This is a genomic window from Aeromonas sp. S11(2024) (genome assembly GCF_041402345.1).
Classification (GTDB): Bacteria; Pseudomonadota; Gammaproteobacteria; order Enterobacterales; family Aeromonadaceae; genus Aeromonas; species Aeromonas veronii.
In genome coordinates, this window is sequence record NZ_JBGLRC010000001.1 from 115,344 (window position 1) to 230,686 (window position 115,343).

The following is a 115,343-nucleotide window of genomic DNA, read 5'->3' on the forward strand; positions in this document are numbered from 1 at the left end:
AAAAATTAACTTGAGATCTCTGTTGATAATTCTAATTTGTTTTTCTGTTAATTCTTTATACAACATCACCTCCAAGAACGAATATGCTTTAAAGAAGTAAAGTATCGAGTGCACATCCACATATTTAATAGATAATTATCTAATTAAAAATGACATCAGTATCAAAAATCTGGAACGGAATGGTGGGGTAAGTAGAAACATAACTTAGTAAATTACAGTGTTTATGATGATCGGTCATGCGCATTTAGCCGCAGTTTTTTGGAGTTTTTCATATGTATAGAAATGCTGCATATAAAATGGTCATGGATAGAATTGATTGAATCTCTAGCAAGATAAATAGTGATGAAAAATAGCTACCGCACGGGGTTACAGCTCCCCGAGTGCGACCTTTAACCAGAATGAAAATTGGTAAATCATGGGCTTACCTCGGCTGCTTTTGGGGCTGTGAGGGCCAGATGAGCAAGGTATCAAACACCTACCAACAAAAGTGAGTAAAAAGTTAGTTATCGCTCGGATTTTGAAAGGTTTTTTGACGAGGATCAGACTAGTGCCAAATTGGCTGCGGGTTGAACGGGGGAGGGTTGTTCGATAAACAAACAGAAAAGGCATCCTTGACGACTGATGCCAAGTGACAGGGGGGGCTGGGCAAAATCAGTGTGATGCCCTGTTATCAGGGCGATTTGTTTTTAGGTCATCGATCAGACCGGCCACGTTTGTCGAGGGTGTTCAGTAGCCGGTCATCTCCAGATAGCCGACCCCCTTGGCATCCCCCGAGATAGAGACCGCTCCCTCCCAGTAGTCAAAGCGACCTGTCATGGCCTGATTGGGCTGACGGGCCTTGATGGTGAGGTTCATTCCGGCGGCGCTTAATTGCCACTCGACGGGGTAATCCTGCCCCTTGGGGCCGCGCCAGGTGTTGCCCGGGTTGAGGCGAATCGCGTCGGGGGCGAGCACCCGGCTGCTGCCATCCCGCTCAATCAAGATACCGTAGCGGTTTTCGGGCTGGTTTTCGGGATTAGCGCGGCCCGCCTTGGTGCGCAGGCGAAACAGCATCAGCTCGCGGCCATCGGCCAGTTGCAGCGAAAACCAGTCCCAGCCCGATTGCCATTCGGCCAATACCGAGCTGCTCCACTCGTGATCAAACCAGCCTTGTCCGGTGACGGTGCGGGTTTCGCCATCGCGAGTCAGGGTGCCGCTCAGCTGCAGGCGCGGGTAGGAGTAGTAAAAGGAGGCGTTGCCCGGGCTCTTCTCGCTGTAACCGGCCTTGCCTTGCAGCACCAGCGGCTTGGCGGCAGTGACGGTGAGGTTCAGCTCGCCAATCTTGCTCTGCACCTTGAGGGTGGCGGGGAAGAGCGCAGCCCCTTGGGAGGCAAGCCGCCACTCCCTGAGCCAATATTGGCCGCCGCTGGCCCCCGCCAGCCCCGGCCCCTGCCGACTGGCCCGTTCATCTTGCTGGTGGCTGCCACGGTCGAGATCCGTGATGGCAAACTGGGCCAGCCAGAGCTGGGGGGTGAGCCAGGGGTTGCTGGTGCGAAGTGCTTGCTCGATACCCTGGCGAAACAGGGTCCACTGCATGCCATATTCGCGCCCCTGCTCATCCTTGAGGTTGCCGGTGAGATACCACCACTCGGAGCGGTAATCGGGGTGGGCGGCGTGATCCTCCGGCAGCTGGATGGTTTGCCCCGGCTGCACCTTTTTAAAGTTGTCGCTGCCGCCGCCGAGCAGGGCGCCCAGATCGCTGGCAGCGATAGCCCCGCTATAGAGCGTCCAGAGCATACCCAGCGCCAGCGGCCACCCTTTGATCTGTTTCATACAATTTTCCTTGCCGCATACCAGGATGCCAGTGCGCCACATACCGGCGCCAGCAACAGGGCGGTGACCGCATGAAGGGGGGCGGCCTCGAAGGCGAGGCGCCAGCCAAAGGCGCGGGGGTTAACCACCTCGATCAGCACCCAGGCGAGGCCATACCCCACCGGCAGGGCCAGCAGGGCGGTGAGCAGCCCCAATCCCGCTCCTTGCCACACCAGCAGCTGGCGGCAGTGGTGGGGGCTCAAGCCCAGACTCTGCAAGATCTGCAACTCGCCACGGCGCGCCAGTCCCAGCACCATAAAGGCCGAGCCGACCCCGACAAAGGCGATGCCCAAGATCAGCAGTTTCAATAGTTCGGTCACCACAAAGGTCTGGTCAAACACCTTGAGCGCCGCGCTGTGGATGGCGGGGGCGGAGAGCAGATTGAGCTGCTCGCCAAAGCGCTCGCGCAGGCGGTCGGCCAGCTGCTCGGGGTCGTTGCTAAAGAGGGCGAGGGATTGCACCGCTCCTGCCTCGAAGGCGTGCAGGATCTGCCCCTTGTCGCTGCCGTAGTCCTGATAGACGCCGGTGACGGTGAACTGCCTTGGCCCCTGCTCGCCGCTGATCGCCAATGTCTGGCCCACCTTGACCCCGAGGCGTACCGTCAGCGGTTCGCTCGCCAGCACCTCGTCGGGATGGGTGGGCCAGCGTCCGGCCAGCAGCGGATAGGCCGCTTTAAGCTGGGGGATAAAATCCATCTGCGCCCACTCGATGGGCTGCCCCTGCCAGCGGGCAGGGTGAACCGAGCGGCGCGAGGCGGCGCTCACCAGCGGATTGGCGAGCAGGGTCTTAAGGGTGGCGTCGCTCAATGTGCCCTTGTTGCCCGCCACCCCCTTGGGGGCGGTGACATAGAGATCGGCGGCCAGACGCTGGCCGAGCCAGATCTCCACGCTTGAGCGAAAGCTCGACACCATGACCCCGATGCCGATGGCCGCCGCGATGGCGAGCTGCAACGCCATCACCGCGATGGCGGTGCGGTCGAGGTGATAGAGGGTCTCGGCCACCCCGAGCCGGGCGGTGAGGGGGCCGCCCGCGCGCCGTCGCAACCAGCCAAGCAGGCCGCGCAGGGCATCGGGTAGCCAGAGCGCCATGGCAAGCAGCCAGCCGCCGGCGATAAAGAGGGCGCCGGTCAAACCGGTTTGCGGCAACCACAGGCACAGAGCGCACAGCAGCAAGATGGCGATGGCCAGCACGCGCCGTCGCCACGGGTGAGCGGGGGGACGGCTGCTTCCCGCTCGCAGTTCGAGGGGGGATTGGCGCAGCAGTTGCCACCAGCCGGGCAGGTTGGCGGCCAGCGTGCCGAGCAGCCCGATCAACAGCGCCTTGAGCAGGCTCACAGGGGAGAGGCGCAGCAGATCGATGGGGTTGGGCCCATAGAGATCGGCCAGCACCTGGGTCAGTTGCCCCATCAGGGCCAGCGCCAACAGGCTGCCGAGCAGCACCCCGAGCAAGGTGCCGAGGGTGGCGAGAATAAGCAGCTCCAGAATTAGCCAGCGAAGCACCCGACTCGGCCCCATTCCCAGAATGATCAACTGGGCCAGCTGGGGGCGGCGCACGCTCTGCACAAATCGCTGGGCGTTGAACACCAGAAACAATCCCACCGCCATGGCGAGCAATGAGAGCGCCGTCAGATTAAGGGCCAGCGCATCGCCAAGCTGGCTGGCATCGAGCGCCGGGCTGATGGGCTCAAGCCACAAGGGCTGGTTCGGGTAATCGGTTTGCAGGGTGGCCTGCAGGGTGCGAGCCTCGGCGTCGCTTAGCTTGAAGACGATGCGATCGAGCCGACCCGCTTTATCCAGCAGCGGCTGGGCGAGGCCGATGTCGGTTATCAGCAGCCGCTCCATGGGCACGGCGCCCGGTTCAAACGTGCCTGCCAGCGTCAGGGTTAGGGGTTTGGCGCTGGCGCCATCGCTGCCGCCCAAGACAAAGCGGCGGCTTTGGCCCGCTTGCCAGCCAAGGCGCGCCGCTTCGGGGGCTGCCAGCCAGATGCTGTCGGCACGGTTGAGGGAAAAGGCGGGTTCGCTCGCGGGTTGGGCGCCAAACAGCTGGCGCAGGGGGCCGGGGTTGAAGAGATCCATTCCCAGCAGTTGAAAGCTGCGCCCCTCTTCATCCTTGAGCCAGCCATGGAGCTGGGGCATGGCATCGAGGGCGGGCTGGCTGGTCACCAGTTGCACGTAAAGCTGTTCATCCAGCCCGCCAGCGGGGGCCAGCCGATAGTTGGCTTCCCCTGCCAGCTGACTGCGTGCGGCGACAAAATTGGTGCGGGCACTGTGATTGAGCAGCTCGATGGCCACCACCAGCGATACTCCCAATACCAGCCCGGCCAGACTCATCAGCAGCAACCAGGGGTGGCTGCGATAGAGGCGCAGCAGCGCTTTGAGTGGCAGCATCAGCGTGCTCCCGGCAGGCGCAGTCGCCGTTTAGTCATGACGGGGTCCCTTGAGTTCTATAAGTTGGCCCCCTTCGAGGCGCAGCACCCTGTCGGCCAGCGCAGCATAGGCGGGGTTGTGGCTCACCAGCAGCAAGCCTGCACCTGTGTCTCGCACTGCCGCTACCATCAACGCCATCACCTGTTCGGCATTGTGCTCATCGAGGCTGCCGGTGGGCTCGTCGGCGAGCAGCCAACTGGGCTGATGGATAAGGGCGCGGGCCAGCGCCACCCGCTGTCGCTGGCCGCCGGAGAGCTGCTCCGGCCAGGCATGGCGCTTGTGGCTCATATCGAGCCGCTGCAGCAACTGGTCAATCCTGGCTTCATCCGGTGGCAGCGCATTGATGGCGAGCGGTAGGGCCAGATTCTCGGACACCGTCAGGGTCGGCAGCAGGTTGAAATCTTGATAGACGATGCCGAAATGGCGGCCCCGCAGGCGCGCCCGCTCGTCGGGAGAGCGGGTGTCGATACGGGTCTCCCCCAGCCAGATCTCCCCTTCGTCCGGTGCAATCAACCCGGCGATCAGATTGAGCAGGGTCGACTTGCCACAGCCGCTTTGGCCCAGCAGCAGGGTGATCTCGCCAGCGGGGAGGGCGAGATCGAGATGGTGGAACAGCGGCAGTCGTTCACTGCCGTTATCGAAGCTCTTGCAGAGGTTGCGCAGGGTCAGCATGGGGTAACCGTTTGATGGTCAATGGCTTTCATCATGCTTGGTACGCTAGCACGGCCAGCATTGATCAACACCCCTTACGGTTGATCAAGAGTGCCAGTTAGTGATCAAGGCGGCAAAAGAGCAGTGGATCCTCGCTGGATCCCGCTTGCCCGAGGTGGTTAGAATAGGGGCTTCCATGGGTCACAGGATGAGCAAGGATGTTACACAAGCAAGTCAGTTTTATCATCGATAGCAAGGGCAACAAGCAGGCTGCCGTCGTCCCCATCGAGATCTACAACGAGCTGATGACCCTGCAAAAGGCACTCTCCGACAACCGGCCGGGGGAGCGCGAGCTCTACCACTTCAACGGCAAAGGGGCAGAGGCCCACGGTTATCCGGTGGGCAAGCGGCAAAATCCGGGCTTTATGGTGCTGGCCGGTTCCACCGCCAATGGCGAGGATGCCGCCTCCCTGCGTGAAGCGGTGATCGAGCTGCGTCACGAACTGCTGGAGAAGGGGGTCATAGTGCCCCGCAGTCAGGGCGGCTTTGTCTTTACCGCCGATCAGCTGTTCAACAGCCCGAGTCTGGCCGCCAGTCTGGTGGCGGGCAATAACCGCAGCGGTCTGGATGCCTGGCAAAACAGCGCAGGCTATACCCTCAAGCAGTCGGGTTTCGGCAAGAAATAATCCCGCGTTTCGACAGCCAACCAATTAAGCGTTAATTGACCTGGATGAATTTTTCTTTTCATCCAGGTGCTAGCATCATTGCCAGATGGTTCTAAAAGGAAGAGACCATGTCTGCGCTCACCCCTGTTATTTTGTTGTTGTCCCTGTTTATCCCTCCCGCCCATGCCAGTAGTGGCCCTGTTCTGTTGACATCCTCCTCAATCGGACTTTTTTGTGTCGGATTGTTTGTGTTGGCCTACGCCCTGGTGATGGCTGAAGAGTATCTGCAACTGCGCAAGTCCAAACCCGTGCTGGTGGCCGCCGGGGTGATCTGGATCCTGATCGGTATCGCCTATGCACAGCAGGGGATGAGCCCTGTCGCCGAGCAGGCCTTCCGCCATACCCTGCTGGAATATGCCGAGCTGATGCTGTTCCTGCTGGTGGCGATGACCTATATCAACGCCATGGAGGATCGGCGGCTGTTCGATGCCCTGCGCGCCTGGCTGGTGCGATCCGGCTTTCACTTGCGCACCCTGTTCTGGTTGACCGGTGGGCTTGCTTTTTGTATTTCGCCGGTGGCAGACAACCTGACCACAGCGCTCTTGATGTGCGCCGTGGTGTTGAAAGTGGCCAACGGAGATCGGCGTTTTGTCAATCTTGCCTGCATCAACATAGTGATCGCCGCCAACGCCGGAGGGGCGTTCAGTCCCTTTGGCGATATCACCACCCTGATGGTGTGGCAGGCGGGCAAGGTGCAATTTGGCCAGTTCTTCACCCTGCTTATTCCCTCTCTGCTCAATTTTCTGGTGCCGGCCATCCTGATGAGCCTGATGGTGCCGCGTCATGTGCCGGAGGCTGATAACGAGGTGGTCGATCTCAAGCGGGGTGCCCGCCGCATCGTCGCGCTCTTCTTGCTGACCATCATCACGGCGGTGCTATGCCACAGTTTCCTCCATCTGCCACCCGTACTGGGCATGATGCTGGGGCTCGGTTATCTGCAGTTTTTCGGGTTTTATCTGCGCAAGTCGTTACCGCGCTCGCTGGCACGCAAACGGGCGCTCTACGAACGCAATGGGGATGAGGTACGGTTGCGCAGTCTGGGTTCTGTGGTGCCATTTGATGTGTTCAACAAGGTGGCCAAGGCGGAGTGGGATACCCTGCTCTTTTTCTACGGGGTGGTGATGTGTGTCGGTGGGCTGGGCTTTATGGGGTATCTGGAGCTGGTATCACACTGGTTGTATGACGCTGGGGATCCCACCATGGCCAACATCTTCATCGGGGTCTTGTCCTCCGTCATCGACAACATTCCCGTGATGTTTGCCGTGCTGTCGATGAACCCGGATATGGCGTTGGGGCAGTGGCTGCTGGTGACCCTGACCGCCGGAGTGGGCGGCAGCCTGCTCTCCATCGGCTCTGCGGCCGGGGTGGCCCTGATGGGACAGGCCCACGGCATGTATACCTTTTTTGGCCACCTGAAGTGGCTGCCTGCCATCTTGCTCGGTTATCTGGTGAGCATAGGGGCGCACCTCTGGCTCAACAGCGCCCAGTTCTGAACGTCTGGGCGCCAGTACGAAAAGAGGCTTCCGTTGACGGAAGCCTCTTTCGTTTTCCTGACAGGGGGGAGGGGGATCAATCGCCTCGCTTGCCGGTCAGCAGCCAGTAACTCAGAGTGGAACCCACGCCGCAGCAGGCGATGGCGATGGCCATGGGCAGCGGCGAGTGGGGCGGATTGAGGTTGACCAGAATGCCGACCAGGGCGCCGATGCCAAAGCGCAGGGTGCCCGCCAGTGCCGATGCGGTGCCCGCAGATTGCGGGAAGTGGCCCATCAGGCCGGTCATGGCATTGGCGCCCACCAGACTGATATGGCCGACAAACAGTACCACCGGAATGACGATGCCCCACAGGCCGCCGGTCTGGCTCCAGGCGTTGTAGACCAGCAGGGCGCCCGCGCAGGGCAGCACCAGCAGGCCGTATTGCAGCATCCGCTCGGCGCCCACCCCTTTGACCAGTCGGCTGTTGACGAAGGTGACCACCATCATCAGCAGGATATTGAGGCCAAACAGCCAGCCGTAGTGCTCGGTCGGCACCTTGAAGTACTCGATATAGACGTAAGGGGAGCCGCTTAAGAAGGCGAACATGCCGGAGCTGGAGAGGGAGCCGCACAGCACATAACCCATGGCGCCGCGATGGGAGAGCACCCCCCAGTAGTTCTTGAGGATCTGGCCGATCTTGAGCGGCTGACGGTGCTCCGGTTTCAGGGTTTCCTGAATTTTCCACTGCATCACCAGACAGATCAGCAGACTGATCCCCACCAGCAGCCAGAAGATCACCCGCCAGTCGGCGTGGGCGCTGATATAGCCGCCCACCACAGGGGCCACCAGCGGCGCCAAGGTCATCACCAGAATGACGAACGACATGGCGCGGGAAAACGCATCTTTCTCGAACAGGTCGCGCAGCAGGGCATTGACCACCACAGAGCCGGCCGCGCCGCCCGCCGCCTGCAACATCCGATAGGCCAGCAATTCAGGCAGGGAGTCCGCCATGGCACAGCCCACCGAGGCGATGGCAAACATCACCAGCCCCGCCAGGATCACCGGCTTGCGGCCATAGCTGTCGGCCAGCGGGCCGTAGAAGAGTTGGCCGATGGCAAAGCCGCCCAGAAAGGCGCTGATGGTGAGCTGGGCGCCGTCGATGCTGGTGGCCAGATCCCGGGCGATGGCCGGAATAGCGGGCAGATACATATCCACCGCCAGCGGGGTCAGACCCGCCAGGGCGCCCAGCAGGATAAACAGGAAACGGGGAGAGAGGGCGGCAGCCTGAGCTGTTGGCGATTGGGGCATAGGGTATCCGCTGGTGAACCTTGGTTGAAAAAGGGAGAAGGGCGAGTCTATCAGGTTTGCCCCCGCTCGGCATGACGTTCCTGCCCCCTCAAAAGGGGGAGGTGCCCGGCCGCTCAGGCACCTTGGGAATCACGCTTGCGGTCATGTGGGCGTACTGCGCGGATCACTCCCCCCAGCCAGAGCAGCCAGGCCAGCAACGAGATGGCGTAACCGAGCCGCTCCGGCCAGCGGGCGGTGAGGGTAAAGGTGAGATTATGTTGTCCGGCGGGCACCCAGACTTGCACCAGGCCGTTGCGGGTGCTGCTGACGCTCAGCGGCAGGCGCTGGTCGAGCCTTGCCTGCCAGCCCGGGTAATCAAACTGGTGCAGGATCAGTTTGGCGGGCGCCGGGGCATCCACCGTCAATTCGATATGACGAGGCTGCCAGCGCTGGATCTGCCAGTTCACCCCCTGATGGTCGCAGGTGATGGCGGGCTGGAATTCCTCTTTCCAGGCCAGCAGGGTGGGGGAAAACATGCCGCGTGGCACCTGCTTTGGTCGGTATTCGCGGGCGCTGCGCTTGCTGTCGAACTCCCCGTCGAGCTGACTCTTTACGGGAGCCTGGGTGAGCGGCGCCTCGCGTACATAGAGTCCCTGCGAGAGCAGGGTGAGGGCAAGTAGTAACCACCAGACCCACTGCCACGGGCGATAGGTGGGGGTACCCAGCGCCACCACGGCAACGGTAGCGATGACCAGCAGCAGATTGAGGCGCCAGGGAAATTGCACCAGTTGCAACGGAGTGAGCAGGCGCCACAGGGGCTCGCTTGGTGGCAGCATCATCAGAAAGCTCAGGGTGCCAATGACCCCCCAGAGCAGCAACTCGGGATGGCGCGGCTCGCGGGCAGCCGCCCAAGCTACCAGCAGCAGAGCCAGGGTGAGCAGCGTCAGCCAGGCGAGATGGCCGCGAAAGCGCCAGTCATCACGGCTTTGGGGCAAACGATCGAGAAAGTTGCGCTGAAATTCGAACATGCCGGTGCGCATCTGCTCCATGGAGATCCCCCCCTGATCCAGCAGAGCGGGCAGCAGCAACAGGCTGGCCATCGCCAACCCCCAGAGCTGGCCCAGCAGGGTGCCGATAAGCGGGGAGGCGGTGACAGGGACACTGACAAGCGCTGTGCTCCCCTTGTAGCGCCAGACCAGCAGCAGGCTGCGCAGGGTGAGCAAGCCCAGAATGAGCAGGGTGCTTGGTAGATGGGAAAGCGTCAGCATGGAGACGGCCAGTGCGAGCAGCAGTAGCGCAAAGGGGGCGCCGCGGCAGAGGCGATCCTGCGCCAGCAGTGCCAGCGGTGCCCAGACGAAGGCCCAGCTCTCTGCCAGGGCAAAGCGGGCGTAGATATCGATGGCCAGATGATAGGGCAGCGCCATATAGAGCAAACTGGCCGCCAGCGCCCGTCCGTGGCCGGCAAAGGGGCGCAACCAGAGATAGGCAAACAGGCCGGAGAGCCAGAGTGCCACGCTGCTGCTCCAGAGCAGCGGCGTCATCGCCTCGTGGGCCAGTGGGGTGGGGCCGGCGAACAGGGCGCTCACATAGTAGGGCAAGGGGGGATAGAAGAAAAAGACCGGGCTGCCGAAGGCGCCGTTCATCTCCATCAACCAGCGCGGATAGAGCTCACCTTGCCACAGTTGCACGGCAAAGAAGTGACCGGAGAGCAGGTGGTGAAACAGATCATGGCCCTGACTGCCGCCGCGCAGCCAGAATGGCAGCAACAGGAGGGAACAGGCCCCGGTCAGCACCGACAAAACCCACAGCCACTCTCTGGTTACACGCATAAGGAGACTCGTCTGTTATGGATGCGCAGTGAGTGTACCCGAGTTGTTCCCCTCTTTTTTAGTTGCCTTGGCGGATTTCTGTGCTCTTTCTATGTTTCTTGTCACTTTCCCCATGGGGTGTCTGCAGCGAGGGAATGGCGATCCAGAGGCCGGACTCGGCGGCAAAGCGCGGGGCAAACCAGTGCTGGTGCACCGCAGTGGGCATTTCGCTCGCGGCGATGGGGCGGCGACTGAGGCGACAGGCTCCCTGAGAGAGCGCCAGCGCCGCATCCCCCTTGTACCAGCCATCGGTGACGGCCAAGGCCGTGGTCTCCCGCAGCAGCCGCACGCCCCACTGGGTCACCAGTGCCGGGCACGCTTTTTCTGCCAGTTTTGCCGCCTGCACCATGGCGGGCGGACGGGGCAGGGTGAAGATCGCGCCGAGCAGCAGCAATCCGGCCACCGCGACCACCCACTCGCCACTGCGCGGCAGCCAACCCACCAGCAGCACGATACCGAGCAGGGTGACGGGGGCCAGATGGCGGGGATTGTCAGGGTTCTGGCCAAATAGGGTCCAGAGCAGCAGGGCAAACCAGTAGAGCGTCCAGAGCGGGGGGAGGGCGGTAGGGTTGTTTTTTGATCTTTGCCAAAGCGGCAGTACCAGCAGCGCCCCGACAGCCAAGGGCCAAAGCGGGGTGAGCTGATCGTTGAAGGTGCTCGCCCAGCTAAGCAGCCGATCGCCGTGGGCCGCTGCCGTGTTGCCCCACAGGGTAAAGTGGCCGTCGGTAAAGCGACGCCCCTCGCTGAAGTAGGCCCAGCCATCGGCTTGCCAGACAAACAGCAGGCAGGCTAGCCCCACCAGCACGATGGGGAGCACAAACCTGACGCGCGTGCCCTGCTGCGCCAGCCCGAGCCACAGGGGCAGCAGGGCCAGCACAAAATAGGAGGGACGCAGCGCCAGCATAAGGCCCAGCATGAGGCCCGCCAGTGCAATTCTGCGCTGCTGCAAGGTCAAGAGCGCCCCGAGCCAGGCGGCGAGCGCGGATCCGTCCGAAAGGCCGGAGAGCGCCAGCGTCGGGGTGAGCGGCAGGGTCAATACCAGCAGCCAGACGGGTGCCAGCAGGCTTGGCCGTTGCCACAATCTCATCGCCAGCAAGGCGGCGAGCGGTGCCAGCAGGGCTGTGCCCAACAGGCTTGCCCACTGCACCGCGCGGGCCGGATCGTCCACCAGCAGATTGAGCAGCCGCGCCAGCCAGATAAAGGCGGGGTAGCCCGGAAAGTGGGGGGAGAACTCCAGCACGCTAAAGCGCGTCACCCCGTGGGCGAAATTGAGGGCGTCGTCGGAATCGAGTGCCACAGGGAAGGCCAGCAGCCAGCCGAGCCAAGCCAGTTGCAGCAGGAGCAGTAACAGGAGCAGTAAGTAGGGTCGATTAGCGAAGCGTAATCGGCCGTGGTGACGCCCCCCTTCTCCCCTTGCGGGAGAAGGGTTGGGGATGAGGGGGGCTGTCATCATCGATGAGAGGCCATCAAAGCGGTGCCAGCACGGCCATCAGCGCTTTTTCTGCATCGCTAAAGGCGGCGGCATCGGCGGGCTTGGCGCCCACCCCGAATACCCCCGGGTTGCCGATGGCATCCAGCACCTTGGCCAGCGCCTGTTCGGCCGCCTTGCGATCCCCTTCGTTGAGAGAGGGGAGGATCAAATCGAGGAAGCGCTTGCTCTTGACCACCAGCACCTTGGCGGTCTGGTAGTCGCCAAGATTCTGGCTGGCTCCTTCGAGGCGGCGCTCGATCTCCGCCTTGTAGGCGCGGTTGAGCAGGGCAGCGGTGGCTGCTGCGTCTTTGGCTTTGATGGCGGCGGCCAGCGGCCCTTGCAGCTCCACCTTGTGGTGCTGTTCCAGATAGGTCAGTTCGTCGGCAATCTCGCTCAAGGTGGCGCTGGCATCCTTGCCGCCAGTGGCGGCGCCAAGCAGCGCTTCGCGGGCGTCGATCAGCGGCTCCTTGCCGGCGGCGGCGTAGGAGTAAGCCTGCGCCTGCCCGCTCAGGGTCAGCAGCAGGGTGAGGCCGAGTAAACCCGGGCGTATGGTCATCCTGTTCTCCTTACTTATGCCAATTGCGCGGCCATCAGGCCACGCTCTGGGTTTCAATCACGGTATTTTCGTTGCGATGGTTAAAGGTGTTGCGGCGTCTGTCTACCTGTTGGACACCGACAAGCCTCACGCCACGCTCTGGGTTTCGATCACGGTGTTTTCGTTGCGATGGTTAAAGATGGCGTGGCGTCTGTCCACCCCGTCGATCACCATGTCAGCGGCCATCATCCCCATCTCCATGGCGGTATCGGTGAAGATATAACGGAATGTTCCCTGACGGCCGGTCATGATGAGGTTACTGATCGGCATCAGCGCCTTGATCGCTTCGTTGCGGCGTGCCTGATAGCCGAGATCCATCAGCGGATAGGCGTACTCGCTGCGGGCTTCGAAGGTCTCATCGCCAAGCTTGGCGGTATCGACACCGAGGCTCGCGAGATCGGCGGTAACCCGACCGCGCAGATCAGAGAGCGGCGCCTGCCAGGTGGCATCCCCCGGATTGCAGGGGATCTCCAGCATCACCGAGGTTTGGCCCTGTGGCGCCATAAAGGGGCTGCGGCGGCGCGGCTCCTGCAGACGGGTCGCCAGAATATGGGGGTCTGAGAGGTACTGCCAGGTGTTGTCCGACAGGTTCTCCTGTTTGAGCGGCATATTGACGAAGCGAAGCGAGCGGTAATGCAGATCGCACGGCAAGCCAAGATGCTGGCAGGTGAGCGGCAGCGGCAGGGTGGAGATCACCTGATCAAAGCGCTCGCTCAGCTCCACGTCATCTTGTTGCCAATACACCCGTTCAATGCGGCCATCAGCCTGCTCAAGGCGGGTGATGGTGGCGCCGGTTTTCAGCTCAACGCCCTCTGCTACCAGCCGCTCCCCCAGGGTGGTGAAGATCTGGCCGAAGCCATATTTGGGGTAGCGGTATTTGCGGGCATAGGTGCGCACCGAGATACTGCCGTTGCGTCTTGGCAGCAGGCGGCGCGCCACATCTTTGAGGTCGATGAGGCTGATGCGCTGACCGGCCCAGTCGGCGGAGAGCTTGTCCGGGTTGATGCCCCACAGTTTGCCGGTGTAGCCCTCGAAGAACTGGCGGTAGAGGGTGCGACCAAAGTGGCTCTGGATCCACTCGGCAAAGCTTGCCTTGGCAAAATCGGTGGGCTTCTTGGCAAAAGGCAACAGCAGCAAGTCTTTCACCGCACCGGCCATCAGGGCGAGCGGCGCCGTCTTGAGCAGGTTGGGCAGGTTCAAGGGGTAGTCATAGGTGCGCCCGCCAAAGCGGATCACGCTCTTGCGTTCGGCGTGGAGCAGGTCATCCCCCATCAGCTCGTCGATAAAGGCGAGCAGCTCGGGGTTTTTGGTGATAAAGCGGTGACCGCCGTAGTCGAAGCGATACTCCCCATCGCGCCCCTTGAAGGTCTGGGTGGCGCACATGCCGCCGACCACCGGCTCCTGCTCGAACAGGGTGACGGCAAAACCGGCGCGGCGCAGGCGCCAGGCCGCCATCAAACCGGCGGGGCCAGCGCCCAGCACTGCAATGCTTTTCTTGTTGTTATCGCTCATGACCTATTCCGAAACTGCTTGATAGATAAGGGAACCGCGCCAAGGCGCGGCTCTCGAATAGTGTTGTTACCCCGTGGCCTTGTTGCCACAGGGCGTGCGGGCTCAGCCCTTGCTGGATGCGGCGCTCACCTGCGGACGATAGCTGCGCTGCCAGAGGGTAACGAAGATCGCCAGATAGAGGGCCCAGGTCAGCAGCTGCAAGCCAGCGGGTGAGGCATTGTAGCCAAACAGGGCACGCAGGAAGGTACCAAATACCCCCTGATCGTCGAGAATGTGGCTGATGTCGAACACCGGCGTGGTCCAGAAGGTGATGATCTCTGCCGCCTGCAACATGTTGACGGCAGACGAGAGCAAGCCTGCGGCGATGATGATGATAAGCAGGCCGGTCCAGCGGAAGAAGGGGGCCAGCGCCACCTTGCGGGTGGAGCGCAGCAGCCCCCACACCAGCGCGATGGAGACCAGCAGCCCCGCCAGCGCGCCCATCAGGCCGGATTGCAGATCCACCCCTTGGCCCGAGTAGAGCAGAGCGGAGAAGAAGAGCACGGTTTCAAACCCTTCGCGCATCACAGCAAGGAAGGCGAGCAGCACCAGACCAAACAGGTTGCCGCCATCGATGGCTGCATCGATGCGCGCCGTCATGGCCCCCACCTGGGATTTGGCCTGTTTTTGCATCCAGATCGCCATATATGTGAGCACCAACGTGGCGAAGATGAGGATCCCCGCCATCAAGAGGTGGTTGTAGCGCTCGCTCTCGAACTGGCTCACCACCACCTGGAACAGGAAGGCGACGACAAGGGAGGCGATAAGGCCGAGCCCCACCCCCAGATAGATGAACTTGTTGTAGCGGCTCGCCCCCAGCTTAGCGAGGTAGGAGAGGCAGATGCCGACCAGCAGGAAGGCTTCCAGCCCCTCGCGCAGGGTAATGAGAAAACTTGCAAACATCAGGATTGAGGCTCCGTTGCAGGCGTGACGGGGAGAGGCCGCAGGGTCAGTTGCAGCCGATTGAGTTGCACTATGGGTGGCTCCGGCAAGCTTGGCTCGGCGGCGCGCACCGCATCATTGACCCACTTGGGGTAGGTGCGGAAATTGAGTTTGATATCGGCCTTGAAGGGCCCTTGGGCATCTGCGGGCAGCGACCAGACTTCATCGCGCCAGCCATCGGCCGGAATGCGGGTATCTTCCAGCAGTTTGGCGTAGCGCCAGAACTTGAGCCCCACCGGCTTGCCCTCGGCATCGCCGAACACTTTTCTGAACAGCCGCGCATCTTCTGGGACGGCGCCATCCACCGGCTGGCCGCTGGCAAGCACCACCTTGCCACTGGCGTCAGTGATGGTCAGCTCCAGCCAGAGTTCACGAAAATCGGCCACCCCGGTGGGCAGGGCATGGCCCGCGCCGGTATTGGCGACCCGCACCACCAACCGCTGACTATCGGCAGCCTGTTCGATACGGGCGGAGAGGGTCGCGCTGGAGCGCAGCAGGGCCAGACTCTCCTGTTCAAGGTCGGGGTTGCGCAGCCCCACCAGCTGGTGCTGGGCGCCGGTGAAGTTGTGGCGATAGAGCCGCGCTTTCATGGTGCCGTTTTCGGTGGACTGGCCCGCCACCGGTGCGCCGCCATTGCCCGGCTCCGGGTTCATATGGCAGTCGATGCAGGTGCGTCGTTTGGCGGGATCCTCTGCCTTGGCGAAGCTGGATTTTTCCCACTCGTCCCAAGTGTTGACGATGTTGGCACCGGTGCCGGGGGCAAACTCGTTGTGGCACGACTTGCACAGAGCCGCGTCGCGGTAAAAATCCTTCTGATAGGAGGCTTTGTGGGCCGCCGGCCGGGCATTGATCTGCCGCTCGGCCAGCCAGTGCTGGAGGCTGCCGCCCGGGGCATCCTCGAACACATAGCTCTCGCGGTCTTTCAAATTCACGGTAAAGGCGCTGTTGCCGCCCGCGTCTTCTACCTTGGTGATGCGATGGCAGAGCACACAGCCGGTCCCTTCCTCCACCACAGGTTCGCCCGCTTTGTGGGCGGCAATCAGCGAGGCGCCACCCTGCTCGAACATGTGGGAGCCCTTGGGTAGATCCTGCTGGCCTGTCATCACCTGCTGGGGCATATGGCAGCCCTGACACCACTGACCGAATGCTTCCCCTTCGGTTTCGCGGGCCAATGCCTGCACCACCTTGTAGTAGGGGTGGGAGTTGCCCATCAGCCGGTGGTTGCTCTCGCTCCAATCCTTGAACGCTTGGCTGTGACAGTTCTGGCAGGAGGCAGAGTTGAGCCACTCTTTCGGGTGGGTAGTCGGCGCCTTGGCGGGATCCGTGCGCGGGGCACCGAGCCGCAGCCAGTTGGCGAGATAGGGGAGGTTGCCATCGGCGGTGACGAAGGCGTGTAAGTCCTCCATCATCGCTTTCACTTCCGGTTGGGGCCTCGCGGGGTCAACTGCCTCGGCCCCATCGCGGGTGTCGTGCCCCATGCCGCCCTGGGTCTGCTGGGTCATGCGCAGGTATTCGCCGACAAAATCCCCCGCCACCATGTTGGTGAGGTTGGCGTGGCCGTTGATGGCGTTGTCGCCGCTCTTCTGGCGATGAGCCGCCATCAGATAGCGGTTGGTGAAGTTGAACCCGTCCAGATGGCAGGAGTTGCAGCTCATCCAGTTGTCCCCCGCCATGGGGAAGCGTGAGTTGGACGCTGTGTTACCAAGGTTGAATAGCCGCTCGCCGCGCTGAAGCGGCGCGGGGCGCGGATCTGTCTCTACCAGCTTGGCGAAGTGGGGCACATCGACGGTGACCCGGGCAAACGGGCCGCTGCCGCCGCTATTGAGGCGGGTAAGATCCTGCCCCATGGCGTTGTGCACCAGAATATGGTCACCGTCGATCAGCAGATCCCGCGGATTCTGGCCCGGCAGGTGACGCAAGAGCTGGGTCGCCTTGGCGCCCCCCTGAAACTTCTTGCGGCGGTGACGGTTGTTGTTGGACTTGCCGCTGCGGGAGAGATCAAACACCAGCAGATCTTCCGAGCCCGCCAGGGTCAGATAGACCCGCTTGCCGTCGGCGGCGAAGCGTGCAGCGAACGGGTTGGAGACGATCTGGCTGCGGTTGCCGACGCTTGGCAGGTTGATCTGCAAAAAGAGCTGTTTTCTTTCATCGACCCGCTCTTTCTCCTCATCGAGATCGATGATGGAGACGGCCGGAAATACGGTGCTCTGAAACTGGAAGGGGTGATCGAAGCTCCACAGCACATGAGGCAACCAGGCCTCGCTGCCATCGGGAGAGAGGGCGATGCCGTCGAGCAGGCGCGGCAAGCCCTGCGAGTCGCTCGGCGTGTCGCTATGGGTCTCGGCCAGGGTAATAAGCTTGGGTTTGGGAAGCGAAGCTCCCTTGGCGCTATTGCCGAGTTTGGCGAGATCATAGATGGCGAGCTGGCCGGTCATGGCGTGGGTGAGCAGCAGGCGATCGTCGTTGGTCAATGCCAGCCCGCGGGGAGTCTCGGCGGTTTCTGCATCCAGCTGGAGGTTGCCCGCGGTGTCGTAGGCTTGCAGGCGAGCGGATTCGAACAGCGTGACCCAGAACCACTGCCGTTTGGCATCGAAGATGACCCCATAGGGTCTATGGCCGGTGGGGATCGCCTTTTCCAGATCGAGATCATCATCCAGCAGCAGCAGGCGATCGCCGCTGTAGTCGGTGACCAGCAGAGTGCCATCATCGGCGCGGGCCAGCTGGCGCAGATCGCCGCCCAGCGGCACCTCTTTGAGCCGCTTGCCGCTATCGCGCTCAAGCAGGGTGACAGATCCTGCGCTCAGGTTGGCGGTGACGAGGCGCGGGGCGCTTCCCTCCTCATAGGCAAGCATCCCGGCGCCCATCTGCTGGGCCAACGCGAAGGGGCTGGCCAGCAGCAGGACGAGGGCCAGCAGGGGTGACAAATATGCAGAGAACGATGACTTCAACATGGGATCAGGAGCGCCATTTCAAGATGGTCCAGCGCCAGGCGTGGCGCAGCACCAGAGGAGTTAACGCCAACGCGCTCAGCCAGTGGGCCCAGCTAGCGAGGTTGCCCATTGCATCGCCCGGAGTGCCGTGCAGCACCAGCAGCAGGCCGCTGGCCAAACAGATCAGCAGCAGGGCTTCAATAATCCGCCCCGTGGTGCGTAAAAAGGGTTTGTTGCTGCGGTTCAACAAGCTGCGATGGGAGAGCCAGAAGGCGCCAAACAGCAGGGGAAACAGGGTGAGCGAGAGCATCACATGGAAAAACAGATTCCAGCGTGCCAGCGACCAGAGCGGGGTCAGCGGCTCCCACAGCAGCAGGCCGGAGAAGAACATCAGATAGAGGGTGCCCTCGGCGGCCTGATGGTGGTAGGCCAGCCACTGCCAGAATTGTCGGGGTGAGAGAGAAAGGCTTGTCATAAAGGCTCCAGCACCCGGGCGGGGCAGCCCGGGGGGAGCAAGTTTATAACGCAGTAAGAGTAATGAAAAGTGTTATCAATTGTATTGCTGGTGAATCAAGGCTGAACAAGCACAGTGATCAAGCTCGACTATTTATGCTCCGCCATCCGCTCGGTCACTGCATAGGGGGGGGACGAGTCCCTTATGTGAGATCATGAGCCCCACTTGGCATAAGGGAGAAGGTTCAGCATGAATCATCAGCTCACCTTCGCGGATAGCGAGTTCAATGGCAAACGCCGCAAAACCCGTAAGGAGTTATTCCTGGCTCGTATGGAGGCGTTGCTCCCATGAGCAATGATGCTGGAGGTCATCGAGCCCGTCTATCCCAAGGCAGGTAATGGCCGTCGTCCCTACCCACTCGATACCATGCTGCGTATTCACTGTATGCAACAGTGGTATAGCCTTAGCGACGGCGCCATGGAGGATGCGCTCTACGAGATTGCTTCGATGCGTCTGTTTGCCAAGCTCTCACTGGACCAGGTCATCCCCGACCGTACCACCATCATGAACTTCCGCCATCTGCTGGAGCAGCACCGGCTGGCCCGGCAGCTCTTCGACGCCGTCAACCAGTGGCTTTCTGACGCTGGCATCATGATGAAGCAAGGCTCGTTGGTCGATGCCACTCTCATTGAGGCCCCTTGCTCGACCAAGAACAAGCGTGGCGAGCGTGACGGCGAGATGCACCAGACCAAGAAAGGTAATCAATGGTACTTCGGCATGAAGGCTCATATCGGTGTCGATGCCAAGAGTGGCCTGACGCACAGTCTGGAGACCACGGCAGCCAATGAGCACGACCTCAATCAAGTGGGAAATCTGCTCCATGGCAAGGAGGCATTTGTGTTCGCTGACGCCGGATATCAGGGTGCAGAAAACCGTGAAGAGCTGGCAGATGTAAAGGCACAATGGGCGATTGCGATGTGACCTGGCAGGCTCAAGGAACTCAAAAAGCATCCGCGCAAAAACAAGGCTGTGATTGCCTTTGAGAGGCTCAAATCCAGCATCCGCGCCAAAGTGGAGCACCCGTTTCGGATCATCAAACGTCAGTTTGGCTTTGTGAAGGTGCGGTTCAAGGGGCTGCGCAAGAACGACAACCAACTGGCGATGTTGTTTACGCTGGCGAATCTGTTTCGCGTGGACCAGATGATACGGGCATGGGATAGCTGTGCCCAAAAATCGACATAAGCCTCGAAAATGAGGCTAAATGGCGCTTAATAGCCGAATGCTTGCGGTAAATAGTCAGGTTTTTGGAGTGATGGGCATTTCAAATGCGGACAAAGAGTTCGTGGTGAAGGTGCGAGCAGCTTGTTCGCACCTTCCTTAGGACATAGCCTTTTATTTATTGGGGGGGAGGTGGATCAGAGGATATCGCCAACGAAGTAGGCCAGCAGGGCGAGCAACACGGTAAAGACCACGTTCAGAGCCATACCGGCTTTCATCATCTCCCTCTGGCGGATGTGGCCACTGGCAAAGACGATGGCATTGGGCGGCGTGGCGACTGGCAGCATAAAGGCACAGGAGGCACCGATAGCGATCAACACCGACATCACCACAGGTGATACACCCAGCGCCTCGGCGACACCGGCAAACAGGGGAACCAACAGCGCGGCGGTAGCTGTGTTGGAAACCAGTTCGGTCAGGAATACCACGAAGGCGGCCAGCATAAGCAACACGACAAAAATGTTGGCGTTGGAGAGCACGGCCGACAGATGGCTGGCCAGGAAGGCGCTGGTACCAGTGGCCTTGAGAATGGCGCTCAGGGTCAGACCGCCGCCAAACAGCATCAGCACGCCCCAGTCGGTGTTCTGGTTGACGTCATCCCAGCTGGCGACACGGCTGACCACGATGGCTACGATGGCACCCATGGCAATCAGGGTGTCGAGTTGCGGAATACCGCCAAAGGCGTTGGAGATGGGTTGTGAGCCGATCCAGAGCACAACGGTGGTCAGGAAGATTGCCAGCGTCACTTTACGCTCGCGGGTCCAGTTGATGGTGACATCCTGGATCTCGACGCGGTGGCTGAGACGCGGGCGGGTCACCAGATAGAGCAGGGCAATGCCGCAGGGCATCAGGATCAGCACGACTGGAACACCGAATTTCATCCAGTCAGTGAAGCCAATCCCCATCTGGGCGGCTGCGATGGCGTTGGGTGGGCTACCCACCAGGGTACCGATGCCGCCGATACTGGCGCTGTAGGCGATCCCCAGCAATACGAAGACGAAGGTGGCGCGCTCTTTTTTGCTATCGAGGCGTGCCAGCATACCGATCGCCAGTGGCAGCATCATGGCGGTGGTAGCGGTGTTGCTGATCCACATCGACATGGCGGCTGTGATGGTAAAGAGCAGGATGACGCCCCAACCTAGATGACCATTGGCCAGGTGCATCACCTTGCCTGCCATCAGGGTATCCAGTCCCTGTTTTGAGAGGGCTGCCGCGAGGGCGAAACCGCCAAAAAAAAGGAACAGGATCGGGTTGGCAAAATCGGTGAGGGATTTGCTCATGTCAAACACCCCGAGCACGGTAGCCAGCAGGGGCACCAGCAGGGCGGTGATGGTGACGTGCAGTGCTTCGGTCAGCCAGAGGATGGCGATAAAGACCAGAATGCCCAGCCCCTTGTTGACCATGGGATCAAACGGGAGCCAGGCGAGCATGGCACAAAGTAGCAAAACATCCAGGATGACGATCCCTGATTTGATGTCCAGCCAGCGAGATGGAGCAGAGGGTACAGCTGATGTGTGCATAATGTTCTCTCGGTTAATTTATGGTTGTTTTTGTGTTGCCGAGATTACATCCATTCACTTGTTTGAAACAGACTCACATGTTGAAAATCAGCCTCTACTCACATACTCATTGATAAAAATGAGGAAATGAACACATAAATAAAACATGTGCGAAATATAAATCAAACATCCATGAACTGTTCCAGCCATTGCTTGAACATGCTCTTGGGCAAGGAGCCATTTATCTGGTTCACCAGTTTGCCCTGTTGGAAGACCATCAGGGTGGGGATGCTGCGAATGGCGTAACGGGCGGCAATGGTGCTCTGCTGCTCGGTATCGACTTTGACAAAGCGCATCCGTGGTTCGAGTTCATGGGCAACCTCATGAAATACCGGAGCAAACTGCTGGCAGGGGCCGCACCAGCTGGCCCAGAAATCGACCACGACCGGGATGTCTGAGTTGATCAGGGTATCGAAGTTATCCGCATTCCCGAGGCAAGGGGTCTGGCTGAACAGGAGGGCTTTGCAGCGCCCGCATTTGGCAGATGTATCGGTATGGGTAACGGGCAGGCGGTTCCTGGTAAAGCAGTGGCTACAATAAGTAGTGATAAATGACATAATTGGTTCCTTCTAAATCAGCTCTGGCCGGGGATATGATGAAAAGCCAGAATGAAGCAATCGCGAAACAATAGCGAAATATCAGAGCAATAACGGTAACACAGTGCCCAGCGGGAGTGGATAATTCCCCCAGGGTTCATTGCCTGACCGGATAATTCAGCGACCACCAGATGAGAGTCGAGACGGGATGAATAAAGGATCACGGAAAAACCGTGCTGTGCCAGGGCTGATCGTTGCCTTGCTGCTCGCCTTTTCGGGCTACTGCTGGCAGTCGCTCAGTCAGCAGCAACAGGCCCACGACCTGAACGACGCGGCCGAGGTGGTGCTGAACCGGATCAACGCCGATACCGTCTATCTGCTTGGGCGGGAGCAGGCCAATGACAGCAATGTCCAGCAGCGCCTGAACCAGTTATCCATCACCCTTGACGGTTTTGTACGGGAAGTCAGAAGCGATCCCGAGCTGGTGCAAGACGATCTCTCCCAGGCACTGCTTGAGGACATGGACACCTATCTGATGGCGCTGGCCAGGCTTCATGCCATTGAGATGGCTATCGAGTATCTCAATGCGCCCCTGCAGGCCCAGATTAAAAAGGTGCGGGGGATAATCCCGTCAGACAGTGCTCTCCATCGCGACCTGGAGGAGCTGGCGCAACTGAGCAACTATCTGCAGCGCAGTTGGGACAAACGTGAACAGACTACGCTGGACCAGCTGCAACAGCAGTTGCAATCCCGTTATGGCAACTTGCCGGAGATCGCTACCCTGACCCGCCTGAGCAAGGAGATGAGCCAGCAGGTGATGGCCTATCACACCTTGCGTTACCAGCTCATCGACATGCATGTGATCGAGAGTCTGGTGCGCTGGAAACTCGACAAGCTGGAGCGCGCCTCCTCTTTGATGAACCGCTTCTATCTGATGGTGCTGTGCGGGGCTTTGATTTGCTTTGCGCTGGTGGCCTTCACCCTGTGGCGCCGCAACCAGAAGCTGAGCGAACTGTCGCGCCAGACCGGCTTGCTGGCCCAGGCCAAAAGCGATTTTCTGGCCAACATGAGCCACGAGATCCGCACCCCCATGAATGCCATCATAGGTTTTAGCTCGCTGGCACTGCAGACCGAACTGGATCAACAACAGCGGGACTATCTGGGCAAGATCAAATCCTCATCCGATACCCTGCTGCTGCTGATCAACGACATCCTTGATTTGACCAAGGTGGAGTCCGGCAAGCTGACGTTGGAGGAGATCGACTTCGATCTCAGCGAGCAGCTCGATTCGCTGGCGGGCATGTTTGCCGATCTGGCGGAGCGCAAGCACGTGGAGGTGGTTATTCGCAAGTCACCGGAGGTACCGGTCTTCTTGCGTGGGGATCCCTTGCGATTGGGACAAGTGCTGGTCAATCTGGTGAACAACGCTATCAAGTTTACCGAACGCGGTGAAGTCGAAGTCTGCATCGAGCTGGCCAATCCTCACCCAATGCGGATCCGCTTCAGTGTGCGCGATACCGGCATCGGCATTGCCGAAGAGAAGCAGACCCAACTGTTTCAGGCGTTTACCCAGCTGGAGGCGGGCAATACCCGAAAATATGGCGGCTCGGGTCTTGGGCTCAATATCTCCCAGCGGCTGGTGGAGCTGATGGGGGGGCGGATCACCGTAGAGAGCAAACCTGGCGTCGGCTCTCTGTTCAAGTTCGATATCCCGATGGCGCAGGCGGTCTACGGTGTGGCTGGACGGAAAGTCTTCTTCGAAAACCAGCCGCTGGTGATGGTGATGGATGACAACGAACTGGTGCTGGATCTGGCCCGGGACATTCTGACTCGCGCGGGAGTGCGAGTGCTGCCGGTCAACTCCCTTTCCCGTGCCCGTCAGCTGCTCCGTGAAGAGGGACCGAATCTGCGGTTGGCGATCCTCGACTGGCGCATGGGTCAGGAGGATGGGCTCGATCTGGCGCTGGAGATGTATCAGCACAGCCAGTGGCGGCGGATCCCCATCCTGATGATCAGTGCCTGGGCCAGAGAGGGGCTGCACGCCCGGATGGACAGCATGGGGCTGACCCATTTTCTGCCCAAACCGATGACCGAAAATGCCCTGCTGGCCAAGGTGGACGAGCTGCTCAACGGCAGCTCTTACGAGCTCAACCTGCGCAAGGCCGAGGCACAGGGGGATCAGCAACACTTCAAATCCCTGTTGCAGGGTACCCGAGTGCTGTTGGCGGAAGACAACCGGGTCAATCAGCAGCTCATCATCGAATATCTGCGGCGCGTCGATGCGGTGGTGTGTGTGGTCAGCAATGGTCGGGAGGCGGTGGAGCGGGTCGCCGAGCAGCCTTTTGACGTGATCCTGATGGATTTGCAGATGCCGGTGCTGGACGGACTCGATGCCACCCGCCAGATCCGCAAGATGGTCGACAAACACGATGTGCCCATCATTGCCCTCACCGCCAGTGCCATGCCCGGTGACAAGGAGCGTTGCCTGGGGGTGGGGATGAATGGCTATGTCACCAAGCCGGTGAGCAAGCTGGATCTCTACAACAACCTGCTGCAGTGGGTAAAGCCGCAAGGGGTGGAGCAGGCGGGGATCATGGAGGTGAAACCGCCGGATATGATCGGGATCCTCGATCTGCAGGATGCCCTCAAGCGGCTGGAGCAGGACAAGGAGGCATTGCAGATCCTGTTCAAGCTGTTCATGTCGGAGCACAAGGACGATCTGTGGGAGATCCGCTCCGCCCTGCGCCGTCAGCAGCCCGAGGTGGCCAGCAAGCTACTGCACACCCTCAAGGGGGTGTCGGCCAATATCTCGGCGTCCCGTCTGCAATTGGTGGCTGGCGAGCTGGAGTGGCGCCTGCGGCAAAACGAGGTGCTAAGCGAGACGGATCTGGAGCAGTTGCAACAGGTCTTTAGCCAAACCCGAGAAGAGGTGTCACACTTCCTGTTGACCGGTGAGCAGCATGAAAATTCGTATAATCCCTATTCATCAGGGGATGATCGCATGTCACAGTGAATTAAATAGTAATTATTCTCAACCATCCCGGTTCGGGATATGATGAGCTTTCGTTCGAATCGCCTCCAGCCGGAGGCGATTGTTTTCATTCTTCTATTTCTGCGTGGCTTCTCTGATGGCCGCTCCTTGGAGCGGTCACGGGCAGAGAGCGCTAAAGGTTGGTGGTGTGAGCGTATTTCTACGATTGAGCTGGTTTTTCAAGGAGCAGTGGCCCCGTTATCTGGCCGCCATCTCCCTGCTGCTGATGGTGGCCCTGTTGACCGTGATTCCGCCCAAAGTGGTGGGCTGGGTGGTGGATGGCATCACCAAGGGCGGTCTCGACAATGGTACCCTGATGCGCTATCTGGCGGGGCTGTTTGGTCTGGGTGTGCTGATTTATCTGCTGCGCTACGTTTGGCGGGTGATGCTATTTGGTGCCTCTTACCGTCTGGCCTATGTGTTGCGCAATCGCCTTTTCAGCCATTTCACCCGGATGAGCCCCGATTTTTATCAGCGCCACCGTACTGGCGATTTGATGGCCCATGCCACCAATGACATTCAGGCTGTAGAGATGACCGCTGGCGAAGGGGTGCTGACTCTGGTGGACTCCATCATGGTCGGGGTATTGGTGCTCTCCATCATGTGTAGCCAGTACTCCTGGCAGTTGACGCTGGTCTCCTTGCTGCCGCTGCCGGTGATGGCCTATTTCATGAACCGCTTCGGCACCCAGATCTACACCCAGTTCAAGGCGGCGCAAGGGGCCTTCTCCAGGCTCAACAACAAGACCCAGGAGGCCCTTTCCGGTGTGCGGGTGTTGAAATCCTATGCGGTTGAATCGCTGGAAGATGAAGGCTTTGCCGAGCTGACCAAACAGGCGGGGGAGCGCAATATGGCGGTGGCCCGCATCGATGCCAAATTCGATCCGGTCATCTATCTCTGTATCGGTTGCTCCTACTTCCTCGCGGTGGTGGGGGGCAGTGTGCTGGTGCTGCAGGGTGAGCTGACTCTGGGTGAGCTCACCAGCTTCACCATGTACCTCGGCCAGCTGATCTGGCCGATGTTTGCCATCGCCTGGCTGTTCAACATCATCGAGCGGGGTAGCGCCGCCTACTCCCGTATCGAAAGCCTGCTGGGGGAGCGCAGCGATATCGAAGAGCCCGCCCAGCCGGCGGTGTTTACCTCTGCCTTTCCTTTGCAGATCAAAGGGGTGAGCTATCAACTTGAGCAGCGCATCCTGCTTGCGGATATCGACGTTACCCTCAAGCAAGGGGGGATGCTCGGGGTGGTGGGGCGCACCGGGGCAGGCAAGAGCTCCCTGCTCAAGCTGTTGATGCGCCTTGCCAATCCGACTCACGGTTCGATTGTCATGGGGGGCGTACCGATTGACCAGTTGCCGCTCGCCACACTGCGCAGCCAGTTTGCCTATGTGCCGCAGGAGCCATTCCTGTTTTCCACCACTATCGCCGCCAATATCGCCCTCGGCAAACCCGATGCGAGCCGCGAGGAGGTCGAACGGGTGGCGCGCATTGCCTGTGTCCACGATGATATTGTGCGTTTCCCCAAAGGCTATGAGACCGAGGTGGGGGAGAAAGGGGTGACCCTCTCCGGCGGTCAGAAACAGCGGCTGGCCATTGCCCGCGCCCTGCTGCTGGATGCGCCCATTCTGGTGCTCGATGATGCGCTCTCGGCGGTGGATGCCCACACCGAGCAGCAAATTCTGCACGCTCTCAAAGCCCATCGTCGCACCCTGATCTTGGTCAGCCATCGCATGACGGCGGTGGAGCAGGCCGACGAGATCCTGGTGCTGGAGCAGGGGGCCGTTAGCAAACGGGGTCATCACGGTGCCCTGATGGCACACAATGGCTGGTATGCAGATATGGTGCGTTATCAGCGTCTCGAAGAAGCGGTGGAGGAGAGCCTGTGAATCCGACCATTAAACGACTGCTCGCTTACTGCGCCCAGTATCCTCGCTGGCTTATTCAGGCGGGGATCTGTTTGCTGCTTGCCACCGGCGCCGAAGTGGCCGGGCCGCTGCTGATCAAGCTCTTTATCGATGACTATCTGGCGCCTCGCAATATCGTGCTGCCCACCATAGCCCTGATTGCTGCGGGCTATCTGGGCTTGCAGGTGCTGTCGGCGGCGGGTTTCTATTTGCAATCCCTGCGCTTCAATCGCATTGCTCAGGCGGTGGTGCAAACCCTGCGCGAGCAGGTATTTGCTACCGCCATCCGTTTGCCGGCCCGCTACTTTGACAAGCATCGCTCCGGCTCGCTGATTTCCCGCATCACCAACGACACCGAGGCGATCATGAACCTCTATGTGCAGGTGATCGGCTTGCTGGTGCAAAAGGTGGTGCTGTTGTGCGGCATCCTCATCTCCATGGCGCTGCTGGATCTGCGGCTGATGCTGGTCTGCTCCCTGCTGCTGCCCGCCGTGGGCGGGGTGATGTGGCTCTACCAGAAACTGAGTGTGCCGGTGGTGCGAGCGACTCGCAGCCTGCTCTCCGACATCAACAGCCGCCTCAACGAGTCGCTGCAGGGGATGCCGGTGATCCAGGCGATGGTGCAGGAGCGCCACTTTGCCAACGCCTTTGCCGAGGTGAACCAGCAACACTGGTCGGCACGGATCAAGAGCCTCAAGATCAACGGCATTTTGCTGCGTCCGCTCATCGATCTCTTCTACATGATGGTGCTGATCGGCCTGTTGGCGCTGTTTGCCCATGAGGGGGGGGAGCCACGCGGGTGCTATTCAGGTAGGGGTGCTCTACGCCTTTATCAGCTATCTGGGGCGGATGATCGAGCCGCTCATCGAGATGACCAACCAGCTCAACCAGCTGCAGCAGGCGATGGTGGCGGGGGAGCGGGTCTTTGCCCTGCTCGATGAAACCCGCGAGAGCACCGAGGGCGAGCTGCGCCCGCTGGAAGGGCGGGTCAGTTTCGAGCAGGTGAGCTTCTCCTACGATGGTGAGCAGCAGGTGCTGCGGGAGGTCAGTTTTGCCGCAAAACCGGGCCAGATGCTGGCGCTGGTGGGCCATACCGGCAGCGGCAAGTCCACCATTATCAGCCTGCTGATGGGCTTCTATCCGCTGGATCAGGGGCAGATCCGCTTCGATGATCACGCACTGGATACCCTGTCGCTGGCGGCGGTGCGCCGCAGCATCGGGCTGGTGCAGCAGGATCCTTTTATCTTCGTCGGCACCCTGGCGGAGAACCTGCGTCTCGGCCGCGCCGGCATAGATGACGCGCGGCTCTGGCAGGCGCTGAGCGAGGTGCAGCTGGCCGACTTTGTGCGCAGCTTGCCACAGGGGATCAACACCCTGATGGAGGAGGGTGGCAAGAACCTCTCCGCCGGTCAGCGGCAACTGCTCTCCTTTGCCCGTGCACTGGTGGGAGATCCGCGTATCCTCATTCTGGATGAAGCGACGGCCAGCGTGGACTCCCAGACCGAGTTGGCGCTGTCGCAGGCGATCTCTGCTGCCCGTCGTGGCCGCACCACCATCGCCATCGCCCACCGCCTCTCGACCATCGTCGATGCGGACGAGATCCTGCTGCTCTCCCGCGGTCAGGTGAGCGAGCGGGGTACCCATGGTGAGTTGATGGCCCTCGGCGGTCACTATGCCCAGCTGTTCGAGATGCAGAGTCAGGGGGCCTGGCTCGAAGAGAAGCGCGCCTGATCGGCACATTTGCTGTAACAGCGACATGAGCGAAAAGAGGGAACCGGTGCGGTTCCCTCTGTTTTTTTGGGTTGGGCAAAAGGTCGTAACCGTGATCCCTGTGCTTGTCGAATGGCGCAGATGCAGGCAACATGTTGTTTACATTAACTCATCGGATCAGTTCGCATATGGATTTGCAACGCTTCAAAGCCAATCTGGCACTTCGGCTGTTTGCCTGGCGCTATATTCCCGTCATCGGGTTTTGTGCCCCGATCATCGAAGAGATGAACGCCAAGGAGCTGCGCATTCGCATTCCCCTTGGCTGGCGTACCCGCAACCACCTGGGCAGCATGTATTTTGGCGCGCTGGCGACCGGCGCCGATCTGGTGGGTGGTCTACTGGTGATGGAGAAGGGGCGGCAGCGGCGCAAGAAGGTGCACTTCGCCTTCAAGGATGTGCAGGGGGAGTTTTTGAAACGACCGGAGGGGGATGTGCAGTTCGACTGCGCAGCGGGGGAGGAGATTGACGCCATGATCAACGAATCGCTGGCAAGCGGTCAGCGCATCAATCGCCCCATCCAAGTGGTGGCAACCTGTCCGTCATTGAACGGGGATGAGGCGATGGCGCGTTTTGTGCTGACCCTGTCGATCAAGGCCAGCTAGCGGGTTGCCGGAGAGTGGCTCCCCGAAACGGGTTTAGCCAATCTCCGGGCTGACGCCCTCTTTCACCACGACCTTCATGCCGTTGAAGTTGACCACCTGTTCGGCCACGATCTTGCAGCGCTTGCGGGTCTCCACCTGACCGTCCACCTCGACCAGCCCTTCGGCAACGAGGGCTTTGGCGGCGCCGCCACAATCGGCCCACCCCTGATGTTTGATAAGGTCACACAAGGCAACGAAGGGGTGACCTTCGAGCAGAAACGTCTCCATGGGAAATCCTCTAGATGGATGAATGCCGGATACAGCAGGGCGACTATTTTAGGCAGTTCGCTCAGGCAAAGAAAGGAAGAGGGGCCACTCGCTGCGAAAAAGTGGCCGATTGTCCTTGAGGTGGCGCTTTCGCAAGACCTGATGGAGAGGTGAGAGGGCCACCCGTGACGTATCGTGACGCACCTCGTCCCTGCTGGTGTGCCCACACTCGCCCCTGACTGTTAGGATCGGGCCACTCTCAATGGCCCAAGGAACTTTCCATGACACTCTCCCGCCTGCTGCTGGCATGCAGCGCCCTTACTCTGTGCGGTGTTGCGCAGGCCAGTACTCCGGTGCAGGTCTCGCTGCCCGGGGTCAATTTGCCCGCGTCCCATCAGGTGGAAGGGGCGCGCGCCTCGCTGCTCTACGGTCGGACCGGTCAGGTGAAGGGCATTGATCTGCCGATCTTCGCCCTCTCCGATGTGGATCAGTTCAGCGGTCTGCAGCTCGGGATTTTCCTCGGTGCTGGTCGGGTGCGTCACCAGTTTGGCGGGGTCGCTATCAACGCCATCAACTGGCACGAAGGGCAGGATACCGGCGTCAATCTGGGGCTGGTCAACCTGACCAACAATGTACAGGGGCTTAACTGGGGGGCGGTCAATATCGCCAAGGGCAATGCGCTGGCCAACGTCGGCTTCGTCAACTATGCCGAGCGTACCACCTTCCAGATTGGCTTTATCAATGCGACCAAGCACCTCGACGGCTTGCAGATCGGGCTGGCCAACTATGCCGCCAACGGCGTGTTCCCCATTCTGCCGCTGGTGAACTTCCAGAAATCGTTCTGACCAAGGCAGTTCGCTTTGCGTTAAGGGCCTCTGCTGATTACCCTGTGCCTCTTGCAACTTGTGATAGGCGAACAGAGGTAATTGATGACGGCAGGGCAAATGAGTGCAATCGGGATCGGCTGGGATGTGCGTGGCTGGCAGGGCAGTGCCCAGGCGGTGGCTGTGGTGGGCTGGCAGGCCGAATCCAACCGCCTGCACTGGCTCGGGGTGTCGCCGCTGTTTCGCCTGAGCTCGCGGGTGGCGCCGGATCTGGCCGCCCTGTTGCGTCCCGCCTTGCAAAATGAGCTGACCCAGGTGCAGGTAGAAGCCTGCCCGCAACTGGCGCTCGGTATCGATGCGCCGCTCGCCTTTCCCCGCGCCTTGCGGGATCTGCTCAACGGCCAGCCACATAGCTGCGCCGCTCCCGAGCGGGAGATAGACAACCCCTACGCCTATCGTGACTGCGAGCGCTGGTTGTATCAGCAGTACGGCAAGAAGCCGCTCTCGGCCACCTTCGACCGGCTCGGTAACAATGCGACCCTGGCGCTCTCCATGCTGCCGCGACTCTCGGATCTGCAACTGGTGCCGACCGTTGCCCCGAAGGCCAGTCGCGCCGTGCTGGAGGTCTATCCGGCATTGGCCAAAGTGGGCGGCAAGGCCTCCCCGGCACGGCCCGAGCTGGCGGCGCAGCTGCCTGCGGATGTGCTGGTCGGCACTGATCGCTACGATGCGGCGCTCTGTGCCCTGATGGCGCTGCAATATGCCGCTGGTGGCAAGGTGACGGTATTGCCTGAGCTGATTTCGCCACCCAGTGACATGCCGTGTGATGAGGGATGGGTCTATCACTTTGCTCGTCATGGCGTTGAGCACAACGGCATGTGATGGACGGTGACGCGGCGCATCATGGCGCCGCTCATCCTGTCGACGCGGGCCAAATGGCGCAAAAAACCTGTCTTTAGTCAGGAAATTGCCTGTTCATCCCGCGCCAAGGTGGCGCATCGTTATCTTCATCCGATATATTGCCCACCTTGCTGATCCTTTGCTGTGGTATTCCCGATGAAATCCGTTCTCTCTATTCAGTCCCACGTGGTCTTTGGTTGTGCCGGCAACAGCGCGGCCGTCTTCCCCATGCGCCGCCTCGGCATGGATGTATGGCCCATCAACACGGTGCAGTTTTCCAACCACACCCAATATGCCCAGGGGTGGCAGGGAATGGCGATGCCGGCGGGTCATATCAGTGCGCTGGTGAAAGGATTGGGCAATATCGAGGTGTTGAGCCAGTGTGACGCCGTGCTGAGCGGCTACCTTGGCTCCGCCGAGCAGGGGGACGAGATCCTGACCGTGGTCAACGCCGTCAAGGCGGCCAACCCCGATGCCATCTACTTCTGCGACCCTGTGATGGGTCACCCGGAGAAGGGGTGCATCGTTGCCCCCGGCGTCACCCGTTTCCTGACCGAGCAGGCGCTGCCGGTGGCCGACATGATGGCCCCCAACCTGCTGGAGCTGGAGACCCTCTGTGATACCCATCTGGCTGATCTGGATCAGACCCGCGCGGCTGCCCATCAGCTGCTGGCCCGCGGCGTCAAGCTGGTGCTGGTCAAGCATCTCGGTCGTGCGGCGCAGGACTCCAGCCGCTTCGAGATGCTGCTGGCCACCCCGCAAGGGGATTATCTGATTGCCCGTCCGCTCTATGACTTTGCCCGCCAGCCGGTGGGGGTGGGCGATCTTATCAGCGCCCTGATGCTGGCCAATTTGCTGGCCGGTCACGATGCGGTCAGCGCGTTCGAGCGCACCAACGCCTCGGTGGATGCGGTGCTGCAGGAGACCTGGCGCCAGCAGGCTTACGAGCTGCAACTCATCACCGCGCAAGATGCCTTCGCCCTGCCAGAGGTTGAAGTGCGAGCGATGAAACTGCCCTGAGTCAACGCGAACTCTCGTCTATCCCGACAAGGGGGTGGGATGCAGATGAAAAAGGCTTGCCAATGGGCAAGCCTTTTCACTGTTTGCCTATTTAGTGCGGCAAGCAATCAGATGCGGGGATGGCGGAGGCGATAACGCTCAGCCATGGCATTGGCCGCTACCATGGCGGCGTAGACATCCTGTTCACTCACTGTCATCGGCATGTTGCCCATGGTATCGAGGGGATCGCAGGCCAGCTGCGCCACCTTGCGCCACTCGCTTTCATCAAAGTGGGTGAGCCCCAGCTCTTGCAGCGTCATGGGCAGACCTGCACAGTCGATGATGCGAAACACCTCATCAAGTTCATGTTGCGGGGCGCGCTCAAGCACGAGTTGGGTCAGCAAGCCGAAGACAACCTTCTCGCCATGCTGGGCACGATGGAGCTCCGCGATCAGTGACATGCCGTTGTTGACGGCATGAGCGGCGGCCAGTCCACCGGCTTCTGCGCCGACCCCGCTGAGGTAGATGGTGGCCTCGATAACCTGCTCCAGCGCCGGAGTCGAGACATGGTGGCGTATTGCATCCATGGCCAGCTCGATGTTCTCACCAAGCAGCTCGTAACAGAGCTGTGCCAGACCAAGGCCAGTGCGTGAAGGACGCTTGCCGACCAGATTGAGCCCGTCCGACCGATAGCAGGCGCGCGCCTCGAAATAGGTGGCCAGGGCATCGCCAACGCCTGCGGAAAAGAAGCGGGGAGGGGCGGCGGCAATGATGGCCGTGTCAGCCAGCACCACGTCCGGATTTTGCGGCAGGAACAGATAGCGTTCAAATTCACCCGCCTGGTTGTAGATCACCGCCAGCGCCGTACAGGGGGCATCCGTGGAGGCAATCGTCGGGAACAGTACAACCGGACGGCGCAGATAGAAGGCCACGGCCTTGGCGACATCCAGCGTCTTGCCGCCGCCGATCCCGACAATCACGTTCGCACCATATTGCTCTGCAAGGTGGGTCAGGCGGTGGATCTCCTGTTCGGTGCATTCATAGCGAAACTTGTCGACCACTCCCCTGAGGCCTGCCTGCAGGAGCCCCGCCAAAGCTTCTTCCCGTACCCGCTCCAGAATGAACTCATCGCTGATGAGCAACGCATAGTCACCAAAATCTTTAACGTGCTCATGGAGTTGCGGGAGAAGGTGTTGACCGATGATGAACTTTTTGGGGGAGGTAACTGTACGGGGCAAAGTGGGCATCCATTATTCCTCAAGGCAGTGAACAACATAGATTTGATTATCAAATGGGTCTCTCACGATACGCCTGATGAGGCAATAGATGAAGCAGAAAAGGGGGGCGTTTTAATCATTAATTAATCTTTCTATTTATTTGGCTGTATTTTGGGGCGGCGATTGGCGGTGTTGAGGCATACAGGAGCAATGGCTCTATCGTGGCAATTTGTTGCAAGCCATATTGCTGCAACAAACAGTCACGCAGCAACAAGCAGGACCGCTTGGTGCGGCCCTGCTGTATTTGGATAAGGGATAGGGGATGGTCAGAGCAGTTTGTAGAATATTGCGGTCGCAGCAAGGGAGCCATCGGCGTTGCGTGCAAAGCTCGGGATCTGGCCCGCCTCCAGATAGCCGAGTTGACGATAAAGGTGGGAGGCCACATCACCGGCGCGAGTATCCAGCACCAGCAGCGAACGGCCCGCGGCATGGGCGCCTTGTTCCAAGGCCTGCATCAGCGCACGACCGACACCTTTACCTCTCGCCGTTTGCAGTACCATCAGTTTTTCCACTTCGGCCCGGTGGCGACCGTTGGCCTTGCCACAGAGCGCGAGCTGAATCGCTCCCACGAGCTGTTGTTGCTCAAGCGCAAGCCACAGCTTTCGGTGACCTGCCGCCAGATCCGCTTCAACTCCTTGCCAGTAGCGGGTAGATTCCGCCGTGGTCAGCGGCGGTAAAAAACCGACCTAGGCGCCGCTATCGACACAATCTTGCAGCAGGTTGATGAGCGCACTTTGGTAGGTTGCTGCGCTCTTAACTTCCACAATGTTCATCTGACATCCTTGTCGTTGCGCTGTTATGTGGCTGATAGCCACCGTTGGTGAATTTGAGGTGGATACGTATGCTCGCCGCGAGTACGGCTTGTCAGCGGATCAGCTCCTGCTCAACCAGCCAGGTAAACAGCAGGCGGGAGACGGGGGAGAGCTCATCGAGGTGAGAGCTGTCGAGCCAGCGCAGCTCGGCAATTTCTGCCGAGGCGATTGGGGTGCCGCTCGCTTCGCCGGTGTAACAGCGCAGTCGAACCTCGACTCCTGCCGGTTTGCCATCGGCCTGTGCGCTGAGCTCGCAGGCAAAGCGCAGGGTATCGGGCTGCAGGGTGACAGCCAGCTCCTCTTCAATCTCGCGGATCAGTGCCGCCTCGTCGCTCTCGCCCGGTTCCCGCTTGCCGCCCGGGATGTAATAGATGCCCTTGCCGTGGGAGCGGGCGCAGAGCAGTTGCTGATCTTTAAAGGTGAGCCAGGCGAGTTTGTCGATCATCCGTTTTCTCTCCAATGGGGTTGCCGTGATGAGCAGTGGCGCATTCAAGCGCACAGTTGTTTTGCATGCCGGCAGCCTAACAAAGATGAAGTTGAGTCCCAAGGAGAAAGAGGGGATAGGCCGGAAACGCACTGTTTCCAGCGCGGTGACCACGTAGCTGAAAGAGTGCACAAGGGCTGGTTCGCCACAGCTTTCTCGTCCCCAAAAAAGCGGACTGGCGCACATCACGACAGGGCCGGACTGGGCGAAGGCGGGGTCCTTGTGGTTTAATCTTGCCACTTTAGCGGTAGTAGGCGACGAGCCTGCTACCTTGCGTTGGCAAGATGCAGGTGAGCAAGATGCAGATAGCAGCAGAGAACAAGTTTATCGGACTCGGGGTCGCGGGCAATTTCGCCGGTCATCTGGAGCAGGCGGGTGAAGCGTCGGACTTCGTAGCGGTAGTCGTGCGCGACACCACGGCGCCCAAAGCGCTGTTCCCCTTCTTCGTGCCGGGCCATCCGGGTCAGCTCGGGGTATTCCCGTTGAGCGACAAGGCGATCTTTCTGCCGGAAGCGGCGGTCAGCGGTGACGAGAAGGTGCAGATTGAGCCGGAAGTAGCCCTCTGGTGTGAGCTGGAGTATGCCGACAAGCAGGTGGTGGCGATCCATCCCCGCGCCTTTGGTGCCTATAACGACTGTTCCATCCGCCGGCCCAACGCCAAGAAGATTAGCGAGAAGAAGAACTGGGGCGAAGAGAGCAAGGGGTTGGCGGCCAACCTGCTGCCGCTTTCCGGTTTTGCCGCCGGTTGCGAGCTCGATGACTATCGTATCGCCTGCTATCTGGAGCGCGATGGCGAGCTGCACGCTTACGGGGTAGACAGCGCCGCCATCGACTACAGCTACTTCCATGGCAAGCTGCTCGACTGGGCTATCGACAAGTTCAATCATCAGCAGGATGAGGGGCCGGCGGAGCACATTCAGGGACTGCTGGCGCAGGCGGGACATCCTCCCCATGCGCTCATCAGTATCGGTGCCACTCGCTATACCCCGTTTGGCGAGACCCACTTCCTCAAACCGGGCGACACTTCCTGCGTGGTGGTCTATCCGGGCAGCCGTTATAGCGAAGCGGATATTCGCGAAGCGATCCGCAGCCGCAACTTTGGCGCTGATATGTCGGTGCTGCTGCAGGCGGTGCAGGCGCGCTAATCACCGTTGCCAGCGGGAAGGTGTCTCTTCCCGCTGGTTATCATATCGAGTTATTTCATGACGATTGTTCCGGTATCCCGAGCCGATTATCCGGCCCTGATCGATCTGTGGGAGGCCTCTGTTCGGGCGACCCACCACTTCCTGCCCGAGGCCGAGATCCTGGCGCTCAAACCGCTTATTCTGGAGCACTACTTCGATGCGGTGACACTGCACAGTGCCCGCACAGAAGAGGGGCAGATTACGGGTTTTAGCGGAGAGTCAGAGGGCAAGCTGGAGATGCTGTTTGTGGCTCCCGGGGCGCGCGGTAGTGGCGTGGGGCGTTTGCTGGTGGCCCATGCCATCACGCAGGGCGGCGCGACGCAGGTTGACGTCAACGAGCAGAACGAACAGGCGGTGGGCTTCTATCTGAAGATGGGATTCACCGTGACGGGTCGTTCGCCGCTGGATGGTCAGGGCAAGCCCTATCCTCTGCTGCATATGGCGTTGGCGCCGACCTGATCGTGCCTGATGAGGCGCAGTACCCATAAACCAACGGGGATGGCATCAGCCATCCCCCGTTTTTTTGATCGTGTTTGTTACTTGCTGGCGACCTTGTTCACCACCTTGATCAGCTGATAGCGCACGGAGGGGGCATCGGCCGGTACATCGGTGAGCTGCTCTTTGCTGACTGTGAGCTGATACCGGTAGCCCGGCTCGAACTGGAAACCTTCGATATTCTGGTAGAACAGCGTCCAGGGCTGCTGCTCATCACTGCGAACCTGCATGCACTGCATCGGGCCAACTCCAACGCAATCGACCAACTGGCTGTTGATATAGAGGGTCTCTTCCTGTGACGGGGCGGGGGCGCTCTGGCAGGCGGTCAGCAGCAAGGCTGCGCTGATAAACAGTGGTTTCATAATGGACTCCTTAACGCGAAAGGGGGCATTAGAGCGGCAAACAAAAAGGCGGTCAATGACCGCCTTTGTAACAAACCATATCAGCGCAGTGGTTAGCGCTGCTCGAGCGGAGTGAACTCGCGCAGCGGGTGGCCCACGTAGAGCTGGCGTGGACGACCAATCTTGCTGTCCGGGTCTGAGTGGAACTCGTTCCAGTGGGCAATCCAGCCGATGGTGCGGGAGATGGCGAAGATCACGGTGAACATGCTCATCGGGATGCCGATCGCCTTCATGATGATGCCGGAGTAGAAGTCCACGTTCGGGTAGAGTTTCTTCTCGACGAAGTAGGGGTCGGAGAGCGCAATACGCTCCAGCTCCATGGCTACGTCCAGCAGCGGATCCTTGATCTGCAGCTCGGTCAGTACTTCGTGGCAGGTTTCGCGCATCACAGTGGCACGAGGGTCGTGGTTCTTGTAGACGCGGTGACCAAAGCCCATCAGACGGAACGGATCATTCTTGTCCTTGGCCTTGGCGATGTACTCGGGGATGCGATCCACCGAGCCGATCTCTTCCAGCATGCGCAGGCAGGCTTCGTTGGCACCACCGTGGGCCGGTCCCCACAGGGAGGCGATCCCCGCGGCGATACAGGCGAACGGGTTGGCACCGGAGGATCCAGCCAGACGAACGGTGGAGGTGGAGGCGTTCTGCTCGTGATCCGCATGGAGGGTAAAGATACGATCCATGGCGCGTTCAACGATGGGATTGACCTTGTACTCTTCGGTCGGCACGCCAAACATCATGTGCAGGAAGTTACCGGCATAGGAGAGGGCGTTACGCGGCTGCATGAACGGCTGGCCGATGGAGTACTTGTAACACATGGCTGCCAGAGTCGGCATCTTGGAGAGCAGACGGAAGGCACAGATCTCGCGATGCTGCTCGTTGTTGATGTCGAGGGCATCGTGATAGAAGGCGGAGAGGGCGCTGACCACACCGCACATGATGGCCATGGGGTGGGAGTCACGACGGAAGCCGCGGAAGAAGAAGGCTATCTGCTCGTGCACCATGGTGTGGCGAGTGACCAGGCGTTCGAATTCGGCATATTGGGCCTTGGTCGGCGCTTCGCCGTACAGCAGGATATAGCAGACTTCCAGATAGGTGGCCTGGGTGGCCAACTGGGCGATGGGGTAACCACGGTGCAGCAAGACACCCTGATCCCCGTCAATGTAGGTAATGGCAGATTTGCAAGAACCGGTCGCCATAAAACCGGGGTCAAAGGTGAAATACCCCTGTGATCCCAATTTTCTGACATCGATGACATCCGGGCCGATGGTGCCGGAGAGGATCGGCAGTTCGACCGGATCTTTTCCGGGCAGGTGTAGGGTGGCTATCTTATCAGCCATAGCACGTCTCCTTTGCTCTTTATAATTTGGTTCCAGTCCTACTCTATTACGACTTTTATGACGCTGGCAAAGGTTGTTACCCATACCGAAGTGGCTGGAGCGCCTTATTTGAAACAGAGTTCCTTATCAATGTCAATTTTGCTGGAACCCCATTAATGGCATTAATGAAATGTTAAATTAAATATGCGATCGAGTTTGCGGTTTTGTGTTTTCTTTGTAGCTAATTGATTGTCTTCGGTTAAGGCCGCCGATATACTGCGCCACGTGGGTCATGGCTGCGGGTGTTTGAAACGCTTTGGCAAAGCCTGATGTGAAACCGAAAACTCGCGTTTTGGCTTTTTCAGAGTGTTTTGGTAACAAAAAACCAACAATCACCATTCCGTGCCCTCAAGTGTGAGTTAAAACAATAACTAACGTGCTCAATGGAGCTGAGTGGGCAAGCGTGAAAAACAAACAGAGACCGGTCAACCTCGACCTACAGACGATCAGCTTTCCTGTCACTGCCATTGCATCCATCCTGCACCGTGTTTCAGGGGTCATTACCTTTGTTGCACTGGGCATCTTGCTGTGGATGCTTGGTACTTCACTCGCCTCTCCCGAAGGGTTTGCAACCGTGGTTGCCATCATGGACAACTTCCTGGTCAAACTCGTGCTGTGGGGGATCCTGACTGCGCTGGCATACCACATTGTGGGCGGCTTGCGTCATCTGGTCATGGATATGGGCTATTGGGAAGAGCTGGAATCCGGCAATCAGAGCGCCCGCGTGGCCTTCATGATCACCGCGATCCTGGCTGTATTGGCGGGAGTGCTTGTATGGTAACCAATTCTGCAACCTTCGGGCGCAGCGGCGTTCATGATTACATCCTGATCCGCGCCACCGCCCTCATCATGACCTGTTATGTCCTCTATCTGGTGGGCTTTGTCGCGTTCAACGACATCACCTACGAGGTGTGGGCAGGCTTCTTCGCCAAAACATTCACCAAAGTATTCACCCTGTTGACCCTGCTCTGCGTACTGATCCACGCCTGGATTGGTCTGTGGCAGGTGCTGACTGACTATATCAAGCCGGTAGGGCTGCGCGGGGCGCTGCAATTTGCCCTGGTCGTGGTGCTGTTTGTCTATCTGATGACGGGTTTCGTCGTGCTGTGGGGTGTGTAAGGTGACTATTCCAACTCGTGAATTTGATGCGGTGGTGATTGGTGCCGGTGGTGCCGGTATGCGCGCCGCGCTGCAGATTGCCCAGTCCGGCAAGAGCTGCGCTCTGTTGTCCAAGGTTTTTCCAACCCGTTCTCACACTGTCTCCGCTCAGGGCGGGATCACGGTTGCGCTGGGCAATGCCCACGACGACAACTGGCAGTGGCATATGTATGACACGGTAAAAGGTTCCGATTACATCGGTGATCAGGAAGCCATCGAGTACATGTGCAAAACCGGCCCCGAGGCTATCTATGAGCTGGAGAACATGGGCTTGCCCTTCTCCCGTTTCGACAACGGATCTGTCTACCAGCGTCCATTTGGTGGTCAGTCCAAGAATTTCGGTGGCGAGCAGGCTGCTCGTACCGCAGCGGCCGCCGACCGTACCGGTCACGCCCTGCTGCACACCCTCTATCAGCAGAACGTCAAGAACAAGACCACCGTCTTCTCCGAGTGGTATGCGCTGGATCTGGTGAAAAACCAGGATGGCCATGTGGTGGGTTGTACCGCCATCGATATGGAGAGCGGTGAAGTGGTCTACTTCAAGGCCAAGGCCACCGTGCTGGCGACTGGCGGTGCCGGTCGTATCTACCAGTCAACCACCAATGCCCACATCAATACAGGTGACGGTGTCGGTATGGCGCTGCGTGCCGGCGTCGGCGTGCAGGACATGGAAATGTGGCAGTTCCACCCGACCGGCATCGCCGGGGCAGGGGTGCTGGTAACTGAGGGCTGTCGTGGTGAAGGTGGCTATCTGCTCAATAAAGATGGCGAGCGCTTCATGGAGCGTTACGCGCCAAACGCCAAGGACTTGGCCGGTCGCGACGTGGTGGCCCGCTCCATCATGATCGAGATCCGTGAAGGCCGTGGCTGCGATGGTCCCTGGGGCCCGCACATCAAGCTGAAGCTGGATCACCTCGGCAAAGAGGTGCTGGAATCCCGTCTGCCGGGGATCTGCGAACTCTCCCGCACCTTCGCCCACGTGGATCCGGTCAAAGAGCCGATCCCGATCATCCCGACCTGCCACTACATGATGGGCGGCGTGCCGACCAACGTGAATGGCCAGTGCCTGACCCAGGACAAGAACGGCAACGATGTGCCGGTAGTCGGTCTGTTTGCGGTGGGCGAGATTGCCTGCGTCTCCGTACACGGCGCCAACCGTCTGGGTGGCAACTCCCTGCTGGATCTGGTGGTGTTCGGCCGCGCGGCCGGCATGCATCTGGTCAACACTCTGGGCGAGATGGAGCACGGTCGTGATGCTTCCGAGTCGGATCTGGATGCCGCACTGGCCCGCTTCAACCGCTGGGAAAATTGCCGTGACGGGGAAGACCCGGTGCAGATCCGCAAAGACCTGCAACGCTGCATGCAGAACAACTTCTCCGTATTCCGCGAAGGTGCGGCGATGGCAGAAGGGTTGGCCGAGCTCAAGGTTATCCGCGAACGCCTCAAGTCAGCCCGTCTGGATGACACCTCCAAAGAGTTCAACACCCAGCGCATCGAGTGCCTGGAGCTGGACAACCTGATGGAGACTGCCTTTGCCACGGCGGTTGCCGCCAACTTCCGTACCGAGAGTCGCGGTGCTCACTGCCGCTTCGACTTCCCGGATCGCGACGATGAGAACTGGCTGTGCCACAGCCTCTATCATCCGGACACTGAGTCCATGACCCGTCGCGCTGTCAACATGTCACCCAAGACCCGTGAGGCGTTCCCGCCCAAGGTCCGGACTTACTGATTGCGGAGCCAGCCCTATGAACGTCACATTCTCTGTCTACAGATACAATCCGGATGTTGATAACGTCCCCCATATGAAGGAATATCGTCTTGATATTCCTGAAGGTTCCGACATGATGGTGCTCGACGCACTGATCCAGTTGAAAGAGCTGGATCCCACGCTCGCCTTCCGCCGCTCTTGCCGCGAAGGGGTCTGTGGATCAGACGGTCTCAACATGAATGGCAAGAACGGTCTTGCCTGTATCACCCCGCTCTCCGACCTGCTGAAGAAGGGCAATAACGTCGTTATCCGCCCCTTGCCCGGCCTGCCGGTGATCCGTGATCTGGTGATCGACATGACCCAGTTCTACACCCAGTGGGAGAAGGTCAAACCCTTCCTCATCAATGATGACAAGTTGCCGCCGGTGCGTGAGCACCTGCAATCCCCCGAAGAGCGCGCCAAGCTTGACGGCCTGTACGAGTGCATTCTCTGTGCCTGCTGCTCCACTTCGTGCCCCTCCTTCTGGTGGAATCCCGACAAGTTCATCGGTCCGGCCGGGCTGCTCGCCGCCTACCGCTGGCTGGCTGACAGCCGCGACACCGCGACCACCGAACGACTGGGGAATCTGGACGACGCATTCAGCGTGTTCCGCTGTCATGGCATCATGAACTGCGTGAACGTCTGTCCGAAAGGCTTGAACCCGACCAAGGCGATTGGTCAGATCAAGTCGATGTTGCTCAATCGGGCTGTTTAGTATCAGGGCCGGCCACGTGCTGGCCCGACCTCTGGATAGCCATCCCACCCGTGGCAGGATGGCTATTTGACCCCTACAAGCTGCGCAGCAGTAACAAGAAGTACAAGGGATAGAAATGCATAACGGCGTGATGAAGGCCTGGTTGGAGTCATCTCACCTGGCTGGTGCGAATGCAAGCTATATCGAGGATTTGTACGAATCCTTCCTGGAAAATCCTGACTCCGTGTCCGACGAGTGGCGCAGCCTGTTTAGCGAGCTGCCCCAGGTCAATGGCCATGCGGTTGAACAACCCCACTCCCAGGTCCGCGATTATTTCCGTCGTCTGGCCAAGGATCCCTCTCGCTACAGTGCCCCCGTCTCCGATCCGCAAGTGGATGCCAAGCAGGTGCGGGTATTGCAGCTGATCAACGCCTTCCGTTTCCGTGGTCACCAGAATGCCAATCTGGACCCGCTGGGCCTGTGGCAGCGTGAAACCGTTGCCGAACTGGATCCTGCGTTCCACAACCTGCAGGGCGCAGATATGGAGGCCACCTTCAATGTGGGCTCCTACGCCATCGGTCGCGAGACCATGGTGCTCTCCGACCTCTACGCCTCGCTGAAGAAGACCTATTGCGGCTCCATCGGCGCCGACTACATGCACCTCACCTCCACGGAAGAGAAGCGCTGGCTGCAACAGCGTCTCGAATCCATTGAAGGGAAGGGGACCTACACCCTCGAAGAGAAGACCCGTTTCCTCGAGAGCCTGACCGCCGCCGAAGGGCTGGAGAAATATCTGGGCGCCAAGTTCCCGGGAGCCAAGCGCTTCTCGCTGGAAGGTGGCGACGCCATGATCCCCATGCTCAAGGAGCTGATCCGTCGCGCCGGTGAGCAGGGCTGCAAAGAGGCCGTTATCGGTATGGCCCACCGCGGTCGTCTCAACGTGCTGATCAACGTGCTGGGCAAGCGCGCTCAGGATCTGTTCGACGAGTTTGCCGGCAAGCATGGTGAATCCTGGGGGACCGGTGATGTGAAGTACCATATGGGCTTCTCCTCCGACTTCGCCACCCCGGGTGGCAACGTCCACCTGGCGCTAGCGTTCAACCCCTCTCACCTCGAGATTGTCAACCCTGTGGTCATCGGCTCGGTCCGTGCCCGTATGGATCGTCGCGGTGACAAGGATGGCTCCAGCGTGTTGCCCATCACCATTCACGGTGACTCGGCCATGGCCGGTCAGGGCGTGGTGGCCGAGACCTTCAACATGTCCCAGACCCGTGCCTATGGTGTCGGCGGGACGGTGCGCATCGTCATCAACAACCAGGTGGGTTTCACCACCTCCTATATCCGTGACCTGCGTTCCACCGAATATTGCACCGACATCGCCAAGGCGGTGCAGGCGCCGGTGCTGCACGTCAACGGGGATGATCCGGAAGCCGTGGTGCTGGTGACCCAGATTGCCTTGGATTACCGCAACACCTTCAAACGCGACGTGGTGATCGAGCTGGTCTGCTACCGTCGTCACGGTCACAACGAAGCGGACGAGCCGAGCGCCACTCAGCCGCTGATGTACCAGAAGATCAAGCAGCACCCGACCCCGCGCAAGATCTACGCCGATCAGCTGGTGGCCGAGGGGAGCCTCGCTCAGGAGCGGGCGACCGAACTGGTCAACGAGTATCGTGAAGCGCTGGATCGCGGCGAGCGGGTGAGCAAGGAGTGGCGGCCGATGGAGCTGCACTCCGTCGACTGGACCCCTTATCTGGGCCACGACTGGAACATGGCCTATGAGAGTGCCGTGCCGATGGATCATCTCAAGAGCCTCGGCGAGCGGGTGAGCCAGTATCCGGCGACCCACGTGCTGCAGCGTCAGGTCGAGAAAATTTACGAAGACCGCCGTCTGATGGCCGCTGGCGAGAAGCTAGTGGATTGGGGCTTTGCCGAGACCCTGGCCTACGCCACTCTGGTGGACAAGGGGTCCCGCATTCGCTTTACCGGTGAAGATTCCGGCCGTGGCACCTTCTTCCACCGCCACGCCGTGCTGCACAGCCAGACCGATGCCAGCACCTACACCCCGCTGTGCAACCTGCACGACGAGCAGGGCCCGTTCGAGGTATATGACTCTGTGCTGACCGAGAACGCGGTACTGGCCTTTGAATATGGTTACGCCAGCGCCGAGCCGGCTGGCCTCACCATCTGGGAAGCCCAGTTCGGCGACTTCGCCAACTGCGCTCAGGTAGTGGTGGATCAGTTCCTCTCCTCTGGCGAGCAGAAGTGGGGCCGGATGTGCGGCCTGACCATGCTGCTGCCGCACGGTTACGAGGGGCAGGGGCCGGAGCACTCCTCCGCCCGTCTGGAGCGTTATCTGCAGATGTGCGCCCAGCACAACATGCAGGTGTGCGTGCCCTCAACCCCGGCTCAGGTATTCCACATGCTGCGCCGTCAGGTCGTGCGCCCGATGCGCCGTCCGCTCATCGTGATGACGCCCAAATCCCTGCTGCGCCATCCGCTGGCGGTGAGCAAGCTCGAAGATCTGGCGGAAGGCACCTTCCAGAACGCCATTGGCGAGATCGACGCGCTGGATCCGAAAGCGGTCAAGCGGGTGGTCTTCTGCTCCGGCAAGGTCTATTACGACCTGCTCGAAGCCCGTCGCAAGGCGGAGCAGAAGGATGTGGCGATCGTGCGGATCGAACAGCTTTACCCCTTCCCGGAAGAGGAAGTGCGCGCCATTCTGGCCGATTACAGCCACGTCACCGATTTTGTCTGGTGTCAGGAAGAGCCGCAAAACCAGGGCGCCTGGTACTGCACCCGTCACAACTACGATGACGTGCTGCCGACCGGAGCCACCCTGCGTTATGCCGGTCGTCCGGCGTCCGCCTCGCCGGCGGTTGGTTACATGTCCGTCCACGCCAAGCAGCAGAAAGCCTTGGTGGAAGATGCCCTTACTCTGGCCTAAGCCCTGAACAAGAAGTAACAAGGAACTGATTAGATGACTATCGAGATCAAGGTACCGGACCTGCCGGAATCAGTGGCGGATGCCACCATTGCCACCTGGCACAAGAAGCCGGGTGATCTGGTTGCCCGTGATGAAGTGCTGGTCGACATCGAAACCGACAAGGTGGTGCTGGAAGTGCCGGCACCGCAAGCTGGCGTGCTGGGCGACATCCTGCAGGCAGAGGGGGCAACAGTCCTCTCCCGCCAGCTGATCGCCACCATCAAGGCGGCTGCCGTGGCCGGTGAAGAGACCAAGGAGAAACCGGCCGAAGCGGTTGCCGATGATGGCGCCGATGGCCTGAGCCCCTCCGTGCGTCGTCTCATTGGCGAGCACGACATCGACGTGGCCAAGCTGACCGGCACCGGCAAGGGCGGTCGCATCACCAAGGATGATGTGGAAGCCTACATCAAGGCGCTGAGCAAGCCTGCCGCAGCCGCTCCGGTTGCTGCTGCCCCGGTCGCGCCGGTTGCCGCGCTGGCCGGTCGCAGCGAGAAGCGGGTGCCGATGACCCGTCTGCGCAAGCGCATCGCCGAGCGTCTGCTGGAAGCGAAAAACACCACCGCCATGCTGACCACCTTCAACGAGGTCAACATGAAGCCCATCATGGATCTGCGCAAGCAGTACGGCGAGATCTTCGAGAAGAAGCACGGCATCAAGCTCGGCTTCATGTCCTTCTACGTGAAGGCGGTGGTGGAGTCCCTCAAGCGCTATCCGGAAGTGAACGCCGGGCTGGATGGTGACGACATCGTCTACCACAACTACTTCGATGTCAGCATCGCCGTCTCCACCCCCCGTGGTCTGGTGACGCCGGTGCTGCGCGACTGCGACAACATGAGCCTGGCGGACATCGAGAAGGCCATCAAGGATCTGGCGGGCAAGGGCCGTGACGGCAAGCTGACCGTGGATGAACTGACTGGCGGCAACTTCACCATCACCAACGGTGGCGTGTTCGGCTCCCTGATGTCCACCCCGATCATCAACCCGCCCCAGAGCGCCATTCTGGGCATGCACAAGATCCAGGAGCGCCCGATGGCCGTTGACGGCAAGGTCGAGATCCTGCCGATGATGTATCTGGCGCTCTCCTACGATCACCGTCTCATCGACGGACGCGAATCGGTAGGCTTCCTGGTCTCCGTCAAGGAGCTGCTGGAAGACCCGACCCGTCTGTTGCTGGACGTCTAAGTCTGTGGCACCCGGGCAAGGGGTTTGCGCCCCGAGCCGGATGTGCTGCTGGACGTTTGAGTAATACCCGAGCGATTGAAAGATAACGAGGGGCCGCCTAGGCCCCCATTCACAGGGGATTGAGAAACACCAGCCCCGGACGGAAATACCTACAACACGGATAGAGCATCTATGAATCTGCATGAATATCAGGCAAAACAGCTGTTTGCCGAGTATGGCCTGCCGGTCTCCGAAGGTTATGCCTGTGCTACCCCACAAGAAGCAGCCGAAGCGGCCGACAAGATTGGCGGCAATACCTGGGTCGTCAAATGCCAGGTACATGCCGGTGGCCGCGGTAAAGCGGGCGGCGTGAAAGTGGCCAAGAGCAAGGATGAGATCCGTGCTTTTGCCCAGAACTGGCTTGGCAAAAATCTGGTGACCTACCAGACCGACGCCAACGGCCAGCCGGTCACCAAGATCCTGGTTGAATCCTGCACCGACATCGCCAAAGAGCTCTACCTGGGCGCCGTGGTTGACCGTGGCTCCCGTCGCGTGGTCTTCATGGCCTCGACCGAAGGTGGCGTGGATATCGAGAAGATCGCCCACGAAACCCCCCATCTGATCCACAAGGCGGCTATCGATCCGCTGGTGGGTCCGCAGGCTTATCAGGCCCGCGAACTGGCCTTCAAACTGGGTCTGGTCGGCGATCAGATCAAACAGTTCACCAAGATCTTCATGGGTCTGGGCCAGATGTTCCTGGATTGCGATTTCGCGCTGCTGGAGATCAACCCGCTGGTGATCACCGCGCAGGGCAACCTGCACTGCCTGGATGGCAAGATCAACATCGACGCCAACGCACTGTATCGTCAGCCCAAGCTGCGCGAGATGCACGACCCGTCACAAGATGACCCCCGCGAAGCGCACGCCGCCCAGTGGGAGCTCAACTATGTGGCCCTCGATGGCAACATCGGCTGCATGGTCAACGGCGCGGGTCTGGCCATGGGCACCATGGACATCGTCAACCTGCACGGCGGCAAGCCGGCCAACTTCCTTGACGTCGGCGGCGGCGCTACCAAGGAGCGGGTGACCGAGGCGTTCAAGATCATCCTCTCCGACAGCAACGTCAAAGCGGTGCTGGTCAACATCTTCGGCGGCATCGTGCGCTGCGACATGATCGCGGAAGGCATTATCGGTGCGGTCAAGGAAGTGGGGGTCAAGGTGCCCGTCGTGGTCCGTCTGGAAGGCAACAACGCCGAGCTGGGTGGTATCAAGCTGGCCGAGAGCGGCCTCAACATCATTGCGGCCAAGAGTCTGACCGATGCCGCGCAGCAAGTCGTCAAAGCAGCGGAGGCTAACTGATGAGCGTACTGATCAACAAGGACACCCGAGTCATCTGCCAGGGCTTTACCGGCGGTCAGGGTACTTTCCACTCCGAGCAGGCGCTCTCCTATGGTACCCAGCTGGTGGGCGGCGTCTCTCCGGGCAAGGGCGGCACCACCCATCTGGGCCTGCCGGTGTTCAACACCGTCCGTGACGCGGTCGAAGCGACCGGCGCTACTGCCTCCGTCATCTATGTGCCGGCACCGTTCTGCAAGGATGCCATCCTGGAAGCGATCGACGCGGGCATCAAGCTGATTGTCACCATCACCGAAGGCATCCCGACGCTGGATATGCTGGACGTCAAAGTGAAGCTGCAAGAGACCGGCGTGCGGATGATCGGCCCCAACTGCCCGGGTGTGATCACTCCGGGTGAGTGCAAGATCGGCATCATGCCGGGCCACATTCACAAGCCGGGCAAGGTGGGCATCGTCTCCCGCTCCGGCACCCTGACCTACGAAGCGGTCAAGCAGACCACTGACGAGGGCTTTGGCCAGTCCACCTGCGTCGGTATCGGTGGCGACCCCATCCCGGGTTCCAACTTTATCGACATTCTGGAGATGTTCCAGAACGACCCGCAGACCGAAGCGATCGTGATGATCGGCGAGATCGGCGGCAACGCCGAGGAAGACGCGGCTGCCTATATCAAGGCCCACGTCACCAAGCCGGTGGTCTCCTATATTGCCGGTGTTACCGCACCTCCCGGCAAGCGGATGGGCCACGCTGGCGCTATTATCTCCGGTGGCAAGGGTACCGCCGCCGAGAAGTTTGCCGCGCTGGAAGATGCTGGCGTGAAAACCGTCCGCTCCCTGGCCGATATCGGCAAGGCCTTACGCGAAGTAACCGGCTGGTAATTCCTGTTAGCCCGTTATCTCTAATAAAAATGCCGCCCAATGGGCGGCTTTTTTATGATGCTTGATATTTGGCTTCGCAAGTTTAGTAGATGAGGATATAACAATCATATCGTCGTTCTTGGTGCTTGGGTGAAACAATGAGGTGGTTTTTTCTGCTGTTTATCATGTTGCTTGTTGTTACCGGAAATGCAGTCATTTTTGATAGTTCATCATCTACCAGAGTGATTGATTGGATTGCATTTAATCTGTTTCCGTTATCTTTGGTTTTATTCTGGTTTGGCTTTTGTTTTTCTGATGGCGATAAGCGTGCCCAGCTCTTTGTCATTGGTCATGCGTTGCTGGTCTTTTCTGCCGGCGCTGGTTTTGTGCTTATCGGTACCAATATTGTTTTGGCTGACTCATGTGAAATAATGACATTTAGTGGGAAAACGAGTGGTCTCCTGTGGAGATTTTCAAACTATATGCAGTCGATTGGTTATTGTCGGGAGCTGGGGATTGGTATTGTAGTGTTCGGTATTGTTATTGCATATCCTAGCGCTCGGCTATTTTGGGGATTGATAAATCGTTTTAAATAAATCTTGCCGGGTTATAGGGAAAAGGAGCATTCTCATATCAGGTTATTTTGTTTCAGGACTGTATTGTGTGATATCTAAGAAAGGAAAATCAATCTGATAAGCTAATTTTATCCTATTGTAAATGTCATGGTCACTTTCTTTATGGCTAGCTATAGATAAATAGTATTTTTTGTTGTTGAAAATTTGAAATATAATCCACTCGCCAGAAAGACGATTCTCTTTTGCTCGCTTTTCCAACGCCATCAATGTTAGGTTATGAGCTAAAAACATAGCCATGTCATCATCCACATATCCTGAAGTATTTCTTTCAAAAGCCTCACGTATTAATTTGTCAAGATTTTTATTTCCACCCCGTTCAAGACCAAACTCTGCATTTATATTTCCTAAGATAAATGAGGAGTTAAAGAAATGGGCTTTATGAAGTCCTTTTAATGGATTATGTTTGAAAGCGCCAATTTTGTGCGATAGGTCTTTCTCTATACGCATCAGCTCGTCTCCGACACTATGAACATTCATTATGCGGGCTGATTCCAACTGAATGACTTGTGTCAGTAATACAGAACTTACTCTTGATAAATCTAAAGTATGAAAAATAGATGTTGAATTTGCGTAGTTAATTAATTCTTGTCTATCCATAACTGTTCTCCATCTCGAATGTTTGGATAAAAATGGTAGGTTGGTGTTGAACGACGTGAAGTCCAACATTACCGTGAAATATGCCAGTCAAACTGCTTGCGGCTTAGCCATTTCATTATTTATCCCGCTCTGGTTGGGGTAATCATGCTCGCCTGTTGGGCTTCGCTACGCTCTGCGCCAACCTACAAATCACGCTATCAACCTGAGGGGTAGCCCCGTGGGGCTGAATAGCGAGGCCTGTTCAGACGATCGGGAGTTAGTATGCCACAGCCTTCGTTTGTGGCCAGAATCAAACGGGCCTGGATTGTTACGTTGTTGCAACCAAGTTGGCTAATGCTGTTACGCTGGTGAATCAATCTTGCCGCCGCTTGGGTAACCCGCTGGCCACGCTGGTTGCCAATGCCCCTCCGATTTGGGTTAAAGAGCCAAGCCGAATGCGGGTTGGCTCCCGCTATTGACCCTTGCACCGCGCTCCTTGCCATCAGGGCTCGCTATCACTTCCCGAAGTAAAAATGCCGACCAAAAGGTCGGCATGTTGCTTTTACAAGGCGCTGTGCTTGCGGCATTCGCTCAGAGCGCCGCTGACGCGATCCTCACACTCGCCATTGCGCCTTGAGCCTATTGGCTAAAGACCGTCTGCCCGCGAAAGACGGTGCGGGTGACGTTGGTATCGGCGATCTGCTCCGGTTTGCCGCTGGCGACCATCTCGTATGTTGGGGTAATAAGGTAGGTTGGTGCTGAACGAAGTGAAGCCCAACGTTTACCGTGAAATATGCTTGTCAATCAGTCTTATGGCTTAGCCACATCCTTGTTTATTCCGCCCTGGTTGGCGTAATCATGCTCGCCTGTTGGGCTTCGCTATGCTCTGCGCCAACCTACAAATCACGTTATCTCAATCCTGCCGCCGCTGGGACCATCAGCGGATCACGCTTGGCGATAATGCTCCCTCAGATTTCACCTGTAAAAATGCCGACCCTCGGGTCGGCATTTTCAAGAAATAGGGTGTGGGGCGAAACAGTATGAGAAATGGTTGCCCTCTATGACCGGGCTATTTATCCGCCTTGCCCGCTGCATCGGCAAGTTTGGCAAGCTGTTTGTCATACCAGGCCACCGGGCGGTTCTCATCTTCCGCCCGCTCTTTGCGCCTGATGGCGTTGCGCACCGCCATGGCCCCCAGCCAGCGAAATGGCTCGGGCGGAAAATAGCCACGCGGGCCGCTGACCAGGGCGCATTCGCGCCACGGCTTGTCCTCCTCTCGCATCTCGTCTCTCACCAGGGCCGCCAGGATCTGTCCGCCGATCCAGCTCTGCGCCACCCCGTTGCCGGAGTAGCCGAGGCCATAGACGATATTGGGCTGCCCTCGCCAGTGCCCGAAGAAGGGGAGGCCATCTACCGAGCGGTCGGAGGCGCCGCACCAGCTGGCGGCGATGGGCACCTCTTTGAGCGCCGGAAAGAAGCGGCGCAGGGTGCGGGTAAGGGGGGCAAGATAACGGCTGGGGGCATCGAACTCGGCCAGATGGCGGTTGGCAAAGGCGAAGGTGTTGCCCCCCTTGCCTAGCATCAGCCGCCCTTGCGGGGTGGAGCGGTAGTAATGCACAAAGGTGCGGCCATCCACCACGGAGCGGCCGTGCTCAAGCTGCTGGGCGGCCAGTGCATCCGGCGCGGGGTCGGTGATCACCATATCGGAGGAGACCAGCACTATGCTGCGGCGAAACTCGCGAAAGTGCTGCACCATGGCGCTGTTGAGGGCCAGTACCACCTTGCGGGCTCGTACCTCACCTTGCGGTGTTTGCACCCGCGCTGGCTGGCCCGCCTCAAGGCGCTGCATGGGGGAGTGCTCATAGACCTCGATCCCCAGTTCCCGCGCCACCCGCAGCAGGCCGCGCACCAGCAGTGCCGGTTGCACCGAGCCCGCGTGGGGGCTGTAGAGCCCCTCCAGATGAACGTGGGAGCCGCTCTGGCTCGCCAGTTTATCCTCTTCAATCACTTGCCACTGGTTAAGGTCTGCGCGTTTGAGTTCCTGCAATACCGGCTCCATCAGGCCGCGCTGGGCCTCGCTGGTGGCGGTGTAGCAGGTGCCCTCGACCCTCAGCTCCGCTTCTATGCTGTGCTGTTCGCAGAAGTGGGCGATCTCGTGTACCGCCTGCTCGGATCTTTGTACCAGCCAGGCGGCCTGCTCTTCGCCAAAGAGGCGCTTTAACGTCAGGTATTTGGCCGACCAGGTGAGCAGGCAGCCGCCGTTGCGCCCGGAGGCGCCGCTGCCGCAGCGATCTTTTTCCAGCACCAGGATACGTAAGGCAGGTTCGGCCTGTTTAAGGGCGATGGCGCTCCACAGCCCGGTAAAGCCGCCACCGACGATGCAGACATCGGCCTCGTGGTGGCCGACTAGGGGCGTGGGCGGCGCGGGCTGTTCGGCCGCGAGCGCTTCGGCTAGCCAGAAGGGGAGAGTGGACATGATGACTCCTCGATAAGGTTATTGGTGGCGCCAGCGCTGGGTGCGATCCAGCAGGGCGCGACTTAAAAAGAGCTGGAGCAGCTTGACGGTGGCGGCGGCCAGCAAGATCAGGGTGGCCATGGCGGCGGCCGCGGCGGTATCGCCGGAATCCTCCATATTGAGCACGGCGATGGAGGCGAGCACGCTGTCGCTCGAATAGAGGAAGATCACCGCCGAGGTGGTGGTCATGGCGTTGACGAACAGATAGATAAAGATTTCCAAGAGCGCTGGCAGGGAGGCGGGCAGGGTGACTCGCCAGAACGCCTTCCAGAGCGGAATGCGCAATGAGATGGCTACCAGCTCCAGCTCCTTGGGCAGTTGTTTCAGGCTGGTCAGCGCCGTCATATGGCCCACCGTGTAGTAGTGGATGACGCAGGAGAGCACCATCAGCGGCAGGGTGCCATAGAGGCTGCCAAAGAGCGGATTGCCGTTGAAAAAGAAGATGTAACCGAGCCCCAGCACCATGCCGGGTACCGCCAGCGACAGCATGGCGAGCAGATGCAGCAGCTGGCGCAGCGGCGCAAAGTAGCGCCCCTTCTCCTGCGCCCAGGCCAGCACCATCACCAGCACGGTGCCGATAAGCGCGGTATAGAGGCCCAGCTGCAAGGTGTTGGTAAAGGGCTGCCAGCCGTAGACGCTGTTGCTGTCAAAGGCGTAGTGATCCAGCGTCAGCCCGAGGTTGTAGGGCCAGAACTGCACCAGGGAGCCGTAAACGGCCATCCCCACCAGTGCCAGAAACAGCAGGGCCCAGAGCGTGCACCAGCCGAGCGCCAGCAGATCCCGCAGCCGATGGGGTTTAGGTTGATAGGGCACCGCCTTGGTGCTGCTCTGCTCCTGCATCTTGCTGCGTACTCTGTGCTCCAGGGCAAAGCTCAACAGCGCCGGCAGCAGCAGGGTGACGCTGGCAACGGCGCCCAGCGAGAAGTTCTGCATCCCGATCACCTGCCGGTAGATGTCGGTAGCCAGCACGCTGTATTGGCCGCCAATCACCTTGGCTACCCCGAAGTCGCAGATGGTAAGGGTGAAGACCGCGATGGCGGCGCTGAGCAGGCCATAACGGGCGGTAGGCAGGGTGACGGTGACAAAGGTGCGCCAGCCGCTGCTGCCGAGCACCCGGGAGGCTTCATAGAGGCGGGCATCGCTCTGACCGAGCGCCGTGATAAGGATCATCAGGGCGTGAGGGAAGCACCAGAAGCCAAGACCGATGACGATGCCGATGGGGCCGTAGATGCTCTCGCCGCCGAGGAGCCCCTTGGCGATCCCCTGATTGCCAAACCAGTAGACCAGACTGATGGCGGGCAACAGGGAGGGCATCAACAGCGGGATCAAACCGATGAGGCGAAACAGGGGCTTGCCCGGCATGCAGGTGCGGGTGAGGGCATAGGCGTAACCAAAGGCGATGGTCACCACCAGCGCGGTGATCAGCACCCCGATCCAGAGGGTGTTGCCGATGGTGCGCCCCAGATGAGGGGAGTCGAAATAGGCGCTGAAGTTGGCAAGGCCCACCCAGAGGCCGTTCTCATCCTGCAGACTCTTTTGCAGCATGGTGAGCAGCGGCAGCAAGAGGCCCCCCACCAGCAGGGCAATGCCGAGCACCAGCAGGATCAGTTGCAGCAGCTGATCCCGGCTCCAGCCGCGACAGAGCCGCTGCCAGCGAGAGACTTGGTGGGCTGTCACTGGTGGCCGCAGGGAGGAGGTCGCAAGGGGGGCTGTCATGGGCGATCTCCTTCAAACAGCTGCATCGCTCCGGCGGGCCAGTGCAGCGAGCAGCGCATGCCGCTGCGCCAGCCACCTTGTTCGTGGCGGGGCAGCTCGTGGGTCGGGCGCTCCACCAGGATCTGCTGCGGGCCCAGATAGGTGTCGGCGGTGCAGATAAGACGCTGGGCGGCGCCGAGAAACTCCACCTGATCGATGGTTGCTTCAACACCATGTTGGCCAAGATACGGCTCGCTCGGCGCACTCAGGGTGATTGCCTCGGGGCGGATCGCCACCTGCAATTTGCTGCCAGCTGCGGCCTGATTGGCGAGTTGCAGCGGTTGTTCGTTGAGGCGCACCTGATTGGGGCTCAGCACCAGGGTCTCGAGGAAGTTCATGGTGCCGACGAAGCTTGCCACGAAGCGGCTGGCAGGCTGGTGGTAGATCTCCTGCGGGGTGCCCACCTGCACGATGCGGCCGCCCTCCATCACCACGATGCGGTCGGCCATGGTCAGCGCCTCTTCCTGATCGTGGGTCACCATGATGGTGGTGATGCCAAGGCGCTGCTGCAGGGCGCGGATCTCGCTGCGAAGATGGGTGCGCACCAGTGCATCCAGCGCGCTGAGCGGTTCGTCCAGCAACAGCAGGCCGGGGGAGAGGGCCAAGGCCCGGGCCAGCGCCACCCGCTGCTGCTGGCCGCCTGAGATCTGGCTCGGGTATTTGTGGGACTGGGCAGTGAGATCCACCAGCCCCAGCCAGTGGTCCACCCGCTCCTTGATGAGATCCCGCGCCAGCCCCTGATTCTCAAGGCCGAAGGCGATGTTCTGGGCCACCGTCAAGTTGGGGAAGAGGGCATAGGACTGAAACACGATGCCAAAGTCGCGCTCCTGGGGCGGCAGGCGGGAGATATTGCGCCCTCCTTGCCAGATCTCGCCGCTGTCTGGCAGATCCAGCCCGGCGATCGCTCTGAGCAGGGTGGTTTTGCCGCAGCCGGAGGGGCCGAGAAAGCAGATAAACTCCCCCGGCTCAATGGTCAGAGAGATCCCCTTGAGGGCCTGAAAAGCACCGAACTGCTTGTTGAGATGTTGAATGTCCAGATAGGGCTGGGTCATGGTTCGACTCGCTACTGATTTGGTATATACCAGTTTGCAGGTGAAGTGTGACGGTCAGGTGATCGGGGGATGACAGCTTGATGACAGTCAAATGAGATCGGGTCGCCAGCAAGTGGCTGGGCACTGTGCGAATGGACTAAGCATCGCTAATTGAAGGCAATGCAAACTCGGGAAGTTAAAACCAAAAAGCGAAGGCCAACAGCTGTTGGCCTTCGACTGGCAGTTTATTGGCAGCGGTGTGTCTGGCGTGAACAAACCGCCGACCTTCACGCTTACTGCTTGGCTTCGGTCTTGCCGTCGAAGCTGGCGCTCCACTGGGCCAGGATGGCGTTACGCTCGCGGGCTGCCCAGGTAAAGTCGTTGTCGATCATCTGGCCTTTGATATCCGCCGGATAGCCCGCTCTCGGTTGGGCTACATCGGGGATGGCGACCACGGCAAACGACTTGTTGTAGAGGGCGTTGGCCTGTTCGGTGGCGGCAAAGTCGAGCAGCTGTTTGGCGGCTTCCAGCTTGGGGGTGCCCTTGATGATGGCGGCTGCTTCCATATCCCAGCCCGACCCCTCTTTCGGGAACACCACCTCGATGGGGGCACCCTTGGCTTTGAGGCTGGTAGCCGGGAAGTCGAAGGAGATACCGATCACCGTTTCACCGCTGGCGGCCAGCTTGCAGGGGGCGGAGCCCGAGTGGGTGTAACGGTCGATGTTCTGGTGCAGGCCGTTCATGAATTGCCAGCCCTGCTGCTCGCCCATGGTCTGCAGCCAGCCAGCAACGCTCAGGTAACCGGTGCCGGAGGAGCTGGGGTTGGGCATGATCACCTTGCCCTTGTAGATGGGCTTGGTGAGGTCGGCCCAGCTGGTGGGGGCCGGGATCCCCTGTTTCTCCGCCTCTACCTTATTGAAGCAGATGGCGCTGAAGAAGGCGTCCAGACCGATCCAGTGCGGCTCGGCCTTGCTGTCGCGAAAGCGGCTGTCGAGCTTCTCCAGTCCTTTCGGTGCATAGGCATTGAGCATCTGCTGCTGATCGAGCTGCATCAGGCTGGTGGCGGCCAGTCCCCACACCACATCCGCCTTGGGCTGCGCTTTTTCTGCCAGCAAGCGGGCGGTGACCACGCCGGTGGAGTCACGCACCCACTTGATGTTGATATCCGGATGCTGGCGTTCGAACGCGGTTTTCAGCTCGTTGAGCTGCTCCGGTTCGAAGGCGGTGTAGACGGTGAGATCGGTCGCGGCCAGTGCCGGGGCGGTCATGGCAGCCAGCACGGCGGCGGCCAGCAGATGGGTTCCCTGTTTCATCCTCTTCTCCAGTTAAATTGGTTTGGTATAAACCAGATTGGTCGAGAGAGAGGCTAGGGGATCTTTATGACGTGACCGTGACAGCCCCGTGACGTTTTGCCGTTCCTGATTTATCCGTGACTAATCCTGGGTATCCACTTCGATCTCCAGGCTGTCGTGGCGCCAGTACTCCAGATCGAAGTCGAGCACCCGTCCGTGCTGATCGAAGTTGAGCCGCTCGAGGCGCAGGGCGGGCAGACCGGCGGTGGCCCCCAGCGCCTTGGCCACTTCGTCCGGCAGGGCGGTGGGGAAGAAGCGCACCTGCATGCGGGCGTAGTGGAGATCGTAATGGGCCTGGTAGATCTCGGTCAGACTGCCGTTGAGATCCAGTGCCAGCAGGCCGGGCACCCGCTCTGGCAGGCAGTGGTTCTCGCAGTAGCAGATGGCGCGCCCGTTGGCGTAGCGCAGACGTTTTAGCAGAAACAGGCTGTCAAACGGCTTGAGCTGCAGCTGCGCCATCAACGCGGGCGGTACCGCCTGACGGCTTTTATCCAGCAGCTCGGTGCGCGGCTCACCCCCTTGCTCCCGCACTATCTGGTGAAAGTTGGAGGTGCGTCTGGGGTTCAAGCGAAAACGTGGCGGGGTGACGAACCAGCCGCGGCGATCCTCCCGATAGATAAGGCCGTTGGCCTCTAGCTGAACCAGTGCCTCGCGAATGGTAACCCGGGTGGTGCCATAGAGTTCCCCCAGCAGCCGCTCGGAGGGGAGCTTGTCGTTGGGGGCCAGACCCCCTGCCAGGATCTGGTTGGCGAGGGCATCCTTGATCTGCAGATATTGCGGTTTGCTCATGAAAATCCCTGGTTTTGCAATAAGTTGTGCAATAAGTTGTGCAATGAGTTGGGCAATGGGCTGGGCACAGGGCAGGTCATCTGCCCGGTCGTTACACGGCAACATCAACATGCGTTGGTAGATACCAGCAGCGCCCCTGCTGTTCAGGCTTCCTAGATTATCGCGATCCCGGCGCTGAAAATGAATTTTTTGTTGCACGTAGCCCCACCCCTTTGACCTTGGCGGGGCAGTTACCCACAATGCGCTCATTCTGGTATATACCAAAAGGAGCGAAGTCATGACCCATATTCCTGCGGCCCCCGCCGCCGTCGATTACCTGCTGCTGACCCCGGGCCCCCTCTCGACCACCGCGACTGTGCGTGCCGCCATGCTGCAAGACAGCTGCACCTGGGATGCGGACTACAACCTGGGCGTGGTGGAGCCCATCCGCCGCGAGCTGGTGCGCCTCGCCACCGGCCCGGAATATCAAAGTGACTACAGCGCCGTGCTGCTGCAGGGGAGTGGCAGCTATGTGGTGGAGAGCGTGCTGGGCTCGGCGATCGGCGTCGATGAGTGTCTGCTGATCATCAACAACGGCGCCTACGGTGCCCGCATGGGGGAGATGGCCCGCTGCCTTGGCCTGCGCCACCACGAGCTGGACTGCGGCGAGACCACCCGCCCGGAGCCCGCCGCCATCGAGGCGATGCTGGCGCGCCACCCCGAGATCACCCATCTGGCCATGGTGCACTGCGAGACCACTACCGGCATGCTCAATCCGCTCGATGAGGTAGCTGAGCTCTGCCAGCGTCGTGGCATCCGCCTGATCGTCGATGCTATGAGCAGCTTTGGCGGTATTCCCATCGACATGGGGCGCCTTGGCATCGAGTTTCTCATTAGCTCGGCCAACAAGTGCATTCAGGGGGTGCCGGGCTTTGGCTTTGTCATCGCTCGCCGCGCCGCGCTGGCGGCCTGCGCCGGTCGTGCTCGCTCGGTCTCCCTTGACCTGCATGCCCAGTGGCAGACCATGGAGCAGCAGGGGGGCAAGTGGCGTTTTACCTCGCCCACCCATACCGTGCTCGCCTTTGCCCAGGCCCTGCGCGAGCTGGACGAAGAGGGGGGCATTGAAGCCCGCCATCAGCGCTACAGCGAGAACCAGCGCACCCTGGTGGCGGGGATGGCTGCCCTCGGCTTTGCGCCGCTGCTGCCCGAGCAGTGGCAATCTCCCATCATCACCGCCTTCTACTCTCCGACCCACCCGGACTACCGCTTCGCCGACTTCTACCAGCGGCTCAAGGCGCAGGGCTTTGTCATCTATCCGGGCAAGGTCTCCCAAGCAGACTGCTTCCGGATTGGCAATATCGGCGACGTGACCCCTGAGCGGGTGCGCGATCTGCTCGCCGCCATGGCCAGCGCCTGCTACTGGCAAGGGGACGCGCGATGACCAGCATGGCGCCTCAGGGTTGCGATCTGCGTGGCCGCGATTTGCATGACTATAAGCTACACGGCAGCGGCCGCGCCGACAGCGAAGGGGATATCAACCTCGGCGAGGGGCGGGCGCGCTGGTGGGCGGGCCAGAGCGAAGATGTACGGGCCGGATTGGCGGAGGATAGCCGCTACTTCCTCCATCAGGCACTCTCCACCCCCTGTCTGGATTTGATCGAGGGGGCGCAGGGGAGCTGGTTGACCAGCATATCGGGCAAGCGTTACCTCGATTTTCACGGCAACAGCGTCCATCAGCTGGGCCACGGTCACCCCAGGGTGGTGGCTGCGGTGCAGCAGCAACTCGCCGATCTGCCGTTCGCGCCCCGCCGCTACACCCATCAGGTTGCCATCGACTGCGCCCGCACCCTGGCCGAGCTGGCCCCCGGCGATCTTAACCGGGTACTGTTCGCCCCCGGCGGCAGCGAGGTGGTGGGGATTGCCCTGAAGCTCGCCCGTTTCATCACCGGCAACAGCAAGGTGGTGTCCCTGTGGGATGCCTTTCACGGCGCCTCCCTCGATGCCATCTCGGTCGGCGGCGAGGCCTGTTTTCGCGCCGGTATGGGCCCACTGATGGTCGGAGTGGAGCGCATCCCGCCGCCCACCCGTTATCGCGGTGTCTGGTACCGCGGGGAGGGGGATGACCTGCACTACGCCGATTATCTGGAGTACGTCATCGAGAAGGAGGGAGGGATCGGCGCCTTTATCGCCGAACCTATCCGCAACACCGATGTGCAGGTGCCCTCGAAGGCCTACTGGCAGCGGGTGCGGGAGATCTGCGATCGCCACAAGGTGTTGTTGATCGTCGACGAGATCCCCAATGCCCTGGGGCGCGCCGGCCACTGGTTCAGCTTTGAAGAGTTCGGCATCGAGCCCGACATCATCTGTCTGGGCAAGGGGCTGGGGGGCGGGGTGGTGCCGTTTGCCGCGCTCATTACCCGCGACCGTTTCAATCAGGCAGCAGCTATTTCGCTCGGTCACTACACCCACGAGAAGAGCCCTATCGGCTGCGCGGCGGCCCTCGCCACTATAGAGACAATCCGCGAAGCTGGATTGCTGGCAAAAGCGCAGGAGGATGGCCGTTTTATGGCGGCCGAGCTCGGCAAGTTGGCCGAACGTCATACGCTGATCGGGCAGGTGCGCGGTATCGGTATGCTTTGGGCGCTCGATCTGGTGGTCGATCACCAGAGTCGCACCCGCAACAGCCAGGCCGCCGAGCGCCTGCTCTACCGCTGTCTGGAACTGGGGCTCAGCTTCAAGGTCTCCCAGGGCAACGTCATCCAGCTCTCGCCACCGCTCAACATCGCCCGCGCCGATCTGGTGCGCGCCATCACCATTCTCGATCGCGCCCTCGGCGAGATCGCACTTTCACCGAAACAGGAACACCACCATGACTGACTTGCAGATTGCTGTAGACCCGATCACCGACGTAGAGGCGCTGATCCTCGACTGGGCCGGTACTGTCGTCGATTTTGGCTCCTTCGCCCCCACCTCCATCTTCGTCGAGGCCTTCGCCCGCGCCTATGACTTTCCCGTGACCCTGGACGAAGCACGCCAGCCCATGGGCCTTGGCAAGTGGGATCATATCGCCGCGCTGGGCCGTCTGCCTTCGGTGGATGCGCGCTGGCAGGCCCGCTTCGGCCACCCCATGAGCCACGCCGAGGTGGACCACATTTATCACACCTTTATGCCGCTGCAGATTGCCGCCGTGACCCGCTTTGCCGCCCCCATCCCCGGTGTGCTGCCGGTGCTGGACGCTCTGCGGGTGCAGGGGATGAAAATCGGCTCCTGCTCCGGTTATCCCCGTCCTGTGATGGAGGCGTTGGTGCCAGCGGCGGCCGATCACGGCTATCGCCCGGATCACTGGGTCGCCACCGATGACCTCAAAGCCGGTGGTCGCCCCGGCCCCTGGATGGCGCTGGCCAACGTGATTGAGCTCGGAGTGAGCGCGGTGCATCGCTGCATCAAGGTGGATGACGCCGTGCCGGGTATTAGCGAAGGGTTTAACGCGGGCATGTGGACGGTGGGATTGTCGGTTTCCGGCAACGAATTTGGTGCCACTTGGGAAGAGTTTGCCGCCATGAGCGAGGCGGAGATCGCCGCCCGGCGCGCACCGGCCGAGGCCAAACTGCGGGCGGCGGGGACACACTACGTGATTGATACCCTGGCCGACATCGCCCCGGTTATCGCCGATATCAACCGCCGTCTGGCCGCTGGCGAGCGGCCGTAGGCCATCTGCTTGGGCTAACAAAAGCGCTTGGCTGGCTTTAGATGCAACACGCCCCCATCCGGGGGCGTGTTGCATTTACAGGGGGAAGTTGTGCGCAGTCAGCGGATATCGACCCGCATCAGGGGAGAGGGGGCGTTGTCGACAAAGTGGTGCCAGATATGGTCGTAGAGCGCCTTCTGGCCGGGGAAACTCACCAGCGCCTTGGCCTCGGTCAGGGAACACCAGCGATAGTCTGTGTGCTCATCGTTGAGGGTCACCGCCTGATTGGGCGGGCAATAGACCACAAAGACCGGCACCACCTCTATCGTATTCAGGCTCGCCTCGTAGAACTGCTCCAGATACTGGCCGTTGTAGAGCTCGGAGACCCTGATCCCCGTCTCTTCGCCAAACTCCCGAATAATGGTCTGCCAGCCGGTTTCACCCGCCTCCACCGTGCCCGCCACATGACACCAGAAGCCCCCCTTGACCCGTTTCATCACCAGCAATTTTGTTTCGCCATCGACAGTGGTAAGGGCAACGCCAGAGACGGCCTTGCAGCGAATGGGGATCATGATCTTCTCTCCGGATTTGGGCTCTGTAATCGCCACGAACAGTGTGAAGGCGTGTTAATTGAAATACGCCTCGGCGGGCAGGCCCATGACCTCTATTTCATTCAGTCCATTTTTGGCCAGATAGTTGGCCACCAGATTGAACCCCACCCAGTAACCGGCATATTTGGGAAATGGCCGGTTATCACGGCAGTAGAAAAAGTCTAAATAGTTGAACTGCTTGCTGGATAGATGGGGCGTCATCTCTGCCAGGAGCGATTGCCAGTCATGGTGATGAGACTCCTTGAACAGCGAGGGGAGTGTGCCACCATTGAACCTCTGCTCAAAGTAGCAGGCCAGCCCTTCAAAAATCAGGTTTTCGGCCAGTGTTTCTGCTTCCACCTTGTTCTTCTTTTGCACGATATGGTGGACTTCGTGGGCCAGCACGGCAGGCAATTCGGTGATGATCACCTCTTTGATGTCGGGCCGTTCCAGATCAAGCTGGAGTTCTATTCGATACATGTTGATGGCCCAGCCACCGATACCCGAATCGGGAGCATCCCCCTCGGCAAAAGGGCTGAAGGTGACATCCAGTTGGGAGAGATCGAACAAGGCATTCAATTTGGGCGCCGTCTCGGCAAAAACGTGCCTAATGGTGTCATCGAGCCCATCGAATTTACCCGAGTCGTTTAACAGGGTGAGTTGCATCCAGACATCCTTGTCTATTGAAAGAGAGTGCTGAGCCACTTACGTGGTCGCGGCGCCATATCACCACGATTACCCTCTTTCAATCAAGGGGTTACCCGCCCATTATGCTTGCCGTCTGGATCGCCTCAATCAGCGCAGCCCGGTTGATGCGAGGGCGCTCGCCATCGAGCAGTTGCTGCCACAGCGCAATGGCCTGACTGTAGCGACCATGCAGGAAGTGATCGGAGGCCAGCAGCATCAGGGCGCTCACTTCCCCCGCGTCCTGCTTGAGGGCGCTCTCCAGCAGGCGTGTTGCCTCGGAAGTCAGCTGCTGGCCCGCCTGATAGTAGAGCACGGTGGCCTGCGCGGCCTGGGTCGCCGCGCTGGCGCCTCCCTCCAGCAGAGCGAGACGTTGGTAGGCGAGCAGGGCGTTGTCATATTCACCCCGATAGAGATAGAGCTGGCCGAGCGCCGCCCAGCTGTCGAGATCGGCGGGGCTGCGCTGAAGCTTCTGATGCAGACTCCCCAGCTCCTTGTCCTGCAGATCCCGCGGGCTCAACCCCGCCAGCGGATCGGGACGGGATGCATAATCCTGCCATGCCTGATAGCGGCCGCTGCTGAAATACACAGCGGCAACGGCCGCGATGGCCATGATGCCAAGCAGCAACAAGGCCCGCCCGTGCTGGTTATTGCGGCCGCGATTGTCACGCTGGCTGGCCAGTTGCGCGCGCAGGGCCAGCTCAGCCGCCGGGATGGCGTTGGCCAGGCGGGCGGCGCTCAGCTCCCTGTAGAGTGGTTGGTCTGAAGAGAGGCCCACCTGTTCTCCACGCATGATCAACAGATTCAGTTCGCTGCGCGGATCGGCGGCGGGTTGAGGGGGGGCCTCAACGATGGCCTTAACGACAGGGATGGGTTGCGCCTTTGTGCGCGTCAGGCGGCGAAACAGGGTCAACAGCGCCAGCCCCAACAGCAGCAGGGGACCGCCCCACAGCAGCGCCGTGCTGCTCTTGAAGGGGGGATCGTAGCGCACGAAATCGCCGAAGCGCTCCGTCATGCGGGCGATCACCTGCTCATCGCTCTGCCCCTCGTCCACCCAGCGGTAGACCTCTAGCCGCAGATCCCGGGCGATGGGGGAGTTGGACTCCACCAGATTCTGGTTCTGGCACTGGGGGCAGCGCAGGGCGCGGGCCAGCTCTTGCGCCCGATTTTGCAGCTTGGGATGGCGAAATTGATAGGTATCGACCCCGCTGGAATATGCAGTGGCACTCAGCAGCATGCCGAGGGCCAGCAGGGTGCAGGCAAGAGAACGGCACATCATGGCTGTGTCTCCCGAGCTGATGTTGCAATAGACGGCGCAATTGCGGGTGTCGTTGTGGCGGCATTGAGCTGCGCATCCGCTCGCGCCTGGTCGAGCAGGGGGGCAAACTGACGTTGCCAGATCTCGTTGGTAAGCTCGCCGGTATGGCGGGCGAGCAGGGCACCATCGGCATCAAACAGATAGGTTTCCGGCGTGCCGTAGACGCCGAGCTCAAGGGCCAGTTTGCCGTCAGGGTCGGCCAGCACAGCGCGATAGGGGTTGCCCGCCTGGATAAGCCAGGCGCGGGCCGCATCCCCCTTGTCCCGGTAGTTGAGGCCGTAGAGGGGCACTGTGCCCGCGAGCTCGCTGAGCAACGGATGTTCAGCGCGGCAGTTGGCGCACCAGCTGGCCCAGACGTTAAGGACAAAGGGCTCCCCCTTGAGGCTGGCGGTCTGGATCGGACGTCCGTCCAGCAGATTGTCGCTCTGCCACGCAGGCAGGGTACGTCCGAGCGTTGCCTCATCCTGGCTGTAGGGATTGTTGCCAAGGCCGAGCCAGAGCAGGATGCCGAGGCTCAGGGTCAGCAGCAGTGGAAGAAAGAGGCGCAGGCGGGATCTCATAACGCCTCCTGTTCGAGCCGGGGATGGGAGGCGCTAACCACAACGGGGCGGGAGGCAAGCAAGGGGCGATGGGCGAGCAGGCGCAGGGTGCCGCCCGCCATCATCAACAGGCCGCCGAGCCAGATCCAGCGCACTAGCGGCTTGTAGTGCAGCCGCATGGCATAGGCATCTGGTCCCATCTTCTCACCCAGCACCACGTAGAGATCGCCAAACAGTCCCCATGCGATGCCGGGTTCATTCATGTTCATGGTGCGCACGCTGTAGTGGCGCCGCTCAGGCGTCAGCCGCGCCACCTCTTTACCGCTCTTGTGCACGCTAAGCGTGATCCGCTCGGCGGTATAGTTGGGGCCGATCACCGGCTCGCGCCCCTCATAGCGAAACTCGAAGGCGCCGAGCTGGTAGGGTTGGTTGGCACTTAGCACAGTGCCCCCCTCCTGACTGTGGTGACTCACCTGCGCGATGCCAAGGGCGCACACCGCCACCCCGAGGTGGGCCAGCAAGCTGCCGAGCCGATTGAGGGTGAGCTCGCGCAGCGACGTCGGTTGCAAGAGCGGGAGCAACAGACTGGCCATCAGCCAGAGGCTCACCATATTGGCGAGGATGCCAATCCAGCTACCGGAAAACGATCCCTGTTCCAGATAGGCAAGGCTAAGCAGCCCGCCGCCAAGCAGGCCAAACAGCGGCGGTAACAGAGCGTTTAGTCGGGAATGTGCCGCAAGCTGCTGCCAGCGCAGGCGCGGCAGCTGGGTCATCAGCGCCATCAGCAGCAGGGCCAGCGGCACGAAGATGGTATTGAAATAGGGGGCGCCTACCGAGAGCGAACCCAGATGAAGCGACTGGAACACCATGGGGTAGAAGGTGCCGAGCAGCACGCTGGCGCAGGCCACGCAGAGCAGCAGGATGGCGGCGCCGAGCAGCCCCTCCTTTGACAGCAAGCCAAAGCGGGCATGGGGGGCGCGAATGTCTGCGCGCAGGGCAAACAGGGTGAGGGCGCAGGTCAATAGCAAACCGAGCAACAACAAGAGGGTGAGGCCGCGGCTGGGGTCCACCGCAAAGGCGTGTACCGAGGTGAGCACTCCGGAGCGCACCACGAAGGTGCCGAGCAGGCTCAAGGCGAAGGTGAAGATGGAGAGCAACAGCACAGCGTGACCATAGGCGCCGCGCTTCTCGCAGACAATCAGGGCGTGCAGCAGAGCGGTGCCGAGCAGCCAGGGCAAGAGGGAGGCGTTTTCTACCGGATCCCAGAACCACCAGCCACCCCAGCCGAGCTCGTAATAGGCCCACCAGGAACCCAGCACGATGCCGGCGGTGAGAAACACCCAGGAGCCGAGCGCCCAGGGGCGGCTCCAGTGGGCCACGGCGCCATCCAGTCTGCCCGAGTGCAGCGCCGCCATGGCGAAGGCGAAGTTGACCGCAAAGCCGACGTAACCGAGATAGAGCAGGGGCGGGTGGATGATAAGGCCGATATCCTGCAGCATGGGGTTGAGATCGCGCCCCTCCAGCGGTCCCGGGAACTGGCGGTCAAACGGGCTGGAGAAGATCAGGGTATAGAGACCGAACAGCCCGACGATCAGCCCCATGATGGCCAGTACTCGAGCTGTGATCAGCGGATCGACCCGCTTGGAGCAAAGGGCCACCAGAGCGCCCCACAGCCCCAGCGCAAACACGAAGAACAGCATGGAGCCCTCGTGGCCGCCCCATACCGCAGCCAGCTTGAAGCCCAGCGGCAGGGCGCTGTTGGCGTGCTGGGCCACATAGCTGACGGTGAAATCATCCCGGGCAAAGCAGCTGGCGAGCAGCAGTAGGGCGGCTAACAGCAGGATGGCATTGATCAGCACCAGCGGCTTGGCGCAGCGCAGCAGGGTCGGGGAGGCGAGCCGTAATCCCAGCCAGGGCAGGGTGCCCTGGAGCAAGGAGAGTGCCGCCGCCAGCAACAGTGAGAGATAGCCGAGCTCCGCCAGCACACAACCTCCAGTCAATCATTCGTCTATGTTATGCCGCAGCGTCTGCACCGTACCGGCGCTGGGGGATAACATCCACATTTCTGGCAACAATCAATCGCAACAACTCATCGCAACAAACAAGCGCCAGTCACCCGAGGGTGGCTGGCGCTGGTGATCATACCTTTAAACTACCGTCATCTGGCCGGCATAGAGCACGAAGTAGCGCAGCAGCAGGATCCCCACCAGGGTCAGGCTGCAGACCAGCACCAGATAGCCGTTTTTGGCCCGCAGGGGCGTGGGGGCCAGCAGGGTCAGCAACTGGGGAAGCAGCATGCCGATGCACACTACCCCGAGCCAGAACACCTGAGCCCAGAAGCCGCTGCCGATGGCTGCCCACATGGCAGCCTCCTTCTGGCCGCCACCGAAGTAGAGGCCGGTAAAGAAGCAGACCAGCAGCAATACCTCCACCGCCAACACCGGCCGCTCGAAGCGGTGGACAAAGCTCACCCCCTGGCTGTGATGGTTCTCCTTGAACAGGGTGACCGCCAGCAAGATGGTGGAAGCGATGCCGGAGCTGACGCCGGAGATGAGGAACAGCACCGGCAGCACCGGGTTGTTCAAGAGCGGATAGGTCTTGAGTGCCGAGAGCAGAAAGCCAGTGTAGGCCCCCAAGAGCACGGCAAGCAGCAGCAAGAGCGGCGCCAGCAGCCGTTCGATGCGGGCGAGCAAGCCAATCAGCCCATCCACAAATGCGAACTTCTCTTTCAGCAACCGGTGGCGCAGGGTCTCGATCTCGGCGCGAAACACCACCGCCAGCCAGGCGAACAGCACCGCCATATAGAGCTGAAACAGCATGACCCCCATCGACATCACTGAGTCGAACTGGTAGTGGAACATCAGCTTCCAGAAGGTCCAGGGGCGGGCCAGATGGAAGATAAGGATCAGCAGCCCCAATATCACGCTCGCTGGCGCCAGAATGGCGGTCGCCTTGATGATGCCGCTCTCGCTGCCTGCCCCCTTGCTGCGCAGCAGCACCGAGAGGGTGGTGGCCCCGGCGGAGATGCCGAGCAGAAAGAGATAGATAGCGATGGGCCAGTCCCAGACAAGGGAAGGGAAGTGAAATGCGTCATGCAACATGATCCATTCCTCCTTCTATGACTGCGGTAGATGGCGTTCGGACAAATCCCCAGACAAGGGAAGGGAAGTGAAATGCCGCTTGCATGGTCATGACGTTATCTCCCCTTTGGGCACGCGGTACATCTTGGGCGAGGTGCCGAGTGCCTGCTTGTAGCGATAGGTGGTCTCTTTCACCAGCCGTTTGGCGATGGGGCTGTCCGGATCATCCAGATTACCGAACACCAGCGCCTTGGTGGGGCAGGACTCCACGCAGGCTGGCTCCTTGCCCGCCGCCAGGTTGGTCTTGCGGCAAAAGTCGCATTTGTCCGCCACTCGGGTGACCGGGTTGATAAAGCGCACCTGATAGGGGCAGGCGGCCAGGCAATACATGCAACCGACGCAGAGATCCGGGTTGACGTCGACGATGCCATCCTCCTTGCGGATATGGGAGGCACCGGTCGGGCAGACATGCACACAGGGAGCGTTGTCGCAGTGCTGGCAGGACTTGCGAAAGAAGCGGTACTCGGCATCGGGAAATTCACCGATGGGGCCTGAGCGGATGATCTCGAGGCGCGAGACCCCTTGTGGCACCTGATTCACCTCCCGGCAGGCATCCATGCAGGCGGTACAGCCGATGCAGGCCGTCTCATCGTGGAGCATGCCATAGCGTATCCCGTCGATGGTCTGGCTGTGGGCAAGGGGGGTAGCAAGGGAGCGAGTCGGCCCCGTCATCATGATAAGGGCCCCCGCGCTCATCCCCGCCATAAAGTCACGGCGAGAGCAGCTCATGATGCCTCCTTGCCGGTAGCCGGTTTGGACTGCTCCTGCCGGGCCTTGCTGGCCTCATGTTGCTTGCTGTGGCAGTCGACGCAGAGCTTGATGCGGGATTTTTCCGGGATCCCCACCATGGGCTCTTTGGCCGGATGCAACTGGTGGCAGCTGGTGCAGGTGAGCTTGGTGGCGTGCACGTCGTGGGCCCAGAGCGCCTCGCGCAGTGGTTTGGGCTCGTGGCAGCTCATGCAGATTCCATTCTGCTCGCTGATGGGATAAAGCTTGATGCTCTCTCTATCCTTCAGGCTGTGGCTGAAGCGCATCACATCCTTGACCCCTTCCCGGTGCTGGGGGGAGGGCTGGCCGTGGCAGTTGGTGCAGGTCACCGGCTTGAGGTTGTTGGGATTGGTCGCCTGACCATGCTTGCCGTGCATCCCTTCGCTCTGCTCCTTGTGACAGTCGGTGCAGGCCTTGTCGGGATTGCGTAAAAATTCCACCTCATGTGTAGCTGGAACAGGGGCTACTGCCGGCTCGGCCGCCTGACCCTGCAGGCTGGTGAGCAGCATGGCTGCCATCAGCATCAGTCGTAAAAAATCCATCGTTAAATCACCCATAGGAAGCCTCCATCCGCTGCGGGCCCGACTTGGCGCCGGGCCCGCAGGCGCCGTTACTGTGCCAGCCGTCCGGCCGCTTTGGCCTCGGCATCCCAGGCGGGGACCGTGGTCTTGAGGAACTGGGCCTTGTCGCTGTTGAACTGCTTCATATCCATGCCAAGGGCCGCTTGCGCTTTCTCCTTGGTGGAGATGTCGGGAATGGCGATCTCGTGGGTTATTCCCTTTGCAGCCAACAGGCGCGCCAGCTTGGTGCGGGCGTCAGCGGCTTTATCCAGCGCGCTGCCGAGCACCTTGAGCGCCACTTCAGGGGCGTGCATCTGCACCCCGTGGGAGGCGATGGCATAGTCCCAGCGCCACTGGGCGTGACGGATGTCTTGCAGGATATCCTTCATCTCGGCCTCGGTGGCACCGGCATCCCAGGCCGCCTTGGCTTCAAAGTGGGTGTGAACCAGCTGTTTCTCGACTTTCAGCTTGGTCTCGATCACCGCCTCTTTGCGCTGCTTGACGATCCCTTGCAGCATCTCCTTGCTCTGGGTGTGGCAGTTGCGGCAGGTCTGCTCGAAACGATCGAAGGGGTTCCCCACCTTGTGATCGGTGTAGACCTTGCCCTGCTCGTTCTGCACCTTGGGCATATGGCAATCGACACAGGCGACGTTGTTCTGGCCGTGAATGCCGGCGCGCCAGGTTTCGTACTCGGGGTGCTGGGCTTTCAGCATCGGTGTTTTGGAGAGGGCGTGCGTCCAGTCGGCAAAGCCGATTTCATCGTAATAGGCCTCCATCTGCTCAACCGTGGTGCCCTTGTCCCAGGGGAATTTGACCGCCTTGGTGGGGCCGCTGAAGTAGTACTCCACGTGGCACTGGCCGCACACCTGGGACTGCTGATCAAAGCGCCCCTGATCCTTGAATGGCTTGCCGATGGCTGTCATGGCCCGATCGGCATAGGGACGGGAGAGGTGCAGGGCCGGTTTGCCCTCCTTGAACTCCTTCGAGGCGGTGTCGTGGCAGTCGGCGCAGCCGATGGTGTTGACTACTTCCGGCCCACCTTTTGCCCACATCCCCTTGAAGTAGCCATCCTCACCCTTCTCGTCGATGACGCGGGCCACGTCCGGGCCTTTGCAGCTCCAGCAGGCCATGGGCAGCGGACCATCTTCGGCTGTTTTCGGGGCGCCGGTACGCAGGGTTTCGCGCACATCGGTCAGCGCATAGAAGTGACCGCGCGGCTTGTTGTAATCCTTGGCGAAGGGGTAACCGCCCCACAGCACCACCATGTTGGGATCTTCCGCCAGTGCATCGGTGCGTTCCTTGCTTTCGCTGGTGGCTTGCCAACTGGTGAACTGATCGGCGTGATCCTTGGCGAACAGCTCGCTGCGCGCCTCTATCTTGCCATTGGTAGTTGCGTCATCAGCCAGTGCCCAGCCGCTGGTGCCAAGGCTGGTAGTCAGCAGCAGGGTGGCGAGGCCCAGTTTGATATGCCTGTGTTGTGAACCCACGTTTATCACTCCCAGATAAATGTTTTGGTCTCGTCTGACCCGTTCCATCTTGGTGTGGATCTTCCCCCCGTCGGGCGGGGTGGGCAGACATTCGCTTGCGGGTGAATAAAACCGCGCAATATATGATTGCTCGAGGGTTACCCTAACAAATAGGTAAATTTAATGATGATTTATCGGAGGGAGAGTTGTGCCAGATCAATTGGTGCACAGGATTGATCGCTGAAATGAGATCTGGATTAAATTTTATGGAAACTCAACTTCTTGTTAACTGCCGAGCATTCGATGGCAGGAGTTTGAACGGTCCAGTTGCGTACTGGCACTTTTTGCTGCTGATCCTGATTGCTGCCGTATTGTTCACATATTCTGGCAATGTCTTATGCTAATAATTGACTGAATATGCAAATTTTCGGTGTTGCGGTGTGAGCTTTTGACCTTCGGATTATGATCCATTTGTTGAAACTGCAGTGGATTTATCGTCAAACGACAGAAATGGTCACATGGAGTCTGATAGACCTATTAATAAAGGTGATGGAGTTGGGTTCATACAAATCTCATTTTATTAAAAAGGGCCTGTTAGATGCGCAATCTTGTAAATTATGGCCATTTTATGGCAATCATTGTCGAAAATAGCGAAAAGACCCACTTAGTCTGGTGCGGTATGATTATTGAACAGACAAGTACCCTGTAGGTACTGATGTTGGTGGTTAAGGTTTTGCTGGAGGTTGTATGGCAGAGTTGCAAATTGAAAAGTCCACGGTGATCACCCAACTCGAGGGCTCCGTGTTTGTCATCAGTGCAGATGGATCTGTCATACGAGCAACGGTGGGGATGGCATTGCAGCCGGGGGATCGCCTGCAAGCTGCCCAAGGGGGCCACTTTCAACTAGCCGAGCCGGGCAGTGATCCTGCTGGTGAGCAAGATATGGCCGCCAAACCAGAGCCCGCCACACCTGCTGCTGATGGACAACCGACCGATCCGGAACTGGCCTCGTTGCAAGAGGCGATCCTTCAGGGCGTTGACCCGACAGAGCAGTTTCAAGCGGCCGCCGCCGGTAACGCCGCCGCTGCGGGTAATATCGGTGGTGTAGCCGGTTCCAGCTCGGGTGGTTTTGTGGTGGTCGATCGTACCAATGACGCCACCCTGGCCGAGGCCGGTTTTGATACCGATCATGCGGTGCAACCTGTCGGTGATGAGCTGCTGTTTTCCGAAGAGCGCGATTTCTTTGCTGCCATCACCATCACCGAGCCCCAAACCAGCGACAACATTATCAACGCCGATGAAGCGGCAGGCGTCATCATTCGTGGTGTGGTGGATGATGTGGAGATAGGCCAGCCAGTCACTGTGACCCTTATCGATCAGGCGGGCAATTCACTGACGGTGACGACAGTGGTGCTGCCCGGCCTGGTGTGGGAAGCCAATTTTGGCGATGTGACCGGCAAGTTGGTGGATGGCCCGTTGCAGATTGTGGCCAATACCCAGGATCAGGCGGGCAACAACGCCAGCGACACCGGACAGACTCTACTCGATACCATCACCACCATTACCCTCGATCTCGCCGATGAGAGCGACACCGGCGCCAGCCAGATCGATGATCTGACCCGCGACAATACCCCGCTGCTGCAAGGGAAGGGGGAGCCCGGCGCCACCGTAACCCTGAGCCTTGGCGGCAGCGTGCTCACCGTCCTGACGGTGGATGCCGCCGGTAACTGGCAATATCAGCTGCCGCAAACCCTGGCCGATGGCCAGTACCAGTTTCAGGTCAATTCCGTGGATATTGCCGGCAACCGCGCCAGCGATACCCTCGTTATCAATGTCGATACTCAGGCATCTATCGACATCGATGATCTCGATACCACTGCCCTGTTTGGCAACAGCAGCGCCACCCTGAGCGGCTCCACCAGCAATGTGGAAGCGGGTCAGAGTGTCACCATCACACTTGTTGACAGCAATGGCCAGCCGCTGTTGACCACCTCGGCACAGGTGGGGGCCGATGGCCGCTGGCAGGTGAGCGGTCTTGATCTCTCCGGTATCAATCAATCCTTTGAAGTGCGTGCCAGTGTCACCGATCTGGCGGGCAACAGCGCCAGCGATGGGGCGCCGCTGATCGGTCAGAGCGAAACCCTGACGCTCTCCGAAGCCGGATTGGCCGGTGGCCCGATCACCGCGACCGGCAGTCTAAATACCGGTGCTGGCCAGGATGGCAATCTGCAAGTCCAGTTCGCCGCTGATCAGAGTGCCTTGGAAGGGCTGGGGCTCGTCAGCCATGGCGCGCCTCTTGGCTACACCATCAACGGTCAGACCCTGACCGCCAGTGCTGGTGGGGCGACTGTCTTCACCCTGACCCTCAACAATGACGGAAGTTACCGCATCGTCTGGAGTCAGAGTCTGGATCACGGTCAGGACGTGTTGCGCCTGCCGTTCAACCTCGAATATCGAGACAGCGACGGCGATTTGGTGAAGGCGCCGCTGGTGATCAATCTGGTGGACAGCAATCCGCCCAACTTTGACGTTGATCTCCCGCCCATTACCCTGACCGAAGATGCCTTTATCAACAGTGCTGCCGTAGTGGGTGAGAGCCGCTTTGTAGTCAAACACGGTGTCGATCCTTTGTTGGTGGATTCGCTGGTGTTCAGCAATCAGAGCAGCACCCTGACTACCCTCAACGGCTCGGGTCTTGCCAGCGATGGTCATCCGCTGACCTTTGAATTTGCCGATGATCGCACCTTGGTGGGTTACTACCTGGATGGCAGTGGCCAACGGGTGGAGGTGATGCGCGCCGAATTGAATGCGCAGCAGCAGGGCAGCGATCTGGCTGGGCGGGTGGTGGTCACCCTCACCGGCCCGCTCGATCATCAGGGGAGCGACATGCTTTCCCTCGATTTGCAGGTGAGCGCCAACGAGATAGATGGGGACAGCACCAGCGCCAACCTGACCCTGACCGTCAATGATGGCAGTGATCCCGCATTGGGCATCGACAAGGGCGTCTCGCTGCAAGAAGGTGGCAACCAGAGCATCGATGGTCAGCTGCCGGTGACGGTGGGCAGCGATCGTCTGGTCTCCCTCAACTTTGAGGCGAGCCAGTCGGCGTTGGCTGGGCTCACCAGCCAGGGCAAGGCGACGAGTTACGAGGTTCAAGACAACCAGCTGATCGTCAAGGATTGGCAGGGCAAAGCAATCCTCACCGTTACTATTGGTCTGGATGGCAAATACAATGTCTCCCTGACCGGGGTGTTTGACGAACCGGAAGCGACCAACAGCCTCAATCTTGGCCTGAAGGTACAGGGTTCAGATTTTGACGGCGACAAGAGCAATCTCGGCACCCTCAATATCAGCATTACCGATGGCGCCTTGCCGCAGGTTAATCCTGTCTCCCTCACGCTCACCGAAGATAGCAACTGGCAGCAGGGCCAGACCCTTGACGGTGATCTGACTATCACTGCGGGCAGCGATCCGCTGGCCAGCATCACCTTCGATGCCAATCAGCCGGGGCTGCAAGGGTTCACTTCGGGCAAGCAGGCCGTGACCATCACGGTGGCTGATCATCTTATCGAGGGGCGTACCCCAGATGGCAAGCTGGTGTTTGAGCTGACCCTCGGTAACGATGGCAAATACAGCTTTACCCTTCATCAACCGCTGGATCAGGGCAGTGCCGACAGCCTGCTCAAGGCGGGCTTTACCCTGCTCGACAGCGATGGTGACAGGGTCTCTTCCACTATTACCGTGGCGGTGGGTGATGGTGCCAATCCGACCATCTCCGCCGTGACTGGCACCACTATTACCGAGAAGGCGCAAGGGGAGACGGCAGCGGTCAGCACCATGAGTTTCTCGGTCGCGCACGGCAGTGATGCCCTCGACCCCAACTCCCTCGGCTTTGATATCGCCGCTATCCAGAGCACCTTGACCGGACTCACCAGCCACGGTAACCCGGTCACTTTTGCCGTCGATCCCGCAACCGGCCAGCTGGTCGGAACCGCCGGTGGCCAGGTGGTGCTGCGCGCCGAGCTGAGCTTGGTCGATAACAACGGCAACTGGAGCGTCACCGCCAAGGTCACCCTGAGCGGCGAGCTGGATCACAAGGGGAGTGAATCCCTCAACCTGCCGCTGGCCGTCACCCTGGCCGACAAGGATGGCGATCGCATTAGTACCACGCTGCCGCTCACCATCGTGGATGGCAAGGCACCGAGCTTTATCCCGGGCAAAGGCGTGTCCCTGGATGAGGGGGACCTCACCGGCAGCAACAGTATGAGTCAAACCGGTCACTTTGACGTGCAGGCCGGGTCGGATCGGGTGGTGGAGGTGGTGTTTGCCGATGGCAGCCAGCAACCTGCGCTGACCGCATTGGGTAAACCGGTGCAGTACGAGCTGGTGGATGGTGACCCGCTGATCCCGGGCAGCCAGCTCATCAAGGGCTATGTGATGGTGGATGGCCAGCGGGTCGAGGTGTTCGAGGTCAAGCTGATTGGCAGCCTCGATCAGGCGGGCAAGAACGGGTTTGACTATCAGGTCACCCTCTATCAGGGGATCCATCAGGGCGCCAACGCCGTGACCGAGCTGCCCATCAAGGTGATCGTCAACGACTACGACAAGGCGGGCGGCAACAACGACAGCACCAGTGGCACCCTCAATATCCAGATTGGGGAAGGAGATAAACCGACCCTCACTCTGACAGGTGTAACCCTCAGCGAAGGGCGCTTCGATGGCGCCAACTCGGCGGTGGATGACCAGCAGGCGAGCGGCAAGATCACCATCAAGGCTGACTCGGATCCGGTGACCGATGTGCGACTGACCCTCTCCGGTCAGGTTATGGATGCCAGCGGCAAGCCCATCACCCATAACGGCGAAACCCTGACCTGGAAAGCGGTTGGCACGGATGGTCACACTTTCCAGGCGGTGACCAGCTCTGGTCTGGTGGTGATGACGGTGTCCATCCCGACCGTCCCCGCCAGCATTGCCGCTCACACTAGCGCAGAGATCGGTTATCAGGTGACGGTGCATACCAACCTGGATCACGGTGCAGACAACAAGCTGGAGCTGAATCTGCCGGTCGAAGTCACCGACAGCGATGGCAGCAAAAATCAGGGAACCGCTACCATCACGGTGACTGATGGCATCAACCCGATCATATCCGCCATTGAACCGGTTCGGGTCGAGGAGTCTGATCTCGATGCAGTGAGCGGTCAGCATCCAGGGACCACACCTGCAGAGAGTGGAGAAACCGATAGTGGCAAGGTGACCATCACTGCCGGTTCGGATCGGGTTGCCTCCCTTGAGCTGGGTGTGGCTGCATTCAATCAGGCCAATCACCTCATGTCGGGTGGCAAAGCGGTTACGCTGGCTCCACACAGCACCGGCTGGTATCTGGCTACGGCCGAGGGAGGCAAGCCCGTTTTCTGGGTCCACCTCGATGTTAACGGCAGTTACAGCGTCCATCTGGTAGGCCAGCTTGATCACGGTGCACAAGGCAAGGATGAGTTGACCATCGAAGTGCCGCTGTTTGTCACCGATCATGATGGCGATCGCAGTCCGAACGTCAGTGTGACCGTGACGGTACAAGATGACATGCCTATCGGCACTGTGCTGGCACATACCCTGAGCGAGGGGAGCAGTACCGTGACCGGCGATCTGCTGCCTACCGCCAATGAAGGTGCGGATGGTGCCCGCGTCGAGTCGATTACCATCAATGGCCAGACGTATGCCATCAATGGCTCTTTGATACAAGATGTGATGAGCCCCGATGGCAAGCAGGTGATGGGAACCCTGACCATCTCTGCCGATGGCTCCTACTCCTTCAATCCTGCGGCCGGTTTCAATCACGATGCAAGTCAGCTCAGCCAGGTGGTGACAGCCCATCTGGTCGATGGCGATGGCGATCGTGCAGACAGCACACTGACCCTCAATCTGCAGGATGAAGCGGTGCGTTTTACCGTTAGCGCAGCCATTGGTAACGAAGATCAGGGGGCGCAAGACCCGAGGCTGGGTATCCCTATCAACATGCAGCTCGATATTGGCGATTTCGATCGCGGTGAGCATGTGGATCAGTTGCTTATCCAGGCGCCTGCCAATGCCCATGGCACCTTCTATTACAACGGCGTTGCCCTCACCACCACGGCTGATGGCAAGTGGTTTATCGTGCCGCCAGCGGCCATGGTGACCAGTGATAATGTTCACTACACCACTCAGGGGGTGACCTTTGTGCCTTCAAGCAACTGGTCGAGCTGGAGCAGTGGCGGTCAACCACTGCACTTCCAGGTGCAACTGCAGGTCGGTGTCACCGAAGGGGCAGCACCTGCGGCCGTAACGGGCGATCTGGCGGTGACGGTGCGCGGCGTGGCCGACAAGCCGATGTGGGACACAGCCAACACCACTCGCCACTATGAGACCAATGAAGACAGTACGGGTATCAAGCTGGACGTCAAGGCGAGCCTGACTGATACCGACAGATCCGAGACGTTGACCTATCAGATCAAGCTGGAAGCGGGCAAGGGAATCCTGATGCTCGACGGTGTCGAGCTCAAGCCAAATAGCAATGGCATCTACACCGTTTCGGCAGGCACCATCAACAAGGTGACTGTGGTTCCGGGCGAGGATTTCAGTGGTGACATCAAGCTGTCGGTGACGCCGATCAGCACCGAGAAGAACCCTATCGCTCAGGGTCAGGGCACGGTGCAGGGAGACAAAATTGATCTGGTGATCAACGTCAATCCGGTGGCCGATGAAGCCAAGCTCACCGTGCGTGACATTCAGGGCAAGGAAGACACCCTGCTCGATCTGGGCAGCAAGATCTCCCTTACTCATCTGGATGACAAACTCGATGGCTCCGAGCAGATGTTTGTCCGCATCAGCGGCCTGCCTGCCGATGCAACCTTGTTGCTGGGTGGTTCCGCCGTTGCACAAAACATAGACGGTTACTATGAGGTTCCTGTTGATCGGATTGGCGAACTCAAGCTGCAACCGCCGAAAAACAGCAACGTCGATTTCGACTTGATCATCAAAGGGGTGGTGAAAGACACGGCTACTCTGACAAATGCCAGTGGCCAGACCCATACCATGGTGAACGAGAAGGAGACGGGCTCCCAGACCCTTCATGTGGATCTGGTGGGGGTGGTGGATAAACCGGACTTCATTCTGAGCGATACGGGCTGGACCCAAGATGGTGAGGGTTACAGCATCACAGTGGCTGAGGATGGGCGCGCTCCCCTGGATTTCAAGCTGGTATCGGGTGAGCTGGCGGATACCCCGTGGGATAAATCCGAGAGCCTCAACGTGGTGCTGCAAGGGCTACCGGAAGGGGCTCGGGTCTTTGATGCCAATGGCAAGGAGCTGACCCTTACCTTTGCCGGGCTCGATGCCAGCGGCAAACCGACCTATCAGGTCAATGTATCGGATCTTGGCAACCTGCTTATTCAGCCGTCCCATAACAGCACGGCGGATTTGAACCTGATCGCCAAGGTGGTGGTGACCGAGAACGATGGTGATCACAAGAGCTTCGAGGTGCCGCTGCATATCAAGGTTGAACCGGAGATTGACGCCACCGACTACAGCAAGACCAGCCATGGCCTGGAAGATCAGTTCACCGTGCTGGACTGGCATCCGACCCTTACTGACGGCGCCGAGAGGGTCACGGCGCTGAGTCTCTCCGGGGTGGAGGATGGCTACCAGATCTGGCTGCGAGTCGGCAGTGTCGAGAGTCAGCTGACCGTGGTCAGTGGCAAGGTCACCCTGACAGCCGCCCAGCTCGACAGCCTGCTCAACGGGGGGCAGCTGCTGGTGAAGGCGCCGGAGGATAGCGATCGGGATACCACTATCCAGAGCCATGTCACAGTGACCCAGCACGATGTGGATTCGGGAGCCGTGGCCGAGAAGGTGATCGATGGCAATCTGCATGTCGATATCCAGGCCGTGGTGGAGTCCGATGGCAAGCTGGTGCAGACCGGCGGCCCGCTGGTAGGTCAGGGCGGTGCCGATATCGATCTGGCAGGGCGTTTCCTCTTTACCGACCTCGATCCCTCGAGTGTGGAGGAGATCGACTATCTGGTGATTAACCTGCCGGTGTTGAACGGTGGCAGAGGCGATCAGTTTGTAGTGATTGGCGGTATCAACAACGGTAACGGCAGCTGGATCGTGCCGGCGGGCAACCTCGGCAGCTTCAAGTTGCATGCGCCGGACGGGGTTGTCGGCAAGGTTCAACCGATCCGCATCGATGCCATGGTGATCGACCGGGGCGACGATGGCGATGCCAGTGCCCATGTCAAAGTGAGCCTGGAAACCAGTGCCGAATTTGAGAACACGCCAGTGACGCCCAAGACACCGGCGGCGACTGTCGATATCGACGACAACGCTGTGCTGGTGGGCAAGGAGGATATCCGGGGTGATTTTGGTCAGCAGCTCAAAGGCGTGATCCATATCGGCGCCGCCGACCAGGCGAGCGACGAGGTGACCATAGTCCTCAAGGGGCTTCCGGCGGGCGTGACCATCAGCGGGGCCGAGTACAACATCTCGACCGGTGAGTATGTGATCAAGGTGCCGCCGTCACTGGTGGGGCTGGAAGGGCTGACCCTCGGTTTGCCGCAAGACTTTGCCGGCTCGCTCAATATCGAGGTGAAGGTGGTGAATACTGATACCGCCAGCGGCAATATCAAGGTTGACAGCAGCACGGTCCGGGTCGATGTGGCCCCCGTTGTCGATGTGAATGGTGGCCGTGGCGAGCACCCGGAACTGACTTTGAGCGTGCTGGATACCAACCATGACGGACAGCCGGACAATCTGGAAGATAGCGAGATCCACCTCGATCTCTCGGTGAAACTGGCTGATATCAGCCCGAGCGAGGCTGATGGAGGTGTCGAGACGGTGAAGGCGGTGACCATTAGCGTCGATCCCAAGTTTGGCTATTTCCTAGTCGGCAACCAGCCACTGACCACATTGGTGGTCAACGACGTAGCAGCCCTCAAGGATTTGGTGTTTGTGCCCAAAGAGCATTTCAGCGGTCAGGTACCGCTCGACATCAAGGTCGATATCGTTGATACCGCGCTGGTCGGTGGCCAGCTGGTGACTGACAGCGGCAGCTGGAGCGGAGAGGTCGGCTTTGAGGTGAGACCAGTCAACGATCCGGCCCAGCTCTCGGTGCACAGCGTCACGGGGAGCGAGGATGGCACGGTCAACCTTGCCGGATTTGGCGCAACCCTTATCGACAATGATGGCTCCGAGCAGATCGTCGCGCTGCAGATCAAGGGGGTACCGGATGGCTTCACCCTGTCGGCTCCGGCGGTCAACAATGGTGGCGGCGTCTGGCAGGTACCCGTGGGGACCGATTTCTCCAAGCTGACCCTGATCCCGCCAGCGGACTTCAGCGGCACCGTGGATCTGTCACTCAGCGCCTTTACCTTGGACAAGGGGCTCACCATCCCGCTCGAAACCAGTGGCAGCTTTACCGTCACCGTCAATCCGGTGGGGGATGCCCTTATCGCCGACATTCAGGGTCAGGCGAGCGGTACCGAAGGGGATGTGATTACTCTGGATCTGGGGCTGGAGACCCGGGATTCCCAGCCAACCGGCGGCAGTGCGGGTAATGTGCATGAGAACAAGCCCGAGCAGGTGCGGGTCACCATCGAAGGGGTGCCTGATGGTGCCGAGATCCGATTGCCACATGGCGTGGCGGGGACGGTTGTTGATCTGGGTGGCGGTCGCTGGCAGGTCACCACCGAGGGCGGCAAGCTGGGTGCAGTCGAGCTGGTGACCAATGATGCCAACGGTGCACTGGATCTCAAGATCACCGCCCAGAGCCTCGACAACGGCGCCCTTGGCCCCGAGGTCAATGGCACCATCCATGTGGATGTAAGCCCGGTCAACGATGCGCCAATCAACGTATTGCCAACGACCCCTCAGGTCGCGCAGGAAGATCAGCCCTTCGTCATCCACGGTTTGCAGGTGAAAGATGTGGATGCGGGCAACAGCCCCATCAAGATCACCCTGTCGGTGGAGCATGGCACCCTGACGCTGCCTGCTGGCAGCGGCGTGACGGTGGTCGGCAACGGCACCGGTTCGCTGGTGCTGACCGGCACGCTGGCCGATCTCAATGCCTTGCTCTCTGGCGGGGTCACCTATCAGGGCAACAGTGATTTCTACGGCAATGACGCCCTGACCATGGTCACCAACGATCAGGGGAACACGGGTAGTGGCGGGGCACTCAGCGATACCGATGTGCTGCCCATCGAGGTGCAGCCGGTCAACGATGCCCCGGTCAATCAGCTGCCTGGCAGCATGACGGTGAAGGAAGATGGCTCCCTGTCGCTCTCCGGCGTCAGCGTGAAGGATGTGGATGCAGGCAGTGCGCCTGTCTCCATGGTGCTGCGGGTCGAGCATGGTGTACTGACCTTGATGGGTGCAACCGGTGCCGTGATGGTGCAGGGGGCGGGTACCAGCGAGATCACCTTGGTGGGGTCGCTGGCCGATCTCAACCAGTTGCTGGCAAGCAACCTGCACTATGAACCGGCCAAAGATTTCTGGGGAGAGGATACCCTTACCGTCACTACCTCCGATCAGGGCAACACTGGTGCGGGTGGCCCGCTGAGCGACACCGATCAGGTGACCATCACGGTCACTCCCGAGCCGGATATGCCGGGTCTGACGGTGGATCAGCATGCGTTCCATGCCTTGCAGGGGGCCGTTATCCCCCTTGGCATCAACGCCAGCGTGGTCAACCCGGCCACCGGCGAGCTCTCCATCCGCATCAGCGGCCTGAATGGGGCGCAGGTGCAGGATGAGCATGGTCAGATTGTTGGTCATGCCGATGGCAATGGCGACTGGCTGATCCCGGCCGATCACTCGGTTCCGCTCTACTTCAGCGGTTTTGGCGACGGTGACCATGTGCTGGGGATCAGTGCCGAATCGAGTGTCGGCGGCTCAACCGTCAGCACGCCCCTTGAGACCATTACGGTGTACGGCCAGAGTGGTAATGAGTTGGTCGGTTCCGATCAGGGGGATTGGCTGTTTGGTTCCTCCGGCGATGACCGTCTATTGGGGGGGCATGGCAACGACATCCTCACCGGCGGGGCTGGCAGCGATCTCTTCGTCTGGCAGCACGGGGACGAGGGGAGTCAGGGGCAGCCCGCCATCGATACCATCACCGACTTCCATCCGGAGCAAGGGGACAAGATCGATCTGGCTGACATGCTGCAAGGGGTCACTGGCAATGGTGTCGATGATCTGCTCAAGCATCTCTCCGCCTCGGTGACCACGGGGAGCAATGGCCTGAGCGATGTGAATCTCTCGGTTTCACCCGCGGGTGATGGCCAGATAACCCAGCAGATCACCCTGAAGGATGTGGATTTGAGTAGCTGGAATCTCACCAGCACCTCGTCCCACGATATCCTGCAGAGCATGCTGGAAGATCAACATAGCCTGATCATCCAGCACCCCTAATAGCGTGTGTGAAGCGTAAAAAAGAAGAGCCGGCAATTACCGGCTCTTTGTTTATCTCTGCGTGGATTGTTTTTATGCGGCCGTAAGGGCCGGGGATTCAGGCCAACGCCTGGGCCAGCAGGTGGATCGGATGTTCACAGCGGAAGCTGGTGCTCATCTCGATCTGCCATTTGCAGGTCTCGCAGTCGGTGATCACCAGATCGGGGGAGAGGCGGTTGATTTGATCAAACAGCCCCTCGCCGATGGTCTGGCTTGTCTGGTAGTTCTCCGACTTGAAGCCGTAGGTGCCGGCGATACCACAACACTGGGACTCCAGCACCGTCACCTTGACCCCGGGAATGGCGCGCAGCAATTCGAGGGTGTAGATGACGCCCCCCATTTTTTCCATGTGGCAGGGGGTGTGGTAGGCGATGTGCAGATTGAGCGGCTTCATCGCCGGTTTGTTGCCCTTGTAGAACTCGTTCCACAGGAAGCGGGTCACCAGCGAGATGCGATCCCGCACCTTGTGGTTGTCCTGCTCCAGCAGGTGGGGGTATTCATCGCGCAGGGTGAAGCCACAGGTGGAGGAGGTGGCTAGCAGCGGCATCTCGTTGCCCAGCAGGGAGTTTTCCATCTGCTTGATATTAAAGGCCGCCTGCTGCTTGGCCTTGTCCATGAAGCCGTTGGCAATCAGCGGTACGCCGCAGCACTTCTCCCGCTCCAGCAACTGCACACCTATGTTCATGGCGTTGAGCACCTGTACCAGCTCCTTGCCAAGCTGCGGGTGGTTGTAGTTGACGTAGCAGCCGTGGAAGTAGGCGATCTGCCGCGCAAAGCTGGCCTGAGTCTCTTTCTGCTTTTTGTACCAGCCGCGGAAGGTGCCTTGGGAGTATTTGGGCAGATCGCGGTGGGATGAGACCCCCAGCGCCTTGTCCAGCACCAGCTTCATCGGCTTGAGGCCGGTGGTGAAGTTGACCACCGGGGCCATCAGGGTAGACATGCTGCCCATCAGATCGGTGTGAGAGAGCACGAACTCGCGGATCCCCGGTTTGAAACCGCTGTACTGATGCTTGGCCTTGGCGATGATGTCGCCGATGCGCACTCCGCTCGGGCAGGCCACTTCGCAGCGTTTGCAGTTGGTGCAGTGCTTGAGGGCGCTGTCAAAGAGCTCGGGGCTCTTGATCCGCAGCCGCTCGCCATCCGGGCCCGCCTGTTTCGGGCCGGGGTAGGCGGGGTTGGCCTTGGCCACCGGGCAGTAGGCGGTACAGACGGTGCATTTGATGCACTGATCGAAAGTTTGGTTGGCGTGATCCAGTAGCATGTCAGTTCTCCTCCCGTAGGGTGTGAAGGCACGGGATATGGGACAAAATCATCATTGAGCTGAACTCAAAATGTGACCGGCGGCCTGCCAGCCGGTGGCAACGGCAACACCGGAGCCGGAACCTTCACGAATTGGGTCGTAATGGGCCAAGACACTGCCCGCGCCATAGAGGTTGGTGAGCGGCTTGCCGCCACGCAGCACTCTGAGTTTGTTGTCGGTCTTGACCCCGAAGCCCATGAAAGGGTGATGGTCAAACAGGCGACGACCGGCCCAGGCATCACGCTCCTCCAGACTCAACACATCGGCATCGAAGATGGGCTCGCGAATGCCGCGCAGACGGGATTCCAGCCCGCGGCTAAAGAAGCTGCCGGAGGCGAGCACGAAGTTGTCCGCCTCGAACAGCTGATCATCGCCATTCTGGGTATGTACGCCGACTACCCGGTCACCTTCGTAGCGGGCGCCCAGCACCCGCTCGCTGGTGAGGAAGGTGCCGCCAAGGGCCATAAAGCGGCGCTTGAGCGCCTCCTGCATCCGCATGCCGATCAGTGACGGCGGCATGGTGGCCACCTCCTTGATGGTGCAGCCGGTACGCTGTTCCAGCTCCGCCAGACGCGGGCCAACCAGCCCCAGCGAAAGGCAGGCGGGCAGCACGATATGGCGGCAGACGGGTACGCCGCTCTCCTGCACCATGCGGCTGATCTCGCGGGCCAGATCGGCCACCAGATGGTGTTTGTCACACAGACGGGCGATATCGGCTGAGCGAAACTCGTGGGGATTGCGGCTGAATTCCGCCAGCTGGGGCAGGCGGATTTCGCCAGTCAGAATGCGGCAGTGGGCAAAACGCGGATGGGTCGCCAGATTGGCGGCCGCCAGTGCCGGATGAAAGTCACGAAAGCCCTCGAGGGTGGCCAGCAGTAGTACATCGGGGATCGGCGCATCTGTGACACAGGCACAGGTATCGGGGGAGAGCCAGGTGCGCTTGAGGGTACCGATGGGAGTCAGGCGCTGGTGATTGGTGTCGTGGCGAACCAGCGGCAATCCCTGCTCGGCGCAGTGGCGCTGCAGATCGGCCAGACTCGCTTCGATATTTTGCATTCCTACTTTGCTGTAGGGATGATCCGGATGGGCAGCCATAAAGGCGGGCAGGGCGGCGCGGGGATCTCCCTCGCTTTCGAGCAGATCGACCGAGCCGGAGGAGAAGTGCAGGGCACTCTGGCCGGAGGCCATCAGCAGGGTCTTCTGGCCTGCCTCCACCAGCCGCAGGGCAGCCGAGAGTCCCGCCATGCCACCGCCGATAACGATATTGTCAAACTTCATGACGGCTCTCCTTGTGAGTGGTCTCGCCGGTTGGGCCGCGTGGGGCATCGGCAACCAGTTGCGGCGCCGTCCATTCCCCCAGGCCAAACAGCCCTTCGTAGATCCAGTAGGTGAACTCGGCCTCGCGCAGGGCATCGCCCCACAGAACGGGGCGGGTTCCCTTGTAACGCTCCTCTAGGAACTGGCGCAGCATGACGCAGGCCTGACGGCCATCGGCCTTGCCGTACTCCTGCATCAGACCGGCGGCGCGGTAGGCGCACAGCTCCCCCTGACAGGGCCCCATCCCCAGACGGGTGCGGCGGCGCAGGTCGATGAGGTTGTCCACATCCAGCTCGCGCAGGGCGTATTCGATTTCACCCGCGGTGACCATTTCACACTCGCAGATGAGGGCGTTGGCCTTGGGGTTGTCACGGAAGAAGGCGATAACCCGCTCGCCGTGGCGGTATTGGGCGGAGCCTTCGACCGGCACCGAGAGGCCGGGAGCGGAGACCTTTTCCGGATCCCGTGAGCCGGGCAGGCTCAGTTCGGCGGTCTGGCAGGGTTTGCTGTTGCCGAGTTTCTTGGCCAGCAGATCGGTGGCCCATTCCGCCATCAGGCGGTAGGTCATCAGCTTGCCGCCGGTGATGGTGTTGAAGCCCTTGAGGCCGTCACGCTCGGCGTGATCCAGCAGCACGATACCGCGGCTGATGTTGCGGCCGGTGTCGTCACCGTCCACCGCCACCAGCGGGCGTACCCCGGCGTAGGCGCGCAGCAGACGGGTGCGGGCCATGATGGGGGCGAGCTTGATCCCCTCGCGCAGCAACACTTCGACCTCTTCGGGTTCGACGGTGAGCTGGTCAATCTTGTTGTAATCGATGCGACTGGAGGTGGTACCGATGAGGGAGATGGTATCGCCCGGCACCAGAATGTCCGCATCCGCCGGTTTGCGAGCACGGTTGAGCACCAGCTGGTTGATGCGGTAATCCATGATGAGCAGGGAGCCCTTGGCCGGGAACATGCGGATGCCGAGATCGGCGTATTCGCAAATTTGCTGGCCCCAGATGCCGGCGGCGTTGATCACCTCCTGACACTCCACCTCAAATGCTTCGCCGGTGCGGGTGTTGATCGCCTTGACCCCGTGTACCCGATCCTGAGTGCGCAAGAGTCCCAGCACCTTGCTGTGGGTGAAGATGCGGGCGCCATGCTCTTTGGCATCCAGCACGTTGGCAGCGGCGAGGCGGAACGGGTCGACCGTGCCATCCGGCACATGGATGGCGCCGATCATCGCCGGGTTGGCGTTGGGCTCGAGCCGCAGGGCTTCACCGGGATCGAGCTGGCGGGTTTCGATACCGGCCAGGGAGCAGGCATCCATAAAGGTGGTTTGGAAATTGATGTCATCTTCCGGCAGGGTGAGGAAGAGGCCGCCTGTGTCCTCGACACAGTGGCTGGCGATCCGCTTGAGGACGCGGTTTTCCTGGATGCATTCGCGGGCGGACTCCTGATCTGTCACCGCGTAGCGGGCACCGGAGTGGAGCAGGCCGTGGTTGCGGCCGGTGGTGCCGGCGGCGATATCATCGCGCTCGAGCAGGATGCAGTCGATGCCGCGCAGTGCGCAATCGCGCATGATGCCGGCCCCTGTGGCACCGCCGCCTATGATGACGACTTGTGTAGTTATTCTTTTCATTGTTGCCCGTCTCATCTCTTCCAGATGAGGCCAGTGTGGCCTACTTCTGAGTGGAAATGTTTGATATGGGCCAAATTTGCGCTCGCAAACGCTCATTTTCTCGCGCGTTAATGAGCATTATGTGACATTTGTCACGTTTGTTATCGCAGCGGTTAATGGGCTGGTGGCAAATGGCAGACACAAAAAAGGGGCATCGGATGCCCCTTGTCACTGTTTGACGAGTCTGATGGGTGTGTGATGCGTCAGCCGCAGCACTTCTTGTGCTTTTTTCCGCTGCCACAGGGGCAGGGATCGTTGCGTCCTGCCTTGAGGGGGGCTGGATCCTGCTCTCCCTCGGTGTAGACCCAGCGCCCCTGATAACGCACGAAGCGGGAACGCTCATGGAGGCAGTGACGCTCATCCCCCTCCAGAAACCAGGCTTTGAACTCCACCATTCCGGTTTCATCCTCCGGGCCGCCCTGGCTGGCGATGATCTCGAGACCGTCCCAGCGGGTGTCGATGTGAGAGAGCTCTTCGGCGGTGAGGCCGCCAAGGTGGGCTGGGTGCCAGCTATGGACCAGATACTCCCCCAGACTGAGCACAAAAGCGCTGTAGCGCGAGCGCATCAGCTGCTCCGGGGTGTCAGCCACAGCGCCACTGTGACGTGAGCCACAGCACAATTCGAGAGAAAGGGTTGAGCCGCAAGGACAAAGATTCATGATTTTCACGTTCTGGCCGATTTGTTTAAGGGAATTGTAACGAAAGCTGGGCTCGCCCTGCCAGCACCTATACTGATGAGTAAGCAAGGAATTCCAATAAAAACAGCTGCAAGGATGTGAAAGATGACGCTAAAGCAGAAAATCCTGTTACTGGGTGCAGTCCCCGTACTGTTGATGGCCCTGGTGGTCAATCTCAGTAACTACATGGTCTCCAAGAGTGATCTGGAGTCTGATCTGGTGGTGGCGAGGGAAAATGCCATCAAGGAGCGTAAAGCGCTGCTCAGCAGTTACATCATGATGGCCAAAACTGCCGTCGATGCCGTGTATTCCCTGCCGGATTCTCCGGAAAATCGTCAAAAGGTCAAAGAGTTGCTCAGGCCGCTGCGTTACAGCAGTGACGGCTACTTTTTTGTCTATGACTTCGAGGGCAATACCATACTGCTGCCGGTGCGTACCGAGCTGGAGGGGAAAAACCGCTGGAACGACAAGGATGCCAAGGGCAAATTGCTGATCCAGGAGATCCTCAAGTCGGCCCGTCAGGGGGATGGTTTTACCGAATACTGGACGGCCAAGCCCTCCATCGGTCGCGATGCCCCCAAACTGGCCTTTACTCTGGTGCTGGACAAATACCAGTGGGCCATTGGCACCGGTTTTTATATCGATGATATCGACAACGAGCTGGCGGCCCTGCGGGCAGAGCGCGAGAGCAACATGCATGCCTCGTTGCAGAGCAGTGTGCTGGTGATCCTGCTGATCCTCGGTATCACCCTGGCGGCGACCGTTATTGTGGGCAACCGGGTCACCAAGCCGTTGGCGGATGCGGTACTGGCATTGAACGATATTGCCAACGGCGACGGGGATCTGACCCAGCGCCTCAAGGTGCAGAGTCAGGACGAGATTGGCCAGCTGGCCAGCGCCTTCAACCGCTTTGTCGAGCGGATCCAGTCGGTGGTAAGTCAGGTGGGCGAGACCAGCAACCACCTCTTTAGCGCGGTCGACAAGTTGCACCATTTGAGCGAGCACTATGACCATCAGATGCAGGGTCACAGTCGCGAGACCGATCAGGTGGTCACAGCGGTGACCGAGATGAGCTCCACCGCTCAGGAGGTGGCGGCCAGTGCCTCCAATGCCGCGACAGCAACCAGCGATGCGGCCCGTGAGTCGGACGCCGCCCGGGGTGTGGTGAGCGGGGCCATCAACAGTATCAACCGGCTGGTGGGGGAGGTGCATACTGCCTCCGGCGTTATCGAGCAATTGGCGCAAGAGACCGCCAAGATTGGCTCGGTGGTGGAGGTCATTCGCGGCATTGCCGAGCAGACCAACCTGCTGGCGCTGAACGCCGCCATCGAGGCGGCCCGTGCCGGTGAGCAGGGGCGGGGCTTTGCGGTGGTGGCGGACGAAGTGCGTTCGCTGGCTGGTCGTACCCAGCAGAGCACCAAGGAGATCAACGAGATGCTGCAACGTCTGCAGGGCGGGGTGAAGCAGGCGGTGGAGGTGATGCAGGCGAGCGAGGATCGCAGCCAGGAGACGGTGCAGGAGGCGAGCCATATCGCCAGCTCCCTCGATAGCATGGTGATGGCGGTCAGTACCATCAACGACATGAACATCCAGATCGCCACCGCCGCCGAAGAGCAGCATGCGGTGTCGGAGGAGATCAACAAGAACCTGGTGGCCATTCAGCAGATTGTCAGCGAGTTGACCAGCGCGGCGGTGGAGTCTAACAGCACCACCCGCGATCTGGCCAATACCGGCGACAAATTGCGCAAACTGGTCTCGCAATTCCGATATTGATCTTGCAATGGTCCGTGACGGCAACCACAAGATGCGGCCTGACCCCCGGTTCAGGCCGCACTTTATTTGGGGATTGACCAATAATGTGTGAAAATTGCCAGCCTCTTTTTTTCAGCCTTTGCCCCATACCCTATGAATGAGATCGTGAAAGGTAGTATCGATTTGATCCGGCAGCTCAACTACGGCCTGGTCTATGCCAGCCTGGAAGAGCACAAGGAGCTGTCGCGCACCGATCTCTCCCGCCTGACCGGTCTCTCGCCAGCCAGTATCACCAAGATCACCCGGGAACTGCTCGATGGGGGTCTGGTGGTCACCTGTGGTGAAAGTTCGGTGGGGCGCGGCCGTCGTCAGACCTTGCTGCGCATCAACGAGCGCCGCTTCCAGTTTCTCTCCATGCGTCTTGGCCGTGGCTACGTGGATATGGCGCTGTTTGACTTCTCCGGTCGCTCGCTGGCCCGCCAGCGCCACCTCTTTACCGAGGAGGAGCGCGCCGATCTGCTGGGCAGTCTGGTGCACGCCATCAAGGTGTTTTTGCCGAGAAAGTCCCTCAGTCTGGCCTGTATCGCCCTCTGCCTGCCGGGTCAGGTAGAGCGCCACTCCGGCATGGTCAAGCACTTCCCCTTCTACGATCTGCGCAACTGGCCCCTTGGCCCAACTCTGCAACAGGCGTTCTCGGTACCTGTGCTGGTGAGCGGTGACGTGCGCACCTGGATCCAGGCCGAGCGGGAGTGGGGGGCCGCCAAAAATTGTGCCGATGCGGTGCTGGTGTTTGTCCACAACGACATCGGGGTCGGCATGGTGGTCAATGGTCAGCTCATCGAGAGCGAGAATGCGCTGCTCGGGGATCTCAGCCACCTGCAGCTCGAGCCCTATGGCCAGCGCTGCTACTGCGGTGGTTTTGGCTGCGCCTGCACCCTGGTGACCAATCAGGCGCTGGAGGCGCAATACCGGGATCTGCGCGAACGGATGCAGGAGCACGACTTGCCCGAGAGCGTCACCATTCGCGAGCTGTGCGAGCTGGCGCTGGCGGGTAACAGCCTTTGCCAGGATATTCTCCATCAGGCGGCGGGCCGCCTCTCCAAGGTGCTCTCCAATCTCATCTGCCTGCTCAATCCGGGCAAGCTGCTGCTGGGGGGCGAGATCACCCGTGCCGATCGGCTGCTGTTCCCCATGCTGCACCAGTCGCTGGCCAGCCAGTTGCCCGCCGAATATCTGGTGCGGCTGCAGATTGAATCCACCCACTTCTACGAAGATCCCACCAAGCCCACTTCGGTGCAGGTGCACAAGGCACTGCGCGATGGCAGCCTGTTGCTGGAGCTGCTGCGCAGCTGTCAGGAGTCGTAAGGCAAGAGGAGTGGGCACTGCATCTGGCGAAAGGGGCAGGGATTGCTGTTCCGCCAGCGCGTAACTCGGTACAATCTTGCGCTTTTCCGGCAGCCCCCTGTTATCGCGCCCTGTGGCGCCATGACATGTTGGCACCGCTGCCGTTCCTGTTTTGACTCCAGTTGTGAACCTAGATGAAGCCTGTTCCTGATCACGCCGTCAACCGCCTGCGGGCCTGGCGCAAGAGTATCTCTACCCGACCGTTTCTTGCCCGTGGCGGTACCTTGGCCCGCTGTCCGGCCTGTCAGCTGCGCGAGGATTGGTGTGCCTGCGAGTGGCGCCCCGAGCTCAAAGCGGAGGCGGGCTTTTGCCTGCTTATGTACGACAGCGAGCCGATGAAGCCCTCCAACACCGGTCGCCTGATCGCCGATGTGTTACCGGATACCACCTGGGCGTTTCTCTGGTCGCGCACCCAACCCCATCCCGAGCTGCTGGCCCTGCTGGCCGATCCCGCGTGGCAGCCCTATGTGGTCTTTCCCGCTTGCGAGAAGGAGCCTGCCCGCCTGACCGGCGAGGTGACGCTGACACCGGGTAAAAAACCGCTCTTTATCCTGCTCGATGGCACCTGGCCGGAGGCGCGCAAGATGTTCAACAAGAGCCCTTATCTGGACGGTTTTCCGGTGCTCGCCATCAAACCCGATACGCTCTCCACCTACGGTATGCGGGTGGCCAACAGCGAGGAGCACCTCTGTACCGCCGAGGTGGCGGCCTGCGTGCTGGAAGTGGCGGGAGAGCTCAAGGCGGGGCAGGCACTGCAGCACTGGTTCAACTTGTTCAGCAGCCGCTACATGGCCGGGCGGGTCAGCCGTTTCCCCGGTGCCGATGAGGATCATCTCTGTGAGGCACTGGCGGCCATCAAGGAAGCGAACGTCGCTTCACCGGCTTGCTAACTGGCCCTCTGAGGGGGCAGGGGCCTGACAGCTCAAATCAATGAAAATCAGGAATCAATTGGCTGCCACTGTTTCGTTAGATTCATGGTCAGTGGCTCGCTAGGATAGCGGCACAGCCTGTGCCCCCGCACAACGTCGTTTTGGTGTTCTCCGGTTGCTCGACCCCTTCGGGCAACCCACTCTCGTGAGGTCTATGGATGGAATTGGAACTGGTTACCCTGTTTGCCCTGTTCGGTGTGGCGCTTGTCGCCGGCTTTATCGATGCCATCGCCGGTGGCGGCGGCCTGCTGACGGTGCCAGCGTTGCTTGCCACCGGCATGCCGCCCGCTCTGGTGCTCGGCACCAACAAGCTGCAGAGCAGTTTTGGCTCCTTCTCCGCCACCTGGTTCTATGCCCGCAAGGGGCTGCTGGAGTGGGCCATGATTTGGCCTGCGGTGATCTGCACCTTTATCGGTGCGGCTATCGGCACGCTGGCAGTGCAGACCATAGACGCCGCCATTCTCGAGCGCCTGCTGCCTTTCCTGCTGATGGCCTTTGCCTGCTACTTCTACTTCTCGCCGCGGGTAAGCGATGCCGAGAGCTCCCGCCGTCTGACTCCCATGCTGTTTGCGCTGCTGGTGGGGGGCGGTGTCGGCTTTTATGACGGCTTCTTTGGGCCGGGCACAGGTTCGTTTTTCGCCATCGGTTTCGTGGCGCTGGCGGGTTTTGGCATGGCGCGCGCCACCGCTCATACCAAGCTGCTCAACTTCACCTCGAATATCGCCTCCCTGCTGTTCTTTGCGCTCGGTGGCAAGGTGGTGTGGAGTGTCGGCTTCTGCATGGCGCTGGGGCAGTTCATCGGCGCCCGTTTTGGCTCCAAAATGGTGCTGAAAAAAGGGGTGAAGCTGATCAAGCCGCTGCTGGTGACCGTCTCCTTGCTGATGTCTGCCAAGCTGGTGTGGAGCCAGTATCCGGAGCTGTTTGCCTGGATCTGATATGCGCCTTGCTTGCCGCATCGCAATTGTTAACGGGGCCCAAGGGCCCCGTTGTCATATCTGGTGTTTTACATGGCTAGCGCGGTGTGTCGCTGCGGTGGCGAAAGTGTTGGTGCAGGGCGCTCACCAGCCTGGAGATCCGCTCTCGTTTTAGGCTGTTTGGCCGGTAGACCAGATGCAGGGGGCGGCCCAGTCCGGGCAGTGGGCGGGCCATCTCCCCCTGTTCTCCCACTAGCCCCAGTAGGCCAGCGGGGAGCAGCACAGGGCCAATACCTGCCTTGGCCAGTTCGATGAGCGCCAGATAGGAGTCGAGCTCCATGGCGGGCTCCAGCCCCATATCAGCCAGCGGTTCGCGCAGGTAGCGGTTGGAGGGGTTCTCCAGATCCATGGTGAGGATCTTGCGCCTGCTTTCTGTGTTGGCTGGCGGCAGGCTCTGCTGCGCCTCGCCAACCAGATAAAAGGGCTCCTCAAGCAGCAGATCGGCGCCGAGGCCATGGCCGGGAGGGAGCCGACCGGCGCAGATGCCGAGCAGGGCATCACCGCTGCGCACCCGCGCCAGAATGACCGGGGTGTGGTGGGTAGAGAGGGCAAGGTGGGGATCGCGCTCCAGATAGTCGCGCATGAAGTGGGCGAGATAACCGGCCAGCAGGGTTTCGGAGCAGGCGATCGGGAGGGGGCTCTGATCCGCCAGATCCTGACTATCGGCCAGCACCCCCTTCATTTCGGCCAAGCTCGGGGCCACTCGTTCCAGCAGCTCCTTTGCCTGCGGGGTGAGGCGGATCTGGCGCCCCTCCGGCTCGATCAGCTTCTTGCCAAGGCGCTGCTCCAGCTGGGCAATTCGCTTGCTCACCGCCGACTGGCTGATATAGAGGCGACTGGCCACCTTGGCCATGGTCCCTTCACTCGCCAGCAGGCTCAGCGTCTCCAGCCCTTCCAGTAACATCTCGCCCCCTTGTTTATCGCCATCAGGATCGTCACAGATTGATCAGCGCTACCTTAGGGGCTGACTGGCTCAGGAGCAAGGGTCGTTTGCTGCCTTGGCCGGTCGAATGCGCCACTCGCTTAAGGGCGGCGCGAAGATCACCAGATTGCCGATGAGGCTGATCACCACTCCGGCCACCGAGACCGGCTGCCAGACAAAGCCTTCATAAAAGGTGGAGAGGGTAAGCGCCACCAGCGGAAAGAGCACGGTGGCGTAGGAGGCCTTGCTGGCCCCGATGCGCCCCACCAGCGTCAGGTAGGCGGTAAAAGCGATCACCGAGCCAAACAGGGCGAGGTAGACCATGGCCGCCAGATAGTGGCCATCGGTCGGCACCACCAGTTGCTGCCCGAGCAATGTGACCCAGCCCAGCAACAGCACCACGCCGTAAACCATGCCCCAGGGCACCAGTTGCAGTACGTGGTAGCCGTGGCGTTGGCCCCGGGCCGAGACCAGATTGCCCAGCGAAAAGCAGAGGGTGCCGCCGCAGGCGAGCAGCAGCCCCTTCCAGCCGTTTGCACCCAATTGCGCATCTGCCAGTACCGGCCAGAACAGTAACTGGGTGCCAAAGAGCCCCAGCAAGGAGCCTTGCAACCAGCGCAGGGTGGGGCGCTTGCGCTCGAACAGCCAGAGGTTGAGGCCGTTGAAGATGCTGGCACTGGCAAAGATCACTGCCGACATGCCGCTCGGGATATAACGGGTGGCGTGGTAAAAGCAGAGAAAGTTGGTGGAAAAGAGCAGGGCACCGAGCAGTGCGGCATAGCGCTGGCCGTGCCAGGGGAGGCGTGGAAAGCGGCCGCTGGCGGTGAGCAGGGCAAACAGTGCCACCGCCGCCAGCAGGAAGCGATAGAGCACCGACACCTCGATGGGGATGGGGCCAAGTTGCCAGGCGATGGCAATCCAGGTGCTGCCCCAGATAAGCACGGTGGCAAGATAGAGCATCAGATTCATCACAGTTCCGGAGAGTCAGGGAGAGATGACCCACTATGGGGCGAGCTCTGATGGCTGGATTGCACCATCTTGCGGTTTTTCATCGCCCTGCGCTGTCATCTGTGGGCGTGGTCGGTAAGATGGATGGCAGCGGCATAATACGTACACCGGAACAGGCGGCAGGGGCGAATGAAAACAGCAGGGGTATTTGATGCACTGGTCAGCACCGGCGCCCGGCTGGAGGACGCCTGCTGGCTCGAACCCGGGCTTGGCGTCGCCAGTTGGCGCAACTGCTATGACCAGACCCGCTATCACAAGCCGGGCCACCACACCCTGAGCGTCTATCTGCAAGGAGGCGAGCAGACCGAGCGACTCGATGGGCCGGGTGGCCACGGCGGCACCGGCAAGGTGTGCATCATGCCGGATCACCACAGATCCGAGTGGCTGGTGCGCGAAGAGTTTCGCTTCTTTCATCTCTACTTCACCCCGGCTCACCTCACCCGTATCGCCGAGGAGGCGTGTGACAAGGAGGGGCGCCACCTGCAACTGGTGGACAAGACCTTTATCGACGATCCGCAGGCGGCCGGACTGGTGCAGCGCCAACTGATGCAACTTCAGTGGCAGCACGGGGTCGATCGGTTGGCACTCTCCCACGGCGCCTGGATGTTGATCCTCCACGCCTATCACCACCACACCGAGGAGGCTCCCGGTTTGCCACCTCTGCGCGGCGGGCTGGCGCCCGTGGTGATCAAGCGGGTGCAGGAGTATCTGCAGGCCCATCTGGCTGACTCGGTCACGCTGGCAGAGCTGGCGCAGCAGGCGGGGCTGAGCGAGTATCACTTCGCCCGCATGTTCGGCCAGAGTCTCGGCTGCCCGCCCCACCGCTATCTGCTTGGGCTGCGGCTCAAACGGGCCAAGCAGCTGTTGGCTGGCCCCGAGCCGCTGGCCAGCATCGCCAGTCAGTGTGGCTTCTCTTCCCAGGCCCATTTCGGTAATCGTTTTCGCGAGGCGTTTGGTTTGACGCCGGGGCAGTGGCGGGCGCAATTGTCATCTTCTCGTCACAGATAACCCTGAGACTTTGGACAAAAGAGGTGTACTCTCTACCACTTATCCATTGAAAGGAATGCCCATTGAATTATCGCAAACGTCAAATCCGTACCCGTCATCTCTGGTTCAGCCACTGGAATGCCCCGCAAGATCGCACCGCTGTTGTTACCCCTCCCGAACCTGCAGTGCCTCACAGTTCACGTTGAAAAAGCCCCGCCTGCGATAGGATTTTTCCGGTAACTTTGCCACTATTGCCCCATCACAATGATGTGGACATGGCTGGATGTTTCTGGAACGTATTGAAGTCAAAGGTTTTCGCGGTATAAATCGCCTGTCGCTCGGGCTGGATCAGACCACAGTGCTGATCGGTGAGAATACCTGGGGTAAATCGAGCCTGCTGCGCGCCCTCTGGTGTCTGCTGGGGCAGGATGCCGAGCCCTATCAGTTCACCGCCGAGGATTTTCACCAACCGGAAGATCCCGAATTGGCCCCGGCGCGCCACTTGCAACTGGTGCTCACCTTCAGTGAGCACAGACCCCAGATGTGTCAGCACTCCCGTCGGCTGGCCCGTCTTTGCCCCTCCTGGGTGCTGCACAAGGACAAATTCCACCGCATTCACTATCGCGCCAGCGCCGAGCTGCAGGCGGATGGCTCTGTGCTCACCATTCACGACTTTCTCGATGGGGTAGGCAAGAGCCTGCCCATCGCCAACACCCACGAGCTGGTCTGCATGCTCATCACCATGAACCCGGTGTTCCGGCTGCGGGACGCCCGTACCGCTCGCAACGGGGTGGAGACATTGCAGTGGGGAGATCTCTCCGAGCATCGCCTGAGCGAGCTGGCGGACAAGCTGATCGATGAACCCCAGCGGATCGGCGAGCCGGAGCTCAAAGAGGCGCTGCAGGCGGTGCGCCAGTTGATGGACCACTACTTCAACGCTCTGGCCCCCATCAAGAACAAGCCGCGCAGTCAGCGCGACATCATCAATCGCCCCATGACATTGCGCAATCCTGGCAACCTGCATACCCTGCTGCGCCGCGCCGATAACCGCGCGCTGCAGCTGGCGATGGCGGGGATGGCGGCTACCCTGCTGCAAGCGCGGGGCAACCGCGAGCTGGAGGAGGGGGCCCGTCCCATCATGATCCTGGAGGACCCGGAGAGCCGGCTGCACCCGACCATGCTGGCGCTGGCGTGGGGGCTGCTGGAACAACTACCGGGCCAGAAGCTGCTCACCACCAACTCGGGAGACTTGCTCTCTTCCCTGCCGCTCAATCAGGTGCGGCGGCTGGTGCGCCGTCAGCAGGATATCCTCTGTCACCAGCTGGGGGGGGAGCGCTACAGCAGCGATGATCTGCGCAAGATCGCCTTTCACGTGCGGATCAACCGCCCCATGTCGCTGTTTGCCCGTTGCTGGCTGCTGGTGGAGGGGGAGACCGAGATCTGGCTGCTCTCCGAGTTGGCGCAGATCTGTGGTTACAGTCTGCGGGCCGAAGGGGTACGGATCATCGAGTTTGCCCAGTGCGGCCAGTCGCCGCTCATCAAGGTGGCGCGGGATTTTGGCATCGAGTGGCACCTGCTGACCGATGGCGACGAGGCGGGGCTCAAGTATGCCACCTCGGCCCGGGGCCAGCTCAAGGGAGAGCGGGAGCGGGACCGACTGACCCAGCTCCCTGCCGCCGACATCGAGCACTACCTCTATCACAACGGTTTTGAAGCTGTGTTTCGCCGCGAGGCCGGGGTGGGCGGGCGCGCCATGTGGAGTGCCAGTCACATCATCAACAAGGCGATCCATCACCGCAGCAAGCCGGGAATGGCGCTGGCGGTGGTGGAAGAGGCGGAGCGGCTCGGCGCCGAACATATTCCGCCGGTGATCCGCCAGATGTTTGCCCGGGTGGTGGCGCTGGCCCGCGGTCAGGGCTAAAGCCAGCGCAGCATCCCGTCACTATGGATATGGCTGCCAGCAGGGCGCCCCTCAAGGTGGGCTCTGCTGGCAGCAAATTGCCCCGGATTGTTTGCCCACGATTGTTTGTCGCGATTGGGGATAGCCGCTGGTTTGGGTATACTCGCCCCTCTCTGGCGCCCCGGTGGCGCACCTCGAATCTTTACTGCTGGAGGCATCGTGTTCGTCCAACTCCCTTTTTGGCTCTTTCCTCTCACCGGATTGATGGCGCTTGGCGCCCTGATCGCCCTCGGTATTGTGCTGTGGCGCAGTGATATCTGCCCTGGCCAGCGCTCGCGCATCAGTCAGCAGCTCTTCTCCATCTGGGTTATTACCGCGCTCTCTCTGATGCTGGCGGTAGAGGCCAAGGCGGCCAGCTGGCTCATCTGGAGTGGTGGGGCCGCACTGGTGCTCGGGGTTGGCTTGTCGCTGGCCCAGTCACGGCTGGAGGGCAAGCGTTCAGTCCCCTCGACACTGCTTTGGCTACCGGCGTTGCCGCTCGCTCTCTATGGCTTCGGGCTGCTGCAACTGCAGGGCTGGGTGAGTGGTCTGCTGCAGATGGCGATGCTGGGGGCGGCCTTTGCCCACCTGATGCTGCTGCGGGCCCGTCATCGTCTCAAGGCATTCAACACCCTGTTGCCACTGGCCGGTCTGGTGGGGGCGATGGCCAGCCTTGTCTGGCTGGCAGTGTTGGTGGGCTGGCAAGGGGGTGAGGCCAATCTCGATGCCCTGATCCCGGCGGTGGTGACCCAGGCAGCGCTGCTGGTGGCCTCTCTGCTGCTCTGGTTCAGCCCGCTTTACTTGCAGCGTGATACCGCGCCAGTGGTGGTCTCTACCTCCCTGTGTGGCCTGCTGATCGCCCAGATCGCCGCTACCAGCGTGTTGCACCAGCTGATCTGACACTGGTGCTGAAAAGAGAAAGCCCCGAGCCAACACTCGGGGCTTTTGCATATCTGGCTTGCAGGTATCGCTGCTATCAATTCACAGCAATCGATCAATAGAAATCGTCGGCCCCGCAGATAAAGAGGCAACTGCTGCGTGGCTGGGCCAGATATTCGCGGGTCAATCCCTCCAGCGGCATGCCGAAGGTGCAGATATCCTGCGGCGAGGGGAGGGCGGTATCGAGGATCCGCCGCCAGTAGCCGCCGACGCCCTTGGGGGGGCTCGGCAGGTTGAAGGTGAGGGGCTCCCAGTAGGCGTTGAACAGCACATAGAGCGCCAGCTTGGTTTCGCTCGACAGCGCCGACATTGCGATGGCGTGGGAGTGGGGGCTGAAATCCGGTTGCCCGGCGTTGACCCCGTGCCAGCAGATCTCGCTGTGGCGCAGGATCTCGGTGAGTGACAGCGGCATGCTCTCCTGCTCCGGGCGCTGGAACAGGTGTTTGCGGTATTGGATCAGCTCCTTCATAAAGCGGAACATCTCCTGACTGCGGGCATTGGGCAGCCAGTTCATCCAGCAGGTGGCATTGTCCTGGCAGTAGCCGTTGTTGTTGCCCCGCTGGGTGCGCAGCAGCTCGTCTCCCATCAGCAGCATGGGGGATCCCACCGAGAGCAGGGTCGCCACCATCATGTTTTTGGCCTGGCGCATCCGCAGGGCGTTGATCTGGGGATCTTCCGTTACCCCTTCATGGCCGTGGTTCCAGCTGAAGTTGTGATCGCAGCCGTCACGGTTCTCCTCCCCGTTGGCTTCGTTGTGCTTGCTGTTGTAACTGGCCCAGTCCCACAGGGTAAAACCGTCGTGGCAGGTAACGAAGTTGATACTCTTCTCGGGATCTGCGTGGTGATAGTGGTAGATGTCGGGGCTGCCGCACAGCCGCTCGACAAAGGCGGTGACGCTGTTGTCATCCCCGCGCAGAAAACGGCGCACATCATCCCGGAACTGGCCGTTCCACTCACGCCAGCGGGCGCCGGCCAGTGACCCCACCTGATAGAGTCCCCCCGCATCCCAGGCCTCGGCAATCAGCTTGATGTCGGCGATGTTGGGGTCGGTATCTATGGTGCGCAGGGTCGGCGCATTGGCCTGCGGCTGACCCGATTCATCCCGCGACAGAATGGCGGCCAGATCAAACCGAAAGCCATCGACGTGCATCTCCTGACGCCAGAAGTGGAGGCTGTCCATGATCATCCGCAGCACCACCGGATGGGCGCCGTTGAAGGTGTTGCCGCAGCCCGAATAGTTGGTGTCCTTCTGGTTGTTGTCGAGGATGTAGTAGGCCTCGTTGTCGATGCCGCGAAACGAGAAGGTGGGGCCATCATCACCCCCTTCGGCGGTGTGGTTGTAAACCACGTCCAGGATCACCTCGATATTGGCCTTGTGCAGCGCCTTGACCATGTCGCGAAATTCGGTCAGCGGATCATCGCCGCAGGCGTATTGGGCGTGGGGGGCGAAAAAGGACATGGGGCTGTAACCCCAGTAGTTGGAGAGTCCTTTGGGCGCATCCTGAGGATCGAACTGGAACACCGGCAGCAGCTCGACGGCGGTGACACCGAGAGATTGCAGGTAGGGGATCTTCTCAATCAGCCCGAGATAGGTGCCACGCAGCGCCGGATCGACCCCGGAGCTCGGGGACTTGGTAAAGCCCCCCAGATGCAATTCGTAGATCACCGAGCGGGAGAGGGAGTGAGCGGGCAATTTGTCTCCTTCCCAGTCGTAGTGGCGAGTATCGACCACCTTGTTCTTGGCGCAACAAGCCAGATTGCTGCCTGGACGGGCCGCCGCCCATCGATCGTAATTGGCGCCAAGCTCGATGCTGCGGCCGTATGGGTCGAGCAACACCTTCTCGGCATCGAAGCGGGTGCCGCCATATGGGCGCCACGGGCCCTGAATGCGATAGGCGTAACGTTGCCCGACCGAGATCCCCTCCACATGGATATGCCAGTAGTAGGCGGTGCGGTTGAGGCGCGGGGAGAGGGGGATCACCTCGGGGGTCGCATCGTCTGCGCTTGCGAAGAGCAGCAGTTCGACCCGGCTGGCGAGGCGTGCCCAGATCGCAAAGTTGACGCCGTTACTGTCGGGTGTGGCCCCCAACTGACGGCAGTGACCGGCGGAGATGCGCATATTCTACCTACCCAAAATGAGGAGTGTTCACCTTATTGAGTGTAGTGCCGGATGCCTGACAAGGACTCGATTGCCTGAAAAAACAGCATGATGCTGCTAATGACCGCACTATTTGTCCGATTAATCTACGAATAAACTTTTTTTGAGATATTTACTTGCAATCTGTGCGCTGGCGCCTATTATTGGCGACCTCAGACGCGGGGTGGAGCAGCCCGGTAGCTCGTCGGGCTCATAACCCGAAGGTCGTCAGTTCAAATCTGGCCCCCGCAACCATCTGAGATCCTGACCAGCCAAGCCGGTGTAACCGGTTGGTGGGAAAGGAGAAATCGAACTGGCTACTGCTCGGCCACTTCGAGAAAAATTCGGACGCGGGGTGGAGCAGCTCGGTAGCTCGTCGGGCTCATAACCCGAAGGTCGTCGGTTCAAATCCGGCCCCCGCAACCAACTCTTTCGTCAGCTTGCGATTGTATAAACAGTCGAAGGCAGACAAACGCCAACAAGCCACTGCTCGGCTTGGGGGTGACAATTCGGACGCGGGGTGGAGCAGCTCGGTAGCTCGTCGGGCTCATAACCCGAAGGTCGTCGGTTCAAATCCGGCCCCCGCAACCAACTCTTTCGTCAGCTTGCGATTGTATAAACAGTCGAAGGCAGACAAACGCCAACAAGCCACTGCTCGGCTTGGGGGTGACAATTCGGACGCGGGGTGGAGCAGCTCGGTAGCTCGTCGGGCTCATAACCCGAAGGTCGTCGGTTCAAATCCGGCCCCCGCAACCAACTTTTTCGTCAGTTTGCGATTGTGCAAACAGTCGAAGGCAGACAAACGCCATCAAGCTACTGCTCGGCTTAAGGGTGACAATTCGGACGCGGGGTGGAGCAGCTCGGTAGCTCGTCGGGCTCATAACCCGAAGGTCGTCGGTTCAAATCCGGCCCCCGCAACCAACTTTCTGAACGTTCCCTTCCTGTATCGCCAATCATTGAACAATCCTTCTTGATGCTCGTCACCATCTGGTGATTGCTGCTATTTCTGACGCTTTTTCAAGACCAAAACTGGTCGTATCAACCATTTGTTGGGTATCATCAGGTATCTCTTCATGGATGAGGCACGCGCCTGTGATCACTCCCTTCACCTATCTTCCTCCTGCTATTGAAAGCCGAGATGCCACGCTGGCCGAAGCCCTTGCCCAAGGGCTGCCGTTGCAACTGCTGCTGATCGCCGAAGAGCAGAAGGAGTCCTTGCTTTCGCTCCCCGCCCTTGCGGGTCTCCAGATCCAGCTTGCGTTGGGGAAAAAAGCGCCCTTTACCCTGATGCATGGCAATACCCTGTTGCAGGTGATGTTTGTGGCCGGCAGTGTGACGCGGGATCACCGCCTCTATAAACAGATCAGAGGCTGGATTGCTCCTCTTTCTGGGCTTAATGTGGAGCGCCTCGGGTTGCATCTGGAAGGTTTTTCCCCCTCCGAGCGAGTGATGCTGGCCGAAGTGATGTTGTCAGCCCTGCTTGCTGCCAATATTTCGTTGCCCACCAGCAAGCGCCGCAGCGAAAGCAGCTGGAGCTACCAGCAGATCAAGGTTTCACCCGCTGTGGTGCTGGACTTGGCGCGCCTTTACAGCGAAGCGGGGGGTAACGGGTTGGCTCGCCATCTGGCGGTGTTGCCTGCCTCCGAGCTGACGGCCGCCAGCTATCGCGAGTTTGTCAGCAAGCTGGCGCAAGATGAGGGGTGGCAGTGCCATCACTATGATCAGGCGCAGCTGGCCGAGTTGGGGGCGGGGGCGTTTCTGGCTGTTGCTCGTGGTTCGGAAGACAATCAGGGGGCCATGGTCAAGCTCAGCTACTACCCGCCCAAGCCGGTGCGCCGCATTGCGTTGGTGGGCAAGGGGATCTGTCACGACTCTGGCGGTTATAACCTCAAGGTCTCCGGCAGCATGTATGGCATGCATCTGGACATGGGGGGCAGCGCGGTGGCGCTGGGGGCCCTCTACGCCATCAGCCGAGCTCAGCTACCCTACGAGGTACACTGCTGGCTGGCCATTGCCGAGAACCATATCGGCCCTCACGCCTATCGTCCTGGCGAGGTGGTGACTGCCATCAATGGCACCTCCATCGAGGTGGTCGATACCGATGCCGAAGGGCGAATGGTATTGGCCGACACCCTGGCGATGGCGGTGCAGGATACTCCGGATCTGCTGCTCGATTACGCGACCCTGACCGGGGCCTGCAAACGGGCGCTGGGTAGCCGCTACAGCGGCGTCTTTACCAATCGCAGCGAATGGATGACATCGCTGGTCAATCTGGGTCAGCGCAGCGGCGAGCGGATCTGGCCCTTCCCGCTTGATGATGATTACGACGACAACATCGAAAGCGAGTGGGCCGATCTGTTGCAGTGTGCTCCGGGCAGTTCGCCGGATCACATCGATGCGGCCCGTTTCCTCGCCCACTTCGTGCCCGAGCAGACCCCCTGGCTGCACTTCGACCTGAGCGGTTTTCGCAACAAGGGGGGCAATGGGGTGGTCTCCAGCGAAGTGACCGGCTTTGGCGTGCGTCTCACGCTGGATCTGCTGGCCAGCCCGCTTGGCAGAGTTGGTCGCTAAGCCTCTGAACAATCTGAATGATAACAAGGAGTTCTGTGAAACAACCAAGCTATGACTGGGTGCTGTTCGATTTGGATGAAACCCTGCTCGATTTTCCGGTCGCCTCTGCGCTGACGCACACCCTGCAGATCTATGGTGTACAGGCTGACGACGCCAGCATGGCGCAGTACCACGCCCTCAACCATGGGCTCTGGCAGCAGTACAACGAAGGCGAGATCGATGCAACGGCGTTGCAGCAGACCCGCTTCTCCCTCTTTGCCCAGCAGGTTGCCGCCGATCCCATGGCGATGAACAACACCTTTCTGGAGCAAATCATTGCCCTTAGCATGCCTCTCGAAGGGGTGGTCGAGACCCTGCAGCAGCTGCGCAGCAAGGTGCGGATGGGGATCATCACCAATGGTTTCAGCGTGCCCCAGCGGGGGCGGCTTGGCAAACTGGGCTGGAGCGAGTGGTTCGAGCCGCTGGTGATCTCCGACGAGATCCGGGTGACCAAGCCGGCGCCAGCTATTTTCCAGCACACCCTCTCCCTGATGGGGCAGCCAGATCCGGCCCGGGTGCTGATGGTGGGGGATAACCCGAAAACCGATATTGCCGGGGCGGCGGCGCAGGGGCTGGCAACATGCTGGTACAACCCGGCGCGGCAAGCGGGCGAGTGCGATGCAACCCACGAAATCCACCACTTCGCCCACCTTGCCGACATTGTGCTGGGACGCTGATAGCCAGGCTTAACCCATCACGTTATCGGTGACCAAAACGTCCTGGCAAGTTGCAACCAGGGTTGTTTGAGACAGGATTGGGTTTGCTTGAGACTGCAAGGGGAGCTGATGCTCCCCTTACTTATGAGTGTTTTCCTGTGAATGCAGGGATCTGAACTGGTAGCGATCGAGGATCTGCTGATAGTCGGGACTCTGTTTCAATTTATCGATAGCCTGATTGATCCGCTGCAGTTGCGCCTCAGTGGTGCTCTCTTTGCTCAGCATCAGGTGAACCGGTGTCTGTTCGATATGCAGCAGAATATACAGCTTGTCCTGCACGCCATCCTTACCCTGCCACTCCTGCAGTCCGTGGGGGTCCAGAATAAACCCCTGGATCCGACCCCCTTGCAACATCTTCAGCAACTGATCCAGCCGCAGGCGCATCTGCAAACGGGGCTGCAGCTCGGGCCTTGCCATCAACTGGCGGAAGGTATTGCCGTAATCAAAGCCCTTGAGCACCCCGATATGGAAGTCAGGGGTGTTGATCAACTGCTCGAGGGTGGTGATCCCGCGCCAGCGCTCGGCATCTTGCCGACGGATGACGATGGCCGTCTCCTCTTCCCGATAGGGGTGGCTGAAGCGGGCATATTGCTGCCGCTCGGCGGTGATATTGGCTGACATGGCCAGTTGAACCGTGCCGAATTTCAGCTCGTGCAGCACGCGAGCCCAGGGCATTTCACTGAATTTGGCCTGATAACCGGCCCGCAGGAAGATGGCGTTGAGCAGCTCCACATCCAGTCCGCGGAGCTGTTGCTGTTCATTGCGATAACTGAAGGGCTGCCAGTCGACCCAGCCCACGACCAATGACTCCTGTGCCGTAGCCTGGCAACACAAACACCATAACAACAAGAGTCTGTACACAACGCATACCCTCGAACAGGCTGATACGGTGAGTATTGGACAGGAACGACGGAGTAACCAGTGCTGAGGGTTGAGCGGATGCACAGATGTGCATCCCTCACAGTTCGTGGGCGTGGAATCCCTTGCGATAACGGGTTTCACAGCGCGGGCAGCGTTGCAGGGTCGGATCCTGTTCCAGCTGTTCGATGGAAAGCGGCTCTTCACAATCGGAGCAGAGGCCATAGAGGCCGAGATCCATCTGGCAGAGTGCCGCGTCGATCCGCTTGAGGCGGGCCACACTCTGCTCTACCTTCGGCAGATCCAGTCGGCTGGTCAGTTCCACCAGTTGATCCTGCTCGCAGTGACCGACCTGCTCGGCCCACTCGTCACGGCGGCAGGCTTTGAGCTGACCGATCAGCGTTTCTCGTACTTGGGCCCAGTCTGACAGTAGGCGATTACGCCAGACAGTCAACTGTGCTTGCGTCATTTCACACACATTATCCCCCACAGGACAGACGACAGATTCGGGGCAGTATAGGGATCCGATAACTCTATCAAGATGATATGCGTCAAGTTAAACGTGGTTAGCCGTGGCTTTTGGCTGCTTGCAGCAGGGCATCGCGGATGGGAGCCGTCTCTTTGAGCACCCGGATCTCCTGAAACAGCAGGTCCGCTTCGGGATATTCCCGCTTGAGATAGCTGAACCACTGTTTGATGCGGCTGGGGTAATAGTCGGCTTTTTCGCTGGCCAGATCCTGCTCGGTATAGCTCACCATCAACTGCAGCACCTCGGCCCAGCTCATGTGCGGGCAGCCGGTTTTCATCACGTTGGCCAGATTGGGCAGGGAGATGGCGCCGCGCCCGACCATCAGGGCATCGCAACCCGAGACCCTGGCGCAGGCGAGGGCATCTTTGTGATCCCAAATCTCGCCGTTGGCGGTGACGGGGATGGGCAGGGCGCGGCGAATGGCATCCACATACTCCCAGTGGGCGGGGGCCTTGTAGCCTTCGCGCTTGGTGCGGGCATGAACGGCCAGCTCGTTGGCGCCCCCCTGGAAGACCGCCTGAGCGTTCTCCAGATAGAGATCCTTGTCGTCGTAACCGAGGCGAATTTTGGCGCTCACCGGCAGATGGGCAGGCACCGCCTCGCGCACCGCCTTGACGATGCGGTAGATGGTCTCGGGCTCTTTGAGCAGCACCGCACCGCCCTTGCTCTTGTTGACCGTAGGGGCGGGACAGCCGAAGTTGAGATCGACGCCGGGGGAGCCCAGCTCGATGGCGCGCAGGGCGTTCTCGGCCAGCCACTCGGGGTGTTGCCCCAGCAGTTGCACCCGCACCGGGGTGCCTGCGCGGGTTTTGCCATCTTGCAGCAGTTCAGGGCAGAGGCGGTAGAACACCTTGGCGGGGAGCAGCTGATCGACGACCCGGATAAACTCGCTCACGCAGAGATCGTAATCATTGACGGAGGTGAGAACCTCCCGCATCAGGTGATCCAGTACCCCCTGCATGGGGGCCAAAATAACGCGCATAACGGCTTTCCGACGAGAGTGGCAAGAAAAAAGAGCGCAGATTGTAGTGGGGTTGCGGCCCGCTGTCAGCACCCGCTCAAACTCTGTTAGGCTAGAGGGAGATAAATCACGCAAGGAGAAGGAATGAAGCGTTGGTGTCTGATGGCGCTCGGGTGGCTGGCATTTGCCACCGGTATTGTGGGCATTGTGCTGCCGCTCTTGCCGACTACCCCCTTCATGTTGCTGGCCGCCGCCCTGTTTGCCCGCTCATCGCCCCGTTTTTATCGCTGGCTGCTGGCCCATCCCTGGTTTGGCCCGCCCATCGTGGATTGGCAACAGTATCGCGGCATTCGTCGTCAGGCCAGACGGCGCGCCATTATCTTCATTTTGCTCACCTTTTCGGTGTCGCTGGCGGTGGTGCCACTGCTGTGGGTCAAGGGGCTGCTGGTTATCATAATGGTGATCCTGCTCACCTGGTTAATGCGTCTGCCAGTGCTGGAGCCAGTTGCAATGGTGAAGTGAAGTCCCTAAGCTATTGCAGCAATAATGCTATGGAGTCGGCCTGTCATTTTTGCGTGACAGGCTTTTTTATTTCCCGCAGAAGGGAATTGAGAAAAAATGGCCACCCCTGGGTCAAAAAAATAAGCGGTCAACACATGAATCCGGAAACCCTGAAATTTATCGAAGCAAGCATCAAGACCATTCCCGACTATCCGAAGCCGGGCATTCTGTTTCGTGACATCACCAGCCTGATTGAGAACGCCGAGGCCTTCAAGGCCACCATCGATCTGCTGGCCAATCATTATCGTGATCAAGGGATCACCAAGATTGTTGGCACCGAAGCCCGCGGCTTCATCTTTGGCGCACCGGTTGCCTATGCCATGGGGCTGGGCTTCGTGCCGGTCCGCAAGCCGGGCAAGCTGCCGCGCGAAGTGATCGAGGAGTCCTATGCCCTCGAGTACGGCACCGACACCCTGCAACTGCACACCGATGCCATCGTGCCCGGTGACAAGGTGCTGGTCGTGGACGATCTGCTGGCGACCGGCGGTACCGTCGATGCGACCGTCAAGCTGATCCGCCGTGCCGGTGGTGAAGTGGCCGATGCGGCCTTCATCATCTCCCTGCCGTCTCTGGGTGGCGATGCCCGCCTGACTGCTGCTGGCATCAAGGTAGTCTCACTGGTCGAGCTGGCCGGCGAGTAATGCCTCTTTGGCCCGATCATCTGCATCGGGCCTGCATTGAACCGGTTCCCTTGCGGGCATCGGTTTGAAAATCAAGCGATCCCTCCCGCTCTGACCGATAGCCGATACAGCCAGCCCGCCATTTGTGTTAGCATCCGGCCTCAATGCCCTGTCTTCCCTGCATGATGGATTTATGAGCTATCAGGTTCTGGCGCGTAAATGGCGCCCCCATACGTTTGAACAAGTGGTAGGCCAGCAACATGTGCTGACCGCCTTGACCAACGCCCTGGATCAGGGACGGCTGCATCACGCCTATCTGCTGAGCGGTACCCGCGGGGTCGGCAAGACCACCATCGCCCGTATTCTGGCCAAGAGCCTCAACTGCGAACAGGGGATCAGCAGCCACCCGTGTGGTGTCTGTGATACCTGCCGCGAGATCGATCAGGGCAACTTTGTCGACCTGCTGGAGATTGACGCGGCGTCCCGCACCAAGGTGGAAGATACCCGCGAGCTGCTCGACAACGTGCAGTACCGCCCGGCCCGTGGCCGCTTCAAGGTCTACCTCATCGATGAAGTGCACATGTTGTCGCGCCACAGCTTCAACGCGTTGCTGAAAACCCTGGAAGAGCCGCCCCCCTATGTGAAGTTTCTGCTGGCCACCACGGATCCGCAGAAGCTGCCCATTACCATTCTCTCGCGCTGTCTGCAGTTTCATCTGAAGAGTCTGGATCAGACCCAGATCGCCAAGCAGCTCGAATGGGTGCTGGATCAGGAGGGGCAGCCCTTCGAGCCACGCGCCCTGCTGGCCCTGGCCAAAGCCGCCGATGGCAGTATGCGTGATGCCCTGAGCCTGACCGATCAGGCGTTGGCCCACGGCAATGGCAGCGTGCGCCTCGACAGCGTGCTGGCGATGCTGGGGACACTCGATCACCGCCATCTGCACCAGCTGCTGGAAGCCATTTTGCGGCAAGATGCGCCAGCGACCATGGCCAAGATCACCGAGATCGCCACCCTGGGCCCCGATTTTGATCAGCTCCACGCCGAGCTGGAAGGCTTGCTCCATCGTATCGCCATGGCGCAGCTGCTGCCTGCCAGTGTGCAGGAGCAGGGGGCGGATGCCGATTCCCTGCTGCAACTGGCCAAGGCGATGAGCCCGGAAGAGGTGCAGCTCTGCTACCAGATCGTGCTGGGTGGCCGTAAAGATCTGCCCTGGGCTCCCGATGGCCGCATCGCGCTGGAGATGACCTGCCTGCGGATGCTTGCCTTTTCCCCACGGCGCGATGCCCTGCATCCGGCCAGCCTCACTGCGCTGCCCCCGTCAATGACGAGCAGTGCAGCGAGTAGTGCCACTCCGGTAGCCTCCTTGCCGGGAAAGCGCCCGGCCGCTGAATCGGCCGCAGTGGCACCGATCAGCGGCGCCGTGCCTGCACCGCTAGCCAGCCCTGTTGCCAGCACGCCTGTTGCTACCAGTGCAGTGCCCGCGGTTGATGTATCCCTGCCTTCGATGACGGATGACATCGGCAACCCCGCCGACAGCGAGGAGGAGGCGCAAGCCGCCGAGCTGTTCAGCCAGCAGGATGAGCTGCTGCGCGAGGCTGCGGGCATGGGGTATCAACCCGAGCCCGCGTTGCCACATGCGCAGCCCGATGTGCCAGCGCACTCAGCCGAACAATCTGCTGATGCTGATGCTGATGATCGAGCGCCTGCCGCAGCCGATATGGACTATTCCCGTGGCGAGCCGCTGACCGCCCCCTTCGAGCCCGCGCTCGAACCGACAACCGCGCCGGTTAGCGCACCTGAAGCCGTGTCTGCGGTATCGAGCATGCAAAGCCTGCTTGGTAAGCGAAACATGTTGCGCAGCCGCCAGCGTGGTCAGGATGCCCCGGCGGCGCCCGCGCCGCGCGCGGTGCCGGTTGCGCCAGCTCGTCCTGTCGCGCCCGCCGCCGCACCGACCGTAGCGCAACAGCCAGCTCCGGTCAGCCAACCGGCCGGGCAGGGGATGCCGGCGATGGGTCACTATGATGATCTGCCGCCAGTGGAGCTCTATAACGACAGTTACGAGCCGCAGGGTGACAACGGGGAATACGAGGAGTACCTCAATCAGGGCTTTGCCGAGCAGACTCAGGTGATGAGCCACGCCCCTGTCACGGCACCGGCCCAGCCAACCGATCTGCCACCTTGGGATCTCGACGGGCAGCCGAGCTATCGACCCGGTGAACGCAGCGCTGCGGCGCCAGCGGTGACGCCCGCCCCTGCGACCCGGCCACCCGTTGCCACCACGGCGGTGGCTGCTGCACCGGTGACGCAGAGCGAGCCCGCTCAGCCGGTGATGGAGACCATCGATTGGGATGAGCTCGAGAGCGACAGCGAGCCGCAAGAGGGGGAGGCGACTCGCCTTATCCCCTCCTCGCTGCTCAATGGTTGCGGCGACCCTTGGGCCGAGTTGATCGCTCACACTCAGGTGGGAGGGCGGCTGCGTCAGTTGGCCATCAACTCGGTGATGACGCGGGAAGGGGATAAAGTCCTGCTAACCCTCAAGCCCGAGCAGCGCCATCTGGTGAGCGACAAGGCGCGCGCCGATCTGGCCGAGATCATTGGACCAGCGCTGGGGCAACCGGTGCAGGTCGAGGTGACGCTCGGTGTGGTGCCTGACCAAGAGACCCCCCTCGAGATCGAGCACCGCCTTTATCTCGGGGTGCGCGAGCAGGTGACCCGGGACCTGGAGCAGGATCCCAACGTGCAGTTTTTAGTTCAGCGGTTTGGTGCCGTGCTTCATCACGAGAGCATCGAGCCCCTCAACCGCTAAATTCCGTGGCCGGGAGCTTGCTTCCGGTTGAAAAGCAGTTTGGCTGTCCCCATCTAGGACAGACAAGCCCACAGCCCGGCGCTGGATGCCGGATTTCAAGACGAGAGACGACATATGTTTGGTAAAGGTGGAATGGGGAACCTGATGAAACAGGCCCAACAGATGCAAGAGCGTATGCAGAAGGCGCAGGAGCAGCTGGCTCAGATGGAAGTGACCGGTGAAGCCGGTGCTGGCATGGTCAAGGTCACCATGACCGGTAGCCACAGCGTCCGTCGCATCGAGATCGACCCCTCCCTGATGGAAGATGACAAGGAGCTGCTGGAAGATCTGGTCGCCGCCGCTTGCAACGATGCCGTGCGTCGTGTGGAAGAGCAGAACAAGGCCAAGATGGGCGAACTGACCGGTGGCATGCAACTGCCGCCAGGTTTTAAAATGCCCTTCTAAGGCGACTCTCCCCGCGCATTCTTGCTCCCTTGTCGCTGGCCATTCGGGGCACGGCAAGGGGGACGGCAGAGAGACCCAAAGACGCAGCGTTATTGCTCAGGCGATACGCTGCGTTTTTTATGGGCGCCATGCTGGCGTGGACGGGCTCTACTTATCCCTTCTGGGGAGAGGTTGCTACAGCGCAGGCCGATTGCGCCATGAAACGCAGCACCTCGCTAAAGCAGCACTTTTTGTCGATACCCGCTATCGGATATCCCGGTTTGGCGTGGCCGGGCTGGATCGGCATAATGGCGGCTTGCCGTATTGAGGAGATTGTATGAAATATATCGGAGCCCACGTCAGTGCGGCCGGCGGGGTGGAGAATACCATCGCCCGCGCCCAGGCCATCGGGGCCAACGCGTTTGCCCTCTTTACCAAGAATCAACGTCAGTGGCAGGCGGCCCCCTTGTCGGATGCCACCATCCGTGCCTTCAAGGCGGCTTGTGACAAGGCCGGTTTTCTGCCGGAGCAGATCCTGCCCCACGACAGCTATCTCATCAATCTGGGCCACCCGGATCCCGATGGTCTGGCCAAATCCCGCGATGCGTTTCTCGACGAGATGAAGCGCTGCGAGCAGCTGGGGCTTTGCTATCTGAACTTCCACCCCGGTAGCCATCTCAAGCAGATCCCTGAGGCGGCCAGCCTCAAGTTGGTGAGCGAGTCCATCAACTGGGCGCTGGAGCGCAGTGAAGGGGTGACGGCGGTGATCGAGAATACCGCCGGGCAGGGGACCAACCTCGGCTGGTCGTTCGAGCACCTCGCCACCCTCATCGAGGGGGTGGAGGACAAGAGCCGGGTCGGGATCTGTTTCGATACCTGCCACGCCTTTGCCGCCGGCTACGATCTGCGCACCGCAGAGAGTTGCGCTGCCGTCTTTGCCGAGTTCGACCGTACGGTGGGTTTTCACTATCTCAAGGGGATGCATATCAACGGCGCCAAGTGTACCTTCGGCAGCCGGGTCGATCGCCACCACAGCTTGCGGGAGGGCAATCTGGGGGAGGCGGTATTCCACCACATCATGAATGATGATCGCTTCGATCGCATTCCGCTGATCCTCGAGACCATAGATGAGTCCATCTGGGGCGAGGAAATCAGCTGGTTGCGCAGTCTGGCGAAGTGATACTCAGAAGCGAATCAAAGAGAGGGAGCCGTGGCTCCCTCTCTGCTTTTTCCGTTATTGGCGGGCGAGCCTGCCAGCGGCGCTCCGAGCGGGCGTTACTCTGGGCGGCTCACCTCGGCATCCTTCACCTGAGCCCGGCAGAAGTGGATAAAGTGGCGCAGGGAGGTGGAGTGGTACTTCTGCTTGTGCCAGATAAGGGAGAGCTGGCGCGGGAAGCGACGGGAGAGGGGCAGGGCGATCAGCCGCCCATCTGCCAGGCGATCCGAAGCTGCCAGCCGGGAGATAAAGGAGATGCCAAGCCCCTTCTCCACCGCCAGCATCACCGCCTCCAGGGTGTTGAGTTCAAGCCCTGGTTGCCAGCGGGGCAGCTCGGGCTGGATCTGCTGGATAAACTGTTCTCGGCTGCCCGATTGCGCTTCACGCAATACCCAGGTCTCGCCCCCAAGTCGGGAGAGGGAGAGCTCCTTCTTGTTGGCAAGCGGGTGACCGGGTGGGGCCACCACCAGCATCTCGTCCTGCAGCCAGGGTTCGGCGAGCAGGTCGGGGTGGTGGTTCTCCCCCTCGATCAGTGCCATATCCAGCTCGAAGTTGGCCAGCGCATGGCAGAGCAGGTGAGTGTTGTTGATGGTCACCTTGGGGGGGAGTCCCAGCTCCTGTTTGCTGCTGGCGAGCAGGGTGGGGAGCAGGTAGTTGCCGATGGTCTGGCTGGCACCAAGGCGCAGCTGGCCGCTCGGTTCGGCATCGGGGCTGAACAGGTTCTCGATATCCTGCATCCGGGTCAGCAGCTCTTCGGCGGCCGGTTGCAGCAGGCGCCCCTCGTTGTTGAGCTGCAATCTGGGGTGAATGCGGTCAAACAGCGGGGTGGAGAGCTGGCGCTCCAGCTCCTGCAGCGACTGGGAGACAGCCCCCTTGCTCAGGCAGAGCTCGTTGGCGGCAAGGCCAAGGTTTCCATAGCGGGCAATGGTGGCGAACACTTTCAGTTGCTGCAGGGTCAGTTTCATCGTGTTTGGTTTTCCTGAATGATTGATTTAATTCATTTAGATATCGTAAACGATAAGGGGCCATTATCCTATCGCCATAGTCATCAATAGAAAGGTGTCATCATGATCGCAAGAACCCGTAAATCACTGGCTGCCGCCCCAACCCCCATGGCGGGTCTGGCGCTGGGCATCGCCAGCCTTGGTTGGTGTTGGGAAAATGCCGGTCACTTCGATGGCCGGATGCAACTGCTGGGCGCTGCCATTGCGGCCGTGCTGCTGGTGATCCTGACCTTCAAGTTTCTGCTTCACCCGAACCTGCTGTTGCAGGATCTCGCTCACCCCGTGGTGGGCAGTGTGGTTCCGACCTATGCCATGGGCACCATGGTGGTCTCCAAAGCGCTGGGTATGATTGCGCCGCAAGCGGGCGAGGCCCTCTGGCTGTTTGCCGTGGCGGTTCACCTGCTGTTCCTGGCCACCTTTATCTGGCATCGCGCCAAAGAGTTTGAAATCCACCACATGGTGCCGAGCTGGTTCGTGCCGCCTGTGGGGATCATCGTGGCTGACGTCGCCTTCCCGGGTGGTCAGTTTGCCCCGCTGGCCAACGGCCTGCTCTGGTTCGGGATCATCTGCTATGGCCTGATGCTGCCGCTGATGCTCTATCGCCTGATCTTCAGCCATGAAGTGCCGGATGCCGCCAAACCGACCATTGCCATTCTGGCGGCTCCTGCCAGCCTCTCTTTGGCCGGTTACCTGACCGTCAGCCAGGAGCCGTCACTGCTGTTGGTGGCCGTGCTGTTGGGGATTGCCATCCTGATGACCGGTATCATCTATCTGGCCTTCATCAAACTGCTGCGTCTGCCCTTCTCGCCGGGTTATGCCGCCTTTACCTTCCCGCTGGTGATCGGTGCCACCGCTCTGTTCAAAGTGGCTCATCTGGTTGAAGGATTTGCGCAAGGGAGTCACTACGTCGAGCAGATCAGACTGCTGGCCCACTTCGAGCTGGGGGTGGCTACCGTCATCGTCGGGTATGTGGCACTGCGTTACCTGATGTTTTTTCTGCCGCAGCGTAATACCGAAATGAATAACGGCATGGCCCGCCAGGGTGCTCACCGTTAAATCTTGAAGAAGATGTGACATCGGGAAATGGATAAGCAGTGCGCTCCGAGAGCGACGGGATAAACGACCAGTCATACGATGGATGGACAAAGAGCCTCCACCTTGGTTGTGTAACGAGCAAAATGCCCCGCAGTGCGGGGCATTTTTTTATGGTTTTTTGATGTGGCGCCCGTGGCGGGCTATTTGCCATGGATTTAACTGGTATTACCTGTCAGGACGACTACAATGCAGCACCACTTTTTCGCTCGACCCCAATACATGTCGTCCCAAGATCCCGTATTTGACTCCTCTTTTGAAGCCCGTTTTCTGCATCCCCGCTACTGGTTCAGCTGGCTGGCGCTCGGTGTGCTCATGCTGCTGGCCTTTGTGCCGGTGCGATTGCGCGACCGTTTGGCCGAAGCCTTGGCACCGCTGGTGTTTCGTATCTCGAAAAAACAGATCTATATCGCCAGAACCAATCTGGAGATCTGCTTCCCGGACAAGAGCCCGGAAGAGCGGGATACCATTGCACTGACCTCGATCCGGGTCGGCCTCAAGAGTCTGTTGGGATTTGGCGAGTTCACCATGCGCAGCCAGCGTTATCTGATGAGCCGGATGCAGGTGATCGGTTGGGAGCATATCGAGGCGGAGCGGGCGGCCGGCCGTCCGGTGATCCTGGTGGTGCCCCATACCTGGCCGGTGGATGCCGCCGGTTACTGCTTCACCCAGCGCGGGGTGCCGATGTGCACCATGATGAAACGGGCGCGCAATCCGGTGTTTGACTGGCACCTCAACCGTGCACGAGCCAAGAACGGTTGCCGTGTTTACGAGCGCAGCGCCGGGATCAAGGCGGTGATCAGAACCATCAAGAGCGGTCGCAGCTTCTTCTATCTGCCGGATCAGGATCATGGCCGCGAGAAGAGCATCTTCGCCCCCTTCTTTGGCTATCCCAAAGCGACCCTGCCTGCCTTGCCCCGTCTGGTGCAGGTCAGTGGCGCCAAGGCGGTGCCGCTGCTCGCCTGCTATGACGAAGCGAACCACTGCTACCGGCTGGAGATTGAGGCACCGTTCGACAACTATCCCACCGAGGATGTGATGGCCGATACCTGTCGGATGAACGACATGGTGCAACAGCAGCTGATGCGCCATCCGGGCCAGTACATGTGGTTCCTCAAGATCTTCGATACCCGTGAAGATCAGGAGGGGCTGGATGGCCTCTACGAAGAGGGGATACGCCGGATCCGCAAGGGATTGTCGCCCCACGGTTGACCCAGAATTTGCGTTGATTGAAATGGCCCCAGGTGGGCCATTTTTTTATGATAACTCGTCTGATCAGTGCCTTGCGGGTCGATGGCCTGCCTCCCCAGGGTAGAAAAAAATGTCAGGATAACTACAATAACCGTTTGTTTTTGATGACTTGATGGCCGCCATGTCTGCGTTAGATCCGGTATTTGATACCTCATTTCATAGCCGCCTGCTGCATCCCAAATGGTGGGGCAGCTGGTGCGCGCTGGGCCTGCTCTCCCTGCTGGCATTTACTCCTGCGAGATTGAGGGATCGCTTTGCCGATCTGGTCTCACCGACCCTGCTGCGTTTTTCGAAAAAGCAGGCCTATATCGCCGATACCAACCTCAAGATCTGCTTTCCCGAGCTGGATGCCACCGCACGTCAGGCGCTGCTGCTCAAATCGATCCGGGTCGGGCTCAAGACCTTTATGGGCTTTGGCGAGCTCAGCTGGCGCAGCAAGGCACGGCTGACCCGCCGCATCAAGGTCACCGGCTGGGAGCATGTGCAAGCGGAGCAGGCTGCAGGCCGCCCGGTGATCCTGGTGGTGCCTCATACCTGGGCGGTCGACATGATTGGCCGCTACTTCTCCATGATGGGCATTGAGATGTGCACCATGATGAAGAGCCCGAAAGATCAGGTGTTTGACTGGTACATCAACCGCGAGCGGGCCAAAGGAGGCAAGGTGTACGAGCGCAGCGCCGGCATCAAACCGGCGATCAAGTCGATCCGCGCCGGTGCCAGTTTTTTTTACCTGCCGGATCAGGATCACGGCCGCGAGGCGAGCGTGTTTGTTCCCTTCTTTGGCCGCCCCAAGGCAACCCTGCCCGCGCTGCCCAAGCTGGTGAAGCTGACCGGTGCCAGGGCCGTGCCCATCTTCGCCAGCTATGACGAGGATGAGGGGTGCTATCTGCTGGAGATCGAGCCGCCGTTTGACCCTTATCCCACCGCCAATCTGCTGGCAGACGTCAACGCCATGAATCGGGTGGTGGAGATGCAGGTGGCGCGCCATCCCGAACAGTACATGTGGTTTCTCAAGATCTTCGAAACCCTGGAGCATCAGGAGGGGGATGACGGCCTCTATGAAGCGGGGATCCAGCGCATTCGTCAGGGCTTGCCGCCCGAACCTTGAAAATTGGCCCGCTTGCGAGCCATTTTTGTTGGCACAGGCGCCTTTCGTATTTGGTCTGCTGCTGGTGGTTTTTAAGGCGAATGGGTGGACAAAAACAGCGCAAACAGGGGATAACAGGGTGTCTTATGAAAGGGAGAGGCAGGTGAGCGTGCGCGGAGCTATCTTCGAGAGCGGAAATAGGGTAAAAGGGCGGCCATGAAAATTCCAAATCGAATCCAACCTCTGGTTGATGACGGCCTGGTCGATGAGGTCGTCAGCCGGTTGATGAGCGGCAAAGAGGCCGACGTCTATGTGGTGCGCTGCGGCGACGAGATCCGCTGCGCCAAAGTTTATAAAGAGGCGTCCAAGCGCAGCTTCAAGCAGGCCGTGGTCTATCAGGAGGGGCGCAAGGTGCGTAACAGCCGCAGCGCCCGCGCCATGGAGAAGGGCTCCAAGTACGGTCGCAAGCAGCATGAGGAGGTGTGGCAGAACACCGAGGTTGATGCCCTGTTCAAGCTAGCAGCGGCCGGTGTGCGGGTGCCGCAGCCTTATGTTTGTCTGGACGGCGTTCTGCTGATGGAGCTTATCACCGACGAGGATGGCAATGTCGCGCCGCGCCTCAACGATGTGGCACTCACCCCCGAGCAGGCGGTCATCGACCATGCCAAGGTGATCCGCTATGTGGTGCGGATGCTCTGCGCCGGTCTTATTCACGGCGATCTTTCCGAGTTCAACGTGCTGGTGGATGAGCAGGGCCCCGTGATCATCGATCTGCCGCAGGTGGTGGATGCCGCCGCCAACAACCAGGCCAAGGCGATGCTGGAGCGGGACGTCAACAACATGCGCAACTACTACGGCATGTATGCCCCCGAGCTGCTCAAGACCCGTTATGCCCAGGAGATGTGGGCGCTGTTTGAAGATGGCAAACTCACCCCCGA

86 protein-coding genes, 5 tRNA genes and 3 pseudogenes (2 of these 94 cut by a window edge) are annotated in these 115,343 nt (G+C 60.2%); 48 read left to right on the plus strand and 46 right to left on the minus strand.

The genetic code is table 11. From position 1 onward, the window contains the following. The 4 genes from ACB040_RS00490 to ACB040_RS00505 all read right to left on the minus strand — a co-directional run. Positions 1–66, minus strand: the 5' end (the start) of a protein-coding gene (locus tag ACB040_RS00490) for a hypothetical protein (protein ID WP_371153878.1). It extends 1,224 nt beyond the left edge of the window; 66 of the gene's 1,290 nt are visible here — the first part of the coding sequence; it begins with the start codon at positions 64–66; the stop codon falls past the left edge of the window. 660 nt (positions 67–726) lie between these two features. Further along, on the minus strand, positions 727–1,812 hold the full coding sequence (locus ACB040_RS00495; RefSeq protein ID WP_371153876.1) for a lipocalin-like domain-containing protein: 1,086 nt from the start codon (positions 1,810–1,812) through the stop codon (positions 727–729). Continuing rightward, positions 1,809–4,238 carry an FtsX-like permease family protein gene (locus ACB040_RS00500; protein WP_371153874.1) on the minus strand — a complete coding sequence of 810 codons (2,430 nt, stop codon included), beginning with the start codon at positions 4,236–4,238 and terminating at the stop codon, positions 1,809–1,811. Before ACB040_RS00500 ends, ACB040_RS00495 begins: the two co-directional genes overlap by 4 nt. A 30-nt stretch (positions 4,239–4,268) precedes the next feature. Further along, on the minus strand, positions 4,269–4,949 hold the full coding sequence (locus tag ACB040_RS00505; protein ID WP_371153872.1) for an ABC transporter ATP-binding protein: 681 nt from the start codon (positions 4,947–4,949) through the stop codon (positions 4,269–4,271). Between the two features lie 197 nt (positions 4,950–5,146). Here ACB040_RS00505 and ACB040_RS00510 point away from each other — a divergent pair, with 197 nt between their 5' ends. Further along, positions 5,147–5,614, plus strand: coding sequence for a DUF4357 domain-containing protein (locus ACB040_RS00510; protein WP_005333716.1), 468 nt, complete (start codon positions 5,147–5,149; stop codon positions 5,612–5,614). 107 nt (positions 5,615–5,721) lie between these two features. Continuing rightward, complete coding sequence (gene nhaD, locus ACB040_RS00515; RefSeq protein ID WP_058060016.1) at positions 5,722–7,146, plus strand: sodium:proton antiporter NhaD; 1,425 nt, start codon at positions 5,722–5,724, stop codon at positions 7,144–7,146. Between the two features lie 76 nt (positions 7,147–7,222). Here the strand turns inward: nhaD and ACB040_RS00520 are convergent, their stop codons facing one another. The 8 genes from ACB040_RS00520 to ACB040_RS00555 all read right to left on the minus strand — a co-directional run bounded on the left by ACB040_RS00520 (position 7,223) and on the right by ACB040_RS00555 (position 18,245). After that, positions 7,223–8,434, minus strand: coding sequence for a Bcr/CflA family multidrug efflux MFS transporter (locus ACB040_RS00520; RefSeq protein WP_076491839.1), 1,212 nt, complete (start codon positions 8,432–8,434; stop codon positions 7,223–7,225). 113 nt (positions 8,435–8,547) lie between these two features. Continuing rightward, a complete protein-coding gene (locus ACB040_RS00525; protein ID WP_371153869.1) occupies positions 8,548–10,242 on the minus strand; it encodes a hypothetical protein in 1,695 nt (564 codons plus the stop codon). Positions 10,243–10,300: 58 nt separating this feature from the next. Further along, positions 10,301–11,734: a hypothetical protein gene (locus ACB040_RS00530; protein WP_371153867.1), complete on the minus strand. Its 1,434-nt coding sequence runs from the start codon at positions 11,732–11,734 to the stop codon at positions 10,301–10,303. Between the two features lie 13 nt (positions 11,735–11,747). Further along, the gene (locus ACB040_RS00535) at positions 11,748–12,308 is read right to left on the minus strand and encodes a hypothetical protein (RefSeq protein WP_371153865.1); all 561 of its coding nucleotides are present in this window, start codon (positions 12,306–12,308) and stop codon (positions 11,748–11,750) included. 126 nt (positions 12,309–12,434) lie between these two features. Beyond that, positions 12,435–13,859, minus strand: coding sequence for an NAD(P)/FAD-dependent oxidoreductase (locus ACB040_RS00540; RefSeq protein ID WP_371153863.1), 1,425 nt, complete (start codon positions 13,857–13,859; stop codon positions 12,435–12,437). 102 nt (positions 13,860–13,961) lie between these two features. Further along, positions 13,962–14,801, minus strand: coding sequence for an FTR1 family protein (locus ACB040_RS00545; RefSeq protein WP_128835883.1), 840 nt, complete (start codon positions 14,799–14,801; stop codon positions 13,962–13,964). Next, positions 14,801–17,791 (minus strand): YncE family protein, encoded by a 2,991-nt coding sequence (locus ACB040_RS00550; RefSeq protein ID WP_371153860.1) that lies wholly within the window; start codon positions 17,789–17,791, stop codon positions 14,801–14,803. The genes ACB040_RS00545 and ACB040_RS00550 overlap by 1 nt, the downstream gene beginning before the upstream one ends. A 4-nt stretch (positions 17,792–17,795) precedes the next feature. After that, complete coding sequence (locus ACB040_RS00555) at positions 17,796–18,245, minus strand: hypothetical protein (protein WP_005352687.1); 450 nt, start codon at positions 18,243–18,245, stop codon at positions 17,796–17,798. A gap of 228 nt (positions 18,246–18,473) precedes the next feature. On the opposite strand from ACB040_RS00555, the pseudogene ACB040_RS00560 reads away from it, so the two are divergent. Next, positions 18,474–19,466: pseudogene (locus ACB040_RS00560) on the plus strand (IS5 family transposase). 173 nt (positions 19,467–19,639) lie between these two features. On the opposite strand, the gene ACB040_RS00565 reads toward ACB040_RS00560, so the two are convergent. After that, positions 19,640–21,022, minus strand: a complete 1,383-nt coding sequence (locus tag ACB040_RS00565) for a DASS family sodium-coupled anion symporter (RefSeq protein WP_005333606.1) — start codon at positions 21,020–21,022, stop codon at positions 19,640–19,642. Between the two features lie 161 nt (positions 21,023–21,183). After that, a complete protein-coding gene (gene trxC, locus ACB040_RS00570; protein WP_371153858.1) occupies positions 21,184–21,618 on the minus strand; it encodes a thioredoxin TrxC in 435 nt (144 codons plus the stop codon). A gap of 187 nt (positions 21,619–21,805) precedes the next feature. On the opposite strand from trxC, the gene ACB040_RS00575 reads away from it, so the two are divergent. The 4 genes and pseudogenes from ACB040_RS00575 (at position 21,806) to ACB040_RS00590 (ending at position 28,903) form a co-directional block, all read left to right on the plus strand. Continuing rightward, the gene (locus ACB040_RS00575) at positions 21,806–24,610 is read left to right on the plus strand and encodes a response regulator (RefSeq protein ID WP_371153856.1); all 2,805 of its coding nucleotides are present in this window, start codon (positions 21,806–21,808) and stop codon (positions 24,608–24,610) included. A 166-nt stretch (positions 24,611–24,776) separates the two neighbouring features. Then, positions 24,777–26,513 (plus strand): ABC transporter transmembrane domain-containing protein, encoded by a 1,737-nt coding sequence (locus tag ACB040_RS00580; RefSeq protein WP_371153854.1) that lies wholly within the window; start codon positions 24,777–24,779, stop codon positions 26,511–26,513. Further along, positions 26,510–28,262 (plus strand): annotated as a pseudogene (locus ACB040_RS00585) (ABC transporter transmembrane domain-containing protein). The gene ACB040_RS00580 and the pseudogene ACB040_RS00585 overlap by 4 nt, the downstream one beginning before the upstream one ends. Before the next feature lie 167 nt (positions 28,263–28,429). Then, positions 28,430–28,903 carry a DUF4442 domain-containing protein gene (locus tag ACB040_RS00590; RefSeq protein WP_371153852.1) on the plus strand — a complete coding sequence of 158 codons (474 nt, stop codon included), beginning with the start codon at positions 28,430–28,432 and terminating at the stop codon, positions 28,901–28,903. Between the two features lie 33 nt (positions 28,904–28,936). On the opposite strand, the gene ybcJ is transcribed toward ACB040_RS00590, so the two are convergent. Beyond that, a complete protein-coding gene (gene ybcJ, locus ACB040_RS00595) occupies positions 28,937–29,170 on the minus strand; it encodes a ribosome-associated protein YbcJ (protein ID WP_005361116.1) in 234 nt (77 codons plus the stop codon). A gap of 260 nt (positions 29,171–29,430) precedes the next feature. Here ybcJ and ACB040_RS00600 point away from each other — a divergent pair, with 260 nt between their 5' ends. The 3 genes from ACB040_RS00600 (at position 29,431) to pdxY (ending at position 31,893) form a co-directional block, all read left to right on the plus strand. Beyond that, positions 29,431–29,994: a VC2662 family protein gene (locus ACB040_RS00600; protein ID WP_005333596.1), complete on the plus strand. Its 564-nt coding sequence runs from the start codon at positions 29,431–29,433 to the stop codon at positions 29,992–29,994. Between the two features lie 84 nt (positions 29,995–30,078). Next, positions 30,079–30,855, plus strand: a complete 777-nt coding sequence (locus ACB040_RS00605; RefSeq protein WP_371153849.1) for a DUF429 domain-containing protein — start codon at positions 30,079–30,081, stop codon at positions 30,853–30,855. A 174-nt stretch (positions 30,856–31,029) separates the two neighbouring features. Continuing rightward, the gene (gene pdxY / locus ACB040_RS00610) at positions 31,030–31,893 is read left to right on the plus strand and encodes a pyridoxal kinase PdxY (protein WP_236380778.1); all 864 of its coding nucleotides are present in this window, start codon (positions 31,030–31,032) and stop codon (positions 31,891–31,893) included. A 107-nt stretch (positions 31,894–32,000) separates the two neighbouring features. Here the strand turns inward: pdxY and ACB040_RS00615 are convergent, their stop codons facing one another. The 3 genes and pseudogenes from ACB040_RS00615 to ACB040_RS00625 form a co-directional block, all read right to left on the minus strand. After that, positions 32,001–33,119, minus strand: a complete 1,119-nt coding sequence (locus ACB040_RS00615) for a glycerol dehydrogenase (RefSeq protein ID WP_139444183.1) — start codon at positions 33,117–33,119, stop codon at positions 32,001–32,003. A 296-nt stretch (positions 33,120–33,415) separates the two neighbouring features. Then, positions 33,416–33,922, minus strand: a pseudogene (locus tag ACB040_RS00620) (N-acetyltransferase family protein). 91 nt (positions 33,923–34,013) lie between these two features. Further along, positions 34,014–34,406: an NUDIX domain-containing protein gene (locus ACB040_RS00625; protein WP_157160668.1), complete on the minus strand. Its 393-nt coding sequence runs from the start codon at positions 34,404–34,406 to the stop codon at positions 34,014–34,016. 338 nt (positions 34,407–34,744) lie between these two features. Here ACB040_RS00625 and ACB040_RS00630 point away from each other — a divergent pair, with 338 nt between their 5' ends. Together ACB040_RS00630 and ACB040_RS00635 are read left to right on the plus strand one after the other, a co-directional pair. Then, on the plus strand, positions 34,745–35,590 hold the full coding sequence (locus tag ACB040_RS00630; protein WP_371153846.1) for a DUF5718 family protein: 846 nt from the start codon (positions 34,745–34,747) through the stop codon (positions 35,588–35,590). A 57-nt stretch (positions 35,591–35,647) separates the two neighbouring features. Then, entirely contained in the window at positions 35,648–36,088 is a 441-nt protein-coding gene (locus tag ACB040_RS00635) for an acetyltransferase (RefSeq protein ID WP_158112477.1), read from the plus strand. A 77-nt stretch (positions 36,089–36,165) separates the two neighbouring features. On the opposite strand, the gene ACB040_RS00640 is transcribed toward ACB040_RS00635, so the two are convergent. Both ACB040_RS00640 and ACB040_RS00645 read right to left on the minus strand, forming a co-directional pair. Then, positions 36,166–36,486, minus strand: a complete 321-nt coding sequence (locus ACB040_RS00640) for a DUF4377 domain-containing protein (protein WP_129503911.1) — start codon at positions 36,484–36,486, stop codon at positions 36,166–36,168. A gap of 92 nt (positions 36,487–36,578) precedes the next feature. After that, the gene (locus tag ACB040_RS00645; RefSeq protein ID WP_005333572.1) at positions 36,579–37,865 is read right to left on the minus strand and encodes a citrate synthase; all 1,287 of its coding nucleotides are present in this window, start codon (positions 37,863–37,865) and stop codon (positions 36,579–36,581) included. Between the two features lie 442 nt (positions 37,866–38,307). Between ACB040_RS00645 and sdhC the strand changes: the two genes are divergently transcribed. The 9 genes from sdhC to ACB040_RS00690 all read left to right on the plus strand — a co-directional run bounded on the left by sdhC (position 38,308) and on the right by ACB040_RS00690 (position 48,456). Continuing rightward, positions 38,308–38,685, plus strand: a complete 378-nt coding sequence (gene sdhC / locus ACB040_RS00650) for a succinate dehydrogenase cytochrome b556 subunit (protein WP_371153843.1) — start codon at positions 38,308–38,310, stop codon at positions 38,683–38,685. Beyond that, positions 38,679–39,023, plus strand: coding sequence for a succinate dehydrogenase, hydrophobic membrane anchor protein (gene sdhD / locus ACB040_RS00655; protein WP_005333558.1), 345 nt, complete (start codon positions 38,679–38,681; stop codon positions 39,021–39,023). The genes sdhC and sdhD overlap by 7 nt, the downstream gene beginning before the upstream one ends. Position 39,024: 1 nt before the next feature. Beyond that, complete coding sequence (sdhA, locus tag ACB040_RS00660; RefSeq protein WP_013723668.1) at positions 39,025–40,791, plus strand: succinate dehydrogenase flavoprotein subunit; 1,767 nt, start codon at positions 39,025–39,027, stop codon at positions 40,789–40,791. A gap of 16 nt (positions 40,792–40,807) precedes the next feature. Continuing rightward, a complete protein-coding gene (locus tag ACB040_RS00665; RefSeq protein ID WP_005333549.1) occupies positions 40,808–41,524 on the plus strand; it encodes a succinate dehydrogenase iron-sulfur subunit in 717 nt (238 codons plus the stop codon). 115 nt (positions 41,525–41,639) lie between these two features. Continuing rightward, the gene (sucA, locus tag ACB040_RS00670) at positions 41,640–44,450 is read left to right on the plus strand and encodes a 2-oxoglutarate dehydrogenase E1 component (RefSeq protein WP_371153840.1); all 2,811 of its coding nucleotides are present in this window, start codon (positions 41,640–41,642) and stop codon (positions 44,448–44,450) included. Positions 44,451–44,483: 33 nt separating this feature from the next. Continuing rightward, positions 44,484–45,671: a 2-oxoglutarate dehydrogenase complex dihydrolipoyllysine-residue succinyltransferase gene (odhB, locus tag ACB040_RS00675; protein WP_371153838.1), complete on the plus strand. Its 1,188-nt coding sequence runs from the start codon at positions 44,484–44,486 to the stop codon at positions 45,669–45,671. A 171-nt stretch (positions 45,672–45,842) separates the two neighbouring features. Next, positions 45,843–47,009, plus strand: a complete 1,167-nt coding sequence (gene sucC, locus ACB040_RS00680) for an ADP-forming succinate--CoA ligase subunit beta (RefSeq protein ID WP_005361097.1) — start codon at positions 45,843–45,845, stop codon at positions 47,007–47,009. Then, the gene (gene sucD / locus ACB040_RS00685; protein WP_005333542.1) at positions 47,009–47,881 is read left to right on the plus strand and encodes a succinate--CoA ligase subunit alpha; all 873 of its coding nucleotides are present in this window, start codon (positions 47,009–47,011) and stop codon (positions 47,879–47,881) included. Before sucC ends, sucD begins: the two co-directional genes overlap by 1 nt. A 164-nt stretch (positions 47,882–48,045) precedes the next feature. Further along, positions 48,046–48,456 carry a hypothetical protein gene (locus tag ACB040_RS00690; protein ID WP_371153835.1) on the plus strand — a complete coding sequence of 137 codons (411 nt, stop codon included), beginning with the start codon at positions 48,046–48,048 and terminating at the stop codon, positions 48,454–48,456. 42 nt (positions 48,457–48,498) lie between these two features. Here the strand turns inward: ACB040_RS00690 and ACB040_RS00695 are convergent, their stop codons facing one another. The 6 genes from ACB040_RS00695 to phnR all read right to left on the minus strand — a co-directional run bounded on the left by ACB040_RS00695 (position 48,499) and on the right by phnR (position 56,513). After that, entirely contained in the window at positions 48,499–49,092 is a 594-nt protein-coding gene (locus ACB040_RS00695; protein ID WP_371153833.1) for a hypothetical protein, read from the minus strand. Positions 49,093–50,140: 1,048 nt separating this feature from the next. Continuing rightward, positions 50,141–51,547, minus strand: coding sequence for an FAD-dependent oxidoreductase (locus ACB040_RS00700; RefSeq protein ID WP_371153831.1), 1,407 nt, complete (start codon positions 51,545–51,547; stop codon positions 50,141–50,143). Positions 51,548–51,565: 18 nt separating this feature from the next. Continuing rightward, positions 51,566–53,302: a putative 2-aminoethylphosphonate ABC transporter permease subunit gene (locus tag ACB040_RS00705; protein ID WP_371153829.1), complete on the minus strand. Its 1,737-nt coding sequence runs from the start codon at positions 53,300–53,302 to the stop codon at positions 51,566–51,568. After that, positions 53,299–54,393, minus strand: a complete 1,095-nt coding sequence (locus ACB040_RS00710; protein ID WP_216950904.1) for a putative 2-aminoethylphosphonate ABC transporter ATP-binding protein — start codon at positions 54,391–54,393, stop codon at positions 53,299–53,301. Before ACB040_RS00710 ends, ACB040_RS00705 begins: the two co-directional genes overlap by 4 nt. A 272-nt stretch (positions 54,394–54,665) precedes the next feature. Beyond that, entirely contained in the window at positions 54,666–55,685 is a 1,020-nt protein-coding gene (locus ACB040_RS00715) for a putative 2-aminoethylphosphonate ABC transporter substrate-binding protein (RefSeq protein WP_371153827.1), read from the minus strand. Positions 55,686–55,805: 120 nt separating this feature from the next. Continuing rightward, entirely contained in the window at positions 55,806–56,513 is a 708-nt protein-coding gene (gene phnR / locus ACB040_RS00720) for a phosphonate utilization transcriptional regulator PhnR (protein ID WP_257690345.1), read from the minus strand. A 277-nt stretch (positions 56,514–56,790) separates the two neighbouring features. Here phnR and phnW point away from each other — a divergent pair, with 277 nt between their 5' ends. Genes phnW through phnX form a run of 3 tightly spaced genes read left to right on the plus strand, consistent with a single transcriptional unit; the run spans position 56,791 to position 60,201 of the window. Continuing rightward, positions 56,791–57,933 (plus strand): 2-aminoethylphosphonate--pyruvate transaminase, encoded by a 1,143-nt coding sequence (gene phnW / locus ACB040_RS00725; RefSeq protein ID WP_371153824.1) that lies wholly within the window; start codon positions 56,791–56,793, stop codon positions 57,931–57,933. Further along, on the plus strand, positions 57,930–59,369 hold the full coding sequence (locus tag ACB040_RS00730) for an aspartate aminotransferase family protein (RefSeq protein ID WP_371153822.1): 1,440 nt from the start codon (positions 57,930–57,932) through the stop codon (positions 59,367–59,369). Before phnW ends, ACB040_RS00730 begins: the two co-directional genes overlap by 4 nt. Further along, positions 59,362–60,201 carry a phosphonoacetaldehyde hydrolase gene (phnX, locus tag ACB040_RS00735; RefSeq protein WP_371153820.1) on the plus strand — a complete coding sequence of 280 codons (840 nt, stop codon included), beginning with the start codon at positions 59,362–59,364 and terminating at the stop codon, positions 60,199–60,201. The genes ACB040_RS00730 and phnX overlap by 8 nt, the downstream gene beginning before the upstream one ends. A gap of 98 nt (positions 60,202–60,299) precedes the next feature. Here the strand turns inward: phnX and ACB040_RS00740 are convergent, their stop codons facing one another. The 9 genes from ACB040_RS00740 to nrfA form a co-directional block, all read right to left on the minus strand. Further along, positions 60,300–60,752: an NUDIX pyrophosphatase gene (locus tag ACB040_RS00740; RefSeq protein ID WP_371153818.1), complete on the minus strand. Its 453-nt coding sequence runs from the start codon at positions 60,750–60,752 to the stop codon at positions 60,300–60,302. 54 nt (positions 60,753–60,806) lie between these two features. Next, positions 60,807–61,436, minus strand: coding sequence for a DUF2268 domain-containing putative Zn-dependent protease (locus tag ACB040_RS00745; protein ID WP_371153816.1), 630 nt, complete (start codon positions 61,434–61,436; stop codon positions 60,807–60,809). 91 nt (positions 61,437–61,527) lie between these two features. Continuing rightward, complete coding sequence (gene nrfF, locus ACB040_RS00750; RefSeq protein WP_371153814.1) at positions 61,528–62,733, minus strand: heme lyase NrfEFG subunit NrfF; 1,206 nt, start codon at positions 62,731–62,733, stop codon at positions 61,528–61,530. After that, entirely contained in the window at positions 62,730–63,332 is a 603-nt protein-coding gene (locus ACB040_RS00755) for a DsbE family thiol:disulfide interchange protein (protein WP_371153812.1), read from the minus strand. Before ACB040_RS00755 ends, nrfF begins: the two co-directional genes overlap by 4 nt. Then, positions 63,329–65,296 (minus strand): heme lyase NrfEFG subunit NrfE, encoded by a 1,968-nt coding sequence (gene nrfE, locus ACB040_RS00760; protein WP_371153810.1) that lies wholly within the window; start codon positions 65,294–65,296, stop codon positions 63,329–63,331. The genes ACB040_RS00755 and nrfE overlap by 4 nt, the downstream gene beginning before the upstream one ends. A 162-nt stretch (positions 65,297–65,458) precedes the next feature. Beyond that, positions 65,459–66,412, minus strand: coding sequence for a cytochrome c nitrite reductase subunit NrfD (gene nrfD, locus ACB040_RS00765; protein ID WP_371153808.1), 954 nt, complete (start codon positions 66,410–66,412; stop codon positions 65,459–65,461). A gap of 87 nt (positions 66,413–66,499) precedes the next feature. Further along, positions 66,500–67,180, minus strand: coding sequence for a cytochrome c nitrite reductase Fe-S protein (gene nrfC / locus ACB040_RS00770; protein WP_236295566.1), 681 nt, complete (start codon positions 67,178–67,180; stop codon positions 66,500–66,502). Then, positions 67,177–67,776 carry a cytochrome c nitrite reductase pentaheme subunit gene (gene nrfB / locus ACB040_RS00775; protein ID WP_338774711.1) on the minus strand — a complete coding sequence of 200 codons (600 nt, stop codon included), beginning with the start codon at positions 67,774–67,776 and terminating at the stop codon, positions 67,177–67,179. Before nrfB ends, nrfC begins: the two co-directional genes overlap by 4 nt. A gap of 53 nt (positions 67,777–67,829) precedes the next feature. Continuing rightward, positions 67,830–69,266, minus strand: coding sequence for an ammonia-forming nitrite reductase cytochrome c552 subunit (gene nrfA / locus ACB040_RS00780; protein ID WP_371153805.1), 1,437 nt, complete (start codon positions 69,264–69,266; stop codon positions 67,830–67,832). Between the two features lie 726 nt (positions 69,267–69,992). Between nrfA and ACB040_RS00785 the strand changes: the two genes are divergently transcribed. Continuing rightward, positions 69,993–80,684 (plus strand): retention module-containing protein, encoded by a 10,692-nt coding sequence (locus ACB040_RS00785; RefSeq protein WP_371153803.1) that lies wholly within the window; start codon positions 69,993–69,995, stop codon positions 80,682–80,684. A 97-nt stretch (positions 80,685–80,781) separates the two neighbouring features. On the opposite strand, the gene glpC is transcribed toward ACB040_RS00785, so the two are convergent. The 4 genes from glpC to ACB040_RS00805 all read right to left on the minus strand — a co-directional run bounded on the left by glpC (position 80,782) and on the right by ACB040_RS00805 (position 85,662). Next, complete coding sequence (glpC, locus tag ACB040_RS00790; protein ID WP_236294136.1) at positions 80,782–81,984, minus strand: anaerobic glycerol-3-phosphate dehydrogenase subunit GlpC; 1,203 nt, start codon at positions 81,982–81,984, stop codon at positions 80,782–80,784. A 51-nt stretch (positions 81,985–82,035) separates the two neighbouring features. Next, positions 82,036–83,301 carry a glycerol-3-phosphate dehydrogenase subunit GlpB gene (gene glpB, locus ACB040_RS00795; protein ID WP_371153801.1) on the minus strand — a complete coding sequence of 422 codons (1,266 nt, stop codon included), beginning with the start codon at positions 83,299–83,301 and terminating at the stop codon, positions 82,036–82,038. Next, positions 83,291–84,964: an anaerobic glycerol-3-phosphate dehydrogenase subunit A gene (gene glpA, locus ACB040_RS00800; protein ID WP_371153799.1), complete on the minus strand. Its 1,674-nt coding sequence runs from the start codon at positions 84,962–84,964 to the stop codon at positions 83,291–83,293. The genes glpB and glpA overlap by 11 nt, the downstream gene beginning before the upstream one ends. A 242-nt stretch (positions 84,965–85,206) precedes the next feature. Continuing rightward, entirely contained in the window at positions 85,207–85,662 is a 456-nt protein-coding gene (locus ACB040_RS00805; protein WP_371153797.1) for a YchJ family protein, read from the minus strand. Positions 85,663–85,785: 123 nt separating this feature from the next. Here ACB040_RS00805 and ACB040_RS00810 point away from each other — a divergent pair, with 123 nt between their 5' ends. The 4 genes from ACB040_RS00810 (at position 85,786) to ACB040_RS00825 (ending at position 90,700) form a co-directional block, all read left to right on the plus strand. Further along, entirely contained in the window at positions 85,786–87,453 is a 1,668-nt protein-coding gene (locus tag ACB040_RS00810) for a methyl-accepting chemotaxis protein (RefSeq protein ID WP_100645734.1), read from the plus strand. 132 nt (positions 87,454–87,585) lie between these two features. Beyond that, entirely contained in the window at positions 87,586–88,797 is a 1,212-nt protein-coding gene (locus ACB040_RS00815; RefSeq protein WP_005333476.1) for an ROK family transcriptional regulator, read from the plus strand. A 173-nt stretch (positions 88,798–88,970) separates the two neighbouring features. After that, complete coding sequence (locus ACB040_RS00820; protein WP_371153794.1) at positions 88,971–89,726, plus strand: tRNA-uridine aminocarboxypropyltransferase; 756 nt, start codon at positions 88,971–88,973, stop codon at positions 89,724–89,726. Between the two features lie 197 nt (positions 89,727–89,923). After that, entirely contained in the window at positions 89,924–90,700 is a 777-nt protein-coding gene (locus ACB040_RS00825; RefSeq protein WP_005333472.1) for a TSUP family transporter, read from the plus strand. Between the two features lie 76 nt (positions 90,701–90,776). Here ACB040_RS00825 and ACB040_RS00830 read toward each other — a convergent pair whose 3' ends face one another. Further along, complete coding sequence (locus ACB040_RS00830) at positions 90,777–91,643, minus strand: LysR family transcriptional regulator (protein WP_371153792.1); 867 nt, start codon at positions 91,641–91,643, stop codon at positions 90,777–90,779. Positions 91,644–91,712: 69 nt separating this feature from the next. Then, positions 91,713–92,630: a DMT family transporter gene (locus ACB040_RS00835; protein ID WP_371153790.1), complete on the minus strand. Its 918-nt coding sequence runs from the start codon at positions 92,628–92,630 to the stop codon at positions 91,713–91,715. Between the two features lie 168 nt (positions 92,631–92,798). Between ACB040_RS00835 and ACB040_RS00840 the strand changes: the two genes are divergently transcribed. The 3 genes from ACB040_RS00840 (at position 92,799) to ACB040_RS00850 (ending at position 96,495) form a co-directional block, all read left to right on the plus strand. Further along, a complete protein-coding gene (locus ACB040_RS00840; RefSeq protein WP_371153788.1) occupies positions 92,799–93,677 on the plus strand; it encodes a helix-turn-helix domain-containing protein in 879 nt (292 codons plus the stop codon). A gap of 262 nt (positions 93,678–93,939) precedes the next feature. After that, positions 93,940–95,577: an ATP-dependent endonuclease gene (locus ACB040_RS00845; protein ID WP_005333463.1), complete on the plus strand. Its 1,638-nt coding sequence runs from the start codon at positions 93,940–93,942 to the stop codon at positions 95,575–95,577. Between the two features lie 198 nt (positions 95,578–95,775). After that, entirely contained in the window at positions 95,776–96,495 is a 720-nt protein-coding gene (locus ACB040_RS00850) for a hypothetical protein (RefSeq protein ID WP_371153785.1), read from the plus strand. A 94-nt stretch (positions 96,496–96,589) separates the two neighbouring features. Here the strand turns inward: ACB040_RS00850 and glgX are convergent, their stop codons facing one another. Then, the gene (glgX, locus tag ACB040_RS00855; RefSeq protein WP_058058466.1) at positions 96,590–98,653 is read right to left on the minus strand and encodes a glycogen debranching protein GlgX; all 2,064 of its coding nucleotides are present in this window, start codon (positions 98,651–98,653) and stop codon (positions 96,590–96,592) included. A 196-nt stretch (positions 98,654–98,849) separates the two neighbouring features. Here glgX and ACB040_RS00860 point away from each other — a divergent pair. The 7 genes from ACB040_RS00860 to yjjG all read left to right on the plus strand — a co-directional run bounded on the left by ACB040_RS00860 (position 98,850) and on the right by yjjG (position 101,958). Continuing rightward, a tRNA-Met gene (locus ACB040_RS00860) sits at positions 98,850–98,926 on the plus strand. Between the two features lie 94 nt (positions 98,927–99,020). Then, positions 99,021–99,097 (plus strand) — tRNA-Met (locus ACB040_RS00865). An 88-nt stretch (positions 99,098–99,185) separates the two neighbouring features. After that, a tRNA-Met gene (locus ACB040_RS00870) sits at positions 99,186–99,262 on the plus strand. 88 nt (positions 99,263–99,350) lie between these two features. Then, a tRNA-Met gene (locus tag ACB040_RS00875) sits at positions 99,351–99,427 on the plus strand. An 88-nt stretch (positions 99,428–99,515) separates the two neighbouring features. Then, positions 99,516–99,592 (plus strand) — tRNA-Met (locus ACB040_RS00880). A 171-nt stretch (positions 99,593–99,763) separates the two neighbouring features. Next, on the plus strand, positions 99,764–101,242 hold the full coding sequence (locus ACB040_RS00885; RefSeq protein WP_371154293.1) for a leucyl aminopeptidase family protein: 1,479 nt from the start codon (positions 99,764–99,766) through the stop codon (positions 101,240–101,242). Positions 101,243–101,277: 35 nt separating this feature from the next. Continuing rightward, complete coding sequence (yjjG, locus tag ACB040_RS00890) at positions 101,278–101,958, plus strand: pyrimidine 5'-nucleotidase (protein WP_371154285.1); 681 nt, start codon at positions 101,278–101,280, stop codon at positions 101,956–101,958. 117 nt (positions 101,959–102,075) lie between these two features. On the opposite strand, the gene ACB040_RS00895 is transcribed toward yjjG, so the two are convergent. The 3 genes from ACB040_RS00895 to dusC all read right to left on the minus strand — a co-directional run bounded on the left by ACB040_RS00895 (position 102,076) and on the right by dusC (position 104,366). Continuing rightward, entirely contained in the window at positions 102,076–102,795 is a 720-nt protein-coding gene (locus ACB040_RS00895; protein WP_371154283.1) for a substrate-binding periplasmic protein, read from the minus strand. A gap of 160 nt (positions 102,796–102,955) precedes the next feature. Then, positions 102,956–103,324: a hypothetical protein gene (locus ACB040_RS00900; protein ID WP_005333451.1), complete on the minus strand. Its 369-nt coding sequence runs from the start codon at positions 103,322–103,324 to the stop codon at positions 102,956–102,958. 97 nt (positions 103,325–103,421) lie between these two features. Beyond that, entirely contained in the window at positions 103,422–104,366 is a 945-nt protein-coding gene (gene dusC, locus ACB040_RS00905) for a tRNA dihydrouridine(16) synthase DusC (RefSeq protein ID WP_139408356.1), read from the minus strand. Between the two features lie 123 nt (positions 104,367–104,489). Here dusC and ACB040_RS00910 point away from each other — a divergent pair, with 123 nt between their 5' ends. The 5 genes from ACB040_RS00910 to nfo all read left to right on the plus strand — a co-directional run bounded on the left by ACB040_RS00910 (position 104,490) and on the right by nfo (position 109,935). Beyond that, positions 104,490–104,867 carry a YbaN family protein gene (locus ACB040_RS00910; RefSeq protein WP_265062741.1) on the plus strand — a complete coding sequence of 126 codons (378 nt, stop codon included), beginning with the start codon at positions 104,490–104,492 and terminating at the stop codon, positions 104,865–104,867. A gap of 134 nt (positions 104,868–105,001) precedes the next feature. After that, the gene (apt, locus tag ACB040_RS00915; protein ID WP_005352403.1) at positions 105,002–105,547 is read left to right on the plus strand and encodes an adenine phosphoribosyltransferase; all 546 of its coding nucleotides are present in this window, start codon (positions 105,002–105,004) and stop codon (positions 105,545–105,547) included. Positions 105,548–105,719: 172 nt separating this feature from the next. Beyond that, entirely contained in the window at positions 105,720–108,332 is a 2,613-nt protein-coding gene (gene dnaX, locus ACB040_RS00920; protein WP_371154280.1) for a DNA polymerase III subunit gamma/tau, read from the plus strand. 114 nt (positions 108,333–108,446) lie between these two features. Beyond that, positions 108,447–108,776, plus strand: a complete 330-nt coding sequence (locus tag ACB040_RS00925; protein WP_005333445.1) for a YbaB/EbfC family nucleoid-associated protein — start codon at positions 108,447–108,449, stop codon at positions 108,774–108,776. Positions 108,777–109,092: 316 nt separating this feature from the next. Continuing rightward, the gene (gene nfo, locus ACB040_RS00930; protein WP_247822707.1) at positions 109,093–109,935 is read left to right on the plus strand and encodes a deoxyribonuclease IV; all 843 of its coding nucleotides are present in this window, start codon (positions 109,093–109,095) and stop codon (positions 109,933–109,935) included. Between the two features lie 95 nt (positions 109,936–110,030). Here the strand turns inward: nfo and ACB040_RS00935 are convergent, their stop codons facing one another. Then, positions 110,031–110,936: a LysR substrate-binding domain-containing protein gene (locus tag ACB040_RS00935; protein ID WP_058058461.1), complete on the minus strand. Its 906-nt coding sequence runs from the start codon at positions 110,934–110,936 to the stop codon at positions 110,031–110,033. A gap of 102 nt (positions 110,937–111,038) precedes the next feature. Here ACB040_RS00935 and ACB040_RS00940 point away from each other — a divergent pair, with 102 nt between their 5' ends. The 4 genes from ACB040_RS00940 to ACB040_RS00955 form a co-directional block, all read left to right on the plus strand. Next, positions 111,039–112,031, plus strand: a complete 993-nt coding sequence (locus tag ACB040_RS00940) for a TDT family transporter (protein WP_371154276.1) — start codon at positions 111,039–111,041, stop codon at positions 112,029–112,031. 258 nt (positions 112,032–112,289) lie between these two features. Then, the gene (gene lpxM / locus ACB040_RS00945; protein WP_371154274.1) at positions 112,290–113,279 is read left to right on the plus strand and encodes a lauroyl-Kdo(2)-lipid IV(A) myristoyltransferase; all 990 of its coding nucleotides are present in this window, start codon (positions 112,290–112,292) and stop codon (positions 113,277–113,279) included. A gap of 151 nt (positions 113,280–113,430) precedes the next feature. Further along, positions 113,431–114,426 carry a lauroyl-Kdo(2)-lipid IV(A) myristoyltransferase gene (locus ACB040_RS00950; protein WP_371154272.1) on the plus strand — a complete coding sequence of 332 codons (996 nt, stop codon included), beginning with the start codon at positions 113,431–113,433 and terminating at the stop codon, positions 114,424–114,426. A 195-nt stretch (positions 114,427–114,621) separates the two neighbouring features. Next, positions 114,622–115,343: the 5' portion of a PA4780 family RIO1-like protein kinase gene (locus ACB040_RS00955; protein ID WP_021231339.1), read on the plus strand. Its footprint extends 139 nt past the window's final position; only the first 722 of its 861 coding nucleotides appear in the window; its start codon is at positions 114,622–114,624; the stop codon falls past the right edge of the window.

Excerpts from the sequence above, each read along its gene's own strand:
- ACB040_RS00745 (WP_371153816.1), bottom strand. The coding sequence starts at position 61,436 with ATGCAACTCACCCTGTTAAACGACTCGGGTAAATTCGATGGGCTCGAT.
- ACB040_RS00705 (WP_371153829.1), bottom strand. The coding sequence starts at position 53,302 with ATGACAGCCCCCCTTGCGACCTCCTCCCTGCGGCCACCAGTGACAGCC.
- ACB040_RS00910 (WP_265062741.1), top strand. The coding sequence starts at position 104,490 with ATGAAGCGTTGGTGTCTGATGGCGCTCGGGTGGCTGGCATTTGCCACC.
- dusC (WP_139408356.1), bottom strand. The coding sequence starts at position 104,366 with ATGCGCGTTATTTTGGCCCCCATGCAGGGGGTACTGGATCACCTGATG.
- ybcJ (WP_005361116.1), bottom strand. The coding sequence starts at position 29,170 with ATGGAGACGTTTCTGCTCGAAGGTCACCCCTTCGTTGCCTTGTGTGAC.
- trxC (WP_371153858.1), bottom strand. The coding sequence starts at position 21,618 with ATGTCATTTATCACTACTTATTGTAGCCACTGCTTTACCAGGAACCGC.
- ACB040_RS00700 (WP_371153831.1), bottom strand. The coding sequence starts at position 51,547 with ATGTCCACTCTCCCCTTCTGGCTAGCCGAAGCGCTCGCGGCCGAACAG.
- phnX (WP_371153820.1), top strand. The coding sequence starts at position 59,362 with ATGACTGACTTGCAGATTGCTGTAGACCCGATCACCGACGTAGAGGCG.
- ACB040_RS00625 (WP_157160668.1), bottom strand. The coding sequence starts at position 34,406 with ATGATCGACAAACTCGCCTGGCTCACCTTTAAAGATCAGCAACTGCTC.
- ACB040_RS00815 (WP_005333476.1), top strand. The coding sequence starts at position 87,586 with ATGAATGAGATCGTGAAAGGTAGTATCGATTTGATCCGGCAGCTCAAC.
- ACB040_RS00495 (WP_371153876.1), bottom strand. The coding sequence starts at position 1,812 with ATGAAACAGATCAAAGGGTGGCCGCTGGCGCTGGGTATGCTCTGGACG.
- odhB (WP_371153838.1), top strand. The coding sequence starts at position 44,484 with ATGACTATCGAGATCAAGGTACCGGACCTGCCGGAATCAGTGGCGGAT.
- phnW (WP_371153824.1), top strand. The coding sequence starts at position 56,791 with ATGACCCATATTCCTGCGGCCCCCGCCGCCGTCGATTACCTGCTGCTG.
- ACB040_RS00505 (WP_371153872.1), bottom strand. The coding sequence starts at position 4,949 with ATGCTGACCCTGCGCAACCTCTGCAAGAGCTTCGATAACGGCAGTGAA.
- sucA (WP_371153840.1), top strand. The coding sequence starts at position 41,640 with ATGCATAACGGCGTGATGAAGGCCTGGTTGGAGTCATCTCACCTGGCT.
- ACB040_RS00615 (WP_139444183.1), bottom strand. The coding sequence starts at position 33,119 with ATGCCCACTTTGCCCCGTACAGTTACCTCCCCCAAAAAGTTCATCATC.
- ACB040_RS00690 (WP_371153835.1), top strand. The coding sequence starts at position 48,046 with ATGTTGCTTGTTGTTACCGGAAATGCAGTCATTTTTGATAGTTCATCA.
- ACB040_RS00575 (WP_371153856.1), top strand. The coding sequence starts at position 21,806 with ATGAATAAAGGATCACGGAAAAACCGTGCTGTGCCAGGGCTGATCGTT.
- ACB040_RS00785 (WP_371153803.1), top strand. The coding sequence starts at position 69,993 with ATGGCAGAGTTGCAAATTGAAAAGTCCACGGTGATCACCCAACTCGAG.
- ACB040_RS00900 (WP_005333451.1), bottom strand. The coding sequence starts at position 103,324 with ATGACGCAAGCACAGTTGACTGTCTGGCGTAATCGCCTACTGTCAGAC.
- glgX (WP_058058466.1), bottom strand. The coding sequence starts at position 98,653 with ATGCGCATCTCCGCCGGTCACTGCCGTCAGTTGGGGGCCACACCCGAC.
- ACB040_RS00820 (WP_371153794.1), top strand. The coding sequence starts at position 88,971 with ATGAAGCCTGTTCCTGATCACGCCGTCAACCGCCTGCGGGCCTGGCGC.
- ACB040_RS00810 (WP_100645734.1), top strand. The coding sequence starts at position 85,786 with ATGACGCTAAAGCAGAAAATCCTGTTACTGGGTGCAGTCCCCGTACTG.
- ACB040_RS00695 (WP_371153833.1), bottom strand. The coding sequence starts at position 49,092 with ATGGATAGACAAGAATTAATTAACTACGCAAATTCAACATCTATTTTT.
- ACB040_RS00535 (WP_371153865.1), bottom strand. The coding sequence starts at position 12,308 with ATGACCATACGCCCGGGTTTACTCGGCCTCACCCTGCTGCTGACCCTG.
- ACB040_RS00500 (WP_371153874.1), bottom strand. The coding sequence starts at position 4,238 with ATGCTGCCACTCAAAGCGCTGCTGCGCCTCTATCGCAGCCACCCCTGG.
- ACB040_RS00845 (WP_005333463.1), top strand. The coding sequence starts at position 93,940 with ATGTTTCTGGAACGTATTGAAGTCAAAGGTTTTCGCGGTATAAATCGC.
- glpB (WP_371153801.1), bottom strand. The coding sequence starts at position 83,301 with ATGAAGTTTGACAATATCGTTATCGGCGGTGGCATGGCGGGACTCTCG.
- ACB040_RS00710 (WP_216950904.1), bottom strand. The coding sequence starts at position 54,393 with ATGACCCAGCCCTATCTGGACATTCAACATCTCAACAAGCAGTTCGGT.
- ACB040_RS00805 (WP_371153797.1), bottom strand. The coding sequence starts at position 85,662 with ATGAATCTTTGTCCTTGCGGCTCAACCCTTTCTCTCGAATTGTGCTGT.
- ACB040_RS00635 (WP_158112477.1), top strand. The coding sequence starts at position 35,648 with ATGACGATTGTTCCGGTATCCCGAGCCGATTATCCGGCCCTGATCGAT.
- ACB040_RS00840 (WP_371153788.1), top strand. The coding sequence starts at position 92,799 with ATGAAAACAGCAGGGGTATTTGATGCACTGGTCAGCACCGGCGCCCGG.
- ACB040_RS00715 (WP_371153827.1), bottom strand. The coding sequence starts at position 55,685 with ATGAAACAGGGAACCCATCTGCTGGCCGCCGCCGTGCTGGCTGCCATG.
- ACB040_RS00950 (WP_371154272.1), top strand. The coding sequence starts at position 113,431 with ATGGCCGCCATGTCTGCGTTAGATCCGGTATTTGATACCTCATTTCAT.
- glpA (WP_371153799.1), bottom strand. The coding sequence starts at position 84,964 with ATGAAAAGAATAACTACACAAGTCGTCATCATAGGCGGCGGTGCCACA.
- sucC (WP_005361097.1), top strand. The coding sequence starts at position 45,843 with ATGAATCTGCATGAATATCAGGCAAAACAGCTGTTTGCCGAGTATGGC.
- nrfC (WP_236295566.1), bottom strand. The coding sequence starts at position 67,180 with ATGAGCTGCTCTCGCCGTGACTTTATGGCGGGGATGAGCGCGGGGGCC.
- ACB040_RS00545 (WP_128835883.1), bottom strand. The coding sequence starts at position 14,801 with ATGTTTGCAAGTTTTCTCATTACCCTGCGCGAGGGGCTGGAAGCCTTC.
- ACB040_RS00550 (WP_371153860.1), bottom strand. The coding sequence starts at position 17,791 with ATGTTGAAGTCATCGTTCTCTGCATATTTGTCACCCCTGCTGGCCCTC.
- lpxM (WP_371154274.1), top strand. The coding sequence starts at position 112,290 with ATGTCGTCCCAAGATCCCGTATTTGACTCCTCTTTTGAAGCCCGTTTT.
- ACB040_RS00740 (WP_371153818.1), bottom strand. The coding sequence starts at position 60,752 with ATGATCCCCATTCGCTGCAAGGCCGTCTCTGGCGTTGCCCTTACCACT.
- ACB040_RS00940 (WP_371154276.1), top strand. The coding sequence starts at position 111,039 with ATGATCGCAAGAACCCGTAAATCACTGGCTGCCGCCCCAACCCCCATG.
- ACB040_RS00565 (WP_005333606.1), bottom strand. The coding sequence starts at position 21,022 with ATGCACACATCAGCTGTACCCTCTGCTCCATCTCGCTGGCTGGACATC.
- ACB040_RS00755 (WP_371153812.1), bottom strand. The coding sequence starts at position 63,332 with ATGAGATCCCGCCTGCGCCTCTTTCTTCCACTGCTGCTGACCCTGAGC.
- nrfF (WP_371153814.1), bottom strand. The coding sequence starts at position 62,733 with ATGATGTGCCGTTCTCTTGCCTGCACCCTGCTGGCCCTCGGCATGCTG.
- glpC (WP_236294136.1), bottom strand. The coding sequence starts at position 81,984 with ATGCTACTGGATCACGCCAACCAAACTTTCGATCAGTGCATCAAATGC.
- nrfD (WP_371153808.1), bottom strand. The coding sequence starts at position 66,412 with ATGTTGCATGACGCATTTCACTTCCCTTCCCTTGTCTGGGACTGGCCC.
- ACB040_RS00640 (WP_129503911.1), bottom strand. The coding sequence starts at position 36,486 with ATGAAACCACTGTTTATCAGCGCAGCCTTGCTGCTGACCGCCTGCCAG.
- sdhD (WP_005333558.1), top strand. The coding sequence starts at position 38,679 with ATGGTAACCAATTCTGCAACCTTCGGGCGCAGCGGCGTTCATGATTAC.
- ACB040_RS00540 (WP_371153863.1), bottom strand. The coding sequence starts at position 13,859 with ATGAGCGATAACAACAAGAAAAGCATTGCAGTGCTGGGCGCTGGCCCC.
- sucD (WP_005333542.1), top strand. The coding sequence starts at position 47,009 with ATGAGCGTACTGATCAACAAGGACACCCGAGTCATCTGCCAGGGCTTT.
- ACB040_RS00520 (WP_076491839.1), bottom strand. The coding sequence starts at position 8,434 with ATGCCCCAATCGCCAACAGCTCAGGCTGCCGCCCTCTCTCCCCGTTTC.
- ACB040_RS00925 (WP_005333445.1), top strand. The coding sequence starts at position 108,447 with ATGTTTGGTAAAGGTGGAATGGGGAACCTGATGAAACAGGCCCAACAG.
- dnaX (WP_371154280.1), top strand. The coding sequence starts at position 105,720 with ATGAGCTATCAGGTTCTGGCGCGTAAATGGCGCCCCCATACGTTTGAA.
- ACB040_RS00830 (WP_371153792.1), bottom strand. The coding sequence starts at position 91,643 with ATGTTACTGGAAGGGCTGGAGACGCTGAGCCTGCTGGCGAGTGAAGGG.
- ACB040_RS00590 (WP_371153852.1), top strand. The coding sequence starts at position 28,430 with ATGGATTTGCAACGCTTCAAAGCCAATCTGGCACTTCGGCTGTTTGCC.
- ACB040_RS00630 (WP_371153846.1), top strand. The coding sequence starts at position 34,745 with ATGCAGATAGCAGCAGAGAACAAGTTTATCGGACTCGGGGTCGCGGGC.
- phnR (WP_257690345.1), bottom strand. The coding sequence starts at position 56,513 with ATGAGCAAACCGCAATATCTGCAGATCAAGGATGCCCTCGCCAACCAG.
- nhaD (WP_058060016.1), top strand. The coding sequence starts at position 5,722 with ATGTCTGCGCTCACCCCTGTTATTTTGTTGTTGTCCCTGTTTATCCCT.
- ACB040_RS00525 (WP_371153869.1), bottom strand. The coding sequence starts at position 10,242 with ATGCGTGTAACCAGAGAGTGGCTGTGGGTTTTGTCGGTGCTGACCGGG.
- ACB040_RS00665 (WP_005333549.1), top strand. The coding sequence starts at position 40,808 with ATGAACGTCACATTCTCTGTCTACAGATACAATCCGGATGTTGATAAC.
- ACB040_RS00555 (WP_005352687.1), bottom strand. The coding sequence starts at position 18,245 with ATGACAAGCCTTTCTCTCTCACCCCGACAATTCTGGCAGTGGCTGGCC.
- apt (WP_005352403.1), top strand. The coding sequence starts at position 105,002 with ATGAATCCGGAAACCCTGAAATTTATCGAAGCAAGCATCAAGACCATT.
- pdxY (WP_236380778.1), top strand. The coding sequence starts at position 31,030 with ATGAAATCCGTTCTCTCTATTCAGTCCCACGTGGTCTTTGGTTGTGCC.
- ACB040_RS00730 (WP_371153822.1), top strand. The coding sequence starts at position 57,930 with ATGACCAGCATGGCGCCTCAGGGTTGCGATCTGCGTGGCCGCGATTTG.
- ACB040_RS00600 (WP_005333596.1), top strand. The coding sequence starts at position 29,431 with ATGACACTCTCCCGCCTGCTGCTGGCATGCAGCGCCCTTACTCTGTGC.
- ACB040_RS00530 (WP_371153867.1), bottom strand. The coding sequence starts at position 11,734 with ATGATGACAGCCCCCCTCATCCCCAACCCTTCTCCCGCAAGGGGAGAA.
- nrfB (WP_338774711.1), bottom strand. The coding sequence starts at position 67,776 with ATGGGTGATTTAACGATGGATTTTTTACGACTGATGCTGATGGCAGCC.
- ACB040_RS00605 (WP_371153849.1), top strand. The coding sequence starts at position 30,079 with ATGACGGCAGGGCAAATGAGTGCAATCGGGATCGGCTGGGATGTGCGT.
- nfo (WP_247822707.1), top strand. The coding sequence starts at position 109,093 with ATGAAATATATCGGAGCCCACGTCAGTGCGGCCGGCGGGGTGGAGAAT.
- ACB040_RS00935 (WP_058058461.1), bottom strand. The coding sequence starts at position 110,936 with ATGAAACTGACCCTGCAGCAACTGAAAGTGTTCGCCACCATTGCCCGC.
- ACB040_RS00645 (WP_005333572.1), bottom strand. The coding sequence starts at position 37,865 with ATGGCTGATAAGATAGCCACCCTACACCTGCCCGGAAAAGATCCGGTC.
- ACB040_RS00825 (WP_005333472.1), top strand. The coding sequence starts at position 89,924 with ATGGAATTGGAACTGGTTACCCTGTTTGCCCTGTTCGGTGTGGCGCTT.
- ACB040_RS00835 (WP_371153790.1), bottom strand. The coding sequence starts at position 92,630 with ATGAATCTGATGCTCTATCTTGCCACCGTGCTTATCTGGGGCAGCACC.
- ACB040_RS00510 (WP_005333716.1), top strand. The coding sequence starts at position 5,147 with ATGTTACACAAGCAAGTCAGTTTTATCATCGATAGCAAGGGCAACAAG.